Below are 110,038 nucleotides of genomic sequence, written 5' to 3' on the forward strand. Positions count from 1 at the left end.
TCGAGCCGATCGGCTCCTACGCGCTGCCGAACGTCCCGGGCAAGCGCGTCACCATCGTGCGTGTGTTCTACGGTCCCGGCGGATTCTCGCGGCCGCATCGTCACGCGGGTTCGGTGACCGCCTACATCACCAAGGGTGAAATCCGTTCCCAGCTTGGCGGCGGTCCTGTCGAGACATTTGGTGTCGGCCAGTCCTTCTTCGAGCCGCCGGGATCGACGCATCTGGTCTCGGCCAATGCCAGCGCGACCGAGCCGGCGGAATTGATCGCGGTGTTCGTGGCGGACGAGGGCGCGCAGCTGACGACGCTGTTGGAGTAGTCCGTCGCGGCCCTATGAGCGAACTCGCCCCTCAATTCTCCTCGCCGCTCGATCCCTCCCGCAGGTCCGGCTTGATCACGTCCTCCGGCAACGCGTGCGCCACCGGCTGCGGCGTGCCGGCGATCTCCGGGCCGACTTCGCGGCCGCGGGCGTGGATCAGGCGTTCATAGGCCGAGACCAGCGTGAGGTAAGGACTGACCCAGATCCAGCCGTCGCGGGTAAAGACCTGCACGTCGAAATGCAGATGCATCGATGTGCCGGCGGGATGGTCGAGATAGTTGGAGACCACGCCGATCTTCTCGCCTTCGGTGACGATGCGGCCGTTGAGCATGCCGTCGGCGGTCAGCGCCTGCGGGTTCATGTGCATATAGCGGAAGCGGATATGCTCGGTGCGGCTGTTGACCTCGAGCGTCGCGGCCTGATCCCTGGCGCCGCGGATCACGATGGCGTCGCGCACCGCGACGACGCCGCGCTGCTTGGGATCGCAGGGTTCGCGGCCTTCGCCGGACGGTGGGCACCCGGCGGCGCGGATGTCCTCGCCCTGGTGACCATAACCGCCGCCGCACTGCCAGACCTCGAAACTGCGGGACTCGCAGAAATTGTCGCGCCAGGGATAGGCCGTCGGGCCGTCGCTCTTGTCGCGCTTGCCGTAGGATTGCGAACGCACGAAGGCGGGCGCCTTTTCGAGCGGAAAACGGATCTGCGCATAGGCCATCACATCCGGATGGCCGGCCTTGTTGCGATAACCGGTGTTCGGGATGATGTCGCCGCTCGGTCGGTAGGTGAAATCCGGCGAACGCGCTGAAGGACGATCGATGATGCTGGAGGCCATGTCCGTCAGCGGCCGCATGCGCTGGCCGCCGGCGATGCGCAGCCCTTTCAGGAAACGCTCGGCAACCGGATAGGCTTCCTTGCAGGCGAGCCTCCGCGGCTTTGCGATGCTGTCCAGGCACTGGATGGAGACGACATAGGCAACGCCGAAGCGGGTGAAGGCGTAGCGCACATAGCCTTCCCGGATGAACCTGCGCAGGTCCGGATAGGTTGCCGCAAGCGGCTTGACCTGCTCGCCCTTGCCGCCGGCGGGATCGGCGACGTCGTAAACGAGTGCCGAGCCCGTGATCTGCACCTCGACCGGCCTTGCGTAGACGCGGCTCGGCGTGCCGTCGCCGGCGCCGGGTTCGAGCGAGAAGCTGGCACTGTAGCCTGAGGGGCCCGCATCGAACATGTCGACGGGATTGAAATCGGCCTGGTAGCGCGAGAGCGCGAGTGTCCCCGGCGCGCGGTTGCGCTGCGCCTCGAGATATGCGGCAGCATCGAACGGCAGCAGCACGGGCACGGAGCTGCGGGCGATACCGGTGAAGAATTGCGATGAGACCGCGTTGAGCTGCACCAGCGCAGGCATCGCGCGCGGATCGTAGCGTGGCACCGAACGGCGGGGTACGAAGATGAAGTCGCCCGCGATCTGGGGACGGGTGTTGACCTCGGTGCGGAGCTGGTCGAGCGCTGCGCGCCAATCGACGCGCAGGGCCGTGAGCGAAGGGCTGCGGATCTCATCCGCAGCGAGCGGTGTGGCAGGGAGGAGCGACAGCGACGCCAGAAGCAGCAAGACGAAGCGGAAACTCTTCCCAACCACTGTCTCGCCCCCCGGCGGCACCTGCTCTGATCCCTCGCTTAGTCTTTGGCGCGCTCGGAGTAGGAGCCGTCTTCGGTCATGACGACGATGCGGGTGCCGACCGCGATGTGCGGCGGCACGGTGGTCCGCACGCCGTTGGAGAGCACCGCGGGCTTGTACGAGGACGAAGCGGTCTGACCCTTGGTCACCGGCTCGGTCTCGACCACTTCCAGCGTCACGCGCTGCGGTAGCGCGAGCGAGACCACGTTGACGTCGTGGGTCGACAGCTTGACGGTCATCTCTGGCTGAAGATAGGCGGCCGAGTCGCCAACCACGTCCTTGGAAACCTGGACCTGGTCGTAGGTCTCGGGGTTCATGAAGTGGTAGCCGTCACCATCTTCATAGAGAAAGGTGAAGTTGCGCTCTTCGATCGTGGCCTTCTCGACCTGGTCGGTGGTCTTGTAGCGCTCGGAGATCTTTACCCCGTCCGAGATTCGGCGCATTTCGATCTGGCTGACCGGCGTGCCCTTGCCGGGATGGATGTTCTCGGCGCTCACGACGACATAGAGCTTGCCGTCTTGCTCGATCACGTTGCCCTTGCGAATAGAACTGGCGATGACTCTCAAAGCTATATTTCCTGCTTGCTTGGCCCGGCTCGGGCCAGGACGTGGTCAAATCTCGGGGGGACTCGGGGTCTCAAATCGGACCGCAGCGCCCGTTTCGGGGCGCAACATACTGATTTTGCCGTTCGATGCCAGCACTTTGCTGGGCCGGGGAGCGGTCGGTTGATGGTTGGGGACAAGCCGATTTCGCCGTTCTGGTCGCCCGGGCGGCACCTCGACCGGCGGCCGTTCCTTCAGGCCAGGGGGGCCATTACCGGGTCTCTCAGGGGCTTTTTCGCCGAGCAGGGGTTCCTCGAGGTCGAAACCTCGGTCCTTCAGGTCTCCCCGGGCAACGAAACCCATCTGCACGCCCCCCGCACCGAGATCATGCGGCCCGATGGCAGCCGCGCCAGCCGGTACTTACGGACCTCGCCGGAATTCGCCTGCAAGAAGCTGCTGGCGGCGGGCGAGGAGCGGATTTTCGAATTCGCACGAGTGTTCCGTGATCGCGAGCGCGGTGACCTGCATCTGCCCGAATTCACCATGCTGGAATGGTATCGGGCTCGGGCCCCCTACGATGCCATCATGGCGGACACCGTCGTGGTCATCGCCCGCGCCGCGGAGGCGACCGGAATCGGGACGTTCTCCTTCCGCGGTCGGACAGCGGATCCCTTCGCTGAGCCGGAGCTTGTGACGGTCGCCGGCGCCTTCGAACGGTTCGCAGGGATCGACCTGCTATCGACAATTTCGGGCGGCGAGGGTAACCGTGCCGCGCTCGCGCAGGCGGCCGGCGGCAAGGTCCGCGTCGCCGAGGACGACACCTGGTCCGACATCTTTAGCAAGGTCCTGGTCGAGCATGTCGAGCCGCATATGGGGCAGGGACGTTTGACCATTCTGTTCGAATACCCATCTCCAGAGGCGGCGTTGGCGCGCGTGAAGGCCGATGACCCGCGGGTCGCCGAGCGGTTCGAGGTCTATGCCTGCGGCGTCGAGCTCGCCAACGGCTTTGGCGAGTTGACCGACGCCGAGGAACAGCGCAAGCGCTTCACGGAATCGATGGCGGAGAAGCAACGCCGCTATGGCGAGGCCTATCCGCTGGACGAGGATTTTCTGGCCGCGGTCGCCGAAATGCCGGAGGCGAGCGGTGTCGCGCTCGGCTTTGACCGGCTGGTGATGCTGGCGAGCGGTGCAACGCGGATCGATCAGGTGGTGTGGACTCCGCCTGCAAATGAAACGTTAAGTGAAACATGACGAAGACCAACCTTGCACGCACCCTGCGTGAGCCGGCCGAACTTGTGGCAGCGCAGCTTGCGCATGCCGAAGCGCTGCCCGCGCTCGAGCGTGTCGCCGCGCGCTATGCGGTGGCGATCACGCCGGCGCTGGTCGAGCTGATCGACACGTCCGATCCCGACGATCCGATCGCGCGGCAATTCGTTCCGACCGTCGCGGAGCTGGAGATGCAGCCAGGCGAGAGCGCCGATCCGATCGGCGATCACCCGCACTCGCCGGTTCCGGGCATCGTGCATCGCTATCCCGACCGCGTGCTGTTCAAGCTCGTTCACGTCTGTGCGGTCTATTGCCGCTTCTGCTTCCGCCGCGAGATGGTCGGGCCCGGCAAGGAGAACGCGCTCTCGGACGGCGCCTATCGCGCGGCGATCGACTACATCCGTTCGCACAGCGAGATCTGGGAAGTGATCCTGACCGGCGGCGACCCCTTGATGCTGTCGCCGCGCCGGATGGGCGAGATCATGGCCGAGCTCGCGGCAATCGATCACGTCAAGATCATCCGCCTTCACACCCGCGTGCCGGTAGCCGATCCCGGGCGGATCAGCGACGAGATGGTGGCCGCGTTGAAGGTCGAGGGCGCGACCACCTGGGTCGCGGTGCATGCCAATCATGCGCGCGAGTTGACGGGGCCTGCGCGCGCGGCCTGCGCACGGCTTGCCGATGCCGGGATTCCCATGGTGAGCCAGTCCGTGCTTTTGCGCGGCGTCAACGACAGCATTGCCACCTTGTCGGATTTGATGCGAGCTTTCGTCGAATGCCGGATCAAGCCCTACTATCTGCATCACGGCGATCTCGCGCCGGGCACCGTGCATTTGCGAACGACGCTGGCCCAGGGGCAGGATTTGATGCGGCAGTTGCGCGGACGAGTGTCAGGACTGTGTCAGCCCGACTATGTCATCGACATTCCCGGCGGCGCCGGCAAATCCCCGGTGGGGCCGAATTATGTGTTGGCGGTGCAAAATACCGCAGCTGACACGCGTGAAGCGGAGACGGAAACGCGCTATCGTATCGTGGATTATTGCGGCGACGTTCACCTCTATCCGCCCGAGACATGAGCGGCGATGCAGAGAACGTGGGTTTGAGAACGGAGGAACGGACATGAAGAAGATCATGGTGGTGGCAGCGTCGCTCGTGGTCTTGCTTGGCGGGGCGGCGGTTGCACAGCCCAGCGGCTCCAAGGGGTCGACATCCAGCGGCGCGACGTCCGGGTCGGTGCCGCAAGCGCCGATCGGGCATCGCCAGCCGCGCGCCGGCGACGTACCGAACGAGAAAAATCTGAGCGATCCGAATAATCCCGTAAACAAGGAAGACGCGGCGCTCGACAAGAAGATCAAGAGCATCTGCCGCGGCTGTTAGCTTGTGGCTAGCGGCGGGCAGGGCGCGACAGCTCGCCCCGCCCGCTTTGGCTTTGGCCTTACGCCGAGCGCTCGTGCAGCCCCGCGCGCTGCGTGTTGCGCCGGATCTCGACCGCGTCAGCGAGCTGCTCGAGCGCGGTTGCCGTGGTCGCCCAGTCGATGCATCCGTCCGTGATGCTCTGCCCGTAGTTCAGCGGCTTGCCCGGCACCACGTCCTGGCGGCCGGCAACGAGATTGCTCTCGATCATCACGCCCATGATGCGGTTCTCGCCGCCCGAGATCTGGCCGGCGATGTCGGCCACGACCAGCGGCTGGTTTTCCGGCTTCTTGCTCGAATTGGCGTGGCTCGCATCCACCATCACCAGCGGCGCGACGCCGGATTTGGCCAGATCGTTGCAGGCCGCCGCGACGCTTGCCGCATCGTAGTTCGGCTTGCTGCCGCCGCGCAGGATGATGTGGCAGTCCTCGTTGCCCGCGGTCGAGGCGATCGCCGAGCGGCCGAGCTTGGTCACCGCCATGAAATGATGCGGATGCGAGGCCGACTTCACCGCGTCCGCCGCAATGCGCACATTGCCGTCGGTGCCGTTCTTGAACCCGACCGGGCACGACAGCCCCGAAGCCAGCTCGCGATGGATCTGGCTCTCGGTCGTGCGCGCGCCGATCGCGGCCCAGGACACGAGGTCCGCAATGTATTGCGGCGTCGTCATGTCCAGAAATTCTGCGCCGGCGGGCAGACCGAGATTGTTCACCGCGGACAGCACATTGCGCGCCAGCCGCAGGCCCTTGTTGATGTCGAAGCTGCCGTCCAGGTCGGGATCGTTGATCAGGCCCTTCCAGCCGACGGTGGTGCGCGGCTTCTCGAAATAGACCCGCATCACGATCTCGAGCTGGTCGGCAAGGTCTTCGCGCAGGCTCGCGAGGCGCTCGGCATATTCGAGCGCGGCCTTGGGATCGTGCACCGAGCAGGGGCCGACCACGACCAGCAGGCGGTCGTCCTGGCCGTTGAGGATGGCATGGATGGCGTTGCGCGCCGCCATCACCACACGCGTTGCGGTGAGCGTGCGCGGGACTTCCCGCATCACCTCTTCCGGCGTGCTCAGCTCTTTCAGTTCGCGGATACGAAGATCGTCGGTCGTGCTCAGCACGGCAGGCTCCTGTTTGGTTGAACCTGCCGGCAATAAAAAAGCCGCCAGGTCTGGCGGCTTGTTCGGACGTTTGCTTCAATATTCAGATTGAGCGCGATCCTCCTGCCGCCAGCGAGCTGTCGTAGCTAAAGTACCAAAAATAGCTGGTGACGAGGGTGATCATGGCCGCTGATATAGCGTGCGATTGGCGGGTTGTCACCCCCCAATCGGCGCGAGGGGCCACGAGGCGCCTCAACTGTTGCTATTGCGTGCCGCCAGCGCCATGCCGATCAGGGTGGCGCCGCCGAACAGCAAATTGATACCGACGAGGATGCCGATCGCCCATTCCGCCGAGCTCGGCAGCCCCGTGATCACCATGAACGCGATGGCGATGTCGACGAGGCCCGAGATCAGGAGCCAGGACCATCGGCTGTTCAGCTCGCGGCGGTGCTCCAGCGCATACATGATGGTGGCGACGCCCTCGGCGAGGAAGTAGGCGCCGAGCACGATGGTCAGCGTCAGCACGGCCTGCATCGGCCGGGCCAGCAGGAGCATGCCGGCGAGCACGGCCAGCGCGGCCGAGATCAGCGACCACCAGAAGCCCGGCGTGCTGCGCGCCCAATAGGTCACGATCAGTCCGCCGATGCCGCTGATCAGGAACATCCAGCCGAGAAAGATCGCGATCGCAAGGCTTGCGAGCGGCGGCAGGATCAGCGCGGCGATACCGAGAACGGCAAGCAGGATGCCTTCGAACAGGAAGGCCTTCCAATGCGCCTTGACCGTTTCGCTCATGGCGGATTGCAGCCGGGAAAAATCCTCAGGCGATGTCATCGGCAGGCTCCAGATCGAAAGCTGTGTGCTCAATCTAGTATGCACACACTCAGCTTGCCATCCCGTGGCTCAACCGCCGCCGTGCGCTGACGAAAAACCTTCGCCGCTGGTGCGAACGCGGTTGCGGCCGAGAACGTAGATCGCGATCGTGACGATCAGGAGCGCGAGGCCGAGCAGGATCGAGACGAAGCCGATCGGGATCAGGGCCAATGTCAGATTACGCTCGGGATTGATCAGCCAGTGATGGATCGAGGTCAGCACGAAGGCGAGGCCGAGAAAGCCGACGCCGCCGCCGGCGAGCAGCAGCGCCCACATCCGGCGCAGCTGGCTGAGCCGCTCCCGCGCGATATCGGTCCGCGGCGCGTGATGGCGCGCGACCCGCCGCACCAGGCGGATGGCGAAGGCGATCGAGCTGAAGCCGATCAGCAGGCTCGCTCCGCCCAGCCACATCCGCAGCGTCGGATCGAGATCGGGCATCCGCTGCAGGGTCAGCAGCGGGAAGTCGAAGGCCGAATGCAGCGCGAGCGGGCCGGCGAAGATCAGCAGGCGGCTGGACAGGCGGGCCCAGTCGCGATGGTGGCGGTTCGCACCCAGCGCCGTGCCCGCGCGTGCGATCGTCAGGTAGGCACCGGCGATGATGCCGAGCGCGCCGTGGAACGGCACGGTCAGCACGCTGCGCAGCGCTGCCAGCGAGCGCCACATCTCGGCATGCTGGACGAGGTAGGCGAGGTTCTCGTAGGCGGCGAAGCCGAGGCCGACCGCGGCGCCGTAGACCACAGTATCCATGGGGTTCGCAAAGGTCCGCCGCTTGGTCGAGGAGACCAGCACGATGGCGATCACCTTGACGGCTTCCTCGGGCAGCGCGACCCCGAAGACCGAATGCATGGCGAGCGCCGCCCAGGGGTTGTCAGGGGCTGCAACCATCTTGGCGAAGGGCGCGCGGGCAAGGCCGAGCAGCGAAATGCTGGCCGCGCCGAGCAGGAACGCAGTCCAGACCTGGGCCGGCGGTCCCGGGCGCTCCTCGGCCGCAATGACGAGCCACAGCATCAGCAGCGCCGGGGCGATGGCGGCAGTTCCGATGACGGTGGGCAAAGCTTCAATCAGGTACATCGGCGCCGAAAATAGGTTCCCTTGGTCCGCTTATCTACGTCTACCGATGCGACCATGTGTCATGCATTCGCTGTCGCGTCACTTAACAGGCGCGACAGCCAGCGTTCATCGGGATCGGCGCCGAACGTGTAGAAGACGAGCGCAATCAAGCGCATGACAGAACCAATCGTCATCGATGGCAGCGGTCCGCGGCCGCCACGGGATCGCGATTGGTAAGTCAGATCAAGGCACTGCGCAGGTTTCTTCGATTCACGATGCACGTGGCTGAGCGGCGAGTCCAGAGGCGGCGTGGCTGCCGCCTGGACGACGCTCGGCCGGGCCAACCGGCCTAGTCACGCTTCGTTGTGCGCCCACGGGGCGGCGCAGCGACCCAGCGTGCGCGCACCTGCTCCAGCTCCCAGAAGGCGCGTACGAGGCACGTGCCAAGGCAGAAGACAATGAGCAGCAGCAGGAAGGCCTGGTCGACGGCGGGGATATGTATCATGACGTTGATTAAGCAACGTGCATGCCATGTGTTCCCGCAGTCGCCTGCGCCGGGGGCGCAGCCCGCAGGGCGATTGGGCCGGTGTTTCCCGCGCTTCAATGCGTGGTGAACGGCGGCGGTTCGTCCGGGGCGATGTCGAAGGCGCCGAGACGGAATTCCTCGCCGACGGCCTCGTCCGGCTCGGCGTGGTGCGCGAGCAGCGTGAAGGCGGCTTGCGGATATTGCTTCCAGATATCGAGGTCGCCGGCCGTAATCGTCAGCCAGCCAAAGGTGTACATATAGCGTCCGGGCTCGGTGACCCGGCCAACCCTGTCCCAGGTGATCTTATCAACCGTAATCTTGTTGACTGCCATTCGGTCCCCCGATCGCAAGTCTGCAAATGAGGTCCGGCACGAGGCACAGACCCTCAAAAGCTGATCCCGCAATGGGGCCGCGATAGGGCAGCGGAGCGGAGGCAAGGCGGCTGGAGGAACGGCCGCCGCCTGTCGCCTTAGCGCGCCGTCGTGGCTGCCTGCGCCTCCGCTTCGGACGCCAGCTCGAGCTGACGGTGCGAGGCGTGGAAGACGTCGTGGACGAGGCCGATCTTCTCCATGCCCAGAATGATCAGGCCGTTGAGATCGATCTCCCACCAGGCGTGCGAGATATAGGCGTCCCGCGGGAAGCGGTGATGGTTGTTGTGCAGACCCTCGCCGAAGGTGAGGATCGTGGTCACGAACTCGTTGGTCGAGGCGTCCTCGACCTCGAAGCGGCGATAGCCGTAGGCATGACAGACCGAGCCGGTGAGCTGGCTGGTGAGGATCAGCAGATACGCACGCAGCAGGCCGGAGAACAGCACGCAGCCGATCATGGTGTGCACGCCGCCGAAAACGTAACCGATCATGCCGGGGATGAAGACGGCCGACATCCCGTACCAGACCCAGCGCGTGCGCACGAAGAACATCGCAATGGGATCGGCGAGGATGTCCTTGGCGTAATATTCGTTCTCGGTCGTCGCCTGGTCGAACACCCAGCTGCCCTGGGCGTGCAGGAAACCCTTGAGCGCGCTGACATAGCGATTGCCGAAGCCGTCGAATTGCGGGCTGTGGGGATCGCCGACGTCATCGGCATAAAAGTGATGGCGGCGGTGGTTGGCGACCCATTTCGCGATCGAGCCCTGCACCGCCATCTGGGCAATGGCGCAGAAGAACACGCGCATGATCGGGCCGGTGCGGAAGCTGCGATGGACGAACAGGCGGTGCATGCCGGCGCCGATGCCGAATGTCGTCAGCGCGAACATCCAGGCGAAGGTAAACAGCTCCACCTTGCCGACGCCTTGCGTGATGGCCCAGATGATGCCCGCGACAGCGCCGACATAGAGAATGCCGAGGAGGAGATAGCTTTCGCGCAACTTGGCCTGAACGAGCGGTCCTTCAGTGACGACGCCGGGCGGGAGCTGTGGCTTTGCGGCGGGCGCGTTTTGGGCGGTCTCTGCCGGGGCGAACTCAGCGATGGACATTCCGGGACTTCCAATAACTCGGGGCCCGCAGTGATTGCGGACGTACTGGGTCACACCCTACCGCGCGGGGATCAGCACCTCCAGTATTTAGTTAAAATTGAGTTAAAATCGATCGGGCCGATTCAGGCCGATTGCAGCATGGGCGTACGGACGACGAGGCGGACGAGGTCGTCCCGCTGCTGCTTTTCGGCGAACTTGACGGCAAAGCCGTTGTCGAATTTGCGAATGACGCGCCCGACGCAGGCGCCGACCGCAAGCGGGGTTCCGATCGGCGGGTCGTATTCGCAGGATATCGCGACGCCGGCCGTGGAGACGTCGATGATGAAGCAGGCATGGGTGCTGCCGTCGGCGAGCGTCAGAAAGGTGTGCGAGACCTGGGGAACGAAGCGCGCGTCATTGCGCAGTTCTAGAATGCTGGCGTCCTTCTGCTTCTTCTCCAGCCAGGTCAGCTTTTCCGACATCCAGGCGCGCCGCTCCCGCGTCATGTCGAGTTCCATCAGGAAGCCCGCCTTCAGCGTCGCGCTGATGGTGCACTGGAATTCGCCAAAGTCCTGGAAATAGGAGGTCACGCGCTCGCCGACCTTGCCGACGACAGGCACGTCGACGATCATGCGGAACGGAGAGACACGCTTGGTGCGGCAGGCGAAGGTGCGTAGCTGGCCCTCGCAATCGTACCAGCGCGGCAGCGAGTAGCTGCCGCTCACGCTGACTTCCACTGCGCGCTGCCTGAGGAACTCTGAGACGGACATGACGCCAATCGTGTTTCGGAGTGTTTCCGTAAAATCACGTAGCGGGCAACGTCTAAGCAAACGATACGCCGATCAAATAGCGGGGGTAAATTTTCGGTAAATGGACGTGGCGTGTCACGACAGTGTGCCGCTCAGAGAGATCCGAGCAGCACCAGCAAGGCGAGCAGGCCGACGGCCATGAGGAGCTTGATCGCCGTCGCAGTCAGGCTGTCCGGCCTGATCTGAAATCCGAACCACGGCAATGCGTGCCGCATCGCCAACCCCGCAGACGCTTCGACGGTCGCGAACACGAATGCGATGCCGGCAATCGCGGACCAGGATGTGTCCGGCGGCATCCATGCCGCAAGCGAGGCCGGGACGGAGCCTTGCAAGGACGCGAGCAGCGCGAACCACCCGAACAGGGATGCGAAGCCCTTGATGATGTCGGGGCCGACCGTATCCCGCTCGAGCCGGATGCCGATCGTTCCAAGCGCGTGCTCGATGCGCTCGCCGTCGGTGAGGAAGAGGAAGGCACCGAGATTGAGCGGAATGCGCGACTGGAAGAACAGGGCGATGACACCGAACAAAACTAAGTAGCCGAAGGCATCGCCGAGAATGTCCAGGCCGCTCGTGCGCGACGGCGTCGGCGCCGTCGCGGCCTGGGGCTGCGGAAGCGATCGGGCCCGCGCCATGTGCTCCAACATTCCGGCGCGCCGCTCCGGCGCGTAGGCCGCGGTACGGTGCATCCAGGACGGCGGAGCCGGCGAGGCGGCGCCGATCTGGCGGTCCGAGGGGGATTTATGCAGCACCATGGCCTGTACCGGTTCCAACGGGACATTGGTCGTCGGTCAGGGGCGGGGAGGTTCATGCGGGGCAGCGGATTTCGCCGCATCAGCGGCCGCCGGTTCACGCTGGCGGGCTCCAGCCTTGTTGCATGCGCTAATCATTCGTGAATTGCCCACCCCTGACGCCGTGGAAATACTGATCCAGCTATGATGGCGGTGGTGTTGATTACCGGCTGTGTCAGCGTTTTGGCTCTAGGCGCCACATTCGCGGTGGTCATCTATTTCGATGCTAGAGCTGATCGCAGGCGCCAACAGTAAGGCCGCGCCGGAAGGTGATTGCCTGATGAACAGGATCACTCGAACGTTGGGCCGGACGGGGATGTCTCTTGTTGTCGTTTCTCTTGTCTCTGCCTGCTCCAGCTCAGAACATGCCGCTCCGAAGTCAGTTGCTCGATCTGGCGCGCAGTGGGCCCGAGACCTCAATGAGCCGCCCCCAAATCGAGAGCCCGCGAGTGCCGCAACTGCGCAGACAAAGGCAGACCTGAACGCGGCGCGCCAGAAGGCGGTTACCGGGCGGTAGGGGTCTTTCGCGCTGAGTCGTCCGCAAGCTTACCGGTGCGGGCAGAACTTCACGAGCCGCGGGGCTTTGGTCCCGCCCTAGATCAGCGGAAAATGGTTGTTCTTATATTGAAGGGCTGACGGATCCGCAGGGCTCATGGGTTAGGAGCACGTGCCCGTGCCAACATTCATGGTGCGTTTGGGCGAAGCCAATCAAGGCCAGGATAATCAAAGCCACTGCGACGCATCCGGCTACAACGTTCTGCATCATGGCTGCCACTCCAGGTAAACTGTGACTGGCTTACTCGGCCAGGCACCGGCGAGCAGGCCTTCGAAGTCCGCGCTGGGCGCCCGGTCACCGAGGGTCCACCGCGGAGGACCGGGCGGACAAGCTATCTGGCGAAACCGGAGTCTAGAAGCTTCAGAGTCGAAATCGGCCACTTGCCGTCGTGGCCACCGATCGAGATCCGGAGCCCGTGCACCTCGTCAAGGAAGACGTGATCAACCGTCCCCGCCTTACCGTCGGTCAGGATAACACCCCTGCCGATTAGCTCCGTCTCGGCAGCATGAAGTTCTCGAAGGATGTTCGTCGCTCGTTTGGTCCAGTCATCGGACATGGTCATGCCCTACGCGGCTGGCGGATTAGTGAAGATCAGTCAGAGCGGCAGATGCATTGAGGCCATCGCCGCTTCGCGCGAGTGAGTGCCGCCAGCCGTCCTTGTCGAGCTCGACCCTGAAACCTTCCGGCAGCCGCGGCTTCTCGCCTTCGGTCACGACTTGCAGCGCGGGTTACTTCGGTGGGTGCAAATCGCCTTGAAGCCAGCGGCCATTGGAATGCATGGGATCTTCATGCGCTGCGAAGGTCGTAAGTGCGTGATTGCAGACAGCGCAGCGAAACATGTGCAAGTCCACGCTTAGGCTTTTTGGCTCGATGCTGACGAGCATCATCTGGGCCTTGCAGCTCGGACAGGCTGGGCGCGCAAATGGAGCCGGCGGAATGGGCCGCGCGAATCTGGCGGCCCACCGTTGTTCGAACTTTCTTTCGAGGTCCGCAGGGATCGTGCTCATGATCCGAACTCCGGGGTTCGCGATCCTGCCCCGGTGCTAACGCCTCAACGCTCACCGCGCCCTAAAGGTCCCAAACAGCACCGGAGGGAACCATCGCGTCCGCAGCGGCGCGGTAGTCGGCCGCCAGCGCGTTCAGGCCGTCGCGCGCGAGAACGAGATCGTCATCGTCCGCCCAATCCGAGCAAAGGCGCTCCATCTCGCGCAGCTCCGCGACCCGGCGCTGTGAACGAGTCCATACCCGTATATTGGACAGGTGTTGGACACGGCGGCGGAGGAGGCGGCAAGTGATTGATTTTGTTGGCGCTCCCTAGCGGAATCGAACCGCTCTCTCCACCGTGAAAGGGTGGCGTCCTAACCGATAGACGAAGGGAGCAAACACAAGGCCCCGCCGCTTTTCGCGGCACGGCCGCCGGCCACCCGAGTCGAGCCCGGCGGCTGCAGCGGGCGAACGTATAGTGGCCTTTGGCGCCGTGGGCAAGCCGTTCGGGAACGGTCTTTTGACACCGGTGGATAGCCCACAGCCCCGTTACATTCGCAGGCGATTTCAACGGTTTCTTAGGCCCCCTGAGCTAGCGCTGGAACCGGAGAGATTTTGTCCATGCCCCAGCCCAAGAAGCGCGCAGCCCGCAAATCGCTGTCGCGGCACGCCTGGATCACGCTCGACGGAGGGTTCGCGGCGCGGCATTGCCTGGTCCAGGACATCTCCGATACCGGCGCGAAGATCACGATGGACGAGGACGCGACCCAGCTCCCGGGCGTGATCCGGATGGCGTTCGCGCGCGATGCCCGCACCGGGCGGAGCTGCCAGGTGGTCTGGCGCCGCGGCAAATCGGCCGGCGTCAAGTTCATCTGATCCCGGACGAGGCGACCCGGATGGCGCGTGGCGCCGGTCCGGGCTAGAACGGCTGCATGCGCGCGCCGCTCCTCATCCTCATCCCGTTGCTGGCCACCTCCGCGGCCGCAGCCGAGGCCCTGCGCCTTCCGCCTGCCGAGCGGCCGCAGGCCGGCAAGGCGCTGCCGCTGAAGGGCGCGGGCGGTGCAGCCAAGGCCGGCTCCTGCGCCGCCTATGGCCCGCGCTTCGTCATGGTCGAGAGCACCGGCACCTGCGTGAAGATCGGCGGCTCGGTCAGCGTCGAGACCACGGTCAGGCGCTGAAGCCGATGCCGCCGGATCTCATGCGGCCCGACATCATCGTCCCCTTCGTGATGTATTGCGCGCTGCTGTTGTGGGTCGGCCGCGGCCTGAGCTGGACGGCCAAGCTCGCCACCGCCGCCGTGACGCTGGTGCTGATCATCTGCGTGCTGCTGGTCGAGCGCGGCTGGCGCTAGGCACCACCTAAAACAAAAAAACGCTAAAACAACCCCATGCACAGTAGCCGTCAAGTCCCGGCGCGGCGCTTGATGCGTGCGTCATGACGACGATTCATCGCGCGTTCAGCGCAGCTTAGGCCGCGCCGCCGGCTCACGACATCGGCGGTGCGACAAACTGGGCAAATCCGGGCCGCTTGCCGAGCTCGGCGAGCCAGCGCGTCAGATGCGGCTGGGCCGGGCGGGTGATGCCCTCGACGCCGAGCCAGCGCCGCGCATAGGCGCCGACCGCGATGTCGGCCAGCGTGAACTGGTCGCCGTCGATGAAGCGGCGCGACGAGAGCAGGCGGTCGGCGATGGCCCAGACCTCGGCGGCGGCATCGGCATCCCGCTGCACCTGGATCATGTCGCGCTCGGCGGGCGGCGTGCGCACGATGCCCCAGAACACCGGGCGGTCGACCGGCTGCACCATCGACAGCGTCCAGTCGAGCCAGCGGTCGACGCTGGTGCGCAGCTTCGCGGCTTCGGGATAGAGCGGCGTGCCGCGGCCATGCGCGAGGCAGAGATAGCGCATGATGGAGTTCGATTCCCACAGCACGAAGTCGCCCTCGACCAGCGTCGGGATCCGCGCATTGGGATTCATCGCGAGATAGTCGGCCTCGCGGGTCTTGCCGAAACTCATGCCGGCATCGATGCGCTCATAGGGCAGGTCGAGCTCGGCGAGGCACCACAGCACCTTCTGCACGTTGACCGAGTTGGCGCGGCCCCAGATCGTCCGCTTGGTGTCCGGCATGAAGTTCTCCCGCGGCGTTTTCGGTTTCGTAGCCCGGATGGAGCGAAGCGAAATCCGGGGTGCTTCGGCTGCAGCGGTCCCGGATTACGCTTCGCTCCATCCGGGCTACGAGCAAGCTCGCGCGCGTGATAGCCGAATTCCTCAGGCGGAGCGACGGCGATTGCGGCGCGCCCCTCATGCAAAAAGCTCCGCCGTCGGCGGAGCTTTCATTGCAAGCCAAACTCGGCAAATCGAACTTGGCAAATCGAATCTGGCAGATCGAGCCCGATGATCAGTGGCCGAAGAACAGCCACAGCAGAATGATCACAGGAATCGGCACGCCAAGCATCCACAGCAACAGTCCTCGTCCCATTGTGTCCTCCTCCAATCGTTATGTCGGAGGGACAACACCGGTCGCGAGGGCTGGTTCCTGTGGCGCGGCCCTACCAATGGCCGGTATTCGGCATCGACGACCACGGCTCGGCCGGCGCCTTCGGCTCGCCCTTCTGCAGCAGCTCGATCGAGTGCAGATCCGGCGAGCGGACGAAGGCCATGTTGCCGTCGCGCGGGGGACGGTTGATGGTGACGCCGGCCTTCATCAGCTGCGCGCAGGTGGCGTAGATGTCGTCGACCTCATAGGCGAGATGGCCGAAGAAGCGGTCCTCGCCGTAGGTCTCCTCGTCCCAATTGTAAGTGAGCTCGACCAGCGGCGCGCCGCGCGTTTGCGGCTGCTTCTTCAGCGCCTCGAGATCGTCCGCCGAGCACAGGAAGACGAGCGTGAAGCGCCCCTTGTCATTCTCGATCCGCCGTACCTCCTTCAAGCCCAGCGCATCCTGGTAAAACTTCAGCGCGGCATCGAGATTGCGCACGCGCAGCATGGTGTGGAGGTATCGCATGGTTGTTGCTCCCTTGAACGGATGGGGTTTTGCTTTGGGCCGGGGCGGCGGGGGTAGGAGATAGCAGGAAAGTGGGGCGAGGGGCAGGGGGCGCAGGCACATCTGCGTGAGGGAGAGACGCTGGGCGCGGCAAGCTAGGACGTGTACTCATTAAACGGTTGGCCGACTGATGTCCGCTCAACCCCCAACAGCGGCGGAAGAGCGGACGTTGTCCAAGGTCGCACAAGGGCCAAAGTCGGACTCAGGCGGCTACTAGGATGGGCTGTCCGAGTCTACCGGAACCGTGAAGTGAAAAATGGCGCCGCGGCCTTTATCGGCGGTCACCCATACTTGTCCTTCATGCGCCTCGATGATCGACCGGCAGATTGACAGCCCCATGCCCATGCCATCCGTTTTGGTCGTGAACATCGGGTTGAATATCCGATCCACGGCGCCGCCGGGCTCTAGACCCTCCCCCGTGTCTTCTACCGATACCATCACGTGTCTGGAGTGATGGACTTCAGACCTTATGGATAGGACCCGCTCCCCATTCTTCTTGGCCATGGAGTCAATTGCGTTCGTAATCAAATTCACCAGCACTTGCTGGAGCTGAACCTGTTCGCCTCTTATCCGCGGCAGCCGTTTGTTAACGTCGGCTTGAACGGCGACCCGATGTCTCCGCAATTGGTCACGGACGACGGTCAGAGCTTCCTGGATGACATCGTCGATATCGAGCGAAGTCCGGGTCCGTGCACCCGTCTTGAAATGCATCCGGATATTTTCAATCACGGCATCCGCACGGTGTCCGGTGGTCACGACGCGCCGAAATGCATTCCTGGCACTATCGAGGTCAGGCTCGACACGATCAAGCCAGTGCAATCCCGCGTTGGCACTGGCTATGATCGCCGTTAATGGCTGTTTGATTTCGTGGGCAATTGAAGCCGAGACGGCGTCGCCGGTCATCAGCCGCGCCTCACGTTCGCGACGTTGCGCCAGGACCGCGCCGAGCAGCTGCGCGTGAAGCGTCGTTATCTCATACAGCAGGACAAAGAGTACAAGAATGCTGGACACGAACCCGAAGACCCGGCCAGCATACCAGCCGGCGCTGAACCGGGCAAAACCGGGAAACGAGACCAGATAGATCTCAATTGCATATGCGCAAACAACCACCATCAGCCACAGATCGAGCACCGAACGCTGGCGCATCCAGAGCAAAGTGAGCGCAACTACGTTCCACAGGATTAGACAACTGGCAATATAGAGCGCGAGGTTAGAAAAATGGACCGGGTCGAGCATGATGCGGGGCAAGTATGCCTCACCCACTGTGACAAGAACTGTCACGGCACACACAACGGCTGACGTCATCGCAACACTCGAAAGAATCGTCGCGCCCACTGAGCCCTCCCACAATCGCTTGGGCGGATCGGCAACCTTCAAAAGGGTATATGCGATGACGAACGTAGGAAAACCGGCGTACCTCAGAGCGTTGAGCCAATCCGTGCTCTGTAGCCCCGCGCCAAGCAGGCCAACTGGCGCGAACGCCCCTGGAAAGACCAGCATCCAGGGGACAAGCATGAGCCCCGTGAAGAGATACCCGGTTGAGATTGCGAGGAGGGCACTCGAACGCAGGGTGGCGAACTGGTTGAACAGCAGGACCGCGGTGATCATGTCATTCACGAACATCGCCGTGCCGTAGGCCGGGACGAAGCTATCGATCCTCGCCAGCTGGACGTTCGAGAGCGCCCCTGCCAAGATTAAGACGACGCCCAGGAAAGCGAGCATGACCGCAAGGGCAAGCCGTTTCTGCGCCCGGCCGGGCGGTACGGTCGCAAGGGCGAAAGACTGATCCTCCGGGACAATGACGGCGGGTTTCATCATCGGAGCGAATCTTCCCAGCGGCTGGAACGCGCGGCACGAAGCTGCCCTGAGTTTCGTCTGGACGGAGCGTATGTTTTCGAGACGATGTTTTCAACTTGCCGAAGACGCGCTTGCAGGGTTTCAGTGGCCTGCTGCTAGTCCGGACCGGGCGGCACTTAAAGGTCCGCTTCGGGTCAAAACCGGTGATGCTCTGATCGATCCGAATATTTCCGCTTAGTCCCAAGATCGGACATCTGCGAGTTAATGAGTACACGCCCTAGCTAAGCGTGGACGGCCGAGCCGCAGCGTCGGCCGGGACTCGCGGATGAGTTCAATGCACTGTCACCGCTTTTCGTAAATGAGCAAGCCCGGTCCTGCCGATGAACCATCCTCAATGTCACGGTCACTAATGCCCATATCTGGAAGGTATTTCGCCGTGAAATGGTTCAAGCGATATGCAATTGGCTGCCTGATCTGGTTGATCCTCGGCGGCATCAACGATGGCTACAGACGGCCCGGCGAAGACATGCGTTGGGGCGCTATCGTCATGGTGGCGGGTTTTTGGCCAATCGTGACCGCCGTCATCGTTGGCAGCTCTGTTGGCGAGGTTGCGCACAAGATCAATGAAGGGAATCTGGGGTGACTGACGTGTCCGACACCCAGAAACTGATGCCCGCACTCTCGACGCCTAGGCGCGACCTGCTGAGGCGAGAAATATATAGGCAATTCGGAGTTGATGGTCGAAAGACGCTCTTCTTGCTCCTTCTCCTTTTCGCGATCCCCGCGGACGACTGCTCCGCGCAGACACCGCCGCCCCCAGTCGACGAACATGCGTTCGAGCGCGTGCCGCCGACAGTCGTGAAGAGATTGGCGACCCGCTTTTCGCTAGGCGCATTCGCCGGCCGCTTCGAAGAGACGCGGCTCGGCGCGGTTCGCGAAGCCGTGGGCGAAGGGACCATCCGACACCAAGGCGACGCTGGAGATAGCATCTATTGGCTGTGTTATCGGCGCGCGCAGCATCGATTATGGGTGGTGTCCAGCGGAGAGATGGGCGGCCCGGACCATCTCGTCACGGAGATCGTTGAAGAGCTCACCGAGAACGACGCCGGGGCCTCGGCCGATTGCGCCATCATCCCGGAAAAGTTCTCGCCCGTCGTCCTCGACAGCAAGCTGCATTTAGGTATGTCGCGTCAGGAGGTCATCACGGCGTTGGGACCGCCGTCGAAGTCGGAAGCTGCTCAGATCGTGTATTCTCACGAGGGAAAGCTCGCAGACGGTTTCGATGAGACCGCTTGGCTCATTCTCGGATTTGGTGAGGACAAGCTCGTGTCCATGCGCGGCGGCAAGACCACGACGAATTGAAGTGGCTGGAGTTACGGTGACAGTGCACTCAATTGGCGCTAGCACCAAGCTGTCGGCCGAAGCCCCAGAGTCAGTAGGGCTGGCGATCGGGAATCAATTTAGTGCACTGTCACCGCAACGCGCGCTGACGCTGATCAGGGACCGCTTCTCGTGTTCGCCGACCTGCTCGACAGTTCGCCGGAGGTAGGCCTGTTCACTCAGGAGCGCGCCGCGGAGAGTACCGGTCGTCCACTGGGAGACGACCGCTTCATCGCCCGCCTCGAGCGACTGACCGGGCGGCTCTAAGCGTGGACCGAAGCCGCAGGGCGGTCGGCGACGCCGAATGAATTTGATGCGCTGTCACCGCAATTGTCAGCAAGCGGGAGCAGTTGATAGCCAGCTACGCCCGGTAGCATAACCCACGGAGTTGGTTAGAATAGTGCTCTCCGGGGCGTTTTTTCTTTGAGAACAACATGGTGTTCGATACGGACTATCTCGGCCGCTCTCTCGACAATCGGTTACCCGATGTCCACGAAGCGGTAACACGCGACGTGAAGGCGCTGCAGAACAAGCACGCCGCTGCGGGAAGATTGAAGAGCGGGGCAACCCTTATTGCCTTTGAGGACATCGCGACGAACCTGCTCAAATCGACGATCACGGATGCGTCGAAATTCACCTTTGAGTTCACTGGGGGCCACGAGCCTGGAGCCTTAGTGTATCTCAAGAACTTCGCTGACCGGGTGCAGCACCTGATCTGGGCGGAGATCACTGAAAAGGCCGAACGACTGGGATTGGGAGAGGTTAGCACCAACCATCTCGAAATGGTCCGTGGTAAACTGGACCGGTTCAAACAGCAAGCTTTGGACGATTTCTCACACGGGATGCAAGGGAGTGAGCGGTTGAAGAAAGATCCTGTGGTCAACGCGGTCATCAATCAGTCCAATAGTCCAGGTGCGGTGGCGCAGGTGGGAGCGGGGACGTTTTCCCAATCGGCATTTGTTCAACAACAGCATCAGCTAATTGAGGCCATCGACCAAGCGATAAACTCCCCAGAGTTCGCCGCCCTGAACCCCGATCAACAGCAAGGCTTTCGGGACATCGCTGATGTCCTCAAAGCGGAAGCATCAACTGCAAAGCCGGACACCGGCAAACTTCAGCGATGGGGCAAGACCCTCGTTACGTTCGCGGCCGATATCGGGATGAAGGCTGCAAGCAGCACGATTGCACAAGTGTTGACCAAGATATTCACCTAGGGGCGCCCAGTGACTACGCGATAAGTCGGCGTCCCGACGTTGGAAATTACGGTGACAGTGCACTCAATTGATGCTGTCCGCCAAACGCGGTCCGAAGCCGCAAGCCAACAGGGTGCCGATGGCGAATGAATTTGATGCACTGTCACCGCAATTCCGCCTATCGCTTGTCTCCCGTCACCTGTTCGCCCGGCAGGTTAGGCACGGCTTTCCGGATCCAGTCTGCATAGGACGACACGCGAGTGTAGACACCGAGGCCCGCCTTGGGGCTGTTGCAATCCTCGCCCAAACTGACGATCCCGACTTGATATTTCCGGCCCGCGCTGTTCAGCAGCACTGCCGGTCCTCCGGCACCCCGGTGCGCACATGCAACGGCGCCACCGTGTTCGAAGCCAGCGCAAAAGGTCCCCTCGGGCATGACCTTGCCTGGATACATTGCGGCACACATTGCGGCGTTGGCGATCGGGACCGGACTCTGCAGAAGGCTTGCCGGTTGCGATTTGAAGTCGAACCCTGCGACCAGGGTCAGTTCGCCAATTCTCGGATCAGCCGATTTCTGGGTTGCAATCGTGATGAAGGGCGGCGGCAATGCCGTGCCGATTTCAAGAATGGCGATGTCATCCCGCGCGGTGTCCTCCGAAAACGTGGGATGAACGACGAACTTGGTGACCGGAATCCGCCGGCCAATTCTGACGTTTGGTCCATTATCGGTCGCGGTGGCCACCTCGAACTTGCCGCGCCGTTCACCGGACATGCAGTTGGCGGCCGACAGCACCGCCTTCGGAGCAATCACGGTCCCGTTGCAAATGAACGTGCCGTCCTCAAAGACGGACACCAGCCAGGGCCATTCCGCAGCGGACGTGCCGGTTCCCCCGAGTATCGCCGGCGAAACGGACGATGGCAGCGGCGCACGCTGCTTGGAGAGAATCTCGACTTCTTCGTCGGGAACGGAGACCGGCGAGAGCTTGAACAGCACCCGGTAGGCCCAGTTCGTAATAACAATGTTGGCATCCGGTGTTACGCTGGACGCGACGTCCTTCGCGATCTTGACGTACTCCAGGTCGATCTTCTTTTTCTCGATCTCGCCCTGTCGATTATTGAGGATCTCGTTGCCGAAATATCCGATGAGCGCCACCACGATCGGGATCAGGAGCGGGACCGATATGCGCGAGATTTGCTCGAGCGTGTCGAGCGGTTGCCGATTCCGGGCCGGCGCTTTCTCAGTCGCAACCTGAGAATCGTCCTTGGGGGTCGCCATCGATCCGGGCTCCTGTACGGAACACCTTCTCCACCCCAGCCCAACGCCGCGCCCTGCGGAACATGAATAGCTTAACGACCGCATCTTCTGGTCGCAAGCGGCGAAGTAGCCTGCGGGACTTTCTACCTATGGGCCTACCAGCCCGTCACCGGCGCCGGTGGACTCGGCGCCGATCGCGGCTTCGGAATTACGGTGACAGTGCACTTAATTGCGCTGCCGCCGAGCACCGACCGAAGCCGCGAGCCAGCTAGGTGGCGATCGCGAATGAATTCAGTGCACTATCACCGCAATTCGCGCGTCAACCAGGCCCCAGGGGATCTGGTCCGGCAATTCATAGGTGACGGCGGCGGTTGCGAAGGCAACGCGCGGGCCGCGCATGCGTGACCGTCTGTCCGCGCGAGGACATGACACGACGCGGCTGCAATATCAAAAAGGAGGATTGCGATGTGCGCGCGACAGCTAGCTCACTTGGCTAGCTCACTTGGCGTAACCTTGGGAACGGAGCCATGCGATCTTGCGATCGCCGTTGATCCAGTCGTCGGCATCTGCCTTGCTGGCGAATCCGGTGATTTCGCGCTGTTCGTGGTCGGGGTAGTCCGCCAGTATCTTCCAGTCGCTGTCTGAGAGGCGGACGGTTTTGAAGGTCACTCTTGCTTTGGCCATGCCGCACTATGCAGGGAATTCTCTCAAAAGAGAACCCGCCTTGCGGTGGGCTTTCCGTCAATCCGCATCGGCATCACTCACGGTGACGGAAAACCAATCCGGCCCGATCGGCCCGTTCCTCGGCGGTGATGGCTGTTTATGAGTGTCGAGCAGTGACCACGCCAGCAACCTATCAAACCGGCGCCCTCAATGGTCAAATCCTCGGCAGTTGAACCCCGGCAGAAGCGGGGGCGACTAAACGCCATGGCCGCTTTCCTTGCAGAACTTCTGTTTGATCTCGTCGGAAGCCTCGTCGGTAGCTGGCTGAGACAGGCTGCGGCGGCGGTTTGTGCGTGGCTCGATACGAAGATTCACGGCCGCGCGGCGCGCTTTGTCGTGGGCGGCCTTCTCGGGCTCGCCGCCTATTTCCTCGTTCCTGTTATCGCCGGGCTGCTGGGGTTTTGATGCTCTCCGTGAAAGCCAACTTCATCATCGCATTGGCTATCGGGGCGCTCATCTCCTCAGTGCTCCTCGCCATCGAGCCGCTGACCGACTTCGCTTTTCTTTCGCTGGAATGGCCCGGCATCACCGTAGCGTATTTGTTCTGGGGAGCGGTCGGAGGCTCCAGCTTCGCAGGGATCGCCATATCCTGGGTCGTGAATGCACTCACCTACGGTCTTTGTGCTTTCGCCATTCTCAGTGTTCTCAGCGCTCTCAGGCTGCTGGCCGGGCCGAAGACTTGAGAAGCGTGGCTGCCTCCTGGAGTTTATGAAGGCTGTTCCGGACAAAGGCGCAGCGGAGATCCACGCCATGATGAGGGCGGCATGAAGCGCTGGCTTCAAAGCATCGGAAAGATTGCGAGGATTGCTGCGCTTTGCGGGACCGTTGCGTGGCTTGTGCTTTTGACTGTCTCACCCCAGCAGCCGGATGCCGCGCATCCTGAACGCTACGCGCACCGACACGATGTCCGGTATGTGAGCCAGGAGATGGGATCGACTCTGCGAATTCTGCTCGGCTCGACGTTTGCTCTGGTCCTGGTGGCGTTCGGATGTCACTTCGCGACCAGGGACATGCGAGATGGGACGTAGCCGCGGCGTGTTCGTCGCTGCTGGACCCTGCTTCGCATCGCGCCGAGGAGCGCTGCGTCCGGGCAGGAGCGCACATGAAAAGCCGCCCCTGACATGGCCAGGGGCGGTCTTCGAAAAGTCGGTCTAGTGACCGGTGCCGGGCTTCGTCGTCTTCGGCGGCTTGCCGTCTTCGACGCGGCCTTCGTTCCTGAGGTCACGACCCTCCTGAGCCTTCTTCTGGCTCTCGGGCGACTTGCCGTGCTCGTTCAGCTCTTCCTTGATGTAGCCGGCGGCTTCCTTGGCTTTACCTTCAACGCTCATTGCAATCTCCTCATCTGGAGATGGGTCAATGTGCGGGAGAGCCAACCGTTCCTATGCGCCGGTCATCGTGAGGATGCGCTTGCCGTCGGCAACTACGCAGCAATCCGTCGTTCGACAGGCGCAGTCAGATATCTGAGCATCTGCGCATGCTCGAGGTCGGGAACCGCAGCCGCCGTATTCGGGCGAAGTTGAAATAGATCATCCTTGATGATGTGCATAGTCGATACCGGAAAATGTTGCTTGCAGTCTCTTCGGTAGGAAAGAGCCGCAAAGGATAGTCAGTCGTTCAATCATTGACACATAAGGAGACGCGCAAATGAGGAAGCTTGCTTCGGTAGGATTGATCGCCGCGGCCATGTTCGCTAATCCGGCCATGGCCGCGTGGTACGACCAGAACGGCGCAGCCGTCCATCCGTCCCGCGTCGTTCACTGCATCCGGGCTCCAGACGTTGGCAGTTTTGCCGGAGCTCCGTTCAATAAGCCTCCCTGCGAACCGGCAACCTGGCGTCGGGCGGCGTGGCACGACAAAACCGGTGCAGTCGTCCCTGCCTCCAACGTCGTTCACTGTGTCCGGGCTCCAGACGTTGGCAGTTATGCCGGAGGTCCGTTCAATAAGCCTCCCTGCGAACCGGCAATTTGGCGCTGAGGGGCCAGGTAACACAAAAAAGCGCTTATGGCTGGGCGAAGTCCGACGCTGCCTTCTTCGACCTCTACACCGACTTGCTCGAAGGGAGCGGCAAGATGCCGCCAACGTTCCCTGCGAAGTGAATGTTCAATGTCGGGACGGTTCGTTGACGCTGCGCGCTGGCGCCAAAATCGCCGAGCGCAGACAAGAGAGCAACTGGCTGCCCGCGAGTGGCCAGTTCTCGCTTTACATTCGCGTCTACTGGGCAGGCGTATCATCCGTTCGGCAGGCGCCGTCAGATATCTGAGCATCTGCGCATGCTCGAGGTCGGGAACCGCAATCGCCGTGTGGCTGTAGATCAATTACCGTTTCTACAGCTTCCCGAACTCATCCAGAGTTCTGATGACCAAAGGCATGAACTCATTGCCGCCGCCGTGGCCGGCGTCTCCGAGAATATGCAGCCTGGAAGTCGTCCATCGCTTGTGCAGTTGCCACGCCGTGGACAACGGTCCGCTGACGTCGAAACGGCCATGGATCAGGGCGCCGGGAATGCCGTTCAATCTCGATGCGTCGCGGATCAATTGATCCTCCTCGAGAAATGCGGCGTGGCGCCAATAGTGAGTGACCAGACGCGCAAATCGTAATCGAAACTCCGCGTCGTCAAATCGGGGATTTGGCCGATGTCCCGGGGTGAGCGAGACGTGCGCATCCTCCCACTCGCACCATGCCCGGGCGGCTCTGTCACGAACGGTCTCGTCGGCATCGGCAAGCAGGATTGCGTAGGCATCGACGAGCGGCATGCCGCGGAGATGCCGGGGGACAGTCTTGGAAAGGCGCTCCCATTCCCTTGGAAAGATGCGCCCGACATCCCTGGTGATCCATTGCACCTCTGCGCGCGATGTCGTCGTCACGAATCCGAGCGCCATCGCTTTGACGCGTCCCGGATGAGCTTGTGCGTAGGCCAGGCCAAGCGTGGTTCCCCAGGACAAGCCCAGGATGATCCAGCTTTCGACACCGAGCAGCTCGCGCAGCCTCTCGATGTCTGCGACAAGGTGAGAGGTGGTATTGCTTGCCAGGCTCGAACTCAACTGACTTGCGAGTGGAAGGCTGCGACCGGAGCCACGCTGATCGAACAGCACGGCTCTATAGACGTTCGGATCGAAAAATCGTCTTTGACCAACAGAGCAGCCCGTGCCCGGGCCGCCATGCAGGAAAAGCGCCGGCCTGCCCGTGGGATTGCCGCAACATTCCCAATATATCTGGTGGCCGTCCCCCACATCCAGCAAGCCAGTCTCATATGGCTCGATAGGCTGGAACTGAGCCATCGCTTTCTCCTGATGCCTTTTGGCAGCCCTTCTCTATGCGGCAATAGCGGGCTTTGGCAGGCCGGATCCATAGGGTGAACGAATTGAGTGCGCGGTCGCCGGGGCGCACGAGCTGAACCGCCCCGGCATTGCCGAGAGCTATCGCGTATGAAGAAAACGCTGCTGGACGCTCGCCTGCAGCTAGGCTGCGACCCGCTGCTCGACGGGGGCCGTCAGATATTTGAGCACTTCGGCATGCTCCAGGTCAGGGACCGCAATCGCGGTATGACTGTAGGTCGTATGGGTCCGTGAGTTCGCGATTCTGTTCAGGATCTCTTTGCCCTTGATGACGTGGAGGCCCATGCCCTCCTGCGAGGGGAAGATCGCCAGCACCACGTCGTAGGCCGCGATGACGGCCTTGAGCGCTTCGGCCTTGTCCTCGGCGATGTCAACAAACACGCGAACATCTGCCGCGAGTTCACGCAGCTCGTCAAAATTCAGCACTGTGGGTTTACTCCAACGCAACGATACTGGCGGGGAGAGTGGATGGGTTAGGTTACCGAAGTCTCAACAAGGTGTGCCGGGCCGCAGGTTTCACGATGAGGTGACGCGTTGGCTGGGGATAACCGGATTGCGATGACGGTCCGCTCATTTCGGCGCAGCGCGGCTAGCGCTTGGCTTCGTCGTTGCGAAGCCTGTTATCCCAGGCCTCGTCCACGAGCTTCAAGGCGTTTCCGTCGTAGCTCAGCTTGAGCCCACGGCCGACGATCCACGTCCATCCCCCGCCGGCGTCCCTGGTCGGCCGGGCGTTGAACTGGTCGGAGATCGATTTGACGGCCGCGTCCTGCGGCCCCGGATTGTTCAACTCGGCATTGACGCGCCGGATGGGGTGGCCGGCGTCGACGTCGTCATTATAGACCGTGACCTTGGCGCCGTTGATTTCGCATTCGAGGATGTACGAAGCTCGACCCTGTCGGCAGCGGTAGTGACGTTGCGTGACGAGCTTGTTGGTCTCCTCGAATGTCATCCCGGGCGAAAAGCCGAAGATGTCGGATTTCTTGACCTGCGCCAGAGACGCAGGCTTCAAAAACTCCGGCTGGATGGCGACCAGGGCGGCGACCGCAACGACGATCAGGCCGGCGATAACAATGGCAATCTTCATCAGCCCCTCACGAGAAACATCCGACCATATACCAGCCGGCGCGCTCCACGAGGCAACCAAAAGCGAAAGCCCCGCCTGGGGGAAGCGGGGCTCGCTGATGGGGGTGAAGCTTGGGGACTTCAATTAGTTAGACGCGCCAGCGGCAGAATGGTTCAAAGCCAGCGCGGCAGCATGCCGCGACACTTTCACGGTAAGGGGTGGAACCCCCGCACAAGGCATGCTTGTGTTTTGGGCCTCAATGGGTTCTAAGCCCCGTGACTTCATGACCTCCGGCGTGAATCGGCATCACACTTGCGTGGTTCAGCCGCGTCCTGAGCAGGATTTGCTCGCCCGCACAAAAGGAATTCAGACATGGCGAAGATGACGAAAACTCAATTGATTGATGCAATTGCCGAGGGCACGCAGCTGTCGAAGAACGACGTGAAGTCGGTCATCGAGTACATGGCGACGGTCGGCTACAAGGAGCTCAACGAGTCCGGCGAGTTCGTCATTCCCGGCTTCGTCAAGATGTCGGTCGTGAACAAGCCGGCGACCGAAGCCCGCATGGGCGTCAATCCCTTCACCAAGGAGCCGATGCAGTTCGCGGCGAAGCCGGCGAGCAAGTCGGTGAAGGCCTCGCCGCTGAAGGTGGCCAAGGACTCCGTCTAAGCGGCCCGCGACGTCGTCGCGGCGCGGAGCGCCGCAACGACCGCCGGCTGGTGTGCTGGACACGGACAAGGAACTCTCGGGCGTCGTCAGGCTTTGCTTCCCAAAGGGAGACGTCACATGGCCAGTCTGAGCGAGGAACAGATCCGGGACCGCGCCTATCATCTCTGGCGGGAAGCCGGCGAGCCCGCGGGGAGGATGGACACTTTCTGGTATGAGGCCGAAAAGATGCTTCTCGCTGAGCGGGCCGCGCAAGGCGAAGTCCCGCCGGGGCTGAACGACAATTTGCCGGTCTGACGGTCAACAAAGGCCGCACAGAAATTTGCCGCGCGCCGGAACGTTGCCCGGCGTCCGGCGGTTGAGATCACGGCGACGGAATCTTGCGCGGAGCTGACAGTCGTCAAAGCAGCCACCCGGTGTAACGCCCGTGTGGCTGCTTTGTTGTTTGCTGCCTTGTTGTTCGAGGCGCGACAAAGAAAAACCCCGGCGTTGGGGACCGGGGCTTTTCAAAGCTGGACAGCCGCGTCGCACAGCCGCCAGCACCACTGAACTCGGCCCGACAACGCGGGGCGGGGACATTCGTTCCGGCCGCTACTCCGGCGACACCGACACATCGATGATCGCCGGCGGATCGATCTGGCGCTCGCGCCAGACGATGAATTCGCATTTGGGATTGAGCCACTGATATTCGGAGCCGCGCGCCTTCAGGTGCGCAAGCGCCGCATCGTGCGCCGTGGTCTCATCCGGTGCCTCGACCATGATCTCCACGGTCTCCTCGATCTGACGAACCACCTCGACGGCGTAGAATTTCCTGATCACGGTCCCTCGCTCCGGAATGGCTAACGGCGAGGGCGACGGCGCGTTCCCAAAAGAAAAACCCCGCGCTTGCGCACGGGGCTCTCTTGGCCGGCGGCGATGGGATTTCAGCGCCTTGCCGCCAGCGCCTCGAACTTAAGGTTGAAAACCCAAAAAGCAACCGCGCTGTGGCGACGGAGTGTTCGTCAGACGGCTTTCCACGCGAGTGGGCGCGGAAATCCCCAGTTTCCACGCTCCGCGCTGCGCCCGTCGAGTTCAAGGCGATATGCGTGGGAAATCGCGCGCGAGGGGCTGGACTTTTTGTTCTCATTTTGTTCTAGTCGGTCATCACGTTGGAGGTGACGCATGACCATCGAGAAACAGCGCGAAGTGATCAGGCTCTGGAACCAGCTGAGGAAGGTCGAGGGGCCGGCCGCCGAAGAGCTCCGCATCCAGATCCTCGAATGTTTTTCCGAGAAGAGCAACGCCAAGCGAGCGGCGTGAGGCGCGCTGGCGGGCCACGACGGCGACCCAGTAAACGCGATCTCGCTCGCCGTTGAAAATCCTGCCGTTGAAAATCTTGCCGGTGAAGCCGTGACGGCGCGCGCCTTCATCGATCGTTAGGAGTCGCGCCGCGCTGATTTGCTCGACTCCGATTCGTTCTTTGCGAACGAAATGGAGTCGGATGCAGAACAAGGCGTGGCTTCTGTGTCGATGCGGGACAGGCCTCGTTGCCGCGCGTGCGCGTGATGCTTCGCACGATCCAGCCCTCATGTCCTCGCTATCGAATGAAGCGAGGGAGAGCGACATGGATGCGTGCTGGTTTCTTGCCGAGATCGTCAAAGTGTTCTGGTCCGACAGGCACACGCGGCTCCGCAAAGGCGGGCCCTCGGTGCCTCCCACCGAAGCCCGACGACACCGAGTGATCGGACCTTCGCTGCGATCGCGCGTTCGCTTTCGCGGCGATCCACACCACTTGTTAAGAGACGCTCCGCGCCGATTTCTTCGATTCCGATTCGTTCTTCGAGAACGAAATGCAGGCGAAGCTGGAACAAAGCCGTACCTGTCCAGGAGTTTTGGTGACGTGGTCTGAAGCGGCGCGCCGGGATCTCAAGAGCAGATGTCTCAAGCCTTGCGCAAACTCCTAACGAAAATTTGCGGGAAAGCCGATAACCCTATTCGGTTAGGTTAAAACCCCAATCGCGTTGCGCTTGCCGCTGCTTGGGATAGGTGTCTGACAAGGACAAGAAACGACTTTGCCAACGAGCACGTTTGCATGACACCTTTTTCAGAACCATCCTTTTTCCAGGGCGACCGCCACACCTACCGGCGCGTCGCCGTCGTCGGCTCGCTGTTCTGCCTCGCCTTCGTGGTGATCAGCTTCTCGCTGCGGCCGCAACTCGAGGACACGCGCGTCGCGGTCAAGGCCGACAGGCTGGTGCGCACGGCAGGCCACGCGCCTCACACCAATTAGCGCTCGTCACCATAGCTGCGATCGTCGGCGGAATGGCCCGGGCACGCGGTGCCGCGGCGCGCAAGCGCGACGAAGCCGGCATAGCCGGACAGGTTGAGCAGAATTTCAAGCCACGCGGGCATGTCGGGTCCCTTCTTGCGTGAAGAGGGCTCAACGTGCGCGCGAAACATTTGTTCCCTACCCGCGAGAAAACAAGCTGGCTTACAGCGGAGAGGAGGGGTCCAGCCGCCGGCCGAGGGTCGCAACCGACGCGCTCGACGGCTGCTCCTTGAGGAACTCGGCGATGGCCCGCGCCAGCTCGCCGTCGCTCATCGGCGTCGGCGGCGGGCGTAGCGCGCCGACGCCGAAGTTGCGGACGATCTCGTCGTAATGCTGGTCGCGCGATTTGGGAACGAGCCTGCGGATGCGCCCCAGCAAAGCGGATAGCGGCAATGTGTCCTCCTCGGCGTCCGTCCCGTTGGCAGCCATTGATGTCTGCTGCCATTTTCTTTCGCTGAAACCAAAAACCCCGCCAGCATCGCGGAGATGCTGACGGGGTCTTCATGCTGTCGCCTCTACCGGATAGCGGAGGCTTCCGCACTCAAAGAAGAAAACCGCGGAACGCGCATTCGTTCCACTCGTGCCGATATTTTTGTGCCGCCCGGGTTCCACTCCTGCGCGCAACCATCGCGGGCCCCCGACGTTGTCCCTGCGAGACGCGAAGGAGGAGAGTCATGAAGAAGACACTGGCAGTTCTGGCCACCGTTGCCGCCGTCGGCGTGACCGCGGTTGCGGCACCTGCGCCTGCAGAGGCGCGTGGTCGCGGCATTGGCCCGGGCCTCGCATTCGGCCTCGCCGCCGGCGCGATTACCGCAGGCGCGGTCGCAGCGTCGCATCCGTACGGCTACGGTCCGGGCTACGGCTATTATGGCGGGCCCGCCTATTACAGCCCTGGCCCGTACGCCTATTACGGCGATGGGCCGTACTACCACCGCCGCCACTACTATCGCGGCTGGTAACGGCTGACCAAGTGAAAAGCCCGGAGCGATGCTCCGGGCTTTTTTCATGCGTGGCGATCCGGAGATGGCTTAGGGCCAGAGCGAGGGCCGCTCAGCCTTGCGCGCATTGTCGAGCGTCGAGACGAAATACTCCTCGCGCTCGCGCTGGAATTTTTCCTGCGTGGCACGGAAGGCGGCGACACGGGCGGCGATCTCTTCGCGTTCGCGGATTTTGCGTTGTTCGTCTTCGGTCATGTCAAATCCCCTCTACACGTCAGTATGTGTGCACTTCAATATGTGTGCACGGCCGAACTCAAGCACTGCCGCCGCAATCACGTTGAGTCGCGTTAACACATGCATTGGCGCTTCTGATTGGGGCGTCAATGGGGAGGAGGCATTGCAGGATTGTGATAAGCGAAGGTCGGAAAAAATTACCCACCGCGGCTTGCGTGATTCTTGCGCGGCAGTGGATAACAGCGTCAACGATCTTGTCGCGGGCGCATGGTGCGGCTGGCGCAAGGTCAACCCGGGGGGCCGCAAGTGATTGCATCGGATCTTCGCAGCGGCGTCGAGCGACTCGGCGACATGATCGCCGACTCCAGGACCATCGTGCCGTTCACCGGCGCGGGCATCTCCACCAAATGCGGCATCCCGGACTTCCGCTCGCCGGGTGGAATTTGGACGCGCAACCGTCCGATCCCGTTCGACGAATTCGTCGCCAGCCAGGAAGCTCGCGACGAATCCTGGCGCCGCCGCTTTGCGATGGAATCTGTCTTTGCCGCGGCCAGGCCCGGCCGCGGTCATCGCGCGCTCGCCTCGCTCTACCGCGCCGGCAAGATTCCCGCCGTCATCACCCAGAACATCGACAATCTGCACCAGGCCTCGGGCTTTGCCGCCGAGCACGTCATCGAGCTTCACGGCAATACCACTTATGCGCGTTGCATCGGATGCGGGCAGGCCTATCAGCTCGACTGGGTGAAGCGCCGCTTCGACGAAGATGGCGGCGCACCCAACTGCACCGCGTGCGACGAGCCGGTGAAGACCGCGACGATCTCGTTCGGCCAGATGATGCCCGACGACGAAATGCAGCGCGCGACCGCGCTGTCGCAAGCCTGCGACCTCTTCATCGCGATCGGTTCCTCGCTCGTGGTGTGGCCGGCGGCAGGCTTTCCGATGATGGCGAAGAACGCCGGTGCGCGTCTGGTGATCATCAATCGCGAGCCGACCGATCAGGACGACATCGCCGATCTCGTCATCCGCCACGACATCGGCGAGACTCTCGGGCCCTTTGTCGCAAATTGAGGCATCAATTTGATTCGCGGCTGTGCAAGCTGTTCATAGGTTCCGGCGAATCTCTTTTTTATCTATGCCTCGCAACCGGGAGTGTTATCTTTTGAGTCGAAAGATTCGCATCGCGTCGAATTGAGAATATTCTCTTAAGACGCGTGATTCGACGCCGCCGCTGAGGCGGGTTGCAATGGGCAGTGTGGGGTCCGGGGTTATGGGGTCGTCGGACGGATTTGAGTCCAAGAAGATCGGAGTTCCCGCTGTGGGCGAGCACGGCGGCGGTGGTCGCGATAGCGCGCTAAGCCCGTTCAGCGGACTTGGTGAAGGCAGCGCCAACCTCGTCGAGGTCCACGGCGTCATCAAATGGTTCGACGCTTCAAAGGGCTACGGCTTCATCGTTCCCGACAATGGCTGGCCGGACGTGCTGCTGCACGTCACCGTGCTCAGGCGCGACGGTTTCCAGACCGCCTATGAGGGCGCCCGCATCGTCGTCGAGTGCATCCAGCGCGCCAAGGGGTACCAGGCCTTCCGGGTGGTCTCGATGGACGAGTCGACCGCGATCCATCCGGCGCAGATGCTGCCGCCGCGCACCCACGTCACGGTCACCGCGACCAGCGGGCTGGAGCGGGCCCAGGTCAAATGGTTCAACCGCCTGCGCGGCTTCGGCTTCCTGACCTGCGGCGAGGGCACGCCCGACATCTTCGTGCACATGGAGACGCTGCGCCGCTTCGGCATGACCGAACTCCGGCCCGGCCAATATGTCCTGGTCCGCTTCGGGCCCGGCTCCAAGGGCATGATGGCGGCCGAGATCCATCCCGAGACGGGATCGCCAGGGCTTTCTTCGCACTAGAAAGCTTGCAGTCGCACTAGCGGCCGCCGATCGCCAACTCCCGCAATCGTGACAAGAGGCGCGCAGGCCGTCCGGCGCGCCTCTGGCTTTTGTCACGGTCGCCGCGTAAGGACTGGTCCAGTCCCACGCCCCCTCGAGTACCGTCCCATGAATTTTGACCGAAAGGCCGTCTGGTCCATTGCAAGGGGCTGGCTGGCCGCCATCCTCGTCGTCGGCTGTGCCGTCGCGAGCGCGCCGGTGCGCGCCGCCAGTTTCCAGCCGCTCGAAATCGTCACCAGGAACGGCGTGCAGGTGTTCTCGGTTGAAATGGCCACGACCGAGGAGGAGAAGCAGACCGGGCTGATGTACCGCAAGGAACTGGCCGACGGCAAAGGCATGCTGTTCGACTTCAAACCCGAGCAGGAGGTGTCGATGTGGATGAAGAACACCTACGTCTCGCTCGACATGATCTTCATTCGCGCCGACGGCCGCATCCTGCGCATCGCCGAAAACACCGAGCCGCTGTCGACCAGGATCATCTCGTCCCAGGGGCCCGCGCGGGCCGTGCTGGAGGTGGTGGCGGGAACGGCGCAGAAATACGGCATCCGTCCCGGCGACCGGGTCGGCCACCCGCTGTTCGGCACCAAGTAGGGCGGGCGGGGTTATTGCCGCCTTGCTGGCGGCTTGAAAGCTTGCTGGCGCTTTGGGAAGCGTGTATCGACGGGGCTCGCCGGACATTCGGGGTATAGCGCAGCCTGGTAGCGCGGCAGTTTTGGGTACTGCAGGTCGTTGGTTCGAATCCAGCTGCCCCGACCAGTCCCGAGGTTGAAGCCCCTTCAATTCTCTCGATATTGCCCCGCGCTCATCCCGTTCCGTTGCCGCCGGCGACAGTGAAGTCGGCGAGGCGATCTCCGCGAAATTACACCAGACGCAACTTTTGCGTGCATTGGCGTTGCGACGGCGTTTCAATTTCAGAACAACAGCCAATCGACCAGGCGCCAGGCGATCCAGGCGAGGGCGCAGATCCAGCCCAGCATTGCGATCCCGGCGACGCCAAGCCCGCACAGTGCGAACAGCGAACTTTCAGTCTCCGGCGTGCCCGAGAGTTTCTCGGTCGTATCGATTTGACTCAATGCATCCCCTTGGTTTGCGGCCTGCTGTTCTTTGGTCTCTGCTCGCTCGTGAAAATTCACCGGCCGCGCTCCAGCTCACACGGTCGTGAGACGAGATGACCGTCCGTCCATCGCGCGGGCATGGATCGCAGCCACGCGGCTCCCCCGGACGGACGGGAAGAACCTGCAACTCTTGGCGCGGTGATTGGTTGCGACCGCACGGGCGGGAACTGTGCGCCGCAGCGACGGACCGACAATGCTCAGGGGCCGCTTGGCGCCTATGCGCAGAGCACGTCGCGCATCTGAGCCGGCGGGAGTGTTGGGGGGCAGGCGGCCTATAGCGATCTGAAGCGCGCGCGAACCTTGCTGAAGCCTTGCTTGAAGCTTTGGCGCTTGTTCTTCACCCAACGCCACTTCCGCGCGATTTTTCAAGGCATTGCGCCGGCCGGTCCGGCGCAGAATTCGCAAAATTGCTTCGAACCTTTGGCTGTCGCCATAGACATATGAGCATTGGGGATTTCAGCGCCCAATGCCTAAACGGACGCCGCCAAGCGATGATATTCCGCTTGAGCGGCGTCGCGCTATTCCGGGGATCAGTTCGTCGCGTACCAGCCGAGCGGAAACGGCAGGAACGGCCACGCCAGATGATTGTCGTTGGCCGCCTTCGGCGGTTCAGAGACGGATATCTTGACGCGCGGCGCAGGCGGCTCCGAGCGTACCGCCAGGCGCAAACGTCCACATTGCAAATTCATTGTGGTGCCCCAGTCAGCAAGTCATTTGAAAAATGAAAATCAGTTCGCAATTGCCACGCGTCCAGAACGGTACGCTCATTCTCAAATTGTGCATGCATCATAGAAAGATCGGCGCCGGCTTTCAACGGGTCTTGGCGGGTACCCACGAGGGGTAAGGTTGACCGGTTAGGTTAAGGACGAGTGGTTGTTGCGGCCGCATCCGTGGCTGATATCAGGTCGGCAAGGCTCGCGATGGGCTGCCTGCAATCGGTGCTCACACAGGTCACAGTTCGTCGCGGCGCTCATATCCTGTGAGTTTTGCGTCATGTCTTTCGATCGCAACGTCCGAACCGTCCATCCGCAGTCGAGCTGGACCGAGATCTGGCACCTCTGGACCGTGATCGTGCCGCGCCGCTCGATCAACGGGCAGCTGGTCTATGGAAAGGTCTGGCGCCGCCACGACGGCCGCGACTGGATCTACAAGAAGTTCACCGAGTACGACAGCGAGGCGGCCTGAGCCGGCTCCGCTGCCGCACCTAGAATCTAGCGCCCCGTTCCGATTTCGTCTGAAGTGGCTCTAGGCGGCCTTTGCAGGCGAGGCGGCCGCAGGCTTGGCCGGCGGCGGCTTGAGCGGCTTGTCCTGCTTCTTCGACCACGAGATGTAATAGGCCACCGTCGTCATGATCGCGATTCCGGCGATGCTGACGAAGATCTGTGCGAACAGCGAGCCCGAGCTCATCGACAGTTCGAAATGGCCGACGAAGGACAGGAACACGCCGACGCAGAACACGGCGAGCGACTGCTGGCCGCAGACGATCAAGGGATCGAACACCTTCCACTCCAGGCCCGGCCATTCCTTCGGCACGAAGCGGATCACCAGGATCACGATCACGACGAAATGGAGGAAGCGGTAGGGCGCAAGGTTGGTCTTGTCGTTGGGGTTGAAGGCCGAGAACAGCCATCCCGGGAACATGCCGCCGAGGGTGGGGAAGCGGCCGGCCATGGTCATGACCAGCGCGAAGGCGAGATAGCCGAGGCAAAGCCACAGCGTAACAGGCGAATTGATCACGGCTCCCGAACGCCGGGCGCCGCCCATCGCGCACCAGGCGCCGAACACGAACAGCACCTGCCAGGCATACGGATTGAAGTACCATTGGCCGGCCGGATAGGCGGTCAGGTTCAGGCCGTAATGGCGGGCGGCGAGCCACAGCACGATGGACAGCGCCATCGTCAGGTCGGGCTTGCGCAGCATGAACCACAGCACCGGCGGAAACAGCCCCATCAGCACGATGTAGAGCGGCAGCACGTCGAGATTGAGCGGCTTGAAGCGCAGGAACAGGCCCTGGCGCAAGGTCTCAGTGGCGTTGTCGACGAGGCCGGCGACGTTGAACTCGTTGATCATGTCGGAGTCGCCGAACCGCAGCGCCAGATAGCTGATCGAGGCGATGTAGATCACGAACAGGATGATGTGGGCGACGTAGAGCTGCCAGACCCGCTTGGTCAACCTCGTGGCGCCGACGATGAAGCCGCGCTCGAGCATCATTCGCGCATAGACGAAGGAAGCGGTGTAGCCGGAGATGAAGACGAACAGGTCGGCGGCGTCGGAAAAGCCGTAGTTGCGGGTGGTGATCCAGTTCACCACGTTGTCGGGGATATGGTCGAGAAAGATCGCCCAGTTCGCGATGCCGCGAAACAGGTCGAGCCTGAGGTCACGGCCCTTTTCGGGGAGCGTGGCGTTGATGTTCAGGAAGGCCATGCGACGGAAGCTTTCGGAGGGGGCGGATACGCTGGTGTCGGCGAGACAGGGCCGCCGGGCGGGATCCCGGCGCGGACAGCGGGTACGCAATTGTCACGGTGCAGCATAATGACTATACCCGTCGCCAAGGCACCCCGGGGACCGGAATCACCGATCAGTTCCCAAAAGGTGTCTCTATACTATGCCCGCGGTTTCGACCAACTGCTACCGTGACGCATCGGAATCGAACGAAAAGACGAAGAGGCCCGGACCACCCATGACCGCACGCATTTTCAAGCCCGCCAAGAACGCGATGCAATCCGGCCGGTCCAAGACCAAGGAATGGCAGCTGGATTACGAGCCGGAGCAGCCGCGTTCGGTCGAGCCGCTGATGGGCTGGACCTCGTCCGGCGACATGAAGCAGCAGATCACGCTGCGCTTCCACAGCAAGGAAGAGGCGGTCGCCTATTGCGAGCGCAAGGGCATCGCCTACCAGGTGATCGAGCCGCAGGATTCGATCCGCCGCCCGGTCGCCTATGCCGACAATTTCTCGTTCCGGCGCGGCGAACCCTGGACGCATTGAGGGGCGGCTGGCTGCTCCAACGTCATACGACGTGATTTACTCGTCATGCCCGGGCCTTGTCCCGCCTGCGCGGCCGAAGCCGCTTTCGCGAGGCGAAGGCCCGGGCATCCACGTCTTTGGCGCCGCGTGATAGAGCGCGGACGGCCGCGACGAGCCCTGGCATGACGGCGGGGGTACCCGCCCGCAGACATGACGTCGGGTCCGATGACCCCGGATCCACGGATCAGCTATTGCGCGGGGCTCCGGCCCCTTGGCAGCGATTCCGCCGCGTGCTTCGCTGACGTCATGACGGGGATCATGGCGAGGTGGGGGATGGCCGGGCGTGACCAGCTCGACGGCGTCGATCTGAAAATACTTTCCGAACTGCAGCAGGACGGGCGGGTGCGCAACAACGAGCTGGCGCTGCGGGTCGGCGTGTCCGCGCCCAACTGCCTGCGGCGGCTGAAACTGCTGTTCAGCCGCGGCGTGATCCGGGCGGTTCGCGCCGTCATCGACGAGCGGCTGCTCGGCTATGAGGTGGTCTCGTTCGTCTCGATCCAGCTCGGCAGCCAGGCCCAGCCGGTGCTGGAGGCGTTCGAGAGCTCGATCGCCGCGATTCCGCGCATCCAGCAGTGCTGGCGGATTTCGGGCGACACCGACTACCTGCTGAAATGCGTCGCGCCGAACGTCGAGAGCATGCGGCAGCAGCTGCTGCATTTCGCTGCGATGACTGATGTGAAGAACGTCCGCAGCTTTCCGGTACTGGGTGTCGCAAAGGACGTGCCGCTGCCGTTGCAGGAGGTCGTGGCGGCGTCGGCGGGCTAGGCCAGGGCAAGCACGTGGCAGGCGGTTTCGTTGTGGCCATCCTTCGAGACGCCCGCCTTTGGCGGGCTCCTCAGGATGAGGACTCGTTTCGCGGCGAAGCTCTAAATCCTCATGGTGAGGAGCGCCGCCTTGCGGCGCGTCTCGAACCATGAAGGCCGAGCATTTTCACATCATCCAACGCGATGGCGACACGGCTCGACCGGGCGGCGATTCACAAAAGCCGAATCAGCGGTTCACCATATAGCTTAGTAACTCACCTAACTGTGACATGTGATTTACGAAGCTCTGCAATGCGCTGAACCGTGATTGCCGGGATGGGGCGCTGGCCTACATGCGAGGTGTGAGCCTCAGCCTGCGTCGCACGCTGGGGATGCTTTTGTGGGACCCTGAAGCAGGAAAAGACAACATGACCTCGACCTCGAAGACGTTCGTCGCATCCGCTGCGACGCTGTTCGCCTCTGCGTTTCTCATGATCACCGCGCCCGCCGCGAAGGCGGACGACTACTGCATCACCAACGGCGCCCAGGCTGCGCACGGCTGCGGCTTTCCGACGATGGAAGCCTGCCGGGCCGCTTCCGGCGGCATCGGCGGCATGTGCTCGCAGGCCGCCGGCGCGAAGACCAGCAACGATGCGCTCGCCTTCCAGCCGAAGCAGACGCAGTCGCGTACCAAGGCCCGTCCGGGCAAGAATGCGTCCTCGAACTAAGTCACGATCGCCAATTCCGGCGTAAATGGTGCGGCCTCTGCGTTCGATCGCGGAGGCCGTGCTTGCTTGCAGGCCTCAGCGATACCGGTCGCGAAATTCGCGCGGGCTGGCGCCGGTCCAGGTGCGGAAGGCGCGCGAAAAGCTCTTCTCGTTGCGGAAGCCGGCGATCTCCGCGATCCGCTTGATCGGGGCGCGGCCGCGCATCAGCTCCTGCTTGGCGAGCTCGAACTTTGCCTCTTCCTTGAGATCGCGCAGCGAAGTCGCTTCCTCGCGCAGGCGCCGATGCATGGTGCGGGTGGAGAGTGCCAGCTCGCTTGCGACATCCTCGGCGCCGAGAAAGCGTCCGCGTGCATTGCGCAGCACGCGGCGGACCCGCTCGACCAGGAGCCGGTCGCGCCGGTAGGGCAGCACGGTGAGCCGCAGCGCGCCCTTGAGCATGCTGTCGAGATCGGCGGGGCTGCGGGTCAGCGGCAGTGAAAGATAGTGCTTGTCGAACACGATGCGGGCGCCGCCCGTATCAAAGCTCAAATGCCTGCAGAAGATCGTCGGATAGACCGAGACGTGGCCCGGCTCGGAATAGGGAAACTCGGCCGCACGCAGCGCGATCGCGGAATCGACGGCCCAGCAGGAAAAGCCGAGGACATAGCGGAGCAGGGTGACCAGGCAGAATTCACGCAAGGGGCCGAGGTCGCGCTGCTCGCGAATGGAGATGGTCGCGGTCTCATCACCAAGCGAGAGCTCGAACAGCACGTCCTCCGTCAGCAGGCGATGATGCCGGCACCAGCGTTTTAGCGCGACTTCGAGATTGGGGGCGGTGATCGAGGCGCGGCACAACATGCCATAGGTCCCCCAAGGCAGCCGGCGCGAGAACCAGCCGAGCGCCTCGTCGTCGAGCTCGCGCATGGCGTGGCCGGCCAGCGCCTCGAACTGGGCCGCCGTCACCCGTCCGTCCCGGGATCGAACGAGGTCCCCGGTGACCTGCCCCTTGCCCAAGGCTTCGGCCGGATCCCGTCCGTAAAGGGCATAAGCGGCAACCACGCCGCGCACGAAGGCGGCGGGGGTCATGGCGCGGCGGGGTGTCGCGGTCGCGGCTTGAAAAGGCATGAAAAATCCTCGCCAAACTTGGCGGAAAATGCAACCTTTTCGACCGCCAGGACGCCCGGGCAGGGGTAGGTTCGGACCCGACAAGAATACGGAGGAATCGCCTTGAACATCCCGAGCATCGATTTCGATCTGGGCGAAGACATCGGCATGCTGCGCGACACGCTGCGCGCCTTCGTGGAGGCGGAGATCGCCCCGCGCGCCGCCGAGATCGAGAAGGCCAATCTGTTCCCGGCCGACCTCTGGAAGCGCTTTGGCGATCTCGGCCTGCTTGGCATGACTGCGCCGGAGCAATATGGCGGCTCCAGCATGGGCTATCTCGCCCATATCGTCGCCATGGAGGAGATTTCGCGGGGCTCGGCCGCCGTGGGGCTGTCCTACGGCGCGCATTCCAACCTCTGCGTCAACCAGATCGGCCGCAACGGCAACGACGCGCAGCGCGCGCGCTATCTGCCAAAGCTGATCTCCGGCGAATATGTCGGCGCGCTCGCGATGTCCGAGCCCGGCGCGGGCTCCGACGTCGTTTCGATGAAGCTGCGCGCCGACAAGCGCGGCGACCGCTACGTCCTCAACGGCTCCAAGATGTGGATCACCAATGGTGGCGACGCCGACGTGCTGGTCGTCTATGCCAAGACCGATCCGGAGGCGGGCCCGCGCGGCATGACCGCGTTCCTGGTCGAGAAGGGTTTCAAGGGTTTCACCCACGGCCAGCATCTCGACAAGCTCGGCATGCGCGGCTCCAACACCTATCCCTTGTTCTTCGACGAGTGCGAGGTGCCGGAAGAGAACGTACTCGGCAAGGTCGGCGAGGGCGTCAAGGTGCTGATGTCCGGGCTCGATTACGAGCGCACGGTGCTGTCGGGCGGCCCGCTCGGCATCATGGCGGCCTGCATGGACGCTGTGGTGCCCTACATGCACGAGCGCAAGCAGTTCGGCCAGCCGATCGGCGACTTCCAGCTGATGCAGGGCAAGCTCGCCGACATGTATGCGACCTGGCAGTCGGCGCGCGCCTATGTCTATGCGGTCGGGCGCGCCTGCGACCGGGCCGACCACGCCCGTACGCTGCGCAAGGATGCGGCGGCCGCGATCCTCTATTCCGCGGAGAAGGCGACGTGGATGGCCGGCGAGGCGATCCAGGCGCTGGGCGGCGTCGGCTACACCTCCGAATTCCCGGTCGGACGTCTCTGGCGCGACGCAAAACTCTACGAGATCGGCGCCGGCACCTCGGAGGTGCGCCGCATGCTGATCGGCCGCGAGCTGATGTCCGAGACGGCCTAAAACCTTCACCTCATTGGAATCAACATGCCGCTCCATTCCAGCATCGATACGTCTTCATCGGACTTTGCGCGCAATTCCGAGGCCATGCGCGGGCTTGTCGCGGACTTGCGCGAAAAACTGAGCCAGGTCGCCGGCGGCGGTGGTGAGGTCTCGCGCAACCGCCACACCTCGCGCGGCAAGATGCTGGCGCGCGAGCGCGTCGACCTGCTGGTCGATCCCGGTACCTCGTTCATGGAGCTGTCGCCGCTGGCGGCGTACGGCCTCTATGGCGGTGACGTGCATTCGGCGAGCGTCATCACCGGTGTCGGGCGCATCGCGGGCCGCGAATGCGTGATCGTTGCCAACGATGCCACCATCAAGGGCGGCACCTATTATCCCATGACGGTGAAGAAGCATCTGCGCGCGCAGGACGTGGCGCGGCAGAACAATCTTCCCTGCGTCTACATGGTCGATTCCGGCGGCGCCTTCCTGCCGCTCCAGGACGAGATCTTTCCGGACGAACGCCATTTCGGCCGCATCTTCTACAACCAGGCCCAGATGTCGTCGCAGGGCATCCCGCAGATCGCGATCGTGATGGGCTCCTGCACCGCCGGCGGCGCCTACGTCCCCGCGATGTCGGACGAGAGCATCATCGTGCGCAATCAGGGCACCATCTTCCTCGGCGGCCCGCCGCTGGTGAAGGCCGCGACCGGAGAGGTGGTGAGTGCCGAGGAGCTCGGCGGCGCCGACGTGCATTCGCGGCAATCGGGCGTGACCGACCACTACGCCCAGAACGATGCCCATGCGATCGGCATCGCCCGGCGCATCGTCGGCACGCTGAAGCCGTCCACGCGGCCGAACCTCAACATGCACAAGCCGCGAGATCCGCTGTTTGCGGCGGAAGAGATCTACGGCGTGGTGCCGGTCGACGGCCGAAAGCCGTTCGACGTGCGCGACGTCATCGCCCGCATCGTCGACGGCTCGGAGTTCGACGAGTTCAAGAAGCTCTACGGCACGACGCTGGTCTGCGGCTTCGCCCACGTCTGGGGCTATCCGGTCGGCATCATCGCCAACAACGGCATCCTGTTCAGCGAGAGCTCGCTGAAAGGCGCGCATTTCATCGAGCTGTGCTGCCAGCGCGGCATTCCCTTGGTGTTCCTGCAGAACATCACCGGCTTCATGGTCGGCAAGAAGTACGAGGCCGGCGGCATCGCGCGCGACGGCGCCAAGCTCGTCACGGCGGTGGCGACCGCCTCGGTGCCGAAATTTACCGTCGTGATCGGCGGCTCTTACGGCGCCGGCAATTACGGCATGTGCGGCCGTGCCTACTCACCGCGCTTCCTGTGGATGTGGCCGAACGCGCGCATCTCGGTGATGGGCGGCGAGCAGGCCTCGATGGTGCTGAGCCAGGTCCGCCGCGACAACATCGAGGCCAAGGGCGATAGCTGGTCGAAAGAAGAGGAAGACAAGTTCCGCGAGCCTATCCGCGCGCAATATGAGAGCCAGGGGCATCCGTATTACGCGACCGCGCGTCTGTGGGACGACGGCGTGATCGACCCGGCCGACACCCGCCTCGTGCTCGGCCTCGGCCTTTCCGCGGCGTCGAATGCGCCGATTGAGCCTACGAAATTCGGCCTGTTCAGGATGTGATGCGATGGACCGCTCAATGCTCTACCGCCGTTTCCGCACGCTCCTGATCGCCAACCGCGGCGAGATCGCCTGCCGCGTCATCCGCACCGCGCGAGCCATGGGCCTGCGCACGGTCGCGGTCTATTCCGAGGCCGATCGCGACGCGATGCATGTCGCGCTCGCGGATGAGGCCGTGCTGCTCGGTCCGGCGCGGGCGCGCGACAGCTACCTCAGTGTCGAGCGGCTGATCGAGGCCGCGCGAAAGACCGGCGCGGAAGCCGTGCATCCCGGCTACGGTTTCCTGTCCGAAAATGCCGAGTTCGCGCGGGCCTGCCTGGAGGCGGGCCTGGTGTTCGTCGGCCCCACCGCCGCAATGATGACGGCCATGGGCTCGAAGTCCGGCTCCAAGGCGCTGATGGAGAAGGCCGGCGTGCCGCTGGTGCCCGGCTATCACGGCGAGGCCCAGGACGATGCGACGCTTTCGAAGGCGGCGGACAAGATCGGTTTCCCGATTCTCGTGAAGGCGTCCGCCGGCGGCGGCGGCCGCGGCATGCGCATCGTGCGCTCGGCAGACGAACTTGGACCGGCGATCGTCAGCGCCAAGCGCGAGGCCAAGGCCGCGTTCGGCGACGACCGCATGCTGATCGAAAAATATGTCGACAATCCCCGTCACATCGAGGTGCAGATCATCGGCGACAGCCACGGCAATCTGCTTTCGCTGTTCGAGCGCGAATGCACGTTGCAGCGCCGGCACCAGAAGGTGATCGAGGAGGCGCCGTCGCCGACGCTCAATCCGGCCCAGCGCGAGACCGTCTGCGCCGCCGCGCGAAAGGCGGCGGGCGCGGTGAACTATGTCGGCGCCGGCACGATCGAGTTCGTCTCCGACGGCAAGGACGTGTTCTTCATCGAGATGAACACGCGTCTTCAGGTCGAGCATCCAGTGACCGAGCTGATCACCGGGATCGACCTCGTCGAGTGGCAGCTGCGCGTCGCCTTCGGCGAGGCGCTGCCGCTGAAGCAGGACGAGATCAAGCTCAACGGCCATGCGGTCGAGGCGCGCGTCTACGCGGAAAATCCGACCAAGAACTTCATGCCGTCGGTCGGGAGGATCTCGACCTGGCGCTTGCCGGCGGAAACCGGCGGCTTGCGCATCGACGCCGGCTATCGCGAAGGCGATATTGTGTCGCCCTATTACGATGCCATGCTCGCAAAAATGATCGCGTGGGCGCCGACGCGGGATGTCGCGATCGAGCGGCTGAACCGCGGGCTGCAAGAGTCGGACGTCCGCGGCATCGTCACCAACATCCCGTTCCTGTCGGCGCTGATGACGCATCCGAAGGTGCGGACCAATGCGATCGACACCGGCTTCATCGAGCGCGAGCTGGCGGCCCTGACGCAGGCCTCGCCGGCGCCCGGCGAGCTCGAGCTTTGCGCAGCGGTCGCCGGTGTTATCAACGACGAGCGGCAGGCCGCGCAAGACGAGGCGAGTTCGCCCTGGCAGACTTTTGGCTGGATGCCGGTCGGCCGCCGCCAGCGCAGCTTTGCCTTCCGCGTCGGCCATGGGCCGGAGCAGAAGATCACACTGAACTACGGCAGTGGCCCGTCGACGCTGGTGATTGGCGAGCGCGAGCTGGCGTTCACGATCGCCCCGCGCGACGGCGGCTTCGATCTGACGCTCGATGGCGTCAAATCGCAGGTCGCAGCCGTGATCGACGGTCATGAGCTGTATTTGCGCACACGCAACGGCCGCTTCGACCTGCATTGGGTCGATCCGTTCGGCGGCGAGAGCGAAGAGCATGTCGGAGAGGACAAGATCGCGGCGCCGCTGCCGGGCACGGTCGTCGCCGTGCTGGCCGAGGAGGGCGCCAAGCTCGACAAGGGCGCGCCGATCCTCACGCTGGAAGTGATGAAGATGGAGCAGACGCTGCGCGCGCCCTATGCCGGCGTGCTGAAATCGATCAAATGCAAGGTCGGAGACATCGTCCAGGAGGGCGTCGAGCTCGCCGTGGTCGAGCCATCGGGAGAGTGACATGAGCGATCCCGTTCGCATCATCGAAATGGGGCCGCGCGACGGCCTCCAGAACGAGAAGACGCCGGTCAGCGTCGAGGCCCGCATCGCCTTCGTCGAGGCGCTCGTAGCCGCTGGCCTCACCACGGTCGAGGTCGGCGCCTTCGTCTCGCCCAAGGCGATCCCGCAAATGGCGAGCTCGGACGCCGTGCTGCGCGGTGTTGCCCACGTGAAGGGCGCCGAATTCCACGTGCTGGTGCCGAACGAGAAGGGCTATGACGCCGCGCGCACTGCCGGCGCGCAAGTCGTCTCCGTGTTCGCGGCGGCCTCGGAAGGCTTTTCGCGCGCCAATATCAACTGCACGGTCGCGGAGTCCATCGAACGGTTCAAGCCGGTGCTGGCGCGCGCCAAGGCGGATAGCGTCAGGGTCCGCGGCTATATCTCCTGCGTGCTGGGCTGCCCGTTCGACGGCGAGATCAAGCCAAAGGCGGTCGCCGATCTCGCCAACACGCTGTGGGAGCTCGGCTGCTACGAGATCTCGCTCGGCGACACCATCGGCGTCGGCACGCCTGATAAGGCCAAGGAGATGCTGCGCGCGGTGAGCGCCAACATCCCGCCCGCAAAACTCGCGATGCATTTCCACGACACCTACGGCCAGGCACTGGCCAATCTCTATGCCGGGATGGAGGAGGGCGTCCGCATCATCGACGCTGCCGCCGGCGGCCTTGGCGGCTGCCCCTACGCGCCGGGCGCAACCGGAAACGTCGCGACCGAGGACGTCGTCTACATGCTCGAAGGCATGGGCGTCAGGACCGGCGTGGATATGGAGAAGCTGCTGGCGGCGACGAACGAGATGAGCGGCGTGCTGGGCAAACCGCCTGTGAGCCGCGTGGCATCTGCGCTGAACGCGAAGAAGAAGCGGGCTGCTTCGTAAGCTTTCGTAGGGTGGGCAAAGGCGCGTAGCGCCGTGCCCACCATCCTTCCGCGATCCAATTTGCGAATGGTGGGCACGCTTTCGCTTTGCCCACCCTACGAGACCTTCGCTTAGGCCGCCTTCAGCCCGACATCCGGCAGGAGCGGCCGGTTCTTGAGCGCCTTCACCATCATGGCTTCGACCTCGGCCTTCTCCTGCGGCAGGAGCGCGAGGCGCGGCGGGCGGGTCAGCGCGGTGCCGCGGCCCATGATGTGCTCGCACAGCTTGATGCACTGAACGAGGTCCGGGCGCGCGTCCAGATGCAGCAGCGGCATAAACCATTCGTAGATCGGCATGGCCTCGGCAAGGCGGCCGGCCTTGGCCAGGCGAAACAGCGTCTCGCCTTCGCGCGGGAAGGCGTTCGACATGCCGGAGACCCAGCCCACCGCGCCCATGGCGATGCTCTCGACGATGACGTCGTCCAACCCTGCGAACAGCACGAAGCGGTCGCCGACCATGTTCCTGGTGTCGATGAAGCGCCGCGTGTCGCCCGAGGAATCCTTGAAGCAGACGACGGTCTCGACGTCGGCGAGCGAGGCCAGGATGTCGGGGGTGACGTCGTTCTTGTAGATCGGCGGGTTGTTGTAGAGCATCACGGGCAGGTCGGTCGCGCTGGCGACGGCGCGGAAATGCGCGGCGGTTTCGTGCGGCTTCGACGAATAGACCAGCGCCGGCATCACCATCACGCCGTCGATGCCGACGCGCGCGGCTTCCTTGGCGGTCTCGACCGCAAACGCCGTGGTGAATTCGGCGATGCCGCACAGCACGGGCACGCGGCCGGCCGCAACGGATTTCGCCGTCTCCATGATCGCGACCTTCTCCTTGCGCTCCAGCGAGGTGTTCTCGCCGACCGAGCCGCAGACGATCAGGCCGGAGACGCCGTCGCGGATCAACCCGTCCATCACCTTGGCGGTGGCGTCGATGTCGAGCGAGAGATCGTCGTGGAATTGCGTGGTGACGGCCGGGAAGACGCCTTCCCAGGAAACGCGGCGGCTCATGAATTGACTCCGAGTGAGTTTGCCGGCGGGGGGCTGGATCCGCCGGCTGTGGTGAAGAGGGTAGCGGATGGATCAGAGCGTCGCGCCGACCTTGCGCAGCTCGGCGAGGACAGGTGCCTTGGGCAGCCAGATCTTGTCGAACTCGGCGATGACGGCCTCGGTGTCGCCGGCCGGGACCTGGCGGATCGGGATCGGCGCGTTCTTGAAATTCTCGATCAGGGCGGGTTCGTTAGAGGCCAACTCGTCGATCTGCGCGTCCAGCGTCGACTTCACCGTCTTGGCGATCAGCTCCCGGTCGGCTGCGGGGAGCGTCTGCCAGACCCGGCCGGAAACGACCGCGGCCATCGGCATGAAGACGGCATTCATCTGCAGGATCACCTTCGACACCTTGTCGAAGCGCTGGTTCCAGGAGAATTCGAGATCGGCCTCGAGGCCATCGACCTGGCCGTTGGCCATCGCGTCGAACACCTGCGGGGTCGGGATCGGCGTCGGCGCGGCACCGAGCGAGGAATAGAAGTCGCGATAGACCGGCGTCGGGTTGATGCGGAGCTTCATGCCCTTGATGTCGGCGAGCGAGTTCAGGTCCTTGGACGAGAACACCGCGCGCATGCCGGTGATGCCCCAGCCAAGGCCGATGGTGCCGGTCTCCTGCGGCAGCACATCGAACAGCTTCACCGCTGCCGGATGCCGCACGAATTTCGCGACCGCAGGCGTCGAGCGGACGATGTAGGGCGCGTTGATCGCGGCGATGTGCGGCACGCGCGAGCCGAGCTCGGCTGCCTGGATGAAGCCCATGTCGAGCGCGCCGGACTGCAATTGCTGCATCATCGCGGGCTCGTTGCCGAGCTGGCCGGAATGGAACACGGTCAGGGTCAGGCGGCCGCTGGTGGCGGCCTTCAGCTCGTCGCCGAACTTGAGCGCTGCCTTGTTCCAGGAATGGCCGTTCGGCGTGATCAGGCCGAGGCGGAATTCCTTGGCCTGGGCGAGCGCCAGCGACGGCGCGAACACCGATGCGGCGGCGCTGGCGGCGAGAAAGCGGCGGCGTGAAAGCGGCATGGTCGGGCTTCCTTTTGAACGGGCCTATTTGATGAGGATCAGCGAGAGCGACGGGTAGAGCGAGAGCAGCACCAGCAGGACGCAGGAGATGACGAAGAACGGCAGCGTCACCATGAACATCTTGCCGGGCTTGGCGCCGGTGACGGCGGCCGCGACGAAGAAGCAGAGCCCGACCGGCGGTGACAACAGGCCGAGCACGAGATTGATCACCACCACGACGCCGAAATGCCGGGGATCGATATGGTAGACGTCGGTCGCGACAGGCAGCAGGATCGGCACAGTCATGATCAGGCCGGGAATGCCGTCGATCACAGTGCCGATGATCAGCAGGATGACGTTGCAGATCAGCATGAAGCTGACCGGGTCCTTGGCGGCGGACTGGATCCAGCCTGCGGTTTCCTGCGGCACCTTGCCGAAGATCAGGACCCAGGAGAACACCGCCGCGGCAGCGACCAGGAACAGCACGATCGCCGAATAGATGGCGCTGCGCAGCATCATCTGCGGCAACTGCGAGAATTCGAACTCCCTGGTCCAGTATTTCCCGACAAGTGCGGCGGCGACCGCGCCGACCGCAGCGGATTCCGTCGCATTGGCGAGGCCACTGAGGATGGTGCCGACGATGACGATCGGGATCAGCAGGGTGGGTGACGTCCGCAGGATCGTCATGACGCGCTGGCGCGGCGTCTGATAATCCGCACGGGGATAGTTGTAGACGTATCCCATCAGCGCGATGACGAGGCAGAACATCACCGTGAGGATGACGCCCGGCACGATGCCGGCGATCAGCATGTCGCTGACCGACACTTGTGCGAGCACGCTGTAGACCACGAACATCACCGAGGGCGGAATGATCGGGCCGAGCATGCCGCCATAGGCGGTCAATCCCGCTGCGAAGGTCTTGTCGTAGCCCTTCTTCTCCATCTCCGGCACCATGATCTGGGCCATGATCGCGACCTGCGCGGTGGCAGATCCCAGGATCGAGGAGATGAACATGTTGGCGAGGATGTTAACGTAGGCGAGCCCGCCCTTGAGCGAGCCGACGAAGGCCATCGCCATGTCGACGATGCGCCGCGTGATGCCGCCGCCGTTCATGATCTCGCCGATCAGGATGAAGAGCGGAATGGCGATCAGACCGTAGCTGTCGACGCCGCCGAACAGCTGGAGCGGATAGGACTGGAACAGCACGGGATTGCCGGATGCTGCGATGTAGACGAGGCCGGCAAGGCACAGGCAGAGCCCGATCGGCACGCCGACCAGCATAATCGCGACGAAGGCGGCTGACGTGATCATCAGTTGACCCCGTCGAGCTCGGAGAGCGCAAAGCCCTTCGGCGGCGTGCGCGGGACCAGCTCGAGATCTTCCAGCAGGTTGGCGAGACCGTGGATGGTCATCGAGACCGCGAAGATCGGCAGCGTCAAATAGAGCACCCAGGTCGGCCAGTTCAGCGTCTGGGTGTGCTCGGTGTAGAGGAAGTTGAAGGTCTCGGCCGCGAGCTTGCGCCCGTCGAAGCCGGCGCGCGCAAGGCCAATCGGGTCCATCCAGAGCACGCAGGTCACGATCAGGGCGACGCCAAATACGACGACGAGGCCGGTCGAGATTACCTTGGCGATCTTCTGGTGCCGCGGCGAAAGACGTTCCGTCAGCATGGTGACCGCGAAATCGAGCCGCAGCCGCGTCATCGCGGACGCCCCGACGAAGGTCAGCCAAACCACGCAATAGACCGCGGATTCATCGATCCAGTAGATCGGGAAGCGCGCGTAGCGGGTGACGACGTTCACCAGGATCAGGCCGGTGAGCAGGTACATCAGGCCCATCAGCGCGACGCGCTCGACGGCGAGCAGGCCACTGGACGCGCCGACGACCATGCGTCGAACGCTGAATGCGCGCGTGGCCAGCATCGTCTGCTCGATCATGAAAGAGGCCCCAACCCCTGAGAAATCTCGTGCTATCGGCAAATGTATAATTTATACATTTTGGGTGTCAAACGGAGATTGCGGTCATTTCGACGGCAGGACGCGCTTTTGCTGGGCACTGGCTTTTGCCGGGCCGCGCACTTTTGTTGGGCCGCTCAACATGCAAGAGAAAGACCGCTTCGGCCGGATGAGTCGGGAAGGACAACAGAAGGTCAGATGAAACAGCCTCTGAAGCATCGCACGCTGTCGGCCGCGATCGTCGACCAGCTCCGGCAGGCGATCCTCGACGGCACCTATCCGGCCGGCTCGCAACTGCGTCAAGACGCGCTAGGCGAGGCCTATGGAGTCAGCCGCATCCCGGTGCGCGAAGCGCTATTCCAGCTCGAGGCCGAAGGCCTGGTGCGCATCGTTCCGCAGAAGGGCGCGATCGTCTCGGAGCTGTCGCTCGACGAGATCAACGACGTGTTCGAGCTGCGCGGCATCCTCGAGCCGCGCCTCCTGGCGCAGTCGGCGCCCCGCTTCACCACCGATGATTTCGAAGGGCTCGACGACATCCACAAGAGTTTTGAGAAGGCGATCAAGGCGCGCAACGTCAGCGAATGGGGGCAGCTCAACGCCGACTTCCACATGGCGCTCTATGTTCACGCCCCGCAGCCGCGTACGCGCGCGATCGTGCTGTCGCTGCTGCAGACCAGCGACCGCTACACGCGCCTCCAGCTCTCCAACACCAAGGCGATGGGAACAGCCGAGAAGGAGCACGCCCATCTGATCGCGCTCTGCCGCGCGCAGAAGGTCGAGGAGGCCTGCCGGTTTCTGGAGCGGCACATCGAGGCCGTGCGCAAGGATCTGTTGCAGGTGGTGGCCGGCAGCACGATCGCGACGAAGGCACGGCGCAAGGAGAAATCGTAGGGTGGATTGGCCCCGCGCTGCGCGAAGTGCAGTCGCCAAGCGTAACCCGTCATTGCATGCGCCCGCGGGAGCGAAGGACGTAGAGCACGCCTCCAGCACCCCGGCCGTGTGATTCCGGTCCGGTTATCCTACCGGTCTCCACTTTGCGTTAACGCGGAGGTTTTGTCGTCGCAGGATTTCGCATTTCCTCGCACGGCGCTACCAGTACGATCCAATTCGGTCAGTCGATCATTCCGGTAATCTATCGCCTTGACGACCTGGAATATCCATTCCGAAAAGACCTTGCCCTTCCAGATGCCGCCGTGGTTGTCGATGACCTCTTTCGTTGTATGGACGACAAGGAATGGGTTGAACATCTGCCGTTCGGGGTTGACGCTGGACCAACCATAAGGGTCCTCCGCCTGCATGGCATCAGTTTGTTGGTGCCAGTCTGTCTCGCGCTTCAGGCAGAGCCCGGAGGCAAAGAACTTTTCCGTGATGTTGGATGGATTCGAGATCGGGCATTCCCGCTCGTCCGACGGCAGCAGCGAGTGAGTATAGTATCTGTCGTAATTCCCAAGGGTGGTTCTTGCGCGCTTGTCGAATGAGAGGTCAAGAACCTGCCCGGCGGGAAACGCGGTTTCGGTGGCCCAGTCATTGTTCGTCGAAATCGTAATGAGCAGCGGAGGCTGTAGCGGCGAAAAGACCTCTTCATTGCGGATCAATCCGTTGATCGCCGTATATCTTGCGGCCTCGAACGCCGGATTGAGCAGGAGCGTGGCATCCGCCGGCCCCCGGACGATTTGATACGTATCACTATTGGACCGGGGATAGGCCCTTGCGACGTCTATCACCAATGGCGCGTTGACCGCCGAAAAGAGCATGCGCGCGCCGAAGCTGTGTCCGATTGCAATGAAGTTGTCGTGCTTTCCGGATCTATCCCTGGTGTTTCCGATCGTGCCGACAATCTTGGCAACCACAGCCGACTGAGTTATTCGATCTGCGATCCGCTGTCGGGACCAGAATGAAAGATAGTCCAGGGGCCAGTACCCGGTCGATGCGTTCCAGGTAATGTAGATCCCAACGGTTTGCTTCGTGTGATCCGAGCACGCAAGAGATGCGATCAGCCTGCGGAATTCTCGGTAATTGGAATCCTGGTCATCCGAGGAGTGCATCCAGCCGTGGATGTAGAGGACGATGAGCTTCGGCTTGGATACGGCATCCGGCTTGATCGTAACTTTTGAGTTGAAGCAGTTCTCGGCTGCTGGCGCGCAACGGGCGTCCGGGTGGTCCCATACGAGTTCGTCAAGGACATCGGTCAATTCGCAACGGTCGATGAACTCGCCTTGATTGCTCAGTCGTATCACTTTGACTACGCCTGACGTCGGCCTCGCCACCAAGGCGGGATCAGTTTCGTCGTGCTTCGTGCACTTATTTTGAATGCCGGCTGTTGCGTCGGAAGCATTGATGAACTCGGTCGCCAAGACCGGAACTAAAATCAGCAATGCAAGTCCAGAAATAATCTTGAACACTTAGGCGCTCCGAAATAATGTTCGGACTGTCGCTTGCTCGTCCCATTATCAGCGGCCGCAAGGGGATCGAGGACGTGCCGCAATCCGATGAAAAATATCAAGTGAATTGAAGTATAAGATCACATTTCCGTCAGGTTGTAAATTGACGCGCCTCTGTTTCGCTCGTCGAGCTGGTCGACGCTGATCTATCCTGCGCCCCATTAGCAGCCAGATTGGCCACGTGTAGAACAGGGCTAGCGCCAGCCCGGCGAACAACGCGAACGGGTGCAACTCCACCATCGCGAAGATGGCGACGGCGCAACGACATAGGTCAGCGTTCCGAACATTACCGAGATCGGCCGCACCGAGATCACCTGGGCCGCCAGCGGCGACGCTTGATGAGACGAGTGAACGCGACGCCTGTCAATGAGCCGAGGACTTACGGCGCCAGCACGACGAGAGCGAAAATGCTAATGCCCAAGCCCTGCGCCAACGGTTCTCCCGTCACCTGCTCCCGTCCGGCCCCATCACCAGGTCCGGCAGGCCGGTCGAGATTCCCGGGAAGAAGCACAGCAGCAGCACCGCGAGCATCATCAGCAGCACGAAGGGCAGGGTGCCCCAGATCACTTCGCGCAAGGGAATGTCGGGCGCGACGTTGCGGATGACGAAGATATTGAGGCCGACCGGTGGATGGATCAGCCCCATCTCCATCACGATGGTCATGACCACGCCGAACCAGATGATGTCGAAATTGGCGGCGCGGAGCGGCGGCAGGATGATCGGCGCGGTCATGAGAATAATGGAGACCGGCGGCAGGAAGAAGCCGAGCACGACGACCATGACCAGGATCGCGAACAGCAGCTCCCAGCGCGGCAGGTGCATCGCGACGATGGATTCGGCGACCGACTGCGAGATGTGCAGATAGCTCATCACGTAGGAATAGAGCAGCGACATGCCGATGATCATCATCAGCATGGTCGATTCCCGGATCGTCGACATCATGATCGGCGCGAGGTCGCTCGGCCGCCACACGCTGTAGATCGCCGCGATCAGCGCCAGCGCGAGGAGGCCGCCGAGGCCGGCGGTTTCCGACGGCGTGGCGTAGCCGCCATAGAGCGCGATCATGACGCCGGTGAGCAGCAGCACGAAGGGGATCACCCGCGGCAGCACGCTGAAGCGTTCGGCGAGCGTGTATTCGTCGCGGGCCAGGATCGCGGCTTCAGGGCCGCCTTTCTCGTAGATTGCCTGGGCCGCGGCATATTCCTGGCGGAAGCGGATCACCGCATAGGCGCCGAACAGGGACACCAGCAGCAGGCCGGGCCCGATGCCGGCGAGGAAGAGACGGCCGAGCGATTTTTCCGCCGCGACCGCGAACAGGATCATGGTGATCGAGGGTGGCAGCAGAATGCCGAGCGTGCCGCCGGCCGCGATGATGCCGGCGGCAAAACCGCCGGAATAGCCGCGCTTGCGCATCTCGGGGATGCCGGCCGACCCGATCGCCGAGCAGGTCGCGGGCGAGGAGCCCGCCATCGCCGCAAACAACGCACAGGCGAACACGTTGGCGACGCCCAAGCCGCCGGGGACGCGATGCAGCCAGGCATGCAGGGCCGAATAGAGATCCTGACCGGCGCGCGATTTGCCGATCGCGGCGCCCTTCAGGATGAAGAGCGGGATCGACAGCAGCGTGATCGAGGCCATTTCCTCGTAGACGTTCTGCGTCACCGTATCCAGGGACGCGGCGGGCATATAGATGCCCATGAACACGACCGCGACCGCGCCGAGCGCGAACGCGATCGGCATGCCTGAAAACATCACGACCAGCGTCGCGATACCGTAGGCGAGGCCGATACCGAAAACGCTCATGGACGCCTGGCTCCTGCAAAAGGCAGCGCAAGCTGCACGAGGATCTGGATGCAGAGCAGGCTCATCCCGAGCGCCATCAGCGAATAGGGAATGGCGAGCGGCGGCGACCACATCGAGTTCGAGACCTGGCCGTCGACATAGGCTTCATGGGTCAGCGTCCAGGACTTCCAGGTGAAGAAGGCGCAGAACAGGAACGTCGCGGCATCGACCAGCCAGAGCCTGATCCGGTTCGCGAGCGGCGACAGCAGGCCGACAAAGGCCTCGATGCCGATATGGCCGCGGTTCTGCTGCACATAGGCCGCCGTCATGAAGGTGGCGCCGACCAGGAGGAATACGGCGGCCTCGTCCTGCCAGTAATTGGCGGCCTTGAACAGGGCGCGGCTGAGCACGCTGTAGCTCAGGATGGCACAGGCCGCGATCAGCGCGATCGCTGCGAACACGACGATGATGCGGTTGAGGATGGCGAGACCGCGATCGATCGCCGCCGCAAGGCCTGTCCCTGCGGCAGCGTTCGCCCGGTCGTCACGATCCGGAAGCGGACCGTGGCTCATGCGCCGACGTCGGAGGCGAGCTTGAGCAGCTTGGCGGCCGTCGCGGTCTTGGCGCCGTAGTCCTTCCACGCGGTGTCGCGGGCGATGTCGCGCCATTTGCCGACGGTGGCGGCATCGAGCGCACTGACCTTGGCACCGGCCTTCTCGTAGACCTTGGCGACCTCGACGTCGTCGTCCTGCGCGCCCTTGCGGCCGAAGGCTTCGAGCTCGGTGCCGACCGCGAGCAGGACGTCCTGCTGGTTCTTCGGCAGCTTGTCGAAGATCACCTTCGACATCATCAGCGGCTCGAGCATGAACCAGTAGGAGGCGCCCGCACCCGAGGTCAGCGACTTCGCGACCTCTTCGAGCCGGAACGAGATCAGGCTGGTCGAGGAGGTGATGCCGGCATCGCAGGCGCCGGTCTGCATCGCCGCGTAGATTTCGTTCGACGGCACCGAGAGCACCGAGGCGCCGGCGGTCTGGAGCACCATGTCCATCTCGCGCGAGCCGCCGCGCACCTTCATGCCCTTGGCATCTTCAGGGGCGACGATCGGCTTGGAGCGGCTGGCGACGCCGCCGGCCTGCCACACCCAGGTGAGCAGGATGATGCCCTTGTCGGCGAGGAAGTCGGTCAGTGCCTTGCCGACCGGCTCCTTCTTCCAGCGCAGGCCCTGGTCGTAGGTGGTCACGAGGCCCGGCATCAGGCCGATATTGGTCTCCGGTAGTTCGCCACCGGCGTAGGGCATCGGATAGAGGCTGATGTCGAGCGCGCCCTTGCGCATCGCGGAGAATTGCGCGTTGGTCTTGATCAGCGAGGAGTTCGGATAGATTTCCGCGGCGATGTCGCCTTTGCTGCGCTTGGCGACTTCAGCCGCGAACATGCGGCAGAGCCGGTCGCGGAAGTCGCCCTTGTCGATGGTCCCTCCCGGGAATTGATGCGAGATCTTCAGCGTGGTCGCGGCATGCGCGGTACCAGTGCCGAAGCGAAGAATGGCGGGTGCGGCGACGGCGGTCGCGATCAGATGACGGCGCGTGAGCATGGTGTATCCCCTTGGACGGTCTTTGGCCGGTTCTTGTTCGGTGTGAGGTGGGCTGGGTCTTTGAGACCGGGGCTTAGGTCCATCCTAGCCGGTCTCTCACCCAATATTCTCTCATCTGATAGTTCGAGACCGAATGCCGGGGCAAGGGCCGGCCTTGCTGCAGTGCACACTGAGCGTCCGCGCAGCAGACCCGCAGAAATTTTGTCAGTGGGCGCGTAACAACGCCGCCGGGCAATCCGTCGAGATCAGATAGCGGCGTCCGTCGCTGACAAACACCATCTCGAAGGGAAATCACTCATGACCATTCGCACCCGCATCGTGCTCGGCGTCTCGGCTGCCGCTCTGTCGCTTGGCCTCGCGTTGTCGCCGGCCGCTTTTGCCCAGGACAAGATGGGCAAGGACGACGGCATGATGAAGAAGGACACGATGTCCAAGGACGGCATGAAGAAGGACACCATGTCCAAGGACGACGGCATGAAGAAGGACCACATGTCGAAGGACGGGATGAAGAAAGACGACGGGATGATGAAGAAGAACTGATCTTCCACCGTCGCCGCGGCGTCTGCGAAGGCAGACGCGCACGCTTCAAAGTCCGAGGGCGGTCACATCGACCGCCCCGGTGATGGTTTAGTTCAACTTGAGTTGAACGCGACTCGAGTTGAAGTGACTCGAGTTGAAAGTGACTCGAGTTGAAAGTGACTCGAGTTGAAACTGACTTGCGAACGTTACTTCCGCTTGGCCTTTCGGGCAGCGTAGCGGGCGTCGCGCTTGGCCTTTTGCTCGGCCTCGACTTCAGCTTGCCTGGCGATCGCTTCTTCCGCTTCGCGGGCGATACGCGCGGCTTCGGCGGCTGCAGCTTCTTCCGCAATGCGCTTCTGCTCGGCCTTCTCGGCTTCGCGCGCGGTCTTTGCCTCGGCGCGCTTGGCCGCGAGTGCCTCGCGCTCAGCACGACGTGCTGCCACCGCCGGGTCATCCAACCCGGGCTGCGACTTGAATTTGTTCAAAAGATTTTTGCGCGCGTCCTGCGCCGCCTTTTGCCGGTCTGCGAAGCCGGGTTCCCTGAATCCACTCATCGACGAGCCTTGTCTTCCTCGCTTCCGATCTTACATCATTGCCTGTTGGTACGTCGGCTGGGCATAGCGGGCGCCACGCGACGCAGAAGCGTGTACATCGGCGCGCGTCGCGAAGCCACCCATAATCGCAGCCGATCAGGTAGACGAAAAATCGCCACCACCGACGATCTCTCGTAGCCCCGAAAAACTGCCGAATTGTGATGTCCTTCATAGAGGACCACACGGAGCGGCGCCTAGCGTCCGCCCGGTACGAGACGGAGCACGGGCATGATGACCTCAAGACTGAGCCCGAAGGCGCTCGCAATCGCCGTCGCGGTGGTCGCCCTGGCCGGCGTCGCACTGTTGCTCGCCCGCCCGAAGCCGATCGAAAGCGCCGTCCTCGGCGCGGATTGGGAATGCACCCAGACCGCGTTCTTGCTGACGACCTGCGCACCGCGGGCCACCCCGGCGGTAGAAACCTCGCGCAAGGATGCGATCCGGCAGACCCGGGGCTGAACGATCGACCGGGATGTGACGCGACGTCGCAGAGGTGGTAAAGCCGGCTCACCCCCTGCGATCGGCCAGTCATGTCCAAGTCCGAATCCAAGCCCGAACCGGGCAAAAAGCCCAAATCCCTCGCAAAACCTCAATCCGGCGACAACCGTCGTGGCGCGATTGCCGGATTGATCATCGCGCTCGTGATCCTGGGTGTCGGCTGGTGGCTCGCCCGCGATCTCACCGCGGCCAGCAAGATGCAGGACTGCCTGATGTCGGGGCGGACCAACTGCAATGTGATCGAGCCGGCGCGCTAGAACGGTTCCAGCCGCCCCCCTTGGGCCGAAAATTGCCGTGATCTTAATCATTTGTAACGGGACTTAGCCGACCAAAGCAGGTCAGTTATGCCCGCCGGCATCAGCCAGGCGCGAGGCGAATCGTCTATCGCGCTAGGCACCACGGCAATCGCGAGAGTAGGGGGTCAAGCACGCATGAGTGCGTCCAGCCGCATGAAGATCATTATTCCCTTGGTTTCGGCCTTGTCCGTTGTCGCGCTTTCGGCGCAGGCACAGGAGTCATTGCCGCCAAGACCCCAGGCCCAGACGCCGGCGGGGCCTGGCGCCGGCGCGCCGCCCCAGAACAATCAGAACATGCGCAAGGGCCCCCCGCCACAGCAGGCGGCCCGGCCCGCGCAACAGCCCGGCGGCCAGCCCCACGCCGGCGGCCCCGGTCCCGGCCCGCACGGAGCAGGCGGCCCGCCGCCCGGACGCAATTACGCCAGGGGCCCCGCACCGGAGCGCGACTGGGGCGGACACGCCTATCGCGGCAATCGCGCCTGGGACGGCGGGCGCTGGCGCCATGAGGTCCGCAACGGCCGCTCCGGCTGGTGGTGGGACGTCGGCGGCGTCTGGTACTATTATCCGCAGCGGATGGCCGGCCCGCCGGCCTACATCTCCGAGGATTACTTCGACGACATGCCGGTGGCCTATGCCCCGGCGCCGCCTCCCGTCGCCTACGAACCACCACCGCCCCCGCCGCCGGCTGATCCCGGCGCGAGCGCGCTTGGCGGCGCCATCGTCGGCGGCGTGCTGGGCGGCCTGATCTCGGGCAACGCCTCGGGCGCGGCCGCGGGTGCCGTGATCGGCGGCGCCACCGGCGCGATCGCCGGCGCCACGGCTGCCTCGCGGCCCGGCTATTATTTCGCCCAGGGCAATTGCTACTACCGCTATCCGAGCGGTCAGTATGTGCAGGCCGATCCTCGCGCCTGTTACTGAGGCTCCAGGCAAGGTCTGAAACAAGGAGGCGGGCGCAGGCCCGCCTCTTTTTGTCTGGCCAACGTATTGTTTGCTGAAGCGATACTGATCGCTTCGCGCGTCACACCAGCCAGTTGAAGAACGCGATCGCGGCCCAGACCAGGCCTGCGATCCAGGCCAACATCACGAGACCGATGGTGGCAAGAAACGTGGCGCCGAACAGGTCGGGCCTTGCGCGTCGCGTCGGGACGTGAGCCTCGGCTGCTGCTTCCTGTGTCATGACAGACCACCCATGCCCTCTCGCGGCGGTGCGAGCGGTTGAAGCGATGTTTAGCCGAGACGTCGCGGACAGGCTGTGACGCAGTTCACAGATGCGTCTTGGGGGGCCGGGCGACGAGAAAACCACCCCGCATTCATACGGACGAAATTGCCATCGGTCCGTCCATATCGGTCGGTTAGATTCGCCCTCATGTGTCCCAAGTACGACCCACAGCACGAAGCCGAGGCGGCGATGAAGCGGGCCGCGGCGTCCGCCGACGGCGCCGACCGGCAGAGGCTGATCCAACTGGCTCTGGCCTGGCATCAGCTCGCCCGCGATCGGCGCGACGAGCAGACGGACTAATCGCATCCCCGGCGCGATCTCGCGTCAATGGTCGGCCGAGGTCGGGACGCTGGTTGGCCTGCATGAGAAAGCCCCGTGCTCGGGGGGACAAGCACGGGGCCCTTCAAAGCCGACCGGGGCTGGCGGGTCGGCACCACTCCATTTCGTTGCAGCCAACGTGCTGGTCGTGATCTCGTTCCGCGGCGCTGCGCATTTCGTCGCGCCGCGGTGCGCTGCGACCGACGCTGCGCGGCTGGGAACATCCGCTCCCCGCCAACGTTGGCCGGTTATGACCGACCCCGAATTGCGCGCACAGTCTTTCGAGATCGCATGGAAATATCTCGACCAATCCGGCCTGCTCACCGGTGAGCGCCAGGATTCAGCCCGCTTCATTCTGAACAGGATCGATCGCCTGATGCTGCGCGGCGAGCGGCGCAGGCTGCTGCTGTCGAACGCCGCGATCGACGCGTACCGGTTGCGGCCGGTTCTCGTGACCCTGGATGCATGAACGAACCGGGCGAGTGAAACGCGGCATTAATGAATGCACGCGGCTGATTTTTGCGATGACGATTCGTGCTTTTGGAACGAAGCGGAGTCGGATCATGAACAAAAGAAATGCCGCTTAGGCGTCGGCTGATTTGGTGCTGCGCCTGACTCAATCGATCGCCAGGCAGTGCTCCAAATGTGGCTCCGAGTCCGCCTTCTGGCGGCTTGGACGCGCCCAGGCCTGAATAGCGAAGGCGAGTTGATGCTGACTGGCCGCCGCGTCCGCAATGGAAGCCCGCGCCACCTCGATGCGCCGTGTGATCACGCTGGAGTTCACGACGCCTGCGTCGATTGCCAAATACGACATCGCGATCACGGCAACCGCAGATGCGATAGCCATTCTCGTCCACTCGGTTGGCAGCATCAAATTCCCTATCGGGCGCACGTCGCCCGGCGCATACATAGGGTTCGTCCGTCCGGTTCAAAGACCGGGGCGAGGGTACCCACGTATTCGTGAAGTAAGAGGATTGGTAACTGTGCGTTCGTCACGTCGATCAAGCGGCGCCGAAATTCCGGCAGCGGGAGTCGAAATCGTTCTCGGGATCGACGAGAACGGTGAGGCTCCTGAAGACGTCTCCGCTGGGCGGGGGGGGGGGCCGATACCGCAAACGGCTCTAGCGATCCAGTGATGAATGGCGATCCCAGCAGGACTCGAACCTGCAACCCGCGGAGTAGAAATCCGCTACTCTATCCAGTTGAGCTATGGGACCGTCTTGAGACCAGCCTTGCGCCGGCCTCGGCTACCGCCTGCCGGTCTTCTATCACGCCAAATATGAAAAATCCTCGCTCCCGCCAAGTCTGAACCGAACCGTTTTCCTCAACGCCGCGACCAAGCGGAACGGTGGGGTGTCAGGGTGCCGGGTTGAGCGGTAGCGGACTGGACGATGGATTACATCGCCGGGACCGCTGGCCAGCTTCCGGGACACGGCCGCCGGTCGACGGGTCAGGTATGGCTGCGCCATCAGGACGGCGTGCGCGGCGATATCTCGATCGGTCTCCTCAGGGCTTGCCTTGTCATGGCGAATGCGACGATTTGCACCTTTGGTTCCATCGCCTTGAGTCCGTCACCTTTCCGCGCATTTCATGCTCACGCGGCGTGCGCCGCGATTTCCGGGAGTCCATTATGATCGGTCTTGTTCGCGCCGTCACACTCTGCGCCACGCTGGCGCTCGGCCTTAGCGCAGCGCTGGCCGCCGACAAGGCGTTCAAGCGCGACGACCTCGCCGATTCCGCGATCAAGCTGGAGGCCCAGATCAAGAGCGAAGCGGGGCCGGTCGCCAAGACCAGCGCGACGCTGCGCACCGACGCCGACGCCGCCTTCCGGCGCAATGATTACCGCACCGGGCTGTCGGTGCTCGGCCAGATCGCCGCGACCACGCCGGAGGATACGGGCAACTGGCTGCGGCTCGCCAAGGTGATCTTCCAGATCTCGCCGAAAAGCTCGAGCGAGCAGACGTTTCTGCTGGAGCGGGCCTCGACCGCCGCCTACATCGCCTACCAGCGCGCCGGCAATCCGGGCGAGGAGGCGGATGCGCTCGCCGTGCTCGGCAAGTCGCTGGCCGAACGCAAGCTGTGGCGGCCGGCGCTCGATGCGCTGCGGCTGTCGCTCGACATGCGCGAGGTCGCCGACGTCCGCGGCCAATACGAGAAGATGCGCGACGAGCACGGCTTCCGGCTGCTCGACTATACCGTGGACTCGGATTCGGCGAGTCCGCGCGCCTGCTTCCAGTTCTCGGAAGAGCTGGCCAAGCGCACCGATTTCGCGCCTTATCTCGCGCTGGCGGGCCAGGACAAGCCGGCGCTGTCGGCCGAAGGCAAGCAGCTCTGCGTCGACGGGCTGAAGCACGGCGAGCGCTACAACATCAATCTGCGCGCCGGCCTGCCGTCCACCGTCAAGGAAGGCCTGCCGAAATCGGCCGAGTTCAACGTCTATGTCCGCGACCGCAAGCCGTTCGTGCGCTTCACCAGCCGTGCCTATGTGCTGCCGCGGACCGGCCAGCGCGGCATTCCCGTGGTCAGCGTCAACACGCCCGCGGTCAGCGTCAACGTCTTCCGGATCGGCGACCGCAACCTGATCAACACGGTGGTCGACAGCGATTTCCAGAAGACGCTGTCGAAATACCAGCTCGCCGATCTCGGCGGCGAGCGCGGCGTCAAGGTCTGGACCGGCGAGCTCGCGACCGCGATGACGCTGAACCAGGATGTCACGACCGCATTTCCGGTCGACCAGGCGCTCGGCGAGCTTCAGCCCGGCGTCTATGTGATGACCGCCGCGGCCAAGGGGCCGGGCTCGGAAGACGACTACCAGCTCGCCACCCAATGGTTCATCGTCTCAGACCTCGGGGTCACCGCCTATTCCGGCAATGACGGCATCCACGTCTTCATCAATTCGCTAGCTTCGACCGACCCGGTCGGCAAGGCCGAGGTGCGGCTGGTTGCCCGCAACAACGAGATTTTGGCGACCCGCAAGACGGACGACAGCGGCCATGTGCTGTTCGAGGCGGGGCTCGCGCGCGGCGAGGGCGGCCTGTCGCCGGCGATGCTTACGGTCACCGGCGAGAAGGCCGACTATGCTTTCCTGAGCCTGAAGACCTCGGCTTTCGACCTGTCCGACCGCGGCGTTTCGGGCCGGGCGGTGCCTGCGGGCGCCGACGCTTTCGTCTATGCCGAGCGCGGCGTCTATCGCTCCAGCGAGACCGTCTATCTCACCGCGCTCTTGCGCGACGGGCAGGGCAACGCCGTTGCCGGCGGGCCGCTGACGCTGGTGATCGAGCGCCCCGACGGCGTCGAATTCCGCCGCGCCGTGCTCGCCGACCAGGGCGCCGGCGGCCGTACGCTGTCCGTGCCGCTCAATTCGGCCGTCCCGACCGGGACCTGGCGGGTGCGCGCGTTCACCGATCCGAAGGGCTCATCGGTCGGCGAGACCACCTTCATGGTCGAGGACTACGTTCCGGACAGGATCGAATTCGACTTGTCCGCCAAGGACAAACTGATCAAAGCTAACGCTCCGGTGGAGCTCAAGGCGGACGGCCATTTCCTCTATGGCGCGCCGGCTTCGGGCCTCCAGCTCGAAGGCGACATGCTGGTCGCGCCCGCGAGCGAACGCCCGGGCTTTGCCGGCTACCAGTTCGGCGTCGCCGACGAGGAGACAACTTCGAACGAGCGCACACCGCTGGAGAACCTGCCGGAAGCCGACGCCAATGGCGTTGCCACCTTCCCGGTGACGCTGGACAAGCAGCCCGCCTCGACGCGCCCGCAGGAGGCGCAGATCTTCGTTCGCATGGTCGAGACCGGCGGCCGCGCCGTCGAGCGCAAGATCGTGCTGCCGGTCGCGCCCGCCAACGCCATGATCGGCATCAAGCCGCTGTTCGGTGACAAGAACGTCGCCGAGGGCGACAAGGCGGAGTTCGACGTCGTGTTCGTCTCGCCCGAGGGTGAGAGACTGCGCCGCGATGGCCTGCGCTACGAGCTCCTGAAGATGGAGTCGCGCTACCAGTGGTATCGCCAGAACAATTACTGGGAGTACGAGCCGGTCAAATCGACTTCGCGTGTTTCCGACGGCGACGTGACGGTCGCGGCCGACAAGCCGTCGCGGATCTCGCTCAGCCCGCAGCCCGGCCGCTACCGGCTCGATGTGAAGTCGAACGACGCCGACGGTCCGGTGACCTCGGTGCAGTTCGACGTCGGCTGGTATTCCGACGGCAGCGCCGATACGCCGGACCTGCTGGAGACCTCGATCGACAAGCCGCAATACGTCTCCGGCGACACCATGACGGTGTCCGTGAACGTCCGCAGCGCCGGCAAGCTCACCGTCAACGTGCTCGGCGACCGCCTGCTGACGACGCAGACCATCGACGTCAAGGAAGGTACGGCGCAGGTGAGGCTGCCGGTCGGGAAGGACTGGGGCACCGGCGCCTATGTGGTGGCGACGCTGCGCCGCCCGCTCGATGCGGCTGCGCAACGCATGCCGGGCCGGGCGATCGGCCTGAAATGGTTCGGCATCGACAAGCAGACCCGCACGCTCCAGGTGAAGCTGACGCCGCCGGCACTGGTCCGGCCGAATGCGATGTTGAAGATCCCGGTCAAGCTCGACGGGCTCAATCCGGGCGAGGACGCCAAGGTCGTCATATCAGCGGTCGATGTCGGCATCCTCAACCTGACCAATTACAAGCCGCCGGCGCCGGACGATTATTATCTCGGCCAGCGCCGCCTGAGCGCGGAGATCCGCGATCTCTATGGGCAACTGATCGACGGCATGTCGGGCACGCGCGGACAGATCAAGTCAGGTGGCGATGCCGGTGCCGGCGAATTGCAGGGCTCTCCGCCCGCGCAAAAGCCGCTCGCGCTCTACTCGGGCATCGTCACGGTCGCCGCCGACGGCACCGCCGAAGTGAGCTTCGATATCCCCGAGTTCGCCGGCACCGCGCGCGTGATGGCGGTGGCCTGGACTGCGACAAAGCTCGGCCGCGCCAACACGGATGTCGTGATCCGCGATCCCGTGGTGCTGACCACAACCTTGCCGCGCTTCCTGCTCAATGGCGACCACGGCACGGTCAACCTCGAGATCGACAATGTCGAGGGCCAGGCCGGCGACTACGTCATCAACGTGAAGACCGGCGGTCCGGTGAAGATGACCGGCAATCCCGCAACCACGGTCAAGCTCGCCGCCAAGCAGCGCAACGCGTTTACGCTCGCAATCGACGCGACGGCGGCGGGGCAGGCGACGCTCGACGTCGACATCAAGGGACCGAACGGCCTTGCGCTGGCGCGTCACTATGCGCTCGACGTCAAGGCGGCGACGCAGGTGCTGGCGCGGCGTTCGATCCGGACGCTGGCGAAGGGTGAAAGCCTGACGCTAACCTCGGATATGTTCTCCGATCTCGTCCCGGGCACCGGCAGCGTCTCGGTTTCGGCCAGCCTGTCGACGGCGCTCGACGCCGCAACGATCCTAAAGGCGCTCGACCGCTACCCTTATGGCTGCTCCGAACAGATCACGAGCCGTGCCTTGCCGTTGCTCTATGTCAACGAGCTCGCTGCCGGCGCGCATCTGGCCATGGACACCGAGGTCGACCAGCGCATCCGCGATGCGATCGAGCGGCTGCTGGCGCGCCAGGGCTCCAACGGCTCCTTCGGCCTGTGGTCGGCCGGAGGCGACGACGCCTGGCTCGACGCCTACGTGACGGACTTCCTCACCCGCGCCCGCGAAAAGGGCTTTGCGGTGCCGGACGTGCTGTTCAAGAACGCGCTCGACCGCATCCGCAATTCGGTCGTGAACGGCAACGAGCCCGACAAGGACGGCGGGCGCGATCTCGCCTACGGCCTCTACGTGCTCGCACGCAATGGCGTGGCGCCGATCGGCGATCTCCGCTATCTCGCCGACACCAAGCTCTCCAACCTCGCGACGCCGATCGCGAAGTCGCAGCTTGCGGCGGCACTGGCGTTGGTCGGCGACCGCAACCGCGCGGAGCGGGTCTACGGTGCCGCGCTCGACGGCCTCGCGCCGAAGCCGGTGCTGGAGTTCGGCCGCACCGACTACGGCTCGCAGCTGCGCGATGCCGCAGCGCTGGTCTCGCTCGCCAGCGAAGGCAACGCGCCGAAGGCGACGCTGACGCAGGCGGTGTCGCGGGTCGAAGTCGCGCGAGGGCTGACGCCCTACACCTCGACGCAGGAGAATGCGTGGCTGGTACTGGCGGCGCGCGCGCTCGCCAAGGAGAACCTGTCGATGGACGTCGACGGCCAGCCGGTCAAGACCGCGCTGTACCGCAGCTACAAGGCCGTGACGCTGGAGGGCAAGCCACTGAAGATCACCAACACCGGCGATGCGCCGGTGCAGGCGGTGGTCTCGGTGTCGGGCTCGCCGGTCACGCCGGAGCCGGCTGCATCGAACGGCTTCAAGATCGAGCGCAATTATTTCACGCTCGACGGCAAGCCCGCCGACATCAGCAAGGTCAAGCAGAACCAGCGTTTCGCCGTGGTGCTGAAGATCACCGAGGCGAAGCCCGAGTACGGCCACATCATGGTGTCCGACTATCTGCCCGCGGGCCTCGAGATCGACAATCCGAAGCTGGTGTCGTCGGGCGACAGCGGCACGCTGGACTGGATCGAGGACGGCGAGGAGCCCGAAAATACCGAGTTCCGTGACGACCGCTTCACGGCGGCGGTCGATCGTGCCTCGGACTCCAAGTCGGTCTTCACCGTCGCCTACGTCGTGCGCGCGGTCTCGCCCGGCAAATACGTGCTGCCGCAGGCCTATGTCGAGGACATGTACAATCCCTCGCGCTACGGCCGGACCGGGACGGGTAACGTCGAGGTGCGGGCGGCAAAGTGAGTGTTTGGAATGACTGACGCTCCGTACGGGCCACAAATTCCGTCGTCATGCCCGGGCAAAAGCGCGAAGCGCGTCTTCGCGCAGATGTCCCGGGCATCCACGGACCTTGTTGCCTCGACGAAGAACGTGGATGGCCGGGACAACCCCGGCCATGACGGAGCCAGGGGCAGGGGCTTTCGCGTCCTCTCCGCCTTCGCACTCACGCTCATCCTCGCCACCTGTGGCTTCGTCGCCTGGGTCTACTCGCTCGGCCCGCTGCCGCTCGACGAGGCGCGCCAGGTCTCCACCACGGTCGTCGATCGCAACGGAAAACTGCTGCGCGCTTATGCCATGGCCGACGGCCGCTGGCGGCTGCCGGTCGATGCCAAGGCCAACGTCGATCCGACCTATCTCAAGCTGCTGCTCGCCTATGAGGACCAGCGCTTCTACGCGCATAACGGTCTCGACCCGCTCGCTCTCGGGCGCGCCGCACTACAGCTCACCACGCGCGGCCACATCGTCTCGGGCGGTTCGACCATCAGCATGCAGCTTGCGCGCCTGATGGAGCCGCGGCGACAACGCTCGCTCTATGCCAAGCTGCGCCAGATCGTACGCGCGATCGAGATCGAGCGCAGCATGAGCAAGGACGAGATCCTGGACCTCTATCTCGCCCTGGCCCCCTACGGCGGCAATCTCGAAGGCATCCGCTCAGCCTCGATCGCCTATCTCGGCAAGGAGCCGAAGCGGCTCTCGCTGGCCGAGGCCGCGCTGCTGGTGGCGCTGCCGCAATCGCCGGAGACGCGCCGGCTCGATCGTTATCCCGAGGCCGCACGCAAGGCGCGCGACCGCGTGCTGGACCGCATGGTCGAGGAGCATGTGGTCAGCCTTGAGGACGCGAAGCAGGCCAAGGCCGTGCCCGTGCCAAAACTGCGCAAGCCGATGCCGATCCTCGCGCCGCATGCCTCCGACACGGCGCTGTCGACGGTCAAGGATACGCCGGTCATCAAGCTGACGCTCGATGCCAATCTGCAGAAGGTGCTGGAGCCGCTGGCGCGCGACCGCGCCATTGCGCTCGGGCCCAACATCTCGGTCGGCATCATCGTGGTCGACAATGAGAGCGGCGACGTGCTCGCCCGCGTCGGTTCGGCCGATTATTTCGACGAGAGCCGGGCGGGGCAAGTCGACATGACCCGCGCCGTCCGCTCGCCGGGCTCGACGCTAAAACCCTTCATCTACGGGCTCGCCTTCGAGGACGGCTTCGTCCACCCCGACAGCTTGATCGACGACCGGCCCGTCCGCTTCGGCTCCTACGCGCCGGAAAATTTCGACATGACGTTCCAGGGCACGGTGCCGGTGAAGAAGGCGCTGCAATTGTCGCTGAACGTGCCGGCGATCGTGCTGCTCGACCGCGTCGGCGCGAGCCGGCTGTCGTCGCGGCTGCGGCAGGCCGGCGTGAATCTGGTCCTGCCCAAGGACGAGGCACCGGGGCTCGCGATGGGACTCGGCGGCGTCGGTGTGACACTGCAGGACCTCACCCAGCTCTATACGGGTTTCGCCCGGCTCGGCACCACCATGCCGTTGCGCGACCTCATGACCGGCCGAGATGATCGAGAACCGCTGCGGCTGCTGGATCAGGTCGCGGCCTGGCAGGTCGGCAACGTGCTTCTGGGAACGCCGCCGCCCGAAAACGCCGTCCACAACCGCATCGCGTTCAAGACCGGCACCTCCTACGGCTATCGCGACGCCTGGTCGGTCGGTTTCGACGGCCGCATGACCATCGGCATCTGGGTCGGCCGGCCCGACGGCGCGCCGGTTCCCGGCCTGATCGGCCGCGTGGCCGCAGCCCCAATCCTGTTCGACGCCTTCGCCCGCACCGGCAAGACGCTGGTTCCGTTGCCGAAGCCGCCAAAGGGAACCCTGGTCGCCAGCAACGCCAAGTTGCCATTGCCGCTGAAGCGGTTCCGCCCGGTCGGGGACCTGATGCGGACCGGCAGCGAGCAGGCGCTGCACATCCAGTTCCCGCTGAACGGCTCGCGGATCGATGTCGACCGCTCCGGCGGCGAGGGGAGTGCGGCCATGCCGGTGAAAGTCGCCGGCGGCGTCCTTCCCATGACCGTCATGGTTAACGGAGCGTCACTCGGCGAGATCGACGGGCGCCGCCAGCGCCTGATCGATCCGCCCGGTCCGGGCTTTGCGCGGCTGACCGTGATCGACGCCACTGGCGCCGCGGACACAGTTGTCGTTCGAATTCAATGACCCCGCCTTAACCGGTTGTCGGAATGACGGTTTCAGCGTAAGCGGAACCAATGGCCGAGACCTATCCCAGCCCCCGTTTTGGAGCCCCCCGCGAGCCGAAAGCGCCCGTAAATCCGGGCAGCCGGCTCGTGTCCATGCTCGACGTCGCCACGGCCAGCCACGCCCGCGCGGTCGGCTTCCTGCTGCTCTGCGCGCTGCTGCTATTCCTCCCGGGCTTCTTCACCATCCCGCCTGTTGACCGCGACGAGGCGCGGTTTGCGCAAGCGACCAAGCAGATGGTCGAGAGCGGCGATTATGTCGACATCCGATTCCAGGAAGACGTCCGCTACAAGAAGCCGGTCGGCATCTACTGGTTGCAATCGGCCGCGGTTGAAGCCGCGTCCGCGCTCAAGCTGCCGAAGGCCGAATTGCGGATCTGGGTGTACAGGCTGCCGTCGCTGATCGGCGCCATCGGCGCCGTGCTGATGACCTATTGGGCCGCGCTCGGCTTCGTCACGCGGCGCGCGGCGGTGCTTGCCGCGCTCCTGATGTGTGCCTCCGTGCTGCTCGGCGTCGAGGCACGGCTGGCGAAAACCGATGCGGTGCTGCTGTTCTGCGTGACCGCCGCGATGGGCGCGATGTCGCGCGCCTATCTGTCGTGGCAGCGCGCAGAGGATGAGACCCATCCGCCCTGGAGCTGGCCCGCGATCTTCTGGACCGCGCTCGCGGTCGGTATCCTGATCAAGGGTCCGCTGATCCTGATGCTCGCAGGCCTGACCATCGTCGCGCTCGCGATCCAGGACCGTGATGCCTCGTGGCTATGGAAGCTGCGTCCGCTCTGGGGCCTGATGTGGATGCTGGTGCTGGTGCTGCCCTGGTTCGTCGCGATCTTCTGGCGCGCCGGCGATGCCTTCTTCGCCGATTCCGTCGGCGGCGACATGCTGAGCAAAATCGGCGCCCAGGAATCCCATGGCGCGCCGCCTGGACTGTATCTGGCGCTGTTCTGGATCACATTCTGGCCGGGCGCGCCGCTTGCGGCGATGGCGGCGCCGGCGGTGTGGCGGGCCCGGCGCGAGCCCGGCGCGCAGTTCCTGCTGGCCTGGCTGATTCCATCCTGGATCGTGTTCGAGGCGGTGCTGACCAAGCTGCCGCATTACGTGCTGCCGCTGTATCCGGCGATCGCGATCCTCACCGTCGGTGCGCTGGAGCGCAACGTCCTGTCGCGCTCGTGGCTCGCGCGCGGCTCGGCCTGGTGGTTCGCGATTCCCGCTGCCGCCTCGATCATCGCCGTGGTCGGCGCGGTCATGCTGACGCGGCAACCGGCCTTCGTGGCCTGGCCGTTCATCGCGGCCTCGCTCATCTTCGGCCTGTTCGCGTGGTGGCTGTTCGACACCAATCGCGCCGAGCGCTCGCTGCTCAACGCACTGGTCGCAGCGCTGATGCTGGCGGTCGTGGTCTACGGCATCGTGCTGCCGTCGCTGACCCCGCTGTTTCCGAGCATCGAGATCGCGCGCGCGCTTCGCAACGTCACCTGCGTCGGGCCGAAGGCGGCCGCTGCCGGCTATCACGAGCCGAGCCTCGTGTTCCTGACGGGCACGCAGACGCTGCTGACCGACGGCTCGGGCGCGGCGGATTTCCTGCGGCAGGGGAGCTGTCGCTTCGCTCTGATCGAGCAGCGCTCGGAGCGCAGCTTCGTGCAGCGCGCCGAGGCGATCGGGCTGCGCTACAAGGTAGGTGCGCGCATCGACGGCTATAATTTCTCGCAAGGGCGCGCGATCTCGATCTCGATCTTCCGCTCGGAAGGCACTGAGTAGGATGCCGGCACCAGCCGACATCGCGCCGCGCCCGGGCTATCCCGCGCAATTGCTCGCGGTTTCGGGCCGTGCCCTGGCGCAGCTCGTTCGTACGCCTTCGCATTCGCGCCGCGCCGAAGCCGCGCGAAATCTGGCGCGGCATTCGCTGTGGCTCAGCGCCGCCGGTGCGGCCTTGATCATCGTGCTGATGCTCGCGTTCGATCAGACCGAGATCCAGCTGATGCCGGCGCGCGGCACGCCGAGCCTGTGGCCGATCCGCATCCTCACCGATTTCGGCAAGGACGAGTATGTGCTCTCCGTGCTCGGGGGGACGCTGGTGGTCCTGGCGCTCGTTGCAGCGGGATTGCACGACACCCGTCGCGGATTGCTGCTCGGCCTTGGCACGCGGCTGCAGTTCTTGTTTCTGTCTGTCGCCCTGTCCGTGTTCGTTGCCGAGATCCTCAAATATCTCATCGGTCGCGGACGTCCGTTCGTGGGCGGCAAGGCCGATCCGTTCAACTTCATCCCGTTCGAGGGAACAGGGGCTTATGCCAGCCTGCCGTCGGGTCATGCGGTGACGGCGTTCGCGCTGGCGTTTGCGGTCTCGGCGCTGTGGCCGCGCCTGCGCGTGTTCATGTTCACTTACGCAATCGTGATCCTGCTGACCCGGCTGGTGCTGCTCGCGCATCATCCGAGCGACGTCGTCGCCGGCGCTCTGGTCGGCATGGTCGGCGCCATGGCGGTGCGCTACTGGTTCGCGGCCCGGAGGCTCGGCTTTGCCATCCGCGCCGACGGCACCATTGTGCCTCTTGCAGGGGCGGTCTCGGGCCGCCTCAAAAGGGTTGCCCACGGGGCATCCGCCCCATAAAAGCGACTGCCTGCCGGGGTCGCCGGTTCCTCAGGTCGCAGGCCAATTCCAACCACGAGCTTTCGATTTGTCGTCGTCCCAGCCTTCGGTTTCCATCGTCGTTCCCGTGCGCAACGAAGCCGACAACATCGCGCCGCTGATCGAGGAGATCGGCGCGGCGCTGGACGGCCGCTGGGCCTATGAAATCATCTACGTCAATGACGGCTCGACGGACGCGACCGGCGAACGGCTCGGCGCGATGATGCAACAGCGGGACAATCTCCGGCAGCTTCGCCATGCCAGATCAGGCGGCCAGTCGGCAGCAGTGCGCAGTGGCGTGCGCGCAGCACGTGGCGCGATCGTGGCGACGCTCGACGGCGACGGGCAGAACAATCCCGGCTTCCTGCCGGATCTGATCACGGCGGTCGAGAAGGGGGCGGGGCGCGTCGGTCTCGCGGCCGGTCAGCGTGTCGGACGCAAGGACACCGGCTTCAAGAAATTCCAGTCGCGGGTGGCGAACGGCGTCCGCAATGCGATCCTGAAGGATGGAACGCGCGATACCGGTTGCGGCCTGAAGGCGTTCCGGCGCGACGTGTTCCTGATGATGCCCTATTTTGATGGTCTGCATCGCTTCCTGCCGGCGCTGGTGCGCCGCGAGGGCTACGACATCGCCTATGTCGACGTGATCGACCGGCCGCGCCATTCCGGCGTGTCAAACTATGGTTTCTTCGACCGGCTGTGGATCGGCATCATGGATCTCGTCGGCGTATGGTGGCTGATCCGCCGCAAGAAGCCGACACCAGACGTGACTGAGGTGAAGGCATGATCATCCAATACGGTCAGGCGTTGAATAACTATCTCTACGACGTCTTCGTCGCCAAGTTCGATTTCTGGCTGGCGTTCGGCCTCGTCGCGCAGCTGTTCTTCACCGCGCGCTTCCTGGTGCAGTGGATCGCGAGCGAGCGGGCCGGCAACAGCGTGGTGCCGATGGCGTTCTGGTTCTGCTCGATGGGCGGCGGCCTGATGACGCTGGTCTACGGCGTCGTGAAGCGCGAGCCCGTCATCATCCTCGGACAGGCGCTCGCGACCATCATCTACATCCGCAACATCATGTTGATCATCAAGAACCGCAGCCGCGCCTCGAAGACGCTGGATCGCTGAGACGCGCCGCTAGCGCGGCAACGCCGACGCCGCGCCGGAGGCGGGCAGGGCGGTATCCGCCTCGCTCCTGCGATAAGGCTCACCGGCGGCATCGAGCACCGGATAGGCGACCGAGCAGATATGCGAGTGGATGCGGCGCAGGTCGCGCAGCACATCGAGATGCAGCGAGGTGGTCTCGATGGTCTCGGGGCGGCCCTCGCGCAGGCGGTCGAGATGACGCTCGACGGCGGCGAGCTCGGTGTTCTTTAGCGTTGTCTTCTCCACCAGCAGCTTGCGCGCTTCGTTGGCATCGCCCGACATGAAGACGCCGAAGGCGATCCGCAGCGAGTCCATCGTGCGCTTGTGGAAGGCGGCGAGCTCCTCGGCGCCCTCGGCCGAGAACTGGAAGCGCCGCTTGATCTTCTTGGTCGCGAGCTCGCTCAGGCTCTTGTCGATGATGTCGCCGATATGCTCGAGGTTGATGGCGAAGGAGATGATCTCCATCGCGCGCCGCCCCTCGCTCTCGTCGAGGCTGCCCCGCATCAGCTTCGTCACGTAGAGCTTGACGGCTTCGTCAAGGCTGTCGACGACATTGTCCATCTTCGTGACCTGGTCGACCAGCGCGCGGTCGCCGGTCATCATCGCCGCCATCACCTTGCGCAGCATGACCTCGACCAGATCGCCCATGCGCAAGGTCTCGCGCGCGGCGTCGGCGAGCGCCAGCGACGGCGTCTCCAGCGCGCTCTCGTCGAGATAGCGCGGCCGGGCCGGATCGTCTTCCCGGACGCGATCGGGCAGCAGCCGGGTCAGGAGCCGGGACATGATGTCGAGCAGGCCGATGAAGATGACGGCGGTGCCCACGTTGAAGGCGATGTGGAAGGCCGCCGTCATCCTGGCGAGATCGGGCTGCCAGGCGTGCATGTGCTCGGCGATCCCATTCAGGAACGGCAGCACCGACGCGATCCCGATCACGCGGTTGGCGAGATTGCCGAGCGGCAGGCGGTAGCTCGCGGGATCGTCGCGCCGGGCGCCCTCGAACACGGGATTGATGGCGCTGCCGAGATTGGCCCCCAACACCAGCGCGAGGGCCGCATAAGGCGTGATGAACTGCGAATAGGCCAGCGACATGATCAGCAGCACGCTGGCGACGCTCGAATGCACCGCCCAGGTGACGAGCGCGGCGATGACGATGCAGAGCACGGGATCGCCCGTGATCGCGGACATCATGACACGAACACCCGGCGCGTTCTCGGCCGGAGCCAGCGTGTCGAGCAGGATGTGCAGCGACAGCAGCATCAAGCCGAGGCCGATGAAGACGCGCCCGATATCCTTGATCCGCGACCGTGGGCCGGAGCGGAAGGCGACGAGCCCGAGCACGAACAGGACAGGCGCAACGGCTGCGATGTTGAACGACAGCACCTGCACGATCAGCGTCGTGCCGACGTTGGCTCCCAGCATGATGGCGAGCGCGGCAGTGAGGCTGACGAGGCCCTCTGCCGCGAATGAGCTGGTGATCAGCGCCGTCGCCGTGCTGCTCTGGAGCAGCGCGGTGAGGCCGAGCCCGGCGGCGAACGCGTTGAATCGGTTGCCGAGCGCCTTGCCGAGCAGCCGCCGCAGGTCCGGGCCGAAGGCGCGCAGAATCCCGCTGTGGACCATGTGCAGGCCCCACAGCAACAGCGCCACGCCGCCCATCAGATCGAGCAGAACCAACGTTCCCATGCTCCGCGTCCGGATTGGAGTCGATTGGTGAGGCTAGCGCCAAACGTCAGCGGTTCAACCCCTTTGTTCGCACATCCGCGCTAACGTTTGCGGCGGCTGCGCGTTCCCGCGGCGCGCGTTTTGCGCGTCCGCCGGCGCGATTGCCGCGTCCCGAGGCGCGATGCCTTGTGAGCAGGCTCACATTGCCGCCTTGAGGGCAGCGAAGCCGCGATCGAGATCGGACTTGAGATCGTCGACGCTTTCGAGGCCGATGTGAAGACGCAGGGTCGGGCCGCCCGGCGACCACTTGGTCGCGGTGCGATAGGCGTCGCAATCGAAGGGAATCACGAGGCTCTCGAAGCCGCCCCAGGAGAAGCCCATGCCGAACAGCTTGAGCGTGTCGAGCATGGTGTCGACGGCCTTCTGCGGCGCCGGCTTCAACACGATGCTGAACAGGCCCGACGCGCCGGTGAAATCGCGCTTCCAGATCGCATGGCCGGGATCGGTTTCGAGCGCCGGATGCAGCACGCGCGCGACCTCGGGTCGGGCCGCGAGCCAGCGCGCCACGTCGAGCCCCGAGCGATGATGCTGCGCCAATCGTACCGACAGCGTGCGCAGGCCGCGCAGCGCGAGGAAGACGTCATCGGGGCCGGCGCAGACGCCGAGCAGGCGGATGCCTTCGGCGATCTGCGGCCACGCCTTGGCGTTGGCCGAGATGGTGCCGAACATGATGTCGGAATGGCCGCCGATATATTTGGTGGCGGCCTGCATGCTGATGTCGACGCCCTGGTCGAGCGAGCGATGATAGAGCGGCGTCGCCCAGGTGTTGTCGTCGATGACGAGCGCATCGCGCGCATGCGCGACCTCGGCGATGGCGCGGACATCAGGCATCTCGAACGACTGCGAGCCCGGCGCCTCCACCAGCACCGCGCGGGTGTTCGGCTTGAACAGCTTGTCGATGCCCGCGCCGATCAGCGGATCGAAGTAGGTGGTCTCGATGCCAAGGCGCGCGAGCATGCCGTTGCAGAAATTGCGCGAGGGCCGATAGACGTTGTCGCAGACGAGCAGATGGTCGCCGGTCTTCAGCACCGAGAGCAGGGTGGTGGAGATCGCCGACAGGCCTGACGGCACGATGCCGACGCCGGCGCATTGCGGCCCCTCCAGTGCCATCAGCGTCTCCTGGAACGCCCTGGTGGTGGGGGTGCCGTGGCGGCCGTACTGGAACTCGCCGCGATGGGCGTGCAGGTCCTCGGCGGTCGGATAGAGCACGGTCGAACCGTGAAACACCGGCGGATTGACGAACCCCTTCTGCGCCTTGGTGTCGCGGCCGGAGGTCACCAGCCGGGTCTCGGCGTGCTGTTGGGAGGGGTGCGAGGAATCCATGCGTCTGCTTTCAAAACCGCGTTTCCACCGGGCGCGCCGCGCCCGCGGGCCGGCCGAAGGCCGCTGCCGTTAATAACAGAACACAGAAGAGTCCCGTCAACCCCTTGACCCGGCTCGCCAGTCGTTCTGAGATGCGTGGGTGCTATTCAGTCGCCGCATGTTGAGGGGCTGCCGCGACCTTCGATCCATCGTCTGACCGGACCTTGCGTCACAGCCATAATGGCGGGCGCCTGCGGCGGGGATTAAGGTATGGCCTCCCGGGATGGGCGAGTGTTCGGCAAGGTTTTCCAGCATGACTCTTGCAAGGCTAGTCCTGATGCGGCTAGCCCTCGCGGAGACGATCCCAAAGACGACATTCCTGACCTTGAGACGACTTTGAAAGGCCTTCAGCCCATGAAACGCGTAACCCTGGCTCTCACTCTCGCTCTCGCCGCCGGCCTCTCCGCCCAGGCCGCCGATGCGCAAACGCTCAAGACCGTCAAGGACCGGGGCATGCTGTCCTGCGGCGTCAGCCAGGGTCTGCCCGGCTTCTCCTCGCCCGACGACAAGGGCAACTGGACCGGGCTTGACGTCGACCTCTGCCGCGCGATCGCCGGGGCGATCTTCAACGATGCGACCAAGGTCAAGTACGTGCCGTTGTCCGCCAAGGACCGTTTCACGGCGCTGCAATCCGGCGAAATCGACGTGCTCTCGCGCAACACCACCTGGACCATCTCGCGCGACACCTCGCTCGGCGCCAACTTCACCGGCGTCACCTATTATGACGGGCAGGGCTTCATGGTGAAGAAGTCGCTCAAGGTGAATTCGGCGCTCGAGCTTAACAGCGCCTCGGTCTGCGTCCAGACCGGCACCACCACCGAGCAGAACCTCGCCGACTACTTCAAGGCCAACAACATGAAGTACGAGGTGATCGCGTTCGGCACCAACGATGAAACCGTCAAGGCCTATGAAGCCGGGCGCTGCGACGTCTTCACCACCGACCAGTCGGGCCTGTACGCCAACCGCCTCAAGCTTGCCAATCCCAACGACCATATGGTGCTCCCCGAAATCATCTCGAAGGAGCCGCTCGGGCCGATGGTGCGCCACGGCGACGACCAGTGGTTCGACATCGTGAAATGGACGCTGTTCGCCCTGGTTACCACCGAAGAGCTCGGCGTGACCTCGAAGAACGTCGACGAGAAGGCGAAACTGGAAAATCCGGAGCTGAAGCGCGTGCTCGGCAGCGACGGCAATTTCGGCGAACAGCTCGGCCTGACCAAGGACTGGGTGGTGCGGATCGTGAAGGCCGTCGGCAATTACGGCGAGGTGTTCGACCGCAACGTCGGCGCCGGTTCGCCGCTCGCCATCAACCGAGGCCTCAACAATCTCTGGAACAAGGGCGGTCTCCAGTACGCGCCGCCGATCCGCTGATCCCGCCTGATCCGCGGCGATGAGCACCGAGGCTCGAAAACCGCCGGCCCAGATCGCGCTGAAGATCAGGCGCGTTCTGGGCGGCAAGGCGGGCTGGAACGGCGTCGCCGTCCAGTTTGCCTTCGCGGCGATCCTGGGCTGGATTGGCTATGAGATCGTCTCCAACGCCCGGGCCAACCTCGAAAACCAGCACATTGCCGCCGGCTTCGGCTTCCTCCGGAACAATGCCGGCTTCGACGTCAACCAGACCCTGATCTCCTACACCGGCTCGGACACATTCCTGCGCGTGTTCGTGGTCGGGCTTTTGAACACGCTCGTGGTCTCGGTGGTGGGCATCTTCTTCGCCACCGTGATCGGCTTCATCGTCGCGCTGTGCCGGCTGTCGCCCAACTGGCTGTTGTCGCGCGTCGGCGAGATCTATGTCGAGATCATCCGCAATTTGCCGCTGCTGTTCCAGATCCTGTTCTGGTACCTGGCGGTGCTCGCGGCCTTGCCAAATCCGCGGCAGAGCATCTCGCTGCTCGGCTTGGCCTTCATCAGCAATCGCGGCCTCGTCATTCCGCGCCCGATCGGCGAGAGCGGCTTCGAGGCGTTCCTCGCGGTGCTGGCGTTCGGCATCGTGGCGTCGCTGGCCTTGCGCATCTACGCACGGCGAGCGTTGTTTCAGCGGGGGCAGATGATCCGGATCTGGCCCTATGTGCTGGGCCTGCTGTTCGGCCTGCCGCTTGCCACCATGCTGGTATCCGGTGTGCCCTTCACCTTCGAGGTGCCGCAGCTCAAGGGCTTCAATTTCGCCGGCGGCTCGCGGATCATCCCGGAATTCGTGGCGCTGACGCTGGCGCTGTCGACCTACACCGCCGCCTTCATCGCCGAGATCGTGCGCGCCGGCATCCTGTCCGTGCACAGGGGGCAGATGGAGGCGGGATCCTCCCTCGGCCTTAGCCGCGGCACCACGCTCCGCCTGATCGTCGTGCCGCAGGCGATGCGCGTCATCGTGCCGCCGCTGACCAACCAGTACCTCAATCTCACCAAGAATTCCTCGCTCGCGGTCGCGATCGGCTATCCTGACCTGGTGTCGGTGTTCGCCGGCACGTCGCTGAGCCAGACCGGGCAGGCGATCGAGATCATTGCCATGACGATGGGCGTCTACCTCCTGATCTCGCTGCTCACGAGCGCCATCATGAGCGTGTACGGTTGGCGCGTCAGCCGGAGCCTCGGCGCATGAGCGACATCACCTCGTCCGCCTACGTCCGCCGGGACCTGCTCACCGAGCGTCCCGCGCCGGTGAAGACCACGGGCTTCATTGGCCTCGTGCGCACCCGCCTGTTCAATTCGCCGACCAACATCCTGCTCACGATCGTCGGCGCCTTGCTGCTCTGGTTCACCATCGTTCCCTCCGTCAGGTTCCTGATGGTTGATGCGGTCTGGACCGGCAAGGATCGCACGGCGTGCCTGACCGAGAATGCCGGCTTTACGGTCGGCGCCTGCTGGCCCTACATCCAGGCCAAGCTGCCGCAACTGATCTACGGCTTCTATCCCGAGGCCGAGCGTTGGCGGGTCAATCTCTCGCTGATCCTGGCGGCGGCTCTGCTGCTGCCGCTGCTGATTCCGCGCCTGCCGGCGAAAGGACTGAACGCAAGTCTCTTCTTCTTCGCTTTTCCCGTGGTGGCGTTCTTTCTGCTGCACGGCGGCGGCATCACCGGGTTCGGCCTGAGCTGGACGGCCGGCCTGTTGCAATTGTTCGATGACAGCATCATCGGCGCCGGGCAGGCTCTGCTCAGTCTCGGCAAGACCTCGGCCATCGCACCGCTCTTCTGGGTTGCCGGCAATCTCATCGTGCTGGTCGGCAGCGCGATCTACTGGCTGATCTTTCCGCTGACCTGGCTGCGTGACCAGTTCCAGGGAACGGGCCAGTCGGTCTGGGCCGATTTCGCCATCACGGCGGCGATCGTCTCCCTGATCGCCTTCGTTCTCGGTGGCGGCGTTCGCACCGGCGGCCGGGCTCTGACATCCAGCATCGCCACCTTCATGGCCATCGCGGTCGTGATCAAGCTGATGGGGCTCGATCACGGCGGCCTGCCGGTCGTGACCACCAATTTGTGGGGCGGGCTTCTGGTAACGCTGGTGGTCTCCGTGACCGGCATCGTCACCTCGCTGCCGATCGGCATCGCGCTGGCGCTCGGCCGCCGCTCGACCATTCCGCTGATCCGGATCTTCTCGATCGCCTTCATCGAGTTCTGGCGCGGCGTGCCGCTGATCACCGTGCTGTTTTTCGCGACCTACATGCTGCCTTTGTTCCTGCCGGGCAATTTCACGGTCGACGGTCTGGTGCGCGCGCTGATCGGCATTTCGCTGTTCACCGGTGCCTATCAGGCCGAGAACGTCCGCGGCGGGTTGGCCGCGATCCCGCGCGGGCAGGGCGAAGCGGCAGCCGCTCTGGGCCTGTCCTGGTGGAAGACGACCTCGCTGATCGTGCTGCCGCAGGCGCTGCGCCACGTCATTCCGAACCTCGTCAACAGCTTCATCTCGCTGTTCAAGGACACGTCGCTGGTCTCGATCGTGGCGCTGTTCGACCTGCTGGGCTCGCTCCGGGCGTCGTTCTCGGATCCGAAATGGTCGACGCCGTCGACCGCGTTCACCGGCTTTGCCTTCGCCGGGATCATCTACTTCATCTTCTGCTTTGGAATGTCGCGCTACTCGCTCTTCGTCGAGCACCGCCTCAACGCCCACCGTCGCAACTGATCGAGGTCATCATGTCCGACCCCATCGTCAAGATTTCCGGCCTCAACAAATGGTACGGCGAGTTCCACGTACTGCGCGACATCGACCTCGCGGTCGAAAAGGGCGAGCGCATCGTGATCTGTGGCCCCTCGGGCTCGGGCAAGTCGACGTTGATCCGCTGCATCAACGCGCTCGAGGAATTCCAGGAGGGCGAGATCGTCGTCGACGGCATCGAGCTCGGGCCGAACCTCAAGCACGTCGATGCGGTCCGCCGCGAGGTCGGCATGGTGTTCCAGAGCTTCAACCTGTTCCCGCATCTGACCGTCCTGGAGAACTGCACGCTGGCGCCGATCTGGGTGCGCAACATCCCGAAGAGGGACGCCGAGGTCAACGCGATGAAATTCCTGGAGCGGGTCAAGATCCCGCACCAGGCCAACAAGTTTCCCGGACAGATGTCCGGCGGCCAGCAGCAGCGCGTCGCGATCGCACGCGCGCTGACGATGAACCCCAAGGTGATGCTGTTCGACGAGCCGACCTCGGCGCTCGACCCCGAAATGGTCAAGGAAGTGCTCGACACCATGGTCGACCTCGCCGAGGAGGGCATGACCATGCTGGTTGTCACCCACGAAATGGGCTTCGCCCGCGAGGTCGCCAACCGCGTCGTGTTCATGGATGCGGGCCAGATCATCGAGGCCAATACGCCGAACGAGTTCTTCGCCGCTCCCCAGCACGCGCGGACGAAGCTGTTTTTGAGCCAGATCTTGCGGTGAAGCGGGCTGCCGAGGGTGGGCAAAGGCGCGTCGCGCCGTGCCCACCATCCCTCGGCGATCGCGGCAGGCGTGGTGGGCACGCTTCGCTTTGCCCACCCTACGGCTGCGGCACTGCGGCTTGCTCAACTTGAGCCGGACTTCGTAATCCGGGCGGCCGCGACCCTCCCGGCCTAGACGAACGGCGGCTTGATGTTGCTGCGCTTCTCCAGCCATTCCGGCACCGGCAGGTTCTTGGCGCGCATGAAGTCGGCATTGAACAGCTTCGACTGATAGCGGCTGCCGGAATCGCAGAGCACGGTGACGATCGTCTTGCCGGGCCCGAGCTGTTTCGCAAGTCGTATTGCGCCGGCGATGTTGATGCCGGTGGAACCGCCGAGGCACAGGCCTTCGTGCTGGAGCAGCTCGTAAATCACCGTGACGGCTTCCGCATCGGGAACAAGATAGGCGTCATCCACCTTCGCGCTCTCGACGATTGCGGTCGCACGGTTGAGGCCGATACCTTCCGTGATCGAGCCGCCCGGCGTCGCTTTGGCGTCGCCGCTCCGGAAATACTCGAACATGCCGGCGCCATGCGGATCGGCGCAGGCGATCCGGACGTCCTTGTTCTTCTCTTTCAGATAGCGGCTGACGCCGGCGAGCGTGCCGCCGCTGCCGACCGAGCAGACGAAGCCGTCGACCTTGCCGCCGGTCTGCTCCCAGATCTCGGGACCCGTCGACTCGTAGTGCGCCTTCGCATTGTCGAGGTTATTCCACTGGTCGGCGAACAGCACGCCATTGGGCTCGGTCTTGCGCAGTTCGTCGGCGAGCCGGCGGCCGACATGCTGATAATTGTTGGGATTGGCATAGGGCAGGGCTGGCACCTCGATCAGCTCGGCGCCGCACAGCTTCAGAAAATCCTTCTTCTCCTGGCTCTGCGTCTCCGGGATCACGATCAGCGTGCGGTAGCCGCGCGCGCTCGCCACGACCGCGAGGCCGATTCCGGTGTTGCCGGCCGTCGCCTCCACCACGAGACCGCCCGGCTTGAGCTCGCCGCGCTTCTCGGCCTCCAGGATCATCCATTTGCCGGCGCGGTCCTTCACCGACTGGCCCGGATTCATGAACTCGGCCTTGCCCAGAATGGTGCATCCGGTCAGTTCGGAGGCGCGCTTGAGCTTGATGAGCGGGGTGTTGCCGATGGCTTCGACAACGTCATTTTTGATGGTCATGTCAGGCAATTACCGGCTGGTTCACAAGGTGGGCGCGACCCTAAAGTAGGGTGGCGGGGCTTACAAGCGACCCTTGCAAGCGACCTTGCAAGCGATCTTGCAAGCCGCCCCCGCAAACCCTTATTGCTGCTTTGCGAAGATGACTTGCCGGACGTCGATATTCCCGGACAGGAATCCGGCCTCGCAATAGGACAGGTAATACTCCCACAGCCGCCGGAACCGGTCGTCGAAGCCGAGCGGCACGAGGCCCGGCCAGGCCGTCTGGAAGTTATTCCGCCAGGTGGCCAGCGTCTTGGCATAATCTTGCCCGAAGATGCGCTCGCGGATGACGGGCAAGCCGAACCTGTCGCCGAGCGACTTGAGCACGGCGGGCGAGGGCAGCATGCCGCCGGGAAAGACGTAGTGCTGGATGAAGTCCACCTCGCGCCGGTAGCCCTGGAACAGCCTGTCCTGAATTGTGATCGCCTGGATGCCGGCAAGGCCGCCGGGCAGCAGCCGGTCCCGCAGCTGGGCGAAATATTTTGGCCAGAACTGCTCGCCGACGGCTTCGATCATCTCGATCGAGGCGATGCGGTCGTAGCGGTCGCGTTCGTCGCGATAATCCTGAAGACGGATCTCGACCTTCTCGGCAAGGCCCGCCTCGTGAATGCGCTTCTGCGCAAAATCGCGCTGCTCGGTCGAGATCGTGAGGCCCACCACGCGCGTGCCGAAGGTCTTTGCGGCGAACTCGGCGAAGCCGCCCCAGCCGCAGCCGATCTCGAGCAGCGTCTGGCCCGGCTTCAGGTCGAGCGCCTCGGCGAGCCGGCGGTATTTGTTGGTCTGGGCTGTCGTGAGATCGGAGGTGCTCTCCTCGAACAGCGCCGAGGAATAGGTCATGCCGGGATCGAGCCAGGCCGAATAGAACGCATTGCCGATGTCGTAATGGGCGTGGATGTTGCGCCGCGCCTGACGGCGGGTGTTGCGGTTGAACCAGTGCTGCAGCAGCTGGACGAACCGCATCAGCGGCTTGTCGTTCAGCATGGCCTGGATCAGATCGTGATTGACGCAGAACAGGTAGAGGAATTGCGTCAGGTCCGGCGTATCCCAGTCGCCGGCGAGATAGGCCTCCGCGATGCCGATGTCGCCGCCGTTAACGAGGCGCGAAGCGAAGCCGTAATTGTGCAGCCGCATCGCGGCATTCGGGCCCGGCTCCTGGCCGCCGAGGCGGATCACGCGTCCGTCGGGCAGGGTGACGTCGAGCGTTCCTCGCCGCAGCCGCGCGCCAAAACTGAGCGCGAGGCGAACGATGCGCGGCAGATCGGCGAGCACTGTGTCTATGGTGTCTGACGTCACCGAGATGGTATGCGACATCGGCGGATCCATCACCTGAACGGATACTGTCCGACCGCGAGCCAGGCGCCCCCATACGCCTCATATCGCTGGACCCGAGGGCGCCCCGCAAACGGTCAGCGTCGAATCATGCGCATGATATAGGTGCGCGTTGCGCCGGTCGCCAAGGTGCTGGCGGGGTACCTCCGGCAGTTCATCGCCGCCTGCATAGTGCAATTGCAGACCATCACCCGATCACAGCGCGCCGTGCGCTCACCCAAGGCCCGGGAAGCTGCGGTGCGCTGCGGCGCAGGTTTCGGTGGAGCGACTGCCGGGAGCGGGTGGCCCTGGCGTCGGCGTGGCGGCAATTGTCACATGAAATCTTGGTAAGCTTGAATGCGCCTCGGAGCGAGGTTGGAATACAAAAAAGCCCTGTGACACAGGCGCATTTTGTATTTGCGTGAGTTCGACATCGACGCATTCGGGGCCGTATTTCGCAGGTGCGGGACTGTCCCCCTGTTCCGCACCCCGCTAGTATCAACTTCAGGTTCCGCAGAAAGCATCACGGCTGTGAACGAGTTACACAAACGCCCCCGGCCGTCCCGCCACGAATCGGTTAATCCGGCTCTGCGGTGGCGGATCAATCTGCCCGGCGGGGGGTGGATGTGACACAGGATGGTCCTGCGGTCGCCATGGGGCGATCTCCCGGCCTTACGTTCCGGACGTCGCGTGCGGCGCGATGGGCTGCCGTGGTGTGCCTTGCCGCCAGTTCAGGCGCCTGCGTGCTGACGCAGGATTTGCCCGATCCCGCACTCGATGTTCCCGCGCAATACAAATACGCGGGCAAGCCGGATGCGCCGCCGTCGCTGGATTGGTGGCGCGGCTTTCGCTCCACGGAGCTGACGCAACTGATGGAGGAGGCGCAAACCGTCAATCTCGACATCGCCGCCGCCGTCGCGCGCATCGTCCAGGCCGACGCCCAGGCGCGGCAGGCAGGCGCTGCCCTGCTGCCGAGCCTGTCGGGCGGCGGATCGGAAACCTATTCACGCACCTCGGGTTCGAGCGCCTCGGGCCTGTCCATCGGCGGCCGCGAGGTCGTCAACTATTCGGCGTCGCTGAGCGCGAGCTACCAGCTCGACTTCTGGGGCCAGAACCGCGATGCGCTGCAAACGGCGGAAGAGACGGCGAATGCCAACCGTTTCGATCGTGACGTCGTCGCCCTGACGACGCTCGCCGGCGTCGCCAACGCCTATTTCCAGGTGCTGGCCTCGCAGGATCGCCTGCGTACCGCCCAGAGCAACATCGCCAGCGCGCAGCGCATCCTCGATGCGATCCGCGAGCGCCGCAAGGCCGGCACCGGCACCGACCTCGACGTCGCCCAGCAGGAGAGCGTGCTCGCCAACCAGAAGGCGCTGGTGCCGCCGCTGCGCCAGACGCTCGACCAGAACGTCAACGCACTCGCCGTGCTGGTATCGCGGCCGCCGGAGAGCGTCCGCGTGCTCGGCGGCTCGCTGAACAAGATCGCCATCCCGCGCGTCACGCCCGGCCTGCCGTCGGAGCTTTTGACGCAGCGGCCCGACATCCGCCGCCAGGAGGCACAGCTCGCCTCGGCGACCGCGAACATCGGCAATGCCCGCGCGCAGTTCTTTCCGACCATCCAGCTCACCGGCAATGGCGGCTATCAGAGCTCGGCGCTGGTCTCGCTGTTCCAGCCGCATGCGGCCTTCTTCCAGCTCGTCGGTAGCGCCACGCAGCCGATCTTCGACGGCGGCAAGATCCTCGGCAATTTCGAATTCGCCAAGGCGCGGCAGGACGAGTTGCTTCAGACCTACCGCAAGACCATCATCCAGTCGTTTGCGGACGTCGACAATGCGCTGTATTCGATCAAGCAGACCACGATCAAGCTGCAATTGCAGCGCGATGTCGTGACCTCGTCGAAGCGCGCCTTCGATCTGGCCGAGCAGCAATTGCGCGCCGGCACGGCCGACATCGTGACTGTGCTGAACGTCCAGCAGACACTATTTCAGGCCGAAGATGCGTTGTGGCAGGCCCAACTCGCACGGCTTCTCGCCATCGTCAGCCTGTATCAGGCGCTCGGCGGCGGCTGGGAGCCGCGAATGGAGAAACCGGTCAATGCTCTTTAAGCCGGATACGAAGGAAGGCGCGAAAGAAGGGACGGCGAAGAAATCGCGCGGCCGCGGCTTCGTCATGACCCTGATCACGCTCGCCATCCTTGGCGGGCTCGGCTATTTCGGCTGGACCGTCTGGCACCAGCAGCCGCAGCAGGCGAATGGCCGCAACCAGCGGCCCGATCTGCCGGTGCCGGTGCTGGCGGCGACGCCCCGCATCCAGGACGTCCCGGTCTATCTCGACGGCGTGGGCGCGATCCGCGCGCTCAACACGGTGACCGTGCGCTCGCAGGTCGACGGCAAGCTGATCGCCGTGAAATTCACCGAGGGCCAGGACGTCAAGAAGGGCGACGTGCTCGGCGAGATCGACCCCGCACTCTACCAGGCGACGTATGACCAGGCCGTCGCCAAGAAGGCGCAGGACGAGGCGCAGCTCGCCAACCAGCGCATCGACCTTACGCGCTACGAGCAGTTGGCTGCCTCCAACGCGGGCTCCAAACAACAGGCCGACACCCAGCGCGCCGCGGTCGCGCAGACCGAGGCGCTGGTCAAAGCCGACCAGGCTGCGATCGACAATGCGGCGGCGACGTTGAGCTACACCAAGATCGTGGCGCCGCTCTCCGGCCGCGCCGGCCTGCGCCAGGTCGACCAGGGCAACATCATCCACGCCGCCGACGCCACGGGCCTCCTGGTGATCACGCAATTGCAGCCGATCGCGGTGTGGTTCAGCCTGCCGCAGCAGCAGATCATGCGCGTCAACGCAGCGGCGTCGAAGGGCACGCTCGCGGTCGACGTGTTCGGCAATGACGGCATCACCGTGATCGACACCGGCAAGCTGACCGGCATCGACAACCAGGTCGACCAGACCACCGGCACGCTCAAGCTCAAGGCGGAATTCCCCAACGCCAATTACCAGCTCTGGCCGGGCCAGTTCGTCAATGTCCGCCTCAAGGTCGAGACCTTGATGCAGGCGCTGGTGGTGCCGACATCGGCGGTGCAGCGCGGACCGATCGGCACCTTCAGCTACGTCATCGGCGAGGACAATGTCGTCTCCGCCAAGCCGGTGACCGTGACCCAGCAGAACGAGCATGACGCCGTCATTGCCAGCGGCCTGTCGCCGACCGACAAGGTCGTCACGACGGGCTTTGCCAATCTGTCCGACGGGTCCAAGGTGGTCGTCGGCCGCGATGACCAGACACCGTCGGCCGATCTCGCCCCGCGCAAGCGCACGCGCGGCCCGGATGGCCAGAAGAAGGATGGGCAGGCCAAGGACGGGCAAAAGGACGGACTTGGCAAGGACGGACCTGGCAAGGACGGACCTGGCAAGGACGGCGAGCACCGCGCCAAGCGGAGCAGCAGCGAAGGCGACCAGAAGGGGCAGACCGGACCGGCGCCGGGGCCGGGGGCATCGGGACCTGGAGCCAAGCAGCCATGATCCCGACAACAGCCGCCTGAGCGGCAGGCAGATCCCATGGGCGTCTCCGAACCCTTCATCCGCCGCCCGATCGCGACCTCGCTGCTCGGTATTGCCCTGCTGATCGGGGGCGCGCTCGGCTATTTCTCCCTGCCGGTCTCGGCGCTGCCGCAGGTCGATTTCCCGACCGTGCAGGTGACGACGCAGCTTCCGGGCGCAAGTCCCGACGTGATCGCCTCGCTGATCACCGCGCCGCTGGAGCGCCAGCTCGGCCAGATCCCGTCGCTGTCGGCGATGAACTCGACGAGCTCGTTCGGCGTCAGCCAGATCTCGCTTCAGTTCGACCTCAACCGCGACATCGACGGCGCCACCCAGGACGTGCAGGCCGCGATCAACGCGGCGGCCGGCGTGCTGCCCAAGACGCTGCCCTATCCGCCGACCTACGCCAAGGTGAACCCGGCGGACGCGCCGGTGATGACACTGGCGCTTCGCTCCGACACGATCTCGCTGCGGGCGATGAGCGACATCGCCGACACGCTGCTGGCGCAGCGGCTGAGCCAGATTTCCGGCGTCGGGCGCGTTTCGGTGCTCGGCGGGCTGAAGCCGGCCGTGCGCATTCAGGCCGACCTTGCGCGGCTTGCGGCCTACGGCATCGCGATGGAGGATCTGCGCACTGCGATCGCCAACGCCAACGTTTCGGGGCCCAAAGGCTCGCTCGACGGCGCGCAGCAATCCTACATCATCGCCGCCAACGACCAGATCGCCGCCGCCGACGCCTACAAGCCTGTCATCATCGCCTACCGCAACGGCTCGCCGGTCACGATTGCCGATGTCGCGCAGATCGTGGATGGCCTCGAGAACGACCGCACCGGCGGCTGGTATCAGGGCACGCCGGCGGTCATCATCGACATCCAGCGCCAGCCCGGCGCCAACGTCATCGATGTCGTCAGCCAGATCCGGGCGGAAATCCCAAAGGTCCAGCGCGCCATTCCGGCCGGCGTGAACCTCACCATCGTCTCCGACCGTACCGTCACCATCCGCGCCTCGGTCCGCGACGTGCAGTTCACCCTCATCCTCAGCGTCGTCTTGGTGACGCTGGTGGTGCTGTTGTTCCTGCGCTCGCTCAGGGCCACGCTGATCGCCGGCGTGGCGCTGCCGCTGTCGCTGATCACCAGCTTCGGCATCATGTATTTCGCCGGCTTCAGCCTCGACAATCTGTCGCTGATGGCGCTCACGATCGGCACCGGTTTCGTCGTCGACGACGCCATCGTCATGATCGAGAACATCGTCCGCCACATGGAGAACGGCGATAGCGCGATGGAGGCCTCGCTGAAAGGGGCCAGCGAAATCGGCTTCACCGTGATCTCGCTGACGGTGTCGCTGATCGCGGTGTTCATCCCGCTTTTGTTCATGTCCGGCCTCGTCGGGCGCATGTTCCGCGAATTCGCGCTGACGCTGACGATCGCGGTCGTGACCTCGGCCGTTGTCTCGCTGACGCTGACGCCGATGATGTGCTCCCGGCTGCTCAAGCACGCCCATGAGGAACTGGCTGTGCCGGGATTGGCCGCGATCAGCCGCTTCATCGATGGCACCGTCGAGTTCTATCACCGGACGCTGCTCTGGGTGCTGGAACGCCAGCGCGCCACGCTACTCGTGACGTTCGCCACGCTGGTCGCGACCCTCGTCCTCTACGTCGTCGCGCCAAAGGGCTTTCTGCCGCTTCAGGACACCGCCTCGATCACGGCGGTGACGGAGGCGGGACCCGACGTGTCGTTCACCGAGATGCAGAAGCGGCAGGCCGAGGCGGCCGATGCCATCAAGGCCGATCCTGATGTGGTCGGCGTGGTCTCGGTGATCGGGGCGGGCTCGGTCAACCCGACCACCAATGTCGGGCGCCTGGTCATGACCTTGAAGCCGCGCGGCGAGCGGCGCGACGACGTCAGCGCGGTTGTGACCCGGCTGAAGGAACGGGTGTCGGCCATCCCCGGCATGACCGTCTATTTCCAGCCGGTGCAGGACGTGCAGATTTCGACCCAGTCGAGTCGTTCGCAGTACCAGTACACGCTGACCGGGACCGACGCGACGCTGGTGTCGGAGTGGGCGCGCAAGCTCGTTGCCGAGATGCGGCGCGATCCGCTGTTCCGCGACGTCTCCTCGGAGGCGCAGGAGGGCGGCCTGCGGGCGCAGCTCGACGTGGACCGGACCCGGGCCGGACAGCTCGGCGTGAGCCTGCAAGGCATCACCGACACGCTCAACGACGCGTTCGCGCAGCGGCAGATCTCGACCATCTACGGCCAGGCCAACCAGTACCGCGTGGTGTTGGAAGCGCTGCCGATGTACCAGCGCGATCCTTCGATCCTGTCGAAGCTGTATCTGCCGGGCGCGGCGAGCAGCATCGTGGGCGGGCCCAATGCCCAGGTGCCGCTCTCCGCCGTGGCGACGCTGAAGCGCACCACGGCGCCGCTCGCGATCTCGCACCAGGCGCAATTCCCGTCGATCTCACTCAGCTTCAACCTCGCCCCGGGCGCCGCGCTCGGTGATGCCGTCGAGGCGGTGAAGACGATCGAGACCCGGATCGAGATGCCCAACAGCATCGTCGGCGTCTATGCCGGCGATGCCGCCGAATTCGCCAAGGCGCTCGCCGGCCAGCCCTGGCTGCTGCTCGCCGCCGTGATCACGATCTACATCGTGCTGGGCGTGCTCTATGAGAGCTACATCCACCCGATCACCATCCTGTCGACGCTGCCTTCGGCCGGCGTCGGCGCGATCCTGGCGCTGATGCTGTGCGGGCAGGACCTCTCGGTGATCGGCCTGATCGGCATCATTCTCTTGATGGGCATCGTCAAGAAGAACGCGATCATGATGATCGACTTCGCGCTCGAGGCTGAGCGCGGGCAGGGGATGTCGCCGAACGAGGCGATCGTGCAGGCCTGTCTCTTGCGCTTCCGTCCGATCATGATGACGACGCTGGCGGCGCTGTTCGGCGCGCTGCCGCTCGCGATCGAGAGCGGCACCGGCGCCGAGCTGCGCTTTCCGCTCGGCATCTCCATCATCGGCGGCCTGCTGCTGAGCCAGCTGCTCACGCTCTACACCACGCCCGTGATCTATCTGGCGCTCGACCGCATCAACCGCCGCCTCGAGCAGGCGCTGCCGCCGGCTGAATCCGGCGGCCCGCCGGTCGCGGGCGCAACCGAGGGGATGCAGTGATGGCATCGATCTCGGAGCCCTTCATCCGCCGTCCGGTCGCGACCACGCTGCTGTCGATCGGATTGTTCCTGCTGGGTGTCGTTGCCTACGAGTTCCTTCCCGTCGCCTCGGTCCCGAACGTCGACTTCCCCGCCATCTTCGTGTCGGCCAGCCGGCCGGGCGCCGACCCGTCCGTCATGGCGGCGACGGTGGCCTCGCCATTGGAGCGTCGGCTCGGCGAGATCGCGGGCATCAACCAGATCACCTCGACGTCGTCGCTCGGCACGACCAGCATCCAGCTCCAGTTCGACATCGGCCGTAACATCGACAAGGCCGCGCGCGACGTGCAGGCGGCGATCAATGCCGCGCTGATCGACCTGCCGAGCGACCTGCCGACGTTGCCGCGCTTCCGCAAGGCGAATACGGCCGGCGCGCCCGTTTTCGTGCTGGCGCTGACCTCGAAGACGCTGTCGGCCAGCGCGATCTACGACGTCGCCGATACCGTGCTCGCGCAGCGGATCTCGCAGGTGCCGGGTGTCGGCGACGTGACGGTGAGCGGCGCCGACCAGCCGGCGGTGCGCGTGCAGCTCAACCCCGTCGCACTGTCCAACGCCGGCATCGCCACCGACGACGTCAGGACCGCGATCATCAACGCCAACCCGCTTGGTCCCGTCGGCATCTTCAACGGCGAGCGCCAGAGCGAGACGCTGTCGCTGAACAAGCAGATGCGGACGGCGAAAGAGTTCCGCGACATCATCATCAAGAGCTCGAACGGCAATTTCGTCAGGCTGTCCGACGTCGCCGACATCGAGGACTCCGTCCGCAACGCCCGCTCGATCGCCTGGTTCAACAAGCAGCCGGCGGTGCTGATCCAGATCACCAAGCAGGGCGACGCCAACGTCATCGACACCGTCGACCGGGTGAAGGCGCTGATCCCGGCGCTGAAGCAATGGATCCCGGCGGGTGTCGATATTTCCACGCTGGTCGACCGTACCAGCACGATCCGCGCCAGCGTGCTCGACATGCAGTGGACGCTGCTGGCAACCGCTGTCCTCGTGATGGTCGTGGTGTTCGTGTTCCTGCGGCGGCTGACGCCGACGATTGCGGCCGGCATCTCCGTGCCGCTGGCGCTGGCCGGGACCTGTGCAGGGATGTGGGTCGCGGGCTTCTCGATCGACAATCTGTCGCTGATGGCGCTGGCGATCTCGGTCGGCTTCGTGGTCGACGACGCCATCGTCATGATCGAAAACATGTACCGCAATCTCGAACATGGCATGCGGCCGCTCCAGGCGGCCCTGGTCGGGGCACGGCAGATCGGATTCACCGTGGTCTCGATCAGCCTGTCGCTGATCGCGGCTTTCACGCCGCTGATCTTCATGGACGGCATCGTCGGTCGGCTCCTGCGCGAGTTCTCGCTGACACTGACCTTTGCGATCCTGGTCTCGACGCTGGTGTCGCTGACGGTCACCCCGATGATCTGCGCTCACTACATCCGACAGACCACATCCGGCACCGCGACGCTGTTCGACCGGCTGATCGAAGGTTCGCTGTCGCGCGTGGTCACGTTTTACGCCCGCAGCTTGCGTACCGTGCTGCAATATCCGCTGCTGACGCTGCTGGTGTTCTTCGCCACCATCGGCCTCACCGTGACGCTCTACATCAAGGTTCCCAAGGGCTATTTCCCGACCGACGATTCCGGTTTCGTCATCGGCGCGACGCGCGCCTCGGCCGACATCTCGTTCCAGTCCATGCTCGGCCTGCAGCAGCGGCTCGCCGACATCGTGATGCAGGATCCGGCCGTCGCCGGGATCGGCTCGACCGTCGGCAGCGGAGGCGGGGGGCCGGGGGCTGCGACCTCGAACCGCGGCACCATGTTCATCAGCCTGAAGCCGCCGGAGGAGCGCGACCACGTCTCGACGCAGGTCGTGATCGACCGTCTCAGGCGCGCCCTGTACCCGGTGCCCGGCATCCGCCTGTTCATGTTCGCCGCCCAGGACGTCCGCGCCGGCGGACGGCAGAGCGATTCCGACTACCAGTACACGCTGACCAGCACCGATCTCAGCCTGCTCCAGAAGTGGGCGCCGATCGTGGCCAAGCGCATGGAGAGCATCGAGGGCATCACGGATATTTCCAGCGACCGCGATCCCGGCGGGCTTCAGCTCACGCTCTCGATCGACCGCCAGAAGGCCTCGGCGCTCGGCGTCAGGGTCCAGGATATCGACAACGCGCTCAACAACGCATTTTCGCAGCGGCAGATCGGGATCATCTACACCCAGCGCAACCAGTATATGACCGTGCTGGAGATCGACCCGAAATTCCAGGTCGACCCATCCAACCTCGATCGTATCTATGTCGCCGGTGCCAATGACGCGCAGGTGCCGCTATCGACGGTGGTGCATGCGACGCGCGGGCTCGCTGCGCTGGCGGTCTATCATTCGCAGGCGTTTCCCTCGACCACGGTGTCGTTCAACCTGTTGCCGGACGTGCCGCTTCAGACAGCCATCCAGAACGTGCAGCGCGCGGTCGAGGAGCTGCACATGCCCGATGGCATTCGCGGCAGTTTTGACGGCAATGCCGGTGATTTCGCCAGGACCAGCGGCCGCCAGCCGCTGCTGATCCTCGGCGCGCTGGTGGCGATGTATATCGTGCTCGGCGTGCTCTATGAGAGCCTCGCCCATCCGCTGACGATCATCTCGACGCTGCCGTCCGCGGGGCTCGGCGCGCTGCTCGCCTTGCAGCTGACCAACACGCCGCTGACGGTGATCGCCTTCGTCGGCATCATCCTGTTGATCGGCATCGTCAAGAAGAACGGCATCATGATGGTGGACTTCGCGCTCGATGCCGAGCGCCAGCGCGGCCTGTCCTCGGCGGAGGCGATCTTCGAGGCCTGCCAGGCCCGCTTCCGCCCCATCCTGATGACGACCATGGCGGCGCTGTTCGCCGGCATTCCGCTGGTCGTCGCGACCGGTCCGGGCACGGAGCTGCGCCGTCCGCTCGGCATCACCATCATCGGCGGCCTGTTCGTCTCGCAGATCCTGACGCTCTACACGACGCCCGTGATCTACCTGCTGATCGACCGCCTGCGCCGCCGTTCCGAGCCGCGTCCGCTCGCCGCGCCCGCGGAATAGGTTGTTGAACCGCCGCTTCAAGCGTATAGCGGCGGCCATGTCGACCCCCACAGCCGCCGCGCCGGCCGATCCGATCCCCGAATGCCCGCACTGCCAGAAGCCGATGCCGCTGTGCATCTGCGACAGTGTCACGCCGATCAAGACCCGGCTCTCGCTCCTGATCCTCCAGCATCCGCAGGAGCAGGACAGGGCGCTCGGCACCGCCCGGCTGCTTGCGAAGCACTTTACCGATGCCACGGTGCGGGTCGGCCTGTCCTGGCCGAGCCTGTCCAAGGCGCTGGCGCGGCCGGTCGAGAACGCCTCGCACTGGGCCGTGCTCTATCTCGGCTCGGCCCGCGCGGCCGATCTCGAAGCCGAGGGCGAGATCCTGGCGCTCAACCGCAAAGGCGAGGTCGCGGACAATCAGCGCGCGATCCTCGGCAAGCTCGAAGGCGTGGTGCTGCTCGACGGCACATGGAGCCAGGCCAAGGCGCTGTGGTGGCGCAATCCCTGGATGCTCAAATGCCAGCGCGTCATCCTCAACCCGGCGCATCCCTCGCGCTACGGCCGCCTGCGCAAGGAGCCGCGCAAGGACGGGCTGTCGACCATCGAGGCGGCCGCGACCATCCTGGCCAGCCTCGAGAAGCGTCCCGACATCGCGGAGACGCTGAACGCCAGTTTTGAACGGATGTTGACGCGCTACCGCGAGGTGCAGGCCGAAATGCCGGAACTGGCGCCAAAGCCGCCGGTCAAGGACCGCCGGCGCGGTGTCCGGCGCAGCAAGCGCGGCTGACTCGCGCTTAAATCCTCCGGTCGCGCTCGGCATGCTCTGCGCGCGCTTTGGTGATATCGGCACGGCGATCGTCAGCGGCCTGCAATTCATCTTCTTCCTGACGCCAATCATCTGGACCGAGGACGCCCTGCGCGGCACCGCGTTCTACTGGCTGATCCGCGCCAATCCGTTCGCGACGCTGCTCGACCTCGTGCGCAGGTCGCTGCTGTCGCAGCCGACCGATCCGGAGCAATGGCTGCTCGGGGCGATCTATGCGATCGTCGTCGCCGTCATCGCCTTCGGCTACTACGCAAAATTCCGCCACCGCGTGGCGTATTGGCTGTGAGGTGCGCATGAGCCTTGCCGCCCACATCGTGCTTCGCAACGTTTCGGTCAACTTTCCGGTGCTGTCATTCCGCGACCGTTCGCTGCGCAGCCGGTCAGCGTGGTGACGCTGCGCCGGACGTCGGCGGTGCCGCACATTGTCTCCGCGCTCAACGACGTCAGTCTCGACATCCGCGCCGGCGACCGCGTCGCCATCATCGACGCCGGCAAGACCACGCTGCTGCGGGTGCTCGCCGGCATCTGTCATCCGACCGCGGGCAGCCTGGACGTGCTCGGCCGCTGCCTGTCGCTGTTCGACCTGTCGGCCGGCTTCGACGAGGAAGCCACGGGTTACGAGAACATCGTGCGGCGCGGTCTCGTGATCGGCGCGCGGCGCTCCGAGATCGATGCGCGGCGGGCGGAGATCGCCGAGTTCACCGAGCTCGGTGACCGGCTCGACCTGCCGCTGCGGACCTATTCCAGCGGCATGATGCTGCGCCTGATCTTCGCGGTCGCAACCGCCGTGGAAGGCGAGATCGTGCTGCTCGACGAATGGATCGGCGTCGGCGACCAGCAATTCCGCCGGAAGGTGCGGCAACGGCTCGACGAGATCGTGGCCCGTGCCGGCATCCTGGTGCTGGCCTCGCACGACATCGAGCTGATCCAGAGCACCTGCAACCGCGCGATCCTGCTGGAGGAGGGGCGGATGACCGCGGTCGGCCCGACCGATGCGATTCTTGCGATATATCTCGCCGGCCCCGGCGGGACCAAAGCGTAAACGCCCGGTCGGGGTTGCCTAAGCCATTGATCCCCTATATTGCTCCGCCCTTACGGGGCCACGTGGCGGAGTGGTTACGCAACGGTCTGCAAAACCGTGTACACCAGTTCAATTCTGGTCGTGGCCTCCATAACAACCTCCTGATATTTCATCACAAATTTTGCTCACCGCGCGTTCCGCCGAGCGCGCAGCAAAGGCCTGCCAGGCCGTGCACACCGGGTTTGCCCGGGGCTTGGCGGACACCCGCGATTCAGGCCCGATGGCACAGACTTCGCATCTGCGAAGTGATGCGTGACGAACCCCTGGAGCTGGAGAGCACGTGAGCGACGTCGTCCGATTTGTCCCGAAATCCGAGCTGGAGCGGGCTCGCCTCATTCGCGAGGCCCGTGCGATCTATGACAGCATCTTTCCGCCGGCCGCACCCGACCGGGTGCCGCAGGAGGGCGAGGAGCGGGTCAAGACCTGATCGGCGCCGCGCCGTTCCGGCGCATGGCCGATAGCAAAACGCCCGCCGGAGCGGGCGCATCGGTTGACGTTGAAAGTGGCCTCAACCGGCCGCGTACCAGCCGTCCGGAAACGGCAGAAGGGGCCAGGCGCCCTCATTGTCATTGGCGGCTTTGGGCGTTGCGGCGTACGACCACGAGCGGGGCACGAATTCCTCCTCCGGCTCGGGCGCGACATCTTGATAGACCATGGCGTCCCGAACGGCATCCAGCAGCAAGTTGAATTCGGCTTCGCTCATCGCACCCTCGCAGAACGCGGATGGCGCAATGTCGCAAAGCCGGTTTGTCACCCGATTGAGCCGATCGTTCGCATTTTAACGATCCGGCGATCGGGCTCTGATTGGTTAGCGATTCCTTAAAATCCCCGCGGAACCGTACGTTCCTCCCGTCCGGCCTCAGTGTGAAAGAGATCACATCCCCCGCGATTTATTTCTCCTACCCCCTTGGCACGACACCGGCCCGGGGGCGGGCGAGGCAGACGGGAGACTTGGTCATGAAGGCAAGGTTCTTGCGGTTTGCGGGTGCGAAAAGCAGGGCGCGCCGCGCCTCGACGGTCGGGCTGTTCCTGGCGCTGTTCGCCACCGCTGCTCAGGCGCAGCAGGGAACGCCGGAGCAGCGCCGGGCCTGCACCCCCGACGTCTACCGGCTCTGCGCCGGCGAGATCCCCAACGTCCGCGCCATCACGGCCTGCTTGCGCCGTAACCGGTCAAGCTTGAGCGAGGCTTGCCGCACCGTTTTCGACCAGGCCGGCGGCTGACATAGCTGCCCTGTGGGTTTGTGCGCAGCAAGTGGCCCGTGCGGTCTCGCGAATCCGGCATAGTCGGCCTGTGGATATGCTGCGGACAGGCTGTGGACGGACGGTGATCTATCGCAGACGCGGAAAGCAGATACGTCATTCAGGCGTCATATCTCCGTCGCGTGATCTCACCGGATGATTCTCTAACCGCGCGAATTCCGCCTGGCCTCGATATCATTTGGTTCTCCCGAATTCGTAAATTACGCATCGCGCCATCCCATGTCGGCGACCACGGGGCGACGCGTGGCCGAATGGAGCGCAGCGCAATGAGGGTATCCGCAGCAGCGTGAGAACGCTGCAGGGCCGGGCGGACGCGAGAGCTTCGGCTTTGATGAAAATTGCAACCGGTACGTGCAAGAAGTCTTGATCGGTGGTGATCTAGAGGTGATAGCCCGCCTTGAACGCGGATCCGAGCCGCCGCGACAAATCCATAGAGTGCCCAAGGATCAGTGGAACGTGATCGCATCTCCTCTTCCTAAAGCACCAAAATGGTGCTTTAGTGCTTTCCATGAGCCCGTCGTCCAAAAACGCGCCATCCGCGCTGCGTTACAGGCTTGCCCCTGACCCGGCCGCCAAGGCCGCCATGGAGGCGACGTTTAGGGCCTATGACCGAATGATGGAGATCCTGGATGAGGTGGCGCGGAGCCATAACGTCGGCTCCAATGTCGTCCTGCTCCATGCCCATGCCTATGAGCCGATCCGGAAAGAAACCGCACTGCCGTCGCGGCTGGTGACGCTGGGCCTGCGCGACCGCGCCGACTATCGCGCCGCGCAGGGCCGCCGCCTGCCGCTCGACGACAAGCTCGCCAAGATCAAGGGCCCCGCCACCATTTCGATTGCGACGGTGGAAGGACGCTTCAGCGTGTCCTTCGACTATGCCGGCTATGCCGAGGGCTGGGGGCAGAGCGCGCCCGCACACCTGATCCGCACCGATGACGGCTTTGAAGTTCACTACGGCGTCACGCCGAACAGTCTGCCAGAGGAGGAGAACGCCATGGATACCATCGCTGCCGCCCCCGACAACTTCCTGTCCCGGGTCGGGCGCCTGATCGCCGGGATCGCCTATGACGCGATCGAGCAGGCGGAAGGCAAGAACAAGCTCAAAGTGGTTGGCCAGGCCATCCGCGAGATCGAGCGCGCGGAGAGCGAAGCCCGCGATGCGCTCGCGGCCGCGCGCGCGGAGGAATACCGTCTCAACGCGCGCCGCACCGAGATCGAGCGCGAGATGACCGATCTCACGCCCAAGATCGAGGGCGCGATCGCGGATAGCCGCGACGATCTCGCCCGCGCCGGCATTGCGCGGCAGATGGACCTGGAGGCGCAGTTCGAGGTGCTTTCCCGGGCCATCGACGAGAATAACGAGAAGATCGAGCAGTGCGTGACGTCGCTGCGCGCCGTGCTGTCAGCATTGCAGGATGCCGAGCAGCGCCGCGCCGATCTCGAACAGAGCGAGGCTCACGCAAGCCATCAGGCCTCGACGTCGCCCCGGAAGTCCGGTGGTGCCTCTGCGGCAGCGAAGGCCTTGCGCGCGGGCAGGGCGGTGGCGCGCGCCACCGGCGTTCCGGCAGCCATCCCGTATTCAAGCGACATCGACGAGCTCAGCACGTTGCATCGCGACAAGGAGATTGCAGCGAGGCTGGCGCGGTTGAAGTCGCGCTCCTGAGTAATGTGTCATGAGCGCTCTGCTCGAACACGTGATGTCGCCGGAGGTCAGGCCGTTCGCGATCGCGGCGGCCATGATCCTCATCGTCGGCTCGATCGAGGTGGTCTCGATGCTGGTCGGGGCCTCGCTCAGCGAGATGCTCGGCACCAACATCGATTTCGGTCACCCCAGCGACAATGGGGTGATCAACGCCATCTCCTGGATCAATGTCGGCGGCGTGCCCCTCTTGATCTTCCTGCTGCTGCTGCTTGGCGCCTTCTCCATCACCGGCTTCCTGATCCAGGACATTGCGCGGATGGTGGCCGGTCCCTTGCCGGCAACGCTCGCCTCGGTCGGAGCGGTCGCCGTCTCGATTCCGCTAGTCCGCGCCGCAAGCAGGGGCATCGCGCGGGTCATCCCCAAGGATGAAAGCTATGCCGTCGGCCTCGGCGATCTCGTCGGCCGCGTCGGCGAGGTCGTGATCGGCCCGCTCGATCAGGGGCCGCCCGGCCGCGTCAGCGTCGCCGACATCCACGGCAACCGCCATTTCGTGTGGGCAGTCGCCGCACCGTCATCATCGCCCCTGTCGCAGGGAACCATGGTCCTGCTGGTCGATCGCGCCGACACCCGCTTCGTGGCCGTGAAGGCCGACGATGAACTCAAACCGTCCAAACCGCCTCTAAGCAGCTAGCAAATCATTTATCGGAGAAAGTCATGTTCGACATCGCAGTCCCGGCCATGATCGGCGTCGCGCTGATCGTCGTCCTCGGGATCGTCTTTACTATTCTCTACAAGCGCGCCACCCGCGACGAGGCCTTCGTGCGCACCGGCCTCGGCGGCAAGAAGGTCGTGCTCGACGGCGGCGCCATGATCCTGCCGATCTTCCACTCCTACGCCAGCGTCAATCTGAAGACGCTGCGGCTCACCGTCGAGCGCAAGGAGCGGGAGTCCCTGATCACCAAGGACCGCCTGCGCGTCGACATCGTCGCCGAGTTCTACGTGCGCGTCCGTCCTGACGACGAGAGCATCGCGCTCGCGAGCCAGACGCTGGGTGCGCTGACCAATGACGCCGAAGCCCTGCGTAACCAGGTCGAGGCAAAATTCGTCGACGGCCTGCGTTCGGTGGCGGCCACCATGTCCATCCTGGAGTTGCAGGAGAAGCGCAGCGACTTCGTCAAGCATGTGCAGGCGACCGTGGAATCGGACGTCAAATCCAACGGTCTCGAGCTTGAATCGGTGTCGCTGACCAAGCTCGACCAGACCGACGTCAAATTCTTCAACCCGGAGAACTTCTTTGACGCCGAAGGTTTGACCCAGCTCAAGACCGTCACCGAGACGCGCCGGCGCGACCGCAACTCGATCGTGCGCGACAACGAGGTGGCGATTGCGCAAAAGGATCTCGAGGCGCGGCAGCAGACCCTGACCATCGAGCGCACCAAGAAGGAGGCCGAGCTCTCCCAGGAGCGCGACATCGCCAACAAGACCGCGAGCACCCGCGCCGAGGTCGCGACCGCAACCCAGACCGCGCGTCTGACCGAGGAGAACGCCCGCATCGATACCGACCGCGCCGTTGCCGAGAAGGAGGCCGGCGCCAAGCAGGTCAAGGAAACCGCGGTCATCGAGTCGGATCTCGCCATCAACAAACGCAAGACCGACGCGCAGCGCGAAATCCAGATCGCCACGCAGGAGAACGAGATCCAGATCGCGGCCAAGAGCAAACAGACCTCGGAAGCCGTTGCCGACGCCAAGACCGCCGAGGCGCTCGCCGTCTCCGCGGAGGAAAAGGTCGTGACCGCCCGCGCGGTCGAGGTCGCCGACCGTGCCCGTCTCACCCAGGTGCTCGCCGCGCGCACCGAGGCCGAGCGCAAATCGACCGAGCTGATCGTCGCGGCCGAAGCCGAAAAGAAGGCCTCGCTCGATCGCGCCGAGGCCGTCAAGACGCTGGCCACCGCGGAAGCCGAGTCCAACAAGATCAAGGCTGTCGGCGTCAGGAATATCGGTGAGGCCGAAGCCGCGATCATCACGCTCAAGAACGAGGCGCAGAACAAGCTCGGCGCCAATGTCATCGACTTCGAGCTCGCCAAGAAGCGGATCGAGACCATGCCCTCGGCGCTGGCCGAGATGGTCAGGCCGATCGGAAATCTCAAGGACGTCCGCATCCTGCACACTGGCGGCGCGTTCGGCGGCAATGGCACCGGCGGCGGCAATGTCGGCTTCGGCGAAGGGCTTGCGGGCGAGCTCCTCAAGGTGCACGCGCTGCGTCCGATGATCGACGAGATCCTGCGCCAGAGCGGGTTTGCGCCGGGTGAGGATCCCGTGAAAGCGCTGGTCGGCGCCGTGACGGGAAAGAGCAACGGCGCCGCAGTGCCGGCGCCCGCGCCGGAGAAAACAAACACCGCCGATCTATGAACGCCGGTTCATTGCTGCGGAGAATTCGAAGCGATAAGAACTGGCTCGTTGCGCGTCTCGCGTCGCGCAACGAGCCGGAGTGCGCATCGATCGCGTGTTGAGCCGTTCGATCGCGCTCCGGACGAATCTCTTGAGGTAACGCCATTTGTTGCCGCGGCGCCTGCGCGGATCGACGTCAGGCACCGGAGCCTGTTTCGATCGGGGGAATTTCACATGAAGTATTTTCTGTCCGGACTGATCGCGATCGGTCTTGCGATCGCCGCTACGCCGTCGTTCGCGGCTGACGCCCGCAACGTCACCGTCGTCAACGAGACCGGCTATGCCATCAAATTCCTGGGCTTCAACGCACCGGACGACGGCCTGGACGAATGGGAGAACGAGCTCGACAAGGTTTTGCAGAACCAGGCGAGCACCTATGTCGAGTTCGGGGAGGACGACGAGGGATGTGTCTGGAACATCCGCGTCGACTGGCAGAACTATGACGAGTCCGTCCTGTGGAAGAACGTCAACCTCTGCAAGTTCACCGCGCTTCGGCTGCGCTACGACTCCGGAACCAAGACCACGTCCTTCGTCGCCGAATAGTTTGACCTGACGTGAGCCCGGGGAGGGGCGGCGGCCCTTCCTCGGCGCATTGTGCAAGATCGCGAATTCGTCCTTTGCAAGCGCAAGCGGCTTTGTTATACGCAGCCGCGCGCGAACGACTGGTTCGCCCTTTCCTCGGTAGCTCAGCGGTAGAGCATCCGACTGTTAATCGGATGGTCGCTGGTTCGAATCCAGCCCGGGGAGCCAATCAATCCGCACCAACCGATTGATTTCATTGCGATTTTGCTGATTGCAAAAATCGTTTCCCCGCTTTCTCTCCCCTCTTTGATCAGGGCTTAGATCGTCCTCCTGCGAGACGACTCGCTTACAAGGCTGGCCGCATCCATGCGCCCCTTACTCAGGATTCCAGCGTGCAGGAAAGAAATTTACGGGTTCTCTGTCGCCATATTGCCGAAAAGGTGTATAATGCAAACCATGGCAACGTTGCGCGATTCGAGGGCGCGCCCGTGACTGCCTGACTGGACTCCAATCCCGGTCATCGGCCCCGTGCCGAGGTATGCAGCCGCCCAGCGGCAACGCTAACCGAAACGCCACACCCCATGCACACTCTAAATCCGCATGCCGGCGAGCCCATGCTCGTCAGCATTAAAACCGCGTGCGCGCTCACGAGCCTGAGCCGCACTATGATCAATCGCTACCGCGCGGAGGGCCGCTTTCCTACGGCTGTCCCGCTTGGCGACCGTCGCGTCGCTTTCGTCAAGTCCGAGGTCACGGAATGGATCGTTGCGCGCATTGCTGCGCGGGCGGCCAACGACAATTCAAAGAGCGGCACCCAAGCCGCCTAAGCTCGATCGGCCCTTTAGCCGAGAGCACCGCCCGATAGGGCAACCCCAGAATACGGCTTCTCAAGCCGCATAGAACGCGCGCGAGCGCGTGTTACCACCCGCACTCAATATCTGGATACTTCCTTGAAAATTTTAGACTACCGACCCGCTAGTAGCGGGCGACGGCGCATGGCCGTCTTCGACGCCGAGGTGATTCCCGGAGTTCGCCTCCTCGACCTCTCTCTAATCCGCAAGCCGGACGGCTCCTACCGCGTATTCAGCTCGACCGTGCGATTTGACATCGCAATCGCAAATGAACTCGCGCACGCCGCAGTGTCGGCCAGTGGAGGCGGTAGCCATGACCGAAGCTAACATCGAAGCTAACGACGAATTCACCGGCCTTCCCCATCCGGCAGACGTGGAGGCTGCGCTTCAGGCCGCAGGCGGTTACGAGGCCGCGCGGGAGTGGTTCGCGAAGCACGACCACACCTATGAAGGCGCGAAGATGATTGCGATCGACGACGAGGCACCGGGTGATACCTTCGTCATTACAGACGGCGACCCGGACTGGATTCCGGTTCCTGTCTATCAGGACGGCACGTTTATCGACGCCGTTCTGATGCACAAGAACAACCCGAGCTCGTTCCATACGGTATGTGGTCGGGCCGATTGGCTGGGCGCGGAGAACGTAGGCAACGCCAAGGTAATCCTCCACGAAAGCCCGCTCGATTGGCTCAAGGCCGGTTGTAATGGCGTCGTGTCGGTGGCCGGGTTTGGCTACATGCAGCACTTCAAAGACCTGGCCAAGGCTTGCACCATTGAATGCAGCACCCTCGACGCTGCAAACGACGTTTGGGAGTGGACATTTGGCGGCGATGAGAAGGCGCTGAAGAAAATTCAACTCAATGGCGATGCCGATGCCATCCGTGACGATTTGGCGTGGCAGGCTGCCGACGAAGCGAAGCGGCGAGTCCGTGACGCGCTGGACGTTCCGGCCGGGGCGGACCTTCATAAGCTGTATCGTCAGCTGGATTCGGTGTTCACGCCGAAGCCGGCGAACGACAACGAGCAATCCGACAAGATCAAAATCATCGATCCTTCTGACTGGGAAGGACAACCAATCCCAGAGAGAGAATGGTATCTTGAAGGCCTGATCCCCAACCGGCAGGTCACCTTGCTTTCCGGTGATGGCGGCACCGGCAAGAGTCTGCTGGCCTACCAGATCGGCTTGGCCGGAGTGCTAGGTGTCGAAACGATTGAGTTCAGGCCGGCGCAAGGGCGAGTGGTCTACCTCGCTGCGGAAGATGACGAAGGCGAGCTTAAGCGGCGTGGCCATGACATCCTGACCGCTATGGGGCGAACCTTTGCTGACCTCAAGGGGGGCATGCGGGTCATTCCTATGGCCGGGAAGGACGCCGAACTGGTGTCCGAAAAACGTCGGAGCCGGGAGCTTGAGCTTACAGCGTTAGCTCAGCAGATTACGGATCTGCTGACGGAGTTCCGACCGAAGCTCCTCATCCTCGATACTGCGGCGGACGTGTTCGGCGGTGATGAAATCAGCCGCAAGCAAGTTCGCTTCTTCGTCTCGATACTGCGGCGCTTTGCGATGGACTGTGATTTGGCCGTGCTTCTGCTGTCGCATCCATCTGTGCAAGGCATGCAGACTGGCACCGGACTGTCGGGATCGACTGCGTGGAATAACTCAGTGCGATCGAGGCTGTATTTCACCGCAGATAAGAACGATGAGGACCTGCGCCTATTGAAGAACATGAAGGCCAACTACGGCAGGAAAGGCGCCGAAACCAAACTGCGCTGGCATGAAGGCGCTTTTGTTCTTGATGACGGTGAGCCGTCTGCGCACATAGCGTTGCTAGCCAACCACGCCGATGAGGTGTTCCTGAAGCTGCTTTCCGCAATCAATGGAAGCGGCAGGCGGGTGTCATCTTCCAGGAGCAGCACGTATGCGCCGACTGTGATGGTCGCCATGCCAGAACGCGGAGCAACTAACAAGAGAGCGCTGGAGGAGTCGATGGCTAGATTGTTTGCGGAAAAGAAGATTGCGGTCGTCAAGGAGGGGCCACCGTCAAGATCGCGCGAGCGTCTGGTGGTGGTCGAAGACGAGATTCGGCAGAAACGGATGGCCGCTGACTAGGCTTCCAACGGTCTACCAACGCCCTACCAACGGGTGCCAACGGTGTGTGTGTTCCAACCCCCTATAACCCCCACCGTTGGGATGGAATCCCAACCCGGTTGGTAGACCGGTTGGAATTCCACCCAAGAAGCTGTTGCGTTGCGCGCGATACCGGGGCGGGTAGGGGGCATCCCAAAGCGTAGCGAAAACGTTCCCGCTTACCGCCGCCTCCCTGTAACGCGCGCGATTGCTGCCCCAGAGTTTAAAAGATTATGGAGATCATACTTTGACCACACCGAGACCACCCGACCACCTGTCCCGCACCGCCAAGGCATGGTGGCGGAACGTACACGAAGACTACGATTTAGACCAACACCACGACTTCGATTGGCATGCGAGAGCCTGGATCAGTCCGAGCAGGCTCGGGCCGCCATTGCAGAGCACGGGGCCGTGGTCCTGGACCGCTTTGGCTGCCAGAAGCCGAGCCCGTGGGTCGATATCCAGCACAAAGCGCAGAACAGATTTCGCATCCTGTGCCGTGAACTCGGTCTCGACGTGCAGCCTGGCGACGGGCCGCGAATGCCCAGGGACAGTACGTATGGGAGTCGCCGTTAATGCCCGTGCGCAAACGAACCGACCAACGACGCAACGCCGGGACATTCGACGATTGGGAATGGGCGCTGGAAATGGGCTGGCCCTGCACAGGGGAACTGGACGGCATCTGCGAACTCGATGAGGCCGGCTATCCTGACCGAGAGGCGGCCCGCAAAGCCTGGCGACTTTATGGTGCGGAGATCATGGCGCGCTGGCACGCCGAGCACCCTAATGGCTCGCGGTACGTTTGCTGGGGACTCGAACAGTTCGGAGAGCCGTAATGCCGCCACGCCCGAAACGAGACAAGCGCAGCAACGCGACCCGGGTCTCTCCCGAGGCCGTTGCCATATTCCGGCAGGGCTTCGACCTCCTCCGGGCTGGTGCCGACCGATACGATCTGCGCGACCTTAAGGTTGCGCTCGCTGCAATACTTGGCCGGTCGAAGTTCCGCGCAAGCCCGCTGGATCCCAATCCACGGTCATTAATCGGCGGCGACCGCGAGCCGCCGGAGATGGCGCTGAATATCCAGCGACTCCTGCTGCGGGCGATCGGCGAAAAGGCGATGCCGTAAGGCGGGGGGCCGTCCAAAGTATCGGCAAGCGGATCCCAGGGAAACCAGCCGCTTCGGCACGTGTAAATTTTACTCGGGTCCTTGATTAAAAAAAATCAAGGACCCCTTAAAACAGGCGATTTGCGAAAACGCTTTGATTATTCGACCGGCCCGCAGAGGCCGGCGAAACGAAGAGCCGACAACGGCCATATCAACAGGTCACGAGAGACCATCCTATGCACCAGCCACCATACCGCGCCGATCATCACCCGCCTTCGCCGCGCCGGCCGGACAGCGCCGGGTGCAACGCTGTCTGACGGTGAGCGCGGGGTAGAGGCCCTGACGGGGGTGGGTCAGATCCTTCCGACCTTCGTCCATAGCTACCGGCGGCCCCCAAAAATTCGCGCGTCCACAAATCAGAATATGGGGTATCTGAGGTTGCATTTTCTAGTAGCGCACCTGACGAGAGGTCCACTCCGTGTGAAAGTGTGCGGAGATCAGGGCTCCCGCTCCGTAGTCGAAGAAGAGAAGAGATCCTTCTGAAGCCACTCGCAATCGACCCGGAGCCGTCCCGTGGATCTCCGCGCGGAGGACATCGGCGCGTTGTTTGGGGGCGCCGAGGTGATACGGCTGCCGCGAGCGGCAGTGGCCTGGACCGGCTAATTTAGTGGAGACGGCTTGATGACCTATTGATTGTGAAAAGTGCTAGCCTTCCTCAGCTTGAGGCGTGTCGTCACAGTTACGCAAAGAACGCTTACCCCTCATGCGGTCTGCGACCTGGTGTCGGCTCCCGGAATGCAAGCGGAGCGAGGACGAAGCTCACCGCAACGTGCGCATGTGACCCTGGCTGTGTGAAAACGCCGTGCTGCTGTTATGATTCCCTCGTGATTCTGCGGGGGAAGCTGATGAGGCGCTTCGTTGAGCAGGCGGATCGTGGGCAATGCACGCTATTGCCGGAATGCCTCGATGATTTCATTGACGAGAGCAACCCTGTTCGCGTGATCGACGTGTTTGTCGATGCGCTCGATTTGGTTGAGATGAGCTTTGAGGGGGTGGAACCGGCGGCGACTGGTCGGCCGTCGTACCATCCTTCAGTTCTCCTCAAGCTTTATATCTACGGCTATCTGAACCGGGTGCAGTCGAGCCGGCGGCTCGAACGAGAGGCCGGACGCAATGTCGAGGTCATGTGGCTGTTGGGTCGGCTCGCCCCCGATCACAAGACAATCGCGGACTTCCGCAAAGACAATAGCCTGGCGCTGCGCAGGGTATGCGCTCGCTTCGTCGAACTCTGCCGCGAGATGGGCCTCCTCGCGACGGCGAGCGTTGCCATCGATGGCAGCAAGTTCAAGGCCGTGAATAACCGGGACAAGAACTTCACGCGGGCGAAGGTGCAACGACGGCGTGCCCAGCTGGAGGAGAGCGTCGCGCGCTATTTGAGCCAACTTGACACGGCCGACCGGCAAGAGCCGACAGAGGCACTGGCCGCGAAGGTGACGAGGCTGACCGAGAAACTGACGAAGCTGAAGGGGGAATTGGGCAAGCTTGCTGTTTACGAGAAGCAGATGCTTGCTTCGCCTGACCAGCAAATCTCACTGACCGATCCCGACAGCCGTTCGATGGCAACGAGCGGGCGCGGTTCTGGCGTCGTCGGTTACAACGTGCAGGTCGCCGTGGACACCGAGCATCATCTGATTGTGACGCATGAGGTAACGAACAGCAGCTCAGATCGGGCTCAACTGGCCAATATGGCCAAGCAGGCCAAGGCTGTTTTAAAGACTGAGACGCTCGAGGCCGTTGCCGATCGCGGCTACTTCAGCAGCCTGGAAATCCTCGCGTGCCACGAGGCCGGCGTCACGGTAACTCTGCCCAAGCCGCAGACGTCGGCGCCAAGTCAGATGGCCGCTTCGGCAAGCAGGACTTTGTCTATTTGCCGGAGGAAGACGCCTACCGTTGTCCGGCTGGGGAGCAACTGCCGTATCGCTTTACGAACGAGGAAGATGGCAAGCGGATAAGGCGCTACTGGACCACAGCCTGTCAAAAATGTTCGCTCAAATCGCAATGCACGACAGGGCCCGAGCGACGGATTCCACGATGGGAGCATGAGCATCTGCTCGAAGCTGTGCAGCAGCGCCTTGATGCCAACGCGCAAGCCATGCGGGTGCCTCGCGAGACGGTCGAGCATCCGTTCGGCACCATGAAGGCCCGCATGGACGCGACACACTTCCTCACCAAAACGCTTCCAAAAGTAGCCGCCGAGATGGCTCTCTCGGTCCTAGCCTATAACCTGACACGGGCCATGAACATCGTCGGGACCAAGCCGCTGATAGCCGCGATCGTGGCCTGAGACCGAACCGTCCTGGCTTCTCACCGCCCTCGGGGGGAAGTCTTTTTACACGACCAAGACCCACAGCGGACTCGCTCGCCCTTCTACAGTGGTACCTTGGTCTGGTAACTCGATGGAACTTCTCCGACCTCCGGCATTTGGACTATCGATATGCGGTTGTTTTAGGTGCTCTCGCTGATGCTGAAGTGGTGCTCATATTGTCAACAATTTAACGGTGAAACTTTCCCATATGACGACCTTTCCGTCACTTACGGTCTTTGCCAGAGGTGCGAGTCCCACCACCCCGATATATTCGCAAGCGAAGTCGTCAGGCACTCCGAGTTTCTCCGCCATGTTTACCATTCGCTCTACGAAGCAGGTCGCCGGAATGATCTTCCTTCGGCTCAGCAACTCATTAAAAATGCGCTTGCCGCCAAGTTCAGGCCCGTCGATATCATCCTCGGAATTCTGGCTCCGCTGCTCTACAAGATCGGCGAGCAGTGGCGTTCCGGCACTATTACCGTCGCCGACGAGCGTGAGTTCACCGCCTTTAGCGAGCGCGTGATCGAATTAATCGAAGGCAGCATGCAACGAGGCAAGACACGACGTCGAGGGAGCGTACCACGGTATTTCCTCATGAATGCGCCGGGCAACACTCATACGCTCGCGGTCCGCATTCTCTCCCTTTGGTTGAAAGATCGCAGCATTTGCATACCAACCGTTGTCAATCATATCGAAAGACTGGCGGAGCATATTTTAGAAGCTGCGCCCAAATTATTTTTACTTTCGATGGCTTTGCCCCAACAACTCGACAGTGTGGTGGCTATCTCCGCCCTTGTCGGAGAGTTGCCGGCCGGCGCTCGTCCAAAGGTCATTGTGGGCGGCTATGCGGTCAAATCGGGTTTAGTCACGTTTATACCGGGCGCCGAGCTGGTTACCGAGATCAACTTGCTGGGTACTTCTGATTAGAGAATTTCCGCTTGTGGCCTATGGCTGGCCTCGCCGCCGCTGCCGCTCGCGTCCGATCTCGGAGGGAAAGCGGACCAAAGCACGATTGGCTGGTGATGACAGCTTGTGACCCAGAGCGGTCCTGCGCCCATCCGCCGCATGCCCGCATTGAACGCGACGACTGTGGAGATGTGATACTCTACATAGTCCTCAAGCTACGACGAGGAACGAATGAAGCGGCGGGACTTCATAGCGGGCACTGCGGTGCTGCTCGTTTCGCCACGGCGTTTGCGGGCCGAAGGCAAGCCTCGCCGAATTGGTTTTTTGGGAGGATTTCTAGATTCTCAGGGCCACGATGCGTGGCGCAGCGGTTTGCGCGAAAAGGGCTGGATCGAGGGGAAGAACCTCCTCGTCGAATATCGCTTTGCCGAAACCCCGGATCGCATGCCAGCGTTAGCTGCAGAGTTGGTGGCGCTAACTCCCGATCTAGTAATTGCGCTTGGGCCATCACCAGCTCTTGCTCTTAAATCGGCAACTGCTACCGTTCCGATTGTATTCGTGGTGGTCGCCGATCCCGTGGGGCTTGGCCTCGTCCAAAGCCTCTCGCGTCCAGGCGGCAACATCACCGGTTTTGCGAGCTGGGTGCCGGGAGATTGGACCGCTAAACAAATCCAAATCCTTCGGGAGCTAGTTCCTGATGCCTCGAAAATTGCGCTCTTGGTCAATCCAAGCAATCCCATGCACAAGCTGCTGCTAGCCGAGGAAGCACCAAGCGCTGCCCGGAAGCTAGGCGTGGCTTTGACGATAGTTGAGGCCACCACCGACGAGGAACTTGATGTCGCCTTTGCCTCGGCGGCCGCCCAGCACGCGGATGCAATCATTGTCTTGGGCGACGTTCTGATCATTCGCCAAGCCCCACGAGTGATCGCGCTCGCGGCGAAACATCATCTGCCAGCAATGCATTTCTTCCGACAATTCGCTGATGGCGGATTGGTCGTCTACGGCCCCAATATATTCGATCTATTGCGTCGTGGCGGCAGCTATGTCGATAAGATCCTCAAAGGCATCAAGCCGTCCGATCTGCCAGTAGAGCAGCCGACCAAATTCGACTTCGTGATCAACATTAAGACTGCCAAAGCACTCGGCCTCAGCGTGCCGATCTCGTTACTCCTTCGGGCCGATGAGGTGATCGAATGATGCGGCACCGATGAGTCCGGTTGTGATGTTTTGGACGGCTCCTCCACGGGCGACGGACCCAATGCACGTGGGCCAGCGAAAGCCTTGGCTGGTCCGGCGACTGGCCTCAACTCACCCAGCCCTTCAAAGTGGCGTGTTGGCGGGCCGCGGCAGTCTGTCCGGGAGACTGCCGTGCCCGGAGCCCAGGCTGACTTTTGCGACACTCGATGCAGCGCTCCGCCGGCCTCCGCAGGGTCCCCTCTGCTTTTGATCGCCAGCTTCGGCGATCCCGTAATCCTCCTGGACCCGCCGATCTGTTTACGCGGTAGCCGCCGCCCGTCCGGCATCGGTGATGCGGTATTCAATATCTCCGGATGGAAGCGGTTCGGTTTCCACGAGACCCAGCTCCACGAGCCGCGCCACGATTTCATGGTCGAACGTCGGCGGGCTGACCCAGGATTCGCCGAGGAGCCTCCTCAGAAAATCCCGCTCCAGATCGGTCAACTCCATGCTCTAACTCCGCTCGCCGACTTCGTCCGGCACATTGCGGCGCGTCATCCGATCCGGCCGCTTCATCCCTGGGAAATCAACTTTTCGCCCCGGATTGTGCCAGGAACAGAGGCATCGTGGCCCCGTTGATTCCCGAAGACAACACCCAGGAGGTCAACATGACCATGGAAGATCGCGAGACGTTCAGCCTGATCGGCAGCGACAAGGTCGAGGGCACGAACGCGTACGACGCGAAGGGCGAAAAGGTGGGCTACATCGAGCGCGTCATGATCGACAAGATCAGCGGCAAGGTGTCGTACGCGGTGCTCAGCTTCGGCGGCCTGCTCGGCATCGGCGACGATCACTATCCGCTGCCATGGCAGACGCTGAAATACGACACCAACCTCGGCGGCTATGTAGTCACCGGCATTTCCCAGGACCAGCTCCGCGGCGCCCCCAAATACGCCGACGAGAGCAGTTGGAATTGGAGCGATCCGGCGACGACGCGCTCCGTGAACGCCTATTACGGTGTGCCGGTGGCTTGAGGCGCCACGGCACTCGCGGGCCAACGCACCCGCCATCACGCGGGACGACCGGTCTCGGCCGAGAGGAGCCTTGAAAGTGAGCAGTGCCGTTCGTGTTCTGGTCGTGGAGGATGAAGCTCTCATCGCCAGCTTCGTCGAGGACGCCTTGTCCGACGGCGGTTTCGAGGCCTGCTCGGTCCATTCGGGGGAAGAGGCCATGTGCACCTTTTGCGATGGCCGCGAGGGATGTCGAGTCCTGCTGACGGACGTCAACCTGGGTGACGGCATCAGCGGCTGGGAGCTGGCGCGGCAGATCAGGGAAATCACGCCTGGCTTTCCGGTGGTCTATATGACGAGCGCCAGCGCGCCTGACTGGAAGTCGCGGGGCGTCGATGGCAGCGTCCTGATCCAGAAGCCCTTTGCGCCGGCGCAATTGACGGCCGCCGTCTCGCAGCTACTCGATGCCGGGGCCTCACCGGCTTGAACCGGGATCGTTGTGAGCTGCCCATCGCGAGCGAGCGGCGCCGACT

General features: G+C 63.8%; 115 protein-coding genes, 5 tRNA genes and 2 pseudogenes (1 of these 122 running past the window's edge). 73 read left to right on the forward strand and 49 right to left on the reverse strand.

Annotated elements, in window-relative coordinates; genetic code table 11:
• Window positions 1-317, forward strand: the 3' portion of a protein-coding gene (locus AC5ZFO_RS25000) for a cupin domain-containing protein (protein WP_282519414.1). It extends 187 nt beyond the left edge of the window; the window shows 317 of its 504 coding nt (coding positions 188-504); the start codon falls outside the window, past its left edge; the stop codon is at window positions 315-317.
• Between the two features lie 31 nt (window positions 318-348).
• Here AC5ZFO_RS25000 and AC5ZFO_RS25005 read toward each other — a convergent pair whose 3' ends face one another.
• Window positions 349-1,971 (reverse strand): M23 family peptidase, encoded by a 1,623-nt coding sequence (locus AC5ZFO_RS25005; protein WP_282519413.1) that lies wholly within the window; start codon window positions 1,969-1,971, stop codon window positions 349-351.
• Between the two features lie 17 nt (window positions 1,972-1,988).
• Entirely contained in the window at window positions 1,989-2,555 is a 567-nt protein-coding gene (efp, locus tag AC5ZFO_RS25010) for an elongation factor P (protein WP_282519412.1), read from the reverse strand.
• Window positions 2,556-2,717: 162 nt separating this feature from the next.
• On the opposite strand from efp, the gene epmA reads away from it, so the two are divergent.
• From epmA to AC5ZFO_RS25025, 3 genes are read left to right on the forward strand one after another with little or no spacing between them, the layout of a single operon-like run.
• Window positions 2,718-3,782 carry an EF-P lysine aminoacylase EpmA gene (gene epmA / locus AC5ZFO_RS25015; RefSeq protein WP_282519411.1) on the forward strand — a complete coding sequence of 355 codons (1,065 nt, stop codon included), beginning with the start codon at window positions 2,718-2,720 and terminating at the stop codon, window positions 3,780-3,782.
• On the forward strand, window positions 3,779-4,873 hold the full coding sequence (locus AC5ZFO_RS25020) for a lysine-2,3-aminomutase-like protein (protein WP_282519410.1): 1,095 nt from the start codon (window positions 3,779-3,781) through the stop codon (window positions 4,871-4,873). The genes epmA and AC5ZFO_RS25020 overlap by 4 nt, the downstream gene beginning before the upstream one ends.
• A gap of 43 nt (window positions 4,874-4,916) precedes the next feature.
• Entirely contained in the window at window positions 4,917-5,174 is a 258-nt protein-coding gene (locus AC5ZFO_RS25025) for a hypothetical protein (protein WP_282519409.1), read from the forward strand.
• Window positions 5,175-5,232: 58 nt separating this feature from the next.
• Here the strand turns inward: AC5ZFO_RS25025 and AC5ZFO_RS25030 are convergent, their stop codons facing one another.
• From AC5ZFO_RS25030 to AC5ZFO_RS25080, 11 genes are all read right to left on the reverse strand, one after another.
• On the reverse strand, window positions 5,233-6,318 hold the full coding sequence (locus tag AC5ZFO_RS25030) for a 3-deoxy-7-phosphoheptulonate synthase (protein ID WP_282519408.1): 1,086 nt from the start codon (window positions 6,316-6,318) through the stop codon (window positions 5,233-5,235).
• 231 nt (window positions 6,319-6,549) lie between these two features.
• Window positions 6,550-7,128 (reverse strand): HdeD family acid-resistance protein, encoded by a 579-nt coding sequence (locus AC5ZFO_RS25035; protein ID WP_282519407.1) that lies wholly within the window; start codon window positions 7,126-7,128, stop codon window positions 6,550-6,552.
• 69 nt (window positions 7,129-7,197) lie between these two features.
• Window positions 7,198-8,238: a PrsW family glutamic-type intramembrane protease gene (locus AC5ZFO_RS25040; protein ID WP_282519406.1), complete on the reverse strand. Its 1,041-nt coding sequence runs from the start codon at window positions 8,236-8,238 to the stop codon at window positions 7,198-7,200.
• Between the two features lie 59 nt (window positions 8,239-8,297).
• Complete coding sequence (locus tag AC5ZFO_RS25045; protein WP_282519405.1) at window positions 8,298-8,561, reverse strand: hypothetical protein; 264 nt, start codon at window positions 8,559-8,561, stop codon at window positions 8,298-8,300.
• A gap of 256 nt (window positions 8,562-8,817) precedes the next feature.
• The gene (locus AC5ZFO_RS25050) at window positions 8,818-9,075 is read right to left on the reverse strand and encodes a hypothetical protein (protein ID WP_282519404.1); all 258 of its coding nucleotides are present in this window, start codon (window positions 9,073-9,075) and stop codon (window positions 8,818-8,820) included.
• 137 nt (window positions 9,076-9,212) lie between these two features.
• Window positions 9,213-10,217, reverse strand: coding sequence for an acyl-CoA desaturase (locus tag AC5ZFO_RS25055; protein ID WP_496122755.1), 1,005 nt, complete (start codon window positions 10,215-10,217; stop codon window positions 9,213-9,215).
• Window positions 10,218-10,339: 122 nt separating this feature from the next.
• On the reverse strand, window positions 10,340-10,966 hold the full coding sequence (locus AC5ZFO_RS25060; protein ID WP_282519402.1) for a PilZ domain-containing protein: 627 nt from the start codon (window positions 10,964-10,966) through the stop codon (window positions 10,340-10,342).
• A gap of 131 nt (window positions 10,967-11,097) precedes the next feature.
• Window positions 11,098-11,757, reverse strand: a complete 660-nt coding sequence (locus AC5ZFO_RS25065) for a hypothetical protein (RefSeq protein ID WP_282519401.1) — start codon at window positions 11,755-11,757, stop codon at window positions 11,098-11,100.
• Between the two features lie 923 nt (window positions 11,758-12,680).
• On the reverse strand, window positions 12,681-12,911 hold the full coding sequence (locus tag AC5ZFO_RS25070; protein WP_081369264.1) for a photosystem reaction center subunit H: 231 nt from the start codon (window positions 12,909-12,911) through the stop codon (window positions 12,681-12,683).
• 506 nt (window positions 12,912-13,417) lie between these two features.
• Window positions 13,418-13,552, reverse strand: coding sequence for a hypothetical protein (locus tag AC5ZFO_RS25075; protein WP_256461574.1), 135 nt, complete (start codon window positions 13,550-13,552; stop codon window positions 13,418-13,420).
• 102 nt (window positions 13,553-13,654) lie between these two features.
• A tRNA-Glu gene (locus AC5ZFO_RS25080) sits at window positions 13,655-13,729 on the reverse strand.
• A gap of 225 nt (window positions 13,730-13,954) precedes the next feature.
• Here AC5ZFO_RS25080 and AC5ZFO_RS25085 point away from each other — a divergent pair.
• The 3 genes from AC5ZFO_RS25085 to AC5ZFO_RS25095 are packed head-to-tail and all read left to right on the forward strand — an operon-like array spanning window position 13,955 to window position 14,684.
• Window positions 13,955-14,209 carry a PilZ domain-containing protein gene (locus tag AC5ZFO_RS25085; protein ID WP_282519399.1) on the forward strand — a complete coding sequence of 85 codons (255 nt, stop codon included), beginning with the start codon at window positions 13,955-13,957 and terminating at the stop codon, window positions 14,207-14,209.
• Window positions 14,210-14,265: 56 nt separating this feature from the next.
• Window positions 14,266-14,511: a hypothetical protein gene (locus tag AC5ZFO_RS25090; protein WP_282519398.1), complete on the forward strand. Its 246-nt coding sequence runs from the start codon at window positions 14,266-14,268 to the stop codon at window positions 14,509-14,511.
• 5 nt (window positions 14,512-14,516) lie between these two features.
• A complete protein-coding gene (locus tag AC5ZFO_RS25095) occupies window positions 14,517-14,684 on the forward strand; it encodes a hypothetical protein (RefSeq protein ID WP_014495480.1) in 168 nt (55 codons plus the stop codon).
• A gap of 133 nt (window positions 14,685-14,817) precedes the next feature.
• Here AC5ZFO_RS25095 and AC5ZFO_RS25100 read toward each other — a convergent pair whose 3' ends face one another.
• From AC5ZFO_RS25100 to AC5ZFO_RS25110, 3 genes are all read right to left on the reverse strand, one after another.
• Window positions 14,818-15,456: a glutathione S-transferase family protein gene (locus tag AC5ZFO_RS25100; RefSeq protein ID WP_282519397.1), complete on the reverse strand. Its 639-nt coding sequence runs from the start codon at window positions 15,454-15,456 to the stop codon at window positions 14,818-14,820.
• Between the two features lie 422 nt (window positions 15,457-15,878).
• Window positions 15,879-16,331 carry a VOC family protein gene (locus tag AC5ZFO_RS25105; protein ID WP_282519396.1) on the reverse strand — a complete coding sequence of 151 codons (453 nt, stop codon included), beginning with the start codon at window positions 16,329-16,331 and terminating at the stop codon, window positions 15,879-15,881.
• 252 nt (window positions 16,332-16,583) lie between these two features.
• Window positions 16,584-18,188 carry a sensor histidine kinase gene (locus AC5ZFO_RS25110; RefSeq protein WP_282519395.1) on the reverse strand — a complete coding sequence of 535 codons (1,605 nt, stop codon included), beginning with the start codon at window positions 18,186-18,188 and terminating at the stop codon, window positions 16,584-16,586.
• A gap of 415 nt (window positions 18,189-18,603) precedes the next feature.
• Between AC5ZFO_RS25110 and AC5ZFO_RS25115 the strand changes: the two genes are divergently transcribed.
• The 4 genes from AC5ZFO_RS25115 to AC5ZFO_RS25130 all read left to right on the forward strand — a co-directional run bounded on the left by AC5ZFO_RS25115 (window position 18,604) and on the right by AC5ZFO_RS25130 (window position 20,761).
• Entirely contained in the window at window positions 18,604-18,810 is a 207-nt protein-coding gene (locus AC5ZFO_RS25115; RefSeq protein ID WP_282519394.1) for a hypothetical protein, read from the forward strand.
• A gap of 5 nt (window positions 18,811-18,815) precedes the next feature.
• Window positions 18,816-19,529, forward strand: a complete 714-nt coding sequence (locus AC5ZFO_RS25120) for a hypothetical protein (protein ID WP_282519393.1) — start codon at window positions 18,816-18,818, stop codon at window positions 19,527-19,529.
• Between the two features lie 150 nt (window positions 19,530-19,679).
• A complete protein-coding gene (locus AC5ZFO_RS25125; RefSeq protein ID WP_282519392.1) occupies window positions 19,680-19,814 on the forward strand; it encodes a hypothetical protein in 135 nt (44 codons plus the stop codon).
• A gap of 167 nt (window positions 19,815-19,981) precedes the next feature.
• Complete coding sequence (locus AC5ZFO_RS25130; RefSeq protein WP_282519391.1) at window positions 19,982-20,761, forward strand: hypothetical protein; 780 nt, start codon at window positions 19,982-19,984, stop codon at window positions 20,759-20,761.
• 157 nt (window positions 20,762-20,918) lie between these two features.
• Here the strand turns inward: AC5ZFO_RS25130 and AC5ZFO_RS25135 are convergent, their stop codons facing one another.
• Window positions 20,919-22,016: a S1 family peptidase gene (locus tag AC5ZFO_RS25135; RefSeq protein ID WP_161495823.1), complete on the reverse strand. Its 1,098-nt coding sequence runs from the start codon at window positions 22,014-22,016 to the stop codon at window positions 20,919-20,921.
• Between the two features lie 477 nt (window positions 22,017-22,493).
• Complete coding sequence (locus AC5ZFO_RS25140; RefSeq protein ID WP_282519390.1) at window positions 22,494-22,679, reverse strand: hypothetical protein; 186 nt, start codon at window positions 22,677-22,679, stop codon at window positions 22,494-22,496.
• Between the two features lie 243 nt (window positions 22,680-22,922).
• Between AC5ZFO_RS25140 and AC5ZFO_RS25145 the strand changes: the two genes are divergently transcribed.
• Window positions 22,923-23,123 carry a hypothetical protein gene (locus AC5ZFO_RS25145; RefSeq protein WP_282519389.1) on the forward strand — a complete coding sequence of 67 codons (201 nt, stop codon included), beginning with the start codon at window positions 22,923-22,925 and terminating at the stop codon, window positions 23,121-23,123.
• Window positions 23,123-23,401 (forward strand): hypothetical protein, encoded by a 279-nt coding sequence (locus AC5ZFO_RS25150; RefSeq protein ID WP_282519388.1) that lies wholly within the window; start codon window positions 23,123-23,125, stop codon window positions 23,399-23,401. The genes AC5ZFO_RS25145 and AC5ZFO_RS25150 overlap by 1 nt, the downstream gene beginning before the upstream one ends.
• A gap of 468 nt (window positions 23,402-23,869) precedes the next feature.
• Here AC5ZFO_RS25150 and AC5ZFO_RS25155 read toward each other — a convergent pair whose 3' ends face one another.
• On the reverse strand, window positions 23,870-24,046 hold the full coding sequence (locus tag AC5ZFO_RS25155) for a hypothetical protein (RefSeq protein WP_254119220.1): 177 nt from the start codon (window positions 24,044-24,046) through the stop codon (window positions 23,870-23,872).
• Between the two features lie 593 nt (window positions 24,047-24,639).
• Here AC5ZFO_RS25155 and AC5ZFO_RS25160 point away from each other — a divergent pair.
• Window positions 24,640-24,978: a DUF1214 domain-containing protein gene (locus AC5ZFO_RS25160; RefSeq protein WP_282519387.1), complete on the forward strand. Its 339-nt coding sequence runs from the start codon at window positions 24,640-24,642 to the stop codon at window positions 24,976-24,978.
• Between the two features lie 64 nt (window positions 24,979-25,042).
• Here the strand turns inward: AC5ZFO_RS25160 and pip are convergent, their stop codons facing one another.
• From pip to AC5ZFO_RS25175, 3 genes are all read right to left on the reverse strand, one after another.
• A complete protein-coding gene (pip, locus tag AC5ZFO_RS25165) occupies window positions 25,043-25,996 on the reverse strand; it encodes a prolyl aminopeptidase (protein ID WP_282519386.1) in 954 nt (317 codons plus the stop codon).
• Between the two features lie 180 nt (window positions 25,997-26,176).
• The gene (locus tag AC5ZFO_RS25170) at window positions 26,177-26,479 is read right to left on the reverse strand and encodes a hypothetical protein (protein WP_282519385.1); all 303 of its coding nucleotides are present in this window, start codon (window positions 26,477-26,479) and stop codon (window positions 26,177-26,179) included.
• 163 nt (window positions 26,480-26,642) lie between these two features.
• Window positions 26,643-27,137 carry a hypothetical protein gene (locus AC5ZFO_RS25175; protein WP_282519384.1) on the reverse strand — a complete coding sequence of 165 codons (495 nt, stop codon included), beginning with the start codon at window positions 27,135-27,137 and terminating at the stop codon, window positions 26,643-26,645.
• 351 nt (window positions 27,138-27,488) lie between these two features.
• Here AC5ZFO_RS25175 and AC5ZFO_RS25180 point away from each other — a divergent pair, with 351 nt between their 5' ends.
• Both AC5ZFO_RS25180 and AC5ZFO_RS25185 read left to right on the forward strand, forming a co-directional pair.
• Window positions 27,489-27,785, forward strand: coding sequence for an HU family DNA-binding protein (locus AC5ZFO_RS25180; protein WP_007591377.1), 297 nt, complete (start codon window positions 27,489-27,491; stop codon window positions 27,783-27,785).
• Window positions 27,786-27,902: 117 nt separating this feature from the next.
• Window positions 27,903-28,079, forward strand: coding sequence for a DUF2934 domain-containing protein (locus AC5ZFO_RS25185; RefSeq protein ID WP_282519383.1), 177 nt, complete (start codon window positions 27,903-27,905; stop codon window positions 28,077-28,079).
• A gap of 294 nt (window positions 28,080-28,373) precedes the next feature.
• Here AC5ZFO_RS25185 and AC5ZFO_RS25190 read toward each other — a convergent pair whose 3' ends face one another.
• Window positions 28,374-28,601 carry a hypothetical protein gene (locus AC5ZFO_RS25190; RefSeq protein WP_282519382.1) on the reverse strand — a complete coding sequence of 76 codons (228 nt, stop codon included), beginning with the start codon at window positions 28,599-28,601 and terminating at the stop codon, window positions 28,374-28,376.
• Window positions 28,602-28,925: 324 nt separating this feature from the next.
• A complete protein-coding gene (locus tag AC5ZFO_RS25195; protein WP_282519603.1) occupies window positions 28,926-29,273 on the reverse strand; it encodes a hypothetical protein in 348 nt (115 codons plus the stop codon).
• A 580-nt stretch (window positions 29,274-29,853) separates the two neighbouring features.
• Between AC5ZFO_RS25195 and AC5ZFO_RS25200 the strand changes: the two genes are divergently transcribed.
• Window positions 29,854-30,051 carry a hypothetical protein gene (locus AC5ZFO_RS25200; protein WP_282519381.1) on the forward strand — a complete coding sequence of 66 codons (198 nt, stop codon included), beginning with the start codon at window positions 29,854-29,856 and terminating at the stop codon, window positions 30,049-30,051.
• Here AC5ZFO_RS25200 and AC5ZFO_RS25205 read toward each other — a convergent pair.
• Both AC5ZFO_RS25205 and AC5ZFO_RS25210 read right to left on the reverse strand, forming a co-directional pair.
• On the reverse strand, window positions 30,048-30,173 hold the full coding sequence (locus AC5ZFO_RS25205; protein ID WP_282519380.1) for a hypothetical protein: 126 nt from the start codon (window positions 30,171-30,173) through the stop codon (window positions 30,048-30,050). The two genes, AC5ZFO_RS25200 and AC5ZFO_RS25205, sit on opposite strands and share 4 nt — an antisense overlap.
• Window positions 30,174-30,252: 79 nt before the next feature.
• The gene (locus tag AC5ZFO_RS25210; protein WP_175627352.1) at window positions 30,253-30,519 is read right to left on the reverse strand and encodes a hypothetical protein; all 267 of its coding nucleotides are present in this window, start codon (window positions 30,517-30,519) and stop codon (window positions 30,253-30,255) included.
• A 245-nt stretch (window positions 30,520-30,764) separates the two neighbouring features.
• Between AC5ZFO_RS25210 and AC5ZFO_RS25215 the strand changes: the two genes are divergently transcribed.
• The gene (locus AC5ZFO_RS25215; RefSeq protein ID WP_282519379.1) at window positions 30,765-31,049 is read left to right on the forward strand and encodes a hypothetical protein; all 285 of its coding nucleotides are present in this window, start codon (window positions 30,765-30,767) and stop codon (window positions 31,047-31,049) included.
• A 69-nt stretch (window positions 31,050-31,118) separates the two neighbouring features.
• On the opposite strand, the gene AC5ZFO_RS25220 is transcribed toward AC5ZFO_RS25215, so the two are convergent.
• A complete protein-coding gene (locus AC5ZFO_RS25220) occupies window positions 31,119-31,283 on the reverse strand; it encodes a hypothetical protein (protein ID WP_282519378.1) in 165 nt (54 codons plus the stop codon).
• Window positions 31,284-31,568: 285 nt separating this feature from the next.
• Between AC5ZFO_RS25220 and AC5ZFO_RS25225 the strand changes: the two genes are divergently transcribed.
• The 4 genes from AC5ZFO_RS25225 to AC5ZFO_RS25240 all read left to right on the forward strand — a co-directional run bounded on the left by AC5ZFO_RS25225 (window position 31,569) and on the right by AC5ZFO_RS25240 (window position 33,960).
• Window positions 31,569-32,330, forward strand: coding sequence for an SIR2 family NAD-dependent protein deacylase (locus tag AC5ZFO_RS25225; RefSeq protein ID WP_282519377.1), 762 nt, complete (start codon window positions 31,569-31,571; stop codon window positions 32,328-32,330).
• Between the two features lie 199 nt (window positions 32,331-32,529).
• Window positions 32,530-33,165, forward strand: coding sequence for a cold-shock protein (locus AC5ZFO_RS25230; protein WP_282519376.1), 636 nt, complete (start codon window positions 32,530-32,532; stop codon window positions 33,163-33,165).
• A 147-nt stretch (window positions 33,166-33,312) separates the two neighbouring features.
• Window positions 33,313-33,795, forward strand: a complete 483-nt coding sequence (locus AC5ZFO_RS25235) for a DUF192 domain-containing protein (RefSeq protein WP_282519375.1) — start codon at window positions 33,313-33,315, stop codon at window positions 33,793-33,795.
• Window positions 33,796-33,883: 88 nt separating this feature from the next.
• Window positions 33,884-33,960 (forward strand) — tRNA-Pro (locus tag AC5ZFO_RS25240).
• A 155-nt stretch (window positions 33,961-34,115) separates the two neighbouring features.
• Here AC5ZFO_RS25240 and AC5ZFO_RS25245 read toward each other — a convergent pair.
• Together AC5ZFO_RS25245 and AC5ZFO_RS25250 are read right to left on the reverse strand one after the other, a co-directional pair.
• The gene (locus tag AC5ZFO_RS25245) at window positions 34,116-34,337 is read right to left on the reverse strand and encodes an RNA-binding protein (RefSeq protein ID WP_282519346.1); all 222 of its coding nucleotides are present in this window, start codon (window positions 34,335-34,337) and stop codon (window positions 34,116-34,118) included.
• Between the two features lie 512 nt (window positions 34,338-34,849).
• Complete coding sequence (locus AC5ZFO_RS25250) at window positions 34,850-35,008, reverse strand: hypothetical protein (RefSeq protein WP_282519345.1); 159 nt, start codon at window positions 35,006-35,008, stop codon at window positions 34,850-34,852.
• A gap of 304 nt (window positions 35,009-35,312) precedes the next feature.
• Here AC5ZFO_RS25250 and AC5ZFO_RS25255 point away from each other — a divergent pair, with 304 nt between their 5' ends.
• Entirely contained in the window at window positions 35,313-35,504 is a 192-nt protein-coding gene (locus AC5ZFO_RS25255; protein WP_028150987.1) for a hypothetical protein, read from the forward strand.
• Window positions 35,505-35,564: 60 nt separating this feature from the next.
• On the opposite strand, the gene AC5ZFO_RS25260 is transcribed toward AC5ZFO_RS25255, so the two are convergent.
• A complete protein-coding gene (locus AC5ZFO_RS25260) occupies window positions 35,565-36,743 on the reverse strand; it encodes an OpgC domain-containing protein (RefSeq protein ID WP_282519344.1) in 1,179 nt (392 codons plus the stop codon).
• Between the two features lie 256 nt (window positions 36,744-36,999).
• On the opposite strand from AC5ZFO_RS25260, the gene AC5ZFO_RS25265 reads away from it, so the two are divergent.
• From AC5ZFO_RS25265 to AC5ZFO_RS25275, 3 genes are all read left to right on the forward strand, one after another.
• Window positions 37,000-37,305 (forward strand): ETC complex I subunit, encoded by a 306-nt coding sequence (locus AC5ZFO_RS25265; RefSeq protein ID WP_014495449.1) that lies wholly within the window; start codon window positions 37,000-37,002, stop codon window positions 37,303-37,305.
• Window positions 37,306-37,617: 312 nt separating this feature from the next.
• The gene (locus tag AC5ZFO_RS25270) at window positions 37,618-38,109 is read left to right on the forward strand and encodes an Lrp/AsnC family transcriptional regulator (protein ID WP_282519343.1); all 492 of its coding nucleotides are present in this window, start codon (window positions 37,618-37,620) and stop codon (window positions 38,107-38,109) included.
• A gap of 406 nt (window positions 38,110-38,515) precedes the next feature.
• Window positions 38,516-38,815, forward strand: coding sequence for a DUF3551 domain-containing protein (locus AC5ZFO_RS25275; RefSeq protein ID WP_282519342.1), 300 nt, complete (start codon window positions 38,516-38,518; stop codon window positions 38,813-38,815).
• Window positions 38,816-38,890: 75 nt separating this feature from the next.
• On the opposite strand, the gene AC5ZFO_RS25280 is transcribed toward AC5ZFO_RS25275, so the two are convergent.
• A complete protein-coding gene (locus tag AC5ZFO_RS25280; RefSeq protein ID WP_282519341.1) occupies window positions 38,891-39,919 on the reverse strand; it encodes an AraC family transcriptional regulator in 1,029 nt (342 codons plus the stop codon).
• 147 nt (window positions 39,920-40,066) lie between these two features.
• Between AC5ZFO_RS25280 and AC5ZFO_RS25285 the strand changes: the two genes are divergently transcribed.
• From AC5ZFO_RS25285 to AC5ZFO_RS25300, 4 genes are read left to right on the forward strand one after another with little or no spacing between them, the layout of a single operon-like run.
• Window positions 40,067-41,194 (forward strand): isovaleryl-CoA dehydrogenase, encoded by a 1,128-nt coding sequence (locus tag AC5ZFO_RS25285; RefSeq protein ID WP_282519588.1) that lies wholly within the window; start codon window positions 40,067-40,069, stop codon window positions 41,192-41,194.
• Window positions 41,195-41,218: 24 nt separating this feature from the next.
• Entirely contained in the window at window positions 41,219-42,823 is a 1,605-nt protein-coding gene (locus AC5ZFO_RS25290) for a carboxyl transferase domain-containing protein (protein WP_496122756.1), read from the forward strand.
• Between the two features lie 4 nt (window positions 42,824-42,827).
• Window positions 42,828-44,831 (forward strand): acetyl/propionyl/methylcrotonyl-CoA carboxylase subunit alpha, encoded by a 2,004-nt coding sequence (locus AC5ZFO_RS25295; RefSeq protein ID WP_282519339.1) that lies wholly within the window; start codon window positions 42,828-42,830, stop codon window positions 44,829-44,831.
• A gap of 1 nt (window position 44,832) precedes the next feature.
• The gene (locus tag AC5ZFO_RS25300; protein ID WP_282519338.1) at window positions 44,833-45,744 is read left to right on the forward strand and encodes a hydroxymethylglutaryl-CoA lyase; all 912 of its coding nucleotides are present in this window, start codon (window positions 44,833-44,835) and stop codon (window positions 45,742-45,744) included.
• Window positions 45,745-45,854: 110 nt separating this feature from the next.
• On the opposite strand, the gene AC5ZFO_RS25305 is transcribed toward AC5ZFO_RS25300, so the two are convergent.
• From AC5ZFO_RS25305 to AC5ZFO_RS25320, 4 genes are all read right to left on the reverse strand, one after another.
• Window positions 45,855-46,781, reverse strand: coding sequence for a dihydrodipicolinate synthase family protein (locus AC5ZFO_RS25305; protein WP_282519337.1), 927 nt, complete (start codon window positions 46,779-46,781; stop codon window positions 45,855-45,857).
• A gap of 72 nt (window positions 46,782-46,853) precedes the next feature.
• Window positions 46,854-47,837, reverse strand: coding sequence for a TRAP transporter substrate-binding protein (locus tag AC5ZFO_RS25310; protein WP_282519336.1), 984 nt, complete (start codon window positions 47,835-47,837; stop codon window positions 46,854-46,856).
• A gap of 24 nt (window positions 47,838-47,861) precedes the next feature.
• On the reverse strand, window positions 47,862-49,127 hold the full coding sequence (locus AC5ZFO_RS25315) for a TRAP transporter large permease (protein WP_063983439.1): 1,266 nt from the start codon (window positions 49,125-49,127) through the stop codon (window positions 47,862-47,864).
• Window positions 49,127-49,735 carry a TRAP transporter small permease gene (locus AC5ZFO_RS25320; RefSeq protein ID WP_282519587.1) on the reverse strand — a complete coding sequence of 203 codons (609 nt, stop codon included), beginning with the start codon at window positions 49,733-49,735 and terminating at the stop codon, window positions 49,127-49,129. Before AC5ZFO_RS25320 ends, AC5ZFO_RS25315 begins: the two co-directional genes overlap by 1 nt.
• Before the next feature lie 231 nt (window positions 49,736-49,966).
• Here AC5ZFO_RS25320 and AC5ZFO_RS25325 point away from each other — a divergent pair, with 231 nt between their 5' ends.
• Window positions 49,967-50,659: a GntR family transcriptional regulator gene (locus tag AC5ZFO_RS25325; RefSeq protein ID WP_282519334.1), complete on the forward strand. Its 693-nt coding sequence runs from the start codon at window positions 49,967-49,969 to the stop codon at window positions 50,657-50,659.
• Window positions 50,660-50,787: 128 nt separating this feature from the next.
• Here AC5ZFO_RS25325 and AC5ZFO_RS25330 read toward each other — a convergent pair whose 3' ends face one another.
• From AC5ZFO_RS25330 to AC5ZFO_RS25345, 4 genes are all read right to left on the reverse strand, one after another.
• Window positions 50,788-52,170 carry a hypothetical protein gene (locus tag AC5ZFO_RS25330; protein ID WP_496122757.1) on the reverse strand — a complete coding sequence of 461 codons (1,383 nt, stop codon included), beginning with the start codon at window positions 52,168-52,170 and terminating at the stop codon, window positions 50,788-50,790.
• 483 nt (window positions 52,171-52,653) lie between these two features.
• Entirely contained in the window at window positions 52,654-54,012 is a 1,359-nt protein-coding gene (locus AC5ZFO_RS25335) for a TRAP transporter large permease (RefSeq protein ID WP_014495436.1), read from the reverse strand.
• Window positions 54,009-54,563, reverse strand: a complete 555-nt coding sequence (locus AC5ZFO_RS25340; RefSeq protein ID WP_282519332.1) for a TRAP transporter small permease — start codon at window positions 54,561-54,563, stop codon at window positions 54,009-54,011. The genes AC5ZFO_RS25335 and AC5ZFO_RS25340 overlap by 4 nt, the downstream gene beginning before the upstream one ends.
• The gene (locus AC5ZFO_RS25345) at window positions 54,560-55,582 is read right to left on the reverse strand and encodes a TRAP transporter substrate-binding protein (protein WP_282519331.1); all 1,023 of its coding nucleotides are present in this window, start codon (window positions 55,580-55,582) and stop codon (window positions 54,560-54,562) included. Before AC5ZFO_RS25345 ends, AC5ZFO_RS25340 begins: the two co-directional genes overlap by 4 nt.
• 297 nt (window positions 55,583-55,879) lie before the next feature.
• Between AC5ZFO_RS25345 and AC5ZFO_RS25350 the strand changes: the two genes are divergently transcribed.
• On the forward strand, window positions 55,880-56,122 hold the full coding sequence (locus AC5ZFO_RS25350) for a pentapeptide MXKDX repeat protein (RefSeq protein ID WP_028150975.1): 243 nt from the start codon (window positions 55,880-55,882) through the stop codon (window positions 56,120-56,122).
• 185 nt (window positions 56,123-56,307) lie between these two features.
• On the opposite strand, the gene AC5ZFO_RS25355 is transcribed toward AC5ZFO_RS25350, so the two are convergent.
• The gene (locus AC5ZFO_RS25355; RefSeq protein WP_282519330.1) at window positions 56,308-56,655 is read right to left on the reverse strand and encodes a DUF6481 family protein; all 348 of its coding nucleotides are present in this window, start codon (window positions 56,653-56,655) and stop codon (window positions 56,308-56,310) included.
• Between the two features lie 267 nt (window positions 56,656-56,922).
• Here AC5ZFO_RS25355 and AC5ZFO_RS25360 point away from each other — a divergent pair, with 267 nt between their 5' ends.
• From AC5ZFO_RS25360 to AC5ZFO_RS25370, 3 genes are all read left to right on the forward strand, one after another.
• A complete protein-coding gene (locus AC5ZFO_RS25360) occupies window positions 56,923-57,150 on the forward strand; it encodes a hypothetical protein (RefSeq protein ID WP_282519329.1) in 228 nt (75 codons plus the stop codon).
• Between the two features lie 71 nt (window positions 57,151-57,221).
• The gene (locus AC5ZFO_RS25365; RefSeq protein ID WP_166096504.1) at window positions 57,222-57,446 is read left to right on the forward strand and encodes a hypothetical protein; all 225 of its coding nucleotides are present in this window, start codon (window positions 57,222-57,224) and stop codon (window positions 57,444-57,446) included.
• A 174-nt stretch (window positions 57,447-57,620) separates the two neighbouring features.
• The gene (locus tag AC5ZFO_RS25370) at window positions 57,621-58,403 is read left to right on the forward strand and encodes a hypothetical protein (RefSeq protein ID WP_282519328.1); all 783 of its coding nucleotides are present in this window, start codon (window positions 57,621-57,623) and stop codon (window positions 58,401-58,403) included.
• 100 nt (window positions 58,404-58,503) lie between these two features.
• On the opposite strand, the gene AC5ZFO_RS25375 is transcribed toward AC5ZFO_RS25370, so the two are convergent.
• Window positions 58,504-58,662, reverse strand: coding sequence for a hypothetical protein (locus tag AC5ZFO_RS25375; protein ID WP_496122758.1), 159 nt, complete (start codon window positions 58,660-58,662; stop codon window positions 58,504-58,506).
• Between the two features lie 499 nt (window positions 58,663-59,161).
• On the opposite strand from AC5ZFO_RS25375, the gene AC5ZFO_RS25380 reads away from it, so the two are divergent.
• Entirely contained in the window at window positions 59,162-59,491 is a 330-nt protein-coding gene (locus AC5ZFO_RS25380; RefSeq protein ID WP_282519327.1) for a hypothetical protein, read from the forward strand.
• A gap of 147 nt (window positions 59,492-59,638) precedes the next feature.
• On the opposite strand, the gene AC5ZFO_RS25385 is transcribed toward AC5ZFO_RS25380, so the two are convergent.
• Both AC5ZFO_RS25385 and AC5ZFO_RS25390 read right to left on the reverse strand, forming a co-directional pair.
• Window positions 59,639-59,932 carry a hypothetical protein gene (locus AC5ZFO_RS25385; protein WP_496122759.1) on the reverse strand — a complete coding sequence of 98 codons (294 nt, stop codon included), beginning with the start codon at window positions 59,930-59,932 and terminating at the stop codon, window positions 59,639-59,641.
• A 230-nt stretch (window positions 59,933-60,162) separates the two neighbouring features.
• Window positions 60,163-60,239 (reverse strand) — tRNA-Arg (locus AC5ZFO_RS25390).
• Window positions 60,240-60,413: 174 nt separating this feature from the next.
• On the opposite strand from AC5ZFO_RS25390, the gene AC5ZFO_RS25395 reads away from it, so the two are divergent.
• The 7 genes from AC5ZFO_RS25395 (at window position 60,414) to AC5ZFO_RS25425 (ending at window position 71,872) form a co-directional block, all read left to right on the forward strand.
• Window positions 60,414-60,656: a hypothetical protein gene (locus AC5ZFO_RS25395; protein WP_282519292.1), complete on the forward strand. Its 243-nt coding sequence runs from the start codon at window positions 60,414-60,416 to the stop codon at window positions 60,654-60,656.
• Window positions 60,653-65,857, forward strand: coding sequence for an alpha-2-macroglobulin family protein (locus AC5ZFO_RS25400; RefSeq protein ID WP_282519291.1), 5,205 nt, complete (start codon window positions 60,653-60,655; stop codon window positions 65,855-65,857). The genes AC5ZFO_RS25395 and AC5ZFO_RS25400 overlap by 4 nt, the downstream gene beginning before the upstream one ends.
• Before the next feature lie 84 nt (window positions 65,858-65,941).
• A complete protein-coding gene (pbpC, locus tag AC5ZFO_RS25405; protein ID WP_282519586.1) occupies window positions 65,942-68,092 on the forward strand; it encodes a penicillin-binding protein 1C in 2,151 nt (716 codons plus the stop codon).
• A 50-nt stretch (window positions 68,093-68,142) separates the two neighbouring features.
• Entirely contained in the window at window positions 68,143-69,885 is a 1,743-nt protein-coding gene (locus tag AC5ZFO_RS25410; protein WP_282519290.1) for an ArnT family glycosyltransferase, read from the forward strand.
• A gap of 1 nt (window position 69,886) precedes the next feature.
• Window positions 69,887-70,732: a phosphatase PAP2 family protein gene (locus tag AC5ZFO_RS25415; protein ID WP_282519289.1), complete on the forward strand. Its 846-nt coding sequence runs from the start codon at window positions 69,887-69,889 to the stop codon at window positions 70,730-70,732.
• 67 nt (window positions 70,733-70,799) lie between these two features.
• Window positions 70,800-71,537 (forward strand): glycosyltransferase family 2 protein, encoded by a 738-nt coding sequence (locus AC5ZFO_RS25420; protein ID WP_282519288.1) that lies wholly within the window; start codon window positions 70,800-70,802, stop codon window positions 71,535-71,537.
• On the forward strand, window positions 71,534-71,872 hold the full coding sequence (locus AC5ZFO_RS25425; RefSeq protein ID WP_282519287.1) for a lipid-A-disaccharide synthase N-terminal domain-containing protein: 339 nt from the start codon (window positions 71,534-71,536) through the stop codon (window positions 71,870-71,872). Before AC5ZFO_RS25420 ends, AC5ZFO_RS25425 begins: the two co-directional genes overlap by 4 nt.
• Before the next feature lie 9 nt (window positions 71,873-71,881).
• Here AC5ZFO_RS25425 and AC5ZFO_RS25430 read toward each other — a convergent pair whose 3' ends face one another.
• On the reverse strand, window positions 71,882-73,570 hold the full coding sequence (locus tag AC5ZFO_RS25430) for a Na/Pi cotransporter family protein (protein ID WP_496122760.1): 1,689 nt from the start codon (window positions 73,568-73,570) through the stop codon (window positions 71,882-71,884).
• A gap of 177 nt (window positions 73,571-73,747) precedes the next feature.
• Window positions 73,748-74,932, reverse strand: coding sequence for a cystathionine beta-lyase (gene metC / locus AC5ZFO_RS25435; RefSeq protein WP_282519285.1), 1,185 nt, complete (start codon window positions 74,930-74,932; stop codon window positions 73,748-73,750).
• Between the two features lie 393 nt (window positions 74,933-75,325).
• Here metC and AC5ZFO_RS25440 point away from each other — a divergent pair, with 393 nt between their 5' ends.
• The 4 genes from AC5ZFO_RS25440 to AC5ZFO_RS25455 are packed head-to-tail and all read left to right on the forward strand — an operon-like array spanning window position 75,326 to window position 79,833.
• Window positions 75,326-76,342 (forward strand): amino acid ABC transporter substrate-binding protein, encoded by a 1,017-nt coding sequence (locus tag AC5ZFO_RS25440; RefSeq protein WP_282519284.1) that lies wholly within the window; start codon window positions 75,326-75,328, stop codon window positions 76,340-76,342.
• A 19-nt stretch (window positions 76,343-76,361) separates the two neighbouring features.
• Complete coding sequence (locus tag AC5ZFO_RS25445) at window positions 76,362-77,567, forward strand: amino acid ABC transporter permease (protein WP_282519283.1); 1,206 nt, start codon at window positions 76,362-76,364, stop codon at window positions 77,565-77,567.
• Window positions 77,564-79,084 carry an amino acid ABC transporter permease gene (locus AC5ZFO_RS25450; protein ID WP_282519282.1) on the forward strand — a complete coding sequence of 507 codons (1,521 nt, stop codon included), beginning with the start codon at window positions 77,564-77,566 and terminating at the stop codon, window positions 79,082-79,084. Before AC5ZFO_RS25445 ends, AC5ZFO_RS25450 begins: the two co-directional genes overlap by 4 nt.
• An 11-nt stretch (window positions 79,085-79,095) precedes the next feature.
• The gene (locus AC5ZFO_RS25455) at window positions 79,096-79,833 is read left to right on the forward strand and encodes an amino acid ABC transporter ATP-binding protein (RefSeq protein ID WP_282519281.1); all 738 of its coding nucleotides are present in this window, start codon (window positions 79,096-79,098) and stop codon (window positions 79,831-79,833) included.
• Between the two features lie 170 nt (window positions 79,834-80,003).
• Here AC5ZFO_RS25455 and AC5ZFO_RS25460 read toward each other — a convergent pair whose 3' ends face one another.
• A complete protein-coding gene (locus AC5ZFO_RS25460; RefSeq protein ID WP_028161359.1) occupies window positions 80,004-81,038 on the reverse strand; it encodes a cysteine synthase A in 1,035 nt (344 codons plus the stop codon).
• 120 nt (window positions 81,039-81,158) lie between these two features.
• Entirely contained in the window at window positions 81,159-82,388 is a 1,230-nt protein-coding gene (locus tag AC5ZFO_RS25465; RefSeq protein WP_282519280.1) for an SAM-dependent methyltransferase, read from the reverse strand.
• A gap of 650 nt (window positions 82,389-83,038) precedes the next feature.
• On the opposite strand from AC5ZFO_RS25465, the gene AC5ZFO_RS25470 reads away from it, so the two are divergent.
• From AC5ZFO_RS25470 to AC5ZFO_RS25510, 9 genes and pseudogenes are all read left to right on the forward strand, one after another.
• Window positions 83,039-84,490 carry an efflux transporter outer membrane subunit gene (locus AC5ZFO_RS25470; RefSeq protein WP_282519585.1) on the forward strand — a complete coding sequence of 484 codons (1,452 nt, stop codon included), beginning with the start codon at window positions 83,039-83,041 and terminating at the stop codon, window positions 84,488-84,490.
• A complete protein-coding gene (locus AC5ZFO_RS25475; protein WP_282519279.1) occupies window positions 84,480-85,910 on the forward strand; it encodes an efflux RND transporter periplasmic adaptor subunit in 1,431 nt (476 codons plus the stop codon). Before AC5ZFO_RS25470 ends, AC5ZFO_RS25475 begins: the two co-directional genes overlap by 11 nt.
• A 36-nt stretch (window positions 85,911-85,946) precedes the next feature.
• Window positions 85,947-89,096, forward strand: coding sequence for an efflux RND transporter permease subunit (locus tag AC5ZFO_RS25480; RefSeq protein ID WP_282519278.1), 3,150 nt, complete (start codon window positions 85,947-85,949; stop codon window positions 89,094-89,096).
• Complete coding sequence (locus AC5ZFO_RS25485; protein ID WP_282519277.1) at window positions 89,096-92,203, forward strand: efflux RND transporter permease subunit; 3,108 nt, start codon at window positions 89,096-89,098, stop codon at window positions 92,201-92,203. The genes AC5ZFO_RS25480 and AC5ZFO_RS25485 overlap by 1 nt, the downstream gene beginning before the upstream one ends.
• A gap of 37 nt (window positions 92,204-92,240) precedes the next feature.
• Window positions 92,241-92,975 carry a tRNA-uridine aminocarboxypropyltransferase gene (locus tag AC5ZFO_RS25490; RefSeq protein ID WP_282519276.1) on the forward strand — a complete coding sequence of 245 codons (735 nt, stop codon included), beginning with the start codon at window positions 92,241-92,243 and terminating at the stop codon, window positions 92,973-92,975.
• Window positions 92,950-93,300, forward strand: a complete 351-nt coding sequence (locus AC5ZFO_RS25495) for a hypothetical protein (protein ID WP_282519275.1) — start codon at window positions 92,950-92,952, stop codon at window positions 93,298-93,300. Before AC5ZFO_RS25490 ends, AC5ZFO_RS25495 begins: the two co-directional genes overlap by 26 nt.
• 7 nt (window positions 93,301-93,307) lie before the next feature.
• Window positions 93,308-94,056 (forward strand): annotated as a pseudogene (locus AC5ZFO_RS25500) (ABC transporter ATP-binding protein).
• A 56-nt stretch (window positions 94,057-94,112) separates the two neighbouring features.
• Window positions 94,113-94,186, forward strand: a tRNA-Cys gene (locus tag AC5ZFO_RS25505).
• A gap of 189 nt (window positions 94,187-94,375) precedes the next feature.
• A complete protein-coding gene (locus AC5ZFO_RS25510) occupies window positions 94,376-94,522 on the forward strand; it encodes a hypothetical protein (RefSeq protein WP_282519273.1) in 147 nt (48 codons plus the stop codon).
• An 81-nt stretch (window positions 94,523-94,603) separates the two neighbouring features.
• On the opposite strand, the gene AC5ZFO_RS25515 is transcribed toward AC5ZFO_RS25510, so the two are convergent.
• Window positions 94,604-94,798 (reverse strand): hypothetical protein, encoded by a 195-nt coding sequence (locus AC5ZFO_RS25515; RefSeq protein ID WP_282519272.1) that lies wholly within the window; start codon window positions 94,796-94,798, stop codon window positions 94,604-94,606.
• Between the two features lie 254 nt (window positions 94,799-95,052).
• Between AC5ZFO_RS25515 and AC5ZFO_RS25520 the strand changes: the two genes are divergently transcribed.
• From AC5ZFO_RS25520 to AC5ZFO_RS25590, 15 genes and pseudogenes are all read left to right on the forward strand, one after another.
• Complete coding sequence (locus AC5ZFO_RS25520; RefSeq protein WP_282519271.1) at window positions 95,053-95,316, forward strand: hypothetical protein; 264 nt, start codon at window positions 95,053-95,055, stop codon at window positions 95,314-95,316.
• Between the two features lie 538 nt (window positions 95,317-95,854).
• Entirely contained in the window at window positions 95,855-97,018 is a 1,164-nt protein-coding gene (locus AC5ZFO_RS25525) for a PspA/IM30 family protein (RefSeq protein WP_282519270.1), read from the forward strand.
• A 10-nt stretch (window positions 97,019-97,028) separates the two neighbouring features.
• Window positions 97,029-97,688, forward strand: coding sequence for an OB-fold-containig protein (locus AC5ZFO_RS25530; RefSeq protein WP_496122761.1), 660 nt, complete (start codon window positions 97,029-97,031; stop codon window positions 97,686-97,688).
• A gap of 23 nt (window positions 97,689-97,711) precedes the next feature.
• Complete coding sequence (locus tag AC5ZFO_RS25535; RefSeq protein WP_282519268.1) at window positions 97,712-99,406, forward strand: flotillin family protein; 1,695 nt, start codon at window positions 97,712-97,714, stop codon at window positions 99,404-99,406.
• Between the two features lie 213 nt (window positions 99,407-99,619).
• On the forward strand, window positions 99,620-99,988 hold the full coding sequence (locus tag AC5ZFO_RS25540) for a hypothetical protein (RefSeq protein ID WP_496122762.1): 369 nt from the start codon (window positions 99,620-99,622) through the stop codon (window positions 99,986-99,988).
• 132 nt (window positions 99,989-100,120) lie between these two features.
• A tRNA-Asn gene (locus AC5ZFO_RS25545) sits at window positions 100,121-100,195 on the forward strand.
• 386 nt (window positions 100,196-100,581) lie between these two features.
• Window positions 100,582-100,794, forward strand: a complete 213-nt coding sequence (locus tag AC5ZFO_RS25550; RefSeq protein WP_496122763.1) for a helix-turn-helix transcriptional regulator — start codon at window positions 100,582-100,584, stop codon at window positions 100,792-100,794.
• 168 nt (window positions 100,795-100,962) lie between these two features.
• A complete protein-coding gene (locus AC5ZFO_RS25555; RefSeq protein ID WP_496122764.1) occupies window positions 100,963-101,145 on the forward strand; it encodes a hypothetical protein in 183 nt (60 codons plus the stop codon).
• The gene (locus tag AC5ZFO_RS25560) at window positions 101,132-102,925 is read left to right on the forward strand and encodes an AAA family ATPase (protein WP_496122765.1); all 1,794 of its coding nucleotides are present in this window, start codon (window positions 101,132-101,134) and stop codon (window positions 102,923-102,925) included. The genes AC5ZFO_RS25555 and AC5ZFO_RS25560 overlap by 14 nt, the downstream gene beginning before the upstream one ends.
• A gap of 312 nt (window positions 102,926-103,237) precedes the next feature.
• On the forward strand, window positions 103,238-103,519 hold the full coding sequence (locus tag AC5ZFO_RS25565) for a P27 family phage terminase small subunit (RefSeq protein ID WP_496122766.1): 282 nt from the start codon (window positions 103,238-103,240) through the stop codon (window positions 103,517-103,519).
• Window positions 103,519-103,779: a hypothetical protein gene (locus tag AC5ZFO_RS25570; RefSeq protein WP_496122767.1), complete on the forward strand. Its 261-nt coding sequence runs from the start codon at window positions 103,519-103,521 to the stop codon at window positions 103,777-103,779. The genes AC5ZFO_RS25565 and AC5ZFO_RS25570 overlap by 1 nt, the downstream gene beginning before the upstream one ends.
• Window positions 103,779-104,069 carry a hypothetical protein gene (locus tag AC5ZFO_RS25575; protein ID WP_496122768.1) on the forward strand — a complete coding sequence of 97 codons (291 nt, stop codon included), beginning with the start codon at window positions 103,779-103,781 and terminating at the stop codon, window positions 104,067-104,069. The genes AC5ZFO_RS25570 and AC5ZFO_RS25575 overlap by 1 nt, the downstream gene beginning before the upstream one ends.
• A gap of 884 nt (window positions 104,070-104,953) precedes the next feature.
• Window positions 104,954-106,392: pseudogene (locus AC5ZFO_RS25580) on the forward strand (IS1182 family transposase).
• A gap of 165 nt (window positions 106,393-106,557) precedes the next feature.
• On the forward strand, window positions 106,558-107,340 hold the full coding sequence (locus AC5ZFO_RS25585) for a cobalamin B12-binding domain-containing protein (protein ID WP_496122769.1): 783 nt from the start codon (window positions 106,558-106,560) through the stop codon (window positions 107,338-107,340).
• A 210-nt stretch (window positions 107,341-107,550) separates the two neighbouring features.
• Window positions 107,551-108,516 carry an ABC transporter substrate-binding protein gene (locus AC5ZFO_RS25590; protein WP_496122770.1) on the forward strand — a complete coding sequence of 322 codons (966 nt, stop codon included), beginning with the start codon at window positions 107,551-107,553 and terminating at the stop codon, window positions 108,514-108,516.
• 297 nt (window positions 108,517-108,813) lie between these two features.
• Here the strand turns inward: AC5ZFO_RS25590 and AC5ZFO_RS25595 are convergent, their stop codons facing one another.
• A complete protein-coding gene (locus AC5ZFO_RS25595) occupies window positions 108,814-109,005 on the reverse strand; it encodes a hypothetical protein (protein ID WP_496122771.1) in 192 nt (63 codons plus the stop codon).
• A 158-nt stretch (window positions 109,006-109,163) separates the two neighbouring features.
• Between AC5ZFO_RS25595 and AC5ZFO_RS25600 the strand changes: the two genes are divergently transcribed.
• Window positions 109,164-109,529: a PRC-barrel domain-containing protein gene (locus AC5ZFO_RS25600; RefSeq protein WP_018643617.1), complete on the forward strand. Its 366-nt coding sequence runs from the start codon at window positions 109,164-109,166 to the stop codon at window positions 109,527-109,529.
• A gap of 76 nt (window positions 109,530-109,605) precedes the next feature.
• Window positions 109,606-109,992 carry a response regulator gene (locus AC5ZFO_RS25605; RefSeq protein ID WP_496122772.1) on the forward strand — a complete coding sequence of 129 codons (387 nt, stop codon included), beginning with the start codon at window positions 109,606-109,608 and terminating at the stop codon, window positions 109,990-109,992.
• Window positions 109,993-110,038 lie beyond the last annotated feature (46 nt).

The organism is Bradyrhizobium sp. Unk1, assembly GCF_059512345.1.

Bases quoted from the DNA above. Each gene is read 5' to 3' on its own strand.
- epmA (WP_282519411.1), top strand. From the start codon at position 2,718: ATGGTTGGGGACAAGCCGATTTCGCCGTTCTGGTCGCCCGGGCGGCAC.
- AC5ZFO_RS25020 (WP_282519410.1), top strand. From the start codon at position 3,779: ATGACGAAGACCAACCTTGCACGCACCCTGCGTGAGCCGGCCGAACTT.
- AC5ZFO_RS25025 (WP_282519409.1), top strand. From the start codon at position 4,917: ATGAAGAAGATCATGGTGGTGGCAGCGTCGCTCGTGGTCTTGCTTGGC.
- AC5ZFO_RS25035 (WP_282519407.1), bottom strand. From the start codon at position 7,128: ATGACATCGCCTGAGGATTTTTCCCGGCTGCAATCCGCCATGAGCGAA.
- AC5ZFO_RS25040 (WP_282519406.1), bottom strand. From the start codon at position 8,238: ATGTACCTGATTGAAGCTTTGCCCACCGTCATCGGAACTGCCGCCATC.
- AC5ZFO_RS25050 (WP_282519404.1), bottom strand. From the start codon at position 9,075: ATGGCAGTCAACAAGATTACGGTTGATAAGATCACCTGGGACAGGGTT.
- AC5ZFO_RS25055 (WP_496122755.1), bottom strand. From the start codon at position 10,217: ATGTCCATCGCTGAGTTCGCCCCGGCAGAGACCGCCCAAAACGCGCCC.
- AC5ZFO_RS25060 (WP_282519402.1), bottom strand. From the start codon at position 10,966: ATGTCCGTCTCAGAGTTCCTCAGGCAGCGCGCAGTGGAAGTCAGCGTG.
- AC5ZFO_RS25065 (WP_282519401.1), bottom strand. From the start codon at position 11,757: ATGGTGCTGCATAAATCCCCCTCGGACCGCCAGATCGGCGCCGCCTCG.
- AC5ZFO_RS25070 (WP_081369264.1), bottom strand. From the start codon at position 12,911: ATGACCATGTCCGATGACTGGACCAAACGAGCGACGAACATCCTTCGA.
- AC5ZFO_RS25075 (WP_256461574.1), bottom strand. From the start codon at position 13,552: ATGGAGCGCCTTTGCTCGGATTGGGCGGACGATGACGATCTCGTTCTC.
- AC5ZFO_RS25085 (WP_282519399.1), top strand. From the start codon at position 13,955: ATGCCCCAGCCCAAGAAGCGCGCAGCCCGCAAATCGCTGTCGCGGCAC.
- AC5ZFO_RS25090 (WP_282519398.1), top strand. From the start codon at position 14,266: ATGCGCGCGCCGCTCCTCATCCTCATCCCGTTGCTGGCCACCTCCGCG.
- AC5ZFO_RS25095 (WP_014495480.1), top strand. From the start codon at position 14,517: ATGCCGCCGGATCTCATGCGGCCCGACATCATCGTCCCCTTCGTGATG.
- AC5ZFO_RS25100 (WP_282519397.1), bottom strand. From the start codon at position 15,456: ATGCCGGACACCAAGCGGACGATCTGGGGCCGCGCCAACTCGGTCAAC.
- AC5ZFO_RS25105 (WP_282519396.1), bottom strand. From the start codon at position 16,331: ATGCGATACCTCCACACCATGCTGCGCGTGCGCAATCTCGATGCCGCG.
- AC5ZFO_RS25110 (WP_282519395.1), bottom strand. From the start codon at position 18,188: ATGATGAAACCCGCCGTCATTGTCCCGGAGGATCAGTCTTTCGCCCTT.
- AC5ZFO_RS25130 (WP_282519391.1), top strand. From the start codon at position 19,982: ATGGTGTTCGATACGGACTATCTCGGCCGCTCTCTCGACAATCGGTTA.
- AC5ZFO_RS25135 (WP_161495823.1), bottom strand. From the start codon at position 22,016: ATGGCGACCCCCAAGGACGATTCTCAGGTTGCGACTGAGAAAGCGCCG.
- AC5ZFO_RS25140 (WP_282519390.1), bottom strand. From the start codon at position 22,679: ATGGCCAAAGCAAGAGTGACCTTCAAAACCGTCCGCCTCTCAGACAGC.
- AC5ZFO_RS25145 (WP_282519389.1), top strand. From the start codon at position 22,923: ATGGCCGCTTTCCTTGCAGAACTTCTGTTTGATCTCGTCGGAAGCCTC.
- AC5ZFO_RS25150 (WP_282519388.1), top strand. From the start codon at position 23,123: ATGCTCTCCGTGAAAGCCAACTTCATCATCGCATTGGCTATCGGGGCG.
- AC5ZFO_RS25155 (WP_254119220.1), bottom strand. From the start codon at position 24,046: ATGAGCGTTGAAGGTAAAGCCAAGGAAGCCGCCGGCTACATCAAGGAA.
- AC5ZFO_RS25160 (WP_282519387.1), top strand. From the start codon at position 24,640: ATGCCGGAGGTCCGTTCAATAAGCCTCCCTGCGAACCGGCAATTTGGC.
- pip (WP_282519386.1), bottom strand. From the start codon at position 25,996: ATGGCTCAGTTCCAGCCTATCGAGCCATATGAGACTGGCTTGCTGGAT.
- AC5ZFO_RS25175 (WP_282519384.1), bottom strand. From the start codon at position 27,137: ATGAAGATTGCCATTGTTATCGCCGGCCTGATCGTCGTTGCGGTCGCC.
- AC5ZFO_RS25180 (WP_007591377.1), top strand. From the start codon at position 27,489: ATGGCGAAGATGACGAAAACTCAATTGATTGATGCAATTGCCGAGGGC.
- AC5ZFO_RS25185 (WP_282519383.1), top strand. From the start codon at position 27,903: ATGGCCAGTCTGAGCGAGGAACAGATCCGGGACCGCGCCTATCATCTC.
- AC5ZFO_RS25200 (WP_282519381.1), top strand. From the start codon at position 29,854: ATGACACCTTTTTCAGAACCATCCTTTTTCCAGGGCGACCGCCACACC.
- AC5ZFO_RS25205 (WP_282519380.1), bottom strand. From the start codon at position 30,173: ATGCCCGCGTGGCTTGAAATTCTGCTCAACCTGTCCGGCTATGCCGGC.
- AC5ZFO_RS25210 (WP_175627352.1), bottom strand. From the start codon at position 30,519: ATGGCTGCCAACGGGACGGACGCCGAGGAGGACACATTGCCGCTATCC.
- AC5ZFO_RS25215 (WP_282519379.1), top strand. From the start codon at position 30,765: ATGAAGAAGACACTGGCAGTTCTGGCCACCGTTGCCGCCGTCGGCGTG.
- AC5ZFO_RS25220 (WP_282519378.1), bottom strand. From the start codon at position 31,283: ATGACCGAAGACGAACAACGCAAAATCCGCGAACGCGAAGAGATCGCC.
- AC5ZFO_RS25230 (WP_282519376.1), top strand. From the start codon at position 32,530: ATGGGGTCGTCGGACGGATTTGAGTCCAAGAAGATCGGAGTTCCCGCT.
- AC5ZFO_RS25235 (WP_282519375.1), top strand. From the start codon at position 33,313: ATGAATTTTGACCGAAAGGCCGTCTGGTCCATTGCAAGGGGCTGGCTG.
- AC5ZFO_RS25250 (WP_282519345.1), bottom strand. From the start codon at position 35,008: ATGAATTTGCAATGTGGACGTTTGCGCCTGGCGGTACGCTCGGAGCCG.
- AC5ZFO_RS25255 (WP_028150987.1), top strand. From the start codon at position 35,313: ATGTCTTTCGATCGCAACGTCCGAACCGTCCATCCGCAGTCGAGCTGG.
- AC5ZFO_RS25260 (WP_282519344.1), bottom strand. From the start codon at position 36,743: ATGGCCTTCCTGAACATCAACGCCACGCTCCCCGAAAAGGGCCGTGAC.
- AC5ZFO_RS25265 (WP_014495449.1), top strand. From the start codon at position 37,000: ATGACCGCACGCATTTTCAAGCCCGCCAAGAACGCGATGCAATCCGGC.
- AC5ZFO_RS25270 (WP_282519343.1), top strand. From the start codon at position 37,618: ATGGCCGGGCGTGACCAGCTCGACGGCGTCGATCTGAAAATACTTTCC.
- AC5ZFO_RS25275 (WP_282519342.1), top strand. From the start codon at position 38,516: ATGACCTCGACCTCGAAGACGTTCGTCGCATCCGCTGCGACGCTGTTC.
- AC5ZFO_RS25280 (WP_282519341.1), bottom strand. From the start codon at position 39,919: ATGCCTTTTCAAGCCGCGACCGCGACACCCCGCCGCGCCATGACCCCC.
- AC5ZFO_RS25285 (WP_282519588.1), top strand. From the start codon at position 40,067: ATGCTGCGCGACACGCTGCGCGCCTTCGTGGAGGCGGAGATCGCCCCG.
- AC5ZFO_RS25290 (WP_496122756.1), top strand. From the start codon at position 41,219: ATGCCGCTCCATTCCAGCATCGATACGTCTTCATCGGACTTTGCGCGC.
- AC5ZFO_RS25295 (WP_282519339.1), top strand. From the start codon at position 42,828: ATGGACCGCTCAATGCTCTACCGCCGTTTCCGCACGCTCCTGATCGCC.
- AC5ZFO_RS25300 (WP_282519338.1), top strand. From the start codon at position 44,833: ATGAGCGATCCCGTTCGCATCATCGAAATGGGGCCGCGCGACGGCCTC.
- AC5ZFO_RS25305 (WP_282519337.1), bottom strand. From the start codon at position 46,781: ATGAGCCGCCGCGTTTCCTGGGAAGGCGTCTTCCCGGCCGTCACCACG.
- AC5ZFO_RS25310 (WP_282519336.1), bottom strand. From the start codon at position 47,837: ATGCCGCTTTCACGCCGCCGCTTTCTCGCCGCCAGCGCCGCCGCATCG.
- AC5ZFO_RS25315 (WP_063983439.1), bottom strand. From the start codon at position 49,127: ATGATCACGTCAGCCGCCTTCGTCGCGATTATGCTGGTCGGCGTGCCG.
- AC5ZFO_RS25320 (WP_282519587.1), bottom strand. From the start codon at position 49,735: ATGCTGGCCACGCGCGCATTCAGCGTTCGACGCATGGTCGTCGGCGCG.
- AC5ZFO_RS25325 (WP_282519334.1), top strand. From the start codon at position 49,967: ATGAAACAGCCTCTGAAGCATCGCACGCTGTCGGCCGCGATCGTCGAC.
- AC5ZFO_RS25335 (WP_014495436.1), bottom strand. From the start codon at position 54,012: ATGAGCGTTTTCGGTATCGGCCTCGCCTACGGTATCGCGACGCTGGTC.
- AC5ZFO_RS25340 (WP_282519332.1), bottom strand. From the start codon at position 54,563: ATGAGCCACGGTCCGCTTCCGGATCGTGACGACCGGGCGAACGCTGCC.
- AC5ZFO_RS25345 (WP_282519331.1), bottom strand. From the start codon at position 55,582: ATGCTCACGCGCCGTCATCTGATCGCGACCGCCGTCGCCGCACCCGCC.
- AC5ZFO_RS25350 (WP_028150975.1), top strand. From the start codon at position 55,880: ATGACCATTCGCACCCGCATCGTGCTCGGCGTCTCGGCTGCCGCTCTG.
- AC5ZFO_RS25355 (WP_282519330.1), bottom strand. From the start codon at position 56,655: ATGAGTGGATTCAGGGAACCCGGCTTCGCAGACCGGCAAAAGGCGGCG.
- AC5ZFO_RS25360 (WP_282519329.1), top strand. From the start codon at position 56,923: ATGATGACCTCAAGACTGAGCCCGAAGGCGCTCGCAATCGCCGTCGCG.
- AC5ZFO_RS25365 (WP_166096504.1), top strand. From the start codon at position 57,222: ATGTCCAAGTCCGAATCCAAGCCCGAACCGGGCAAAAAGCCCAAATCC.
- AC5ZFO_RS25370 (WP_282519328.1), top strand. From the start codon at position 57,621: ATGAGTGCGTCCAGCCGCATGAAGATCATTATTCCCTTGGTTTCGGCC.
- AC5ZFO_RS25375 (WP_496122758.1), bottom strand. From the start codon at position 58,662: ATGACACAGGAAGCAGCAGCCGAGGCTCACGTCCCGACGCGACGCGCA.
- AC5ZFO_RS25385 (WP_496122759.1), bottom strand. From the start codon at position 59,932: ATGTATGCGCCGGGCGACGTGCGCCCGATAGGGAATTTGATGCTGCCA.
- AC5ZFO_RS25395 (WP_282519292.1), top strand. From the start codon at position 60,414: ATGGATTACATCGCCGGGACCGCTGGCCAGCTTCCGGGACACGGCCGC.
- AC5ZFO_RS25400 (WP_282519291.1), top strand. From the start codon at position 60,653: ATGATCGGTCTTGTTCGCGCCGTCACACTCTGCGCCACGCTGGCGCTC.
- pbpC (WP_282519586.1), top strand. From the start codon at position 65,942: ATGTCCCGGGCATCCACGGACCTTGTTGCCTCGACGAAGAACGTGGAT.
- AC5ZFO_RS25410 (WP_282519290.1), top strand. From the start codon at position 68,143: ATGGCCGAGACCTATCCCAGCCCCCGTTTTGGAGCCCCCCGCGAGCCG.
- AC5ZFO_RS25415 (WP_282519289.1), top strand. From the start codon at position 69,887: ATGCCGGCACCAGCCGACATCGCGCCGCGCCCGGGCTATCCCGCGCAA.
- AC5ZFO_RS25425 (WP_282519287.1), top strand. From the start codon at position 71,534: ATGATCATCCAATACGGTCAGGCGTTGAATAACTATCTCTACGACGTC.
- AC5ZFO_RS25430 (WP_496122760.1), bottom strand. From the start codon at position 73,570: ATGGGAACGTTGGTTCTGCTCGATCTGATGGGCGGCGTGGCGCTGTTG.
- metC (WP_282519285.1), bottom strand. From the start codon at position 74,932: ATGGATTCCTCGCACCCCTCCCAACAGCACGCCGAGACCCGGCTGGTG.
- AC5ZFO_RS25440 (WP_282519284.1), top strand. From the start codon at position 75,326: ATGAAACGCGTAACCCTGGCTCTCACTCTCGCTCTCGCCGCCGGCCTC.
- AC5ZFO_RS25445 (WP_282519283.1), top strand. From the start codon at position 76,362: ATGAGCACCGAGGCTCGAAAACCGCCGGCCCAGATCGCGCTGAAGATC.
- AC5ZFO_RS25450 (WP_282519282.1), top strand. From the start codon at position 77,564: ATGAGCGACATCACCTCGTCCGCCTACGTCCGCCGGGACCTGCTCACC.
- AC5ZFO_RS25455 (WP_282519281.1), top strand. From the start codon at position 79,096: ATGTCCGACCCCATCGTCAAGATTTCCGGCCTCAACAAATGGTACGGC.
- AC5ZFO_RS25460 (WP_028161359.1), bottom strand. From the start codon at position 81,038: ATGACCATCAAAAATGACGTTGTCGAAGCCATCGGCAACACCCCGCTC.
- AC5ZFO_RS25465 (WP_282519280.1), bottom strand. From the start codon at position 82,388: ATGTCGCATACCATCTCGGTGACGTCAGACACCATAGACACAGTGCTC.
- AC5ZFO_RS25470 (WP_282519585.1), top strand. From the start codon at position 83,039: ATGGGGCGATCTCCCGGCCTTACGTTCCGGACGTCGCGTGCGGCGCGA.
- AC5ZFO_RS25475 (WP_282519279.1), top strand. From the start codon at position 84,480: ATGCTCTTTAAGCCGGATACGAAGGAAGGCGCGAAAGAAGGGACGGCG.
- AC5ZFO_RS25480 (WP_282519278.1), top strand. From the start codon at position 85,947: ATGGGCGTCTCCGAACCCTTCATCCGCCGCCCGATCGCGACCTCGCTG.
- AC5ZFO_RS25485 (WP_282519277.1), top strand. From the start codon at position 89,096: ATGGCATCGATCTCGGAGCCCTTCATCCGCCGTCCGGTCGCGACCACG.
- AC5ZFO_RS25490 (WP_282519276.1), top strand. From the start codon at position 92,241: ATGTCGACCCCCACAGCCGCCGCGCCGGCCGATCCGATCCCCGAATGC.
- AC5ZFO_RS25515 (WP_282519272.1), bottom strand. From the start codon at position 94,798: ATGAGCGAAGCCGAATTCAACTTGCTGCTGGATGCCGTTCGGGACGCC.
- AC5ZFO_RS25520 (WP_282519271.1), top strand. From the start codon at position 95,053: ATGAAGGCAAGGTTCTTGCGGTTTGCGGGTGCGAAAAGCAGGGCGCGC.
- AC5ZFO_RS25530 (WP_496122761.1), top strand. From the start codon at position 97,029: ATGAGCGCTCTGCTCGAACACGTGATGTCGCCGGAGGTCAGGCCGTTC.
- AC5ZFO_RS25535 (WP_282519268.1), top strand. From the start codon at position 97,712: ATGTTCGACATCGCAGTCCCGGCCATGATCGGCGTCGCGCTGATCGTC.
- AC5ZFO_RS25540 (WP_496122762.1), top strand. From the start codon at position 99,620: ATGAAGTATTTTCTGTCCGGACTGATCGCGATCGGTCTTGCGATCGCC.
- AC5ZFO_RS25550 (WP_496122763.1), top strand. From the start codon at position 100,582: ATGCTCGTCAGCATTAAAACCGCGTGCGCGCTCACGAGCCTGAGCCGC.
- AC5ZFO_RS25555 (WP_496122764.1), top strand. From the start codon at position 100,963: ATGGCCGTCTTCGACGCCGAGGTGATTCCCGGAGTTCGCCTCCTCGAC.
- AC5ZFO_RS25560 (WP_496122765.1), top strand. From the start codon at position 101,132: ATGACCGAAGCTAACATCGAAGCTAACGACGAATTCACCGGCCTTCCC.
- AC5ZFO_RS25565 (WP_496122766.1), top strand. From the start codon at position 103,238: ATGGTGGCGGAACGTACACGAAGACTACGATTTAGACCAACACCACGA.
- AC5ZFO_RS25570 (WP_496122767.1), top strand. From the start codon at position 103,519: ATGCCCGTGCGCAAACGAACCGACCAACGACGCAACGCCGGGACATTC.
- AC5ZFO_RS25575 (WP_496122768.1), top strand. From the start codon at position 103,779: ATGCCGCCACGCCCGAAACGAGACAAGCGCAGCAACGCGACCCGGGTC.
- AC5ZFO_RS25590 (WP_496122770.1), top strand. From the start codon at position 107,551: ATGAAGCGGCGGGACTTCATAGCGGGCACTGCGGTGCTGCTCGTTTCG.
- AC5ZFO_RS25595 (WP_496122771.1), bottom strand. From the start codon at position 109,005: ATGGAGTTGACCGATCTGGAGCGGGATTTTCTGAGGAGGCTCCTCGGC.
- AC5ZFO_RS25600 (WP_018643617.1), top strand. From the start codon at position 109,164: ATGACCATGGAAGATCGCGAGACGTTCAGCCTGATCGGCAGCGACAAG.